A 106,117-nucleotide genomic window follows, 5' to 3' on the forward strand; every position below is an offset into this window, starting at 1 on the left:
CCGGCCTTTCGGCTTTCGCGTTTCCCTTTCCGGCGGTTCCGACTCTATCAGATCCTTTCGGGCCTGACTCCCAGTCAGCGGGAGGTGTCTTCGCGACTGTTGGGCCGTTCCGACGAGTGAGACTTTAGCGGAATCTCGGCTCCCGACCTAATCGGGGGCGTCCTTTCGAACGCCGATTCCTCATTTCGCAAATACGCATGAAAACGAGCCGAAGGCGAGTCCCGGAAGGGCGCACGACGTCGATCGCTTGAATGGTTCTTGCGGAATGGCTGCCCGGGGACCGACCATGTGGTCGACGCTCACGTCGGGCAACTCGGAGAACACTACGTAGCAGCTTCGGGGGTGTCAACTCCTGACGACGGGCCGCTGGAGGGCTACTCTGGCGGACGTGACTACACGTGCGTACGCCCAACTGTGGTGGGCCGCCTGACGGCGGCCGTACATACGCATGTACTCGACGGCCGCCGCTTCGGCGGCCGTTCTCGTTTCTCCCCCCTGGAGGACTCGGAGCCCGGTCGTCGGGCCGGCGGTCCTGACCAGGAGGCGCAGAGATGACGAGGATCTTCAGCGGGGTCAAGCCGACGGGACACCTGACCCTGGGCAACTATCTGGGAGCCATCCGGCAGTGGGCCGAGGTCGACCAGTACCGGGCGGAGTCCCTCTTCAGCATCGTCGACCTGCACGCGCTGACCGTGGAGCACGATCCCGGGCGGGTACGCAGGCTGAGTCGACAGGCGGCGACGCTGCTGCTCGCGTCGGGGATCGATCCCGAACGGGCCACCGTCTTCGTCCAGAGCCACGTGGACGAGCACGCCCGTCTCTCGTACCTATTGGAGTGCGTCGCGTCGGACGGCGAGATGCGGCGGATGATCCAGTACAAGGAGAAGTCGGTCCTTGAGCAGGCGCGGGGCGGGAGCGTGCGGCTGTCGCTGCTCACCTATCCGGTCCTGATGGCGGCGGACATCCTGGCGTACGGCGCCGACGAGGTGCCGGTCGGCGATGACCAGACCCAGCACGTGGAGCTGACGCGGGACCTGGCGGCGCGGTTCAACCAGCGCTACGGCCAGACGTTCGTGGTGCCGCGAGCCACCCCGCCGAAGGTCGCGGCGCGGGTCATGGATCTGCAGGACCCGACGTCGAAGATGGGCAAGTCCCACGACACGGGGGCCGGGATCGTCTATCTGCTCGACGAGCCGGACGTGGTGCGCAAGAAGGTCATGCGGGCCGTCACGGACAGCGGCAGCGAGGTCGCCTTCGACCGCGATTCCAAGCCGGGGGTCTCGAATCTGCTGGAGATCCTCGCGGCCTGCCGAGGTGGGAATCCGGAGGCTTTGAGCGGTGTGTACGAGTCGTACGGCGCACTGAAAAAGGACGCCGCCGAGGCCGTGGTGGAGCTGCTCAGGCCCGTACAGGAACGGCACAAGGAACTGGTGGCGGATCCCATGTACGTGGAGGAGGTGCTGCGACGGGGAGCTGAGCGGGCACGGGGCATGGCCAAGCCGACGGTGGACGGCGCCTATCGGGCGATCGGGCTGCTGCCGCCGGTGAGCGACGCGCGGTAGGCGTGGGTGCGGGGGCCGGTGGCGAGGTGGGGCGGCGCGTGGGTGCCGTGCCCTCGCCGCCTCGCCACCGGGGCCCCCGCGGCGAGCGGTGGCGGTGGCCTCAGCTGTTGTTGCCGGTGGCGAGTTCGCGGCTGCGGTCGCGGGCCGCTTCGAGGGCGGCGATGAGGGCCGCGCGTACGCCGTGGTTTTCGAGCTCGCGGATGGCGTTGATCGTCGTGCCCGCGGGGGAGGTGACGTTCTCGCGGAGTTTCACCGGGTGTTCGCCGCTGTCGCGGAGCATGACGGACGCGCCGACCGCCGCCTGGACGATCAGGTCGTGGGCCTTGTCGCGCGGGAGTCCGAGGAGGATGCCCGCGTCGGTCATGGCCTCGACGAGGAAGTAGAAGTACGCGGGGCCGGAGCCGGACAGGGCTGTGCAGGCGTCCTGCTGCGTCTCGGGGACGCGGAGGGTCTTGCCGACGGCTCCGAAGATGGCCTCCGCGTGGGCGAGTGCGGCGGCGGAGGCGTGGCTGCCGGCGGAGATGACGGACATGCCCTCGTCGACGAGCACCGGAGTGTTGGGCATGACGCGGACGACCGGGGTGGCCTCGGCGAGGCGCTCCTCGATGAAGGCGGTGGTGATACCGGCGGCGGCGCTGATGATCAGGCGGTCGGGGGTGACGTGCGGGGCGAGTTCGTCGAGCAGCTTGGCCATGTCCTGCGGCTTGCAGGCGAGGATCAGGGTGTCGGCCTGCTCGGCGGCGTCGGCGTTGCTGACGGGGGTGACGCCGTAGCGGGTGCGGAGCTCGTCGGCGCGTTCCTGACGGCGGGTGGTGACCAGGAGGTCGGCCGGTGCCCAGCCGCCGCGGATCATCCCGCTGAGCAGCGCCTCACCGATCTTTCCGGTGCCGAGGACTGCGACTTTCTGGCTCGTGCTGCTGCTCATGAACGGTGGCCTCCGGGGTTGCGTCGTCCGGGGACCATCCTCGCATCGGGGCGCCGGGAGCAGCGGTGGTGTCCGGTGGGCGGAACACCGGGGGTCAGGCGGTGCGGCGGCGCAGGGTGGCGGCGCCCAGGGTCAGGACGAGGAGTGCGCAGCCGGCGACGATGACGACGTCGCGTACGAAGTCGCCGGTGATGTCGGGGTGGTGGAGGACTTCGTTCATGCCGTCGACGGCGTACGACATGGGGAGGGCGTGGGAGATCCATTCGAGGACCGGCTGCATGGTGTCGCGTGGGGCGAACAGGCCGCAGAGGAGGAGCTGGGGGAAGATCACCGCCGGCATGAACTGGACGGCCTGGAATTCGGAGGCGGCGAAGGCCGAGACGAAGAGTCCCAGTGCGGTGCCGAGGAGGGCGTCGAGCAGGGCGATCAGGAGCAGCAGCCAGGCGGAGCCCGTGACGTCAAGGCCGAGGACCCACAGGGCGAGTCCGGTGGCGAGGGTCGACTGGACGACGGCCAGGGCGCCGAAGGCGAGGGCGTAGCCGGCGATGAGGTCGCCTTTGCCGAGGGGCATGGCGAGGAGGCGTTCGAGGGTGCCGGAGGTGCGTTCGCGGAGGGTGGCGATCGAGGTGACCAGGAACATCGTGATGAGGGGGAAGATCCCGAGGAGGGAGGCGCCGATGGAGTCGAAGGTCTGTGGGCTGCCGTCGAAGACGTAGCGCAGGAGGAGCAGCATCACGCAGGGGACCAGGATCATCAGCGCGATGGAGCGCGAGTCGTGGCGGAGCTGGCGCAGGACTCGGGCTGCGGAGGCGAGGGTGCGGTAGGTGCTCATCGGGGGCTCCTGGGCGGGGTGGGGCGGCCGGTGTCGGCGGCGTCGACCAGGTGGAGGAAGGCTGCTTCGACCGTGTCGGAGCGGGTGCGGTCGCGCAGGGCGTCGGGGGTGTCGTCGGCGAGGAGCTCGCCTTCGCGCATGAGGAGGAGGCGGTGGCAGCGTTCCGCCTCGTCCATGACGTGGGAGGAGACGAGGAGGGTGGCGTCGCGGTCGGCGGCGATGGTGTGGAAGAGGTTCCAGAGGTCGCGGCGGAGTACGGGGTCGAGGCCGACGGTCGGCTCGTCGAGCACGAGGAGTTCGGGGGTGCCGAGGAGGGCGACCGCGAGGGAGACGCGGCTGCGCTGGCCGCCGGAGAGGTTGCCGGCCAGGGAGTCGGCGTGTGAGGCGAGGGCGACGTCGTCGAGGACGCGGGTGACGTGGTCGCGGCGGCGGTCGGCGGCGGTGCCGTGGCCGGGGTCGAGGACGGCCGCGAAGTAGTCGAGGTTCTGGCGGACGGTGAGGTCGTCGTAGACGGAGGGGTGCTGGGTGACGTAGCCGACGCGGGAGCGGAGGGCGGGGGCGCCCGCGGGGTGGCCGAGGACGTTCAGGGTGCCGGTGACCTTGGCCTGGGTGCCGACGACGGCGCGCATGAGGGTGGACTTGCCGCAGCCGGAGGGGCCGAGGAGGCCGGTGATCCGGCCTCGCTGGACGGTGAAGTCGAGGGCGCGCAGGACGGTGCGCGGGCCTCGGACGACGGTCAGCTCCTGGGCCAGGACGGCGGGGCTCTCGGCGCTGTGGGCCGGGGTGCGGGGTCGGTTGTCCGGGTGGGTTCGGGGCTTCGTCGGGGGCGGCTGGTGCTTGGCCGCCGCCGGGTTTCTTTTATTCATCATGTGATGAATAGTGCTCCCGGTGGTCGGCTCCGTCAAGGCGCAGTGCGGCGTTCCAGGACGGGTCGGGGCACAGCGGCGTCGCGATGAAGTCGGCCGAGGCGTCGGCGAGCGGGCGAGCTCGGGGGTGGTGTCAGCGCTTGCGCTTCTTGCGGGAGGGGTTGCCCGTGCGGCGGGAGGTGCGCTTTTCGTACTGGGCGCGGGCCGCCTCGTACTCCTCGCGGTGGAGTTTCTCGCCGGGGGCCTCCGAGAGGGAGCGGAAGAAGTGGGCGAGGAGGGTGCCGACGAAGCCGATCGCCATCAGGCCGCGGGCGGAGGCCTGGGACGCCGGGTCGTGGCGGCGCGTGAACCCCTCCCAGGTGCGGCGGAAGGCGACGGCGCTGCAGATCGCGAACATCAGGACGACGAGGAGGTTCACGAACCGGCCGACCTCGGCGATGGTCAGGCCCTCGTAGGCGAAGCGCAGCACGAAGCAGCCGGCGACCGCCGCGGCCAGCGAGCCGACGGCGACGCCGGCCCGGCGGGCGCCGTAGCCGCCGTCGTGGGCGACCCAGGTCGTCCCGAAGAAGCGGATCGGCTCGGGCCGCGGGCCGGGTTCGGTGGGGCCGGCAGGGCGCGCCGGAGCGGTGGGGCCGTCTGTGCCGGTGGGGCCGTGGGGGCCGGGTTCGTCGCTCACCGTTTGATTATGGCGTGCGGTTTCGGGGCTCCCGCCGTCCCGGTGGCGGCGGCGTCCGCGGGCCCGGGGCACTCCGCGCGTACAGGCACGCCCTATTCGTCCCCCGCCTTGCCAGGCCGCACCGCGCGGCGGTTACTTTGGGCTGCGCAAGCGGCGTGGGTTCGCAGCGGGGAACACGGGGGAGGTCGGTGAGCATGTCGCTCCGTGGAGGAGACCCGGAGGAGATCGGCGGGTACCCGCTTGAGGCGCGCCTCGGTTCGGGCGGTATGGGCACGGTCTTCCTGGCGCGTACGGCTTCGGGGCGGCCCGTCGCGATCAAGCTGATCCATCAGCAGTTCGCGGGGGACGAGGAGTTCCGCATCCGCTTCCGGCAGGAGGTCGCGGCGGCCCGCCGGGTCAGCGGCGCCTTCACCGCGGCGGTGATCGACGCGGATCCCGAGGCCGAGCACCCGTGGATGGCCACCACCTTCATCGAGGGCCACACGCTCGCGCAGCACATCGCCAAGAAGGGCCCCATCGACGGCGTCGAGCTGCGCCGCCTCGCCATCGGGCTCACGGAGGCGCTGCGCGACATCCACCGTGCGGGCGTCGTGCACCGGGACCTCAAGCCGTCCAACGTGGTCCTCTCCCCCGAGGGCCCCCGCGTCATCGACTTCGGCATCTCGCGCGCGGCGGACCAGCAGACGCTGACGATGACGGGGCGGGTGATCGGCACGCCGCCGTTCATGTCGCCGGAGCAGTTGCAGACGCCGCGCGGGGTCGGGCCGCGTTCCGATGTCTTCTCGCTGGCCACCCTGCTGGTCTACGCGGCTACGGGGCAGGGGCCCTTCGACGCCGACAGCCCCTATATGACGGCCTACCAGGTGGTCCATGAGGCGCCGGCGCTCGGCGCGGTGCCGGACGCGCTGCGGCGGGTGGTCGAGCCGTGCCTGGCGAAGGACCCCGACGACCGGCCGTCGGCGGACGAACTCCTCGTACGGCTGCGGGACCTGCCGGCCGATCTGGGGCCCGCCACCGGTCCCGCGGACGGCCCGCGCAGCATGCGGGAGACGGATACGCAGCACCATCTGTCGACGGACGACGACACTCCGGCGTCGGTTGCCACTCCGGCGCCGGGTGCCGCGTCCCCGCCCCGTGCGGATGCCGGGGGCGCCGGTGGGGGGCGGATGCGGCGGCGTTGGCGGCCGGTACTCGCCGCGGTCGTGGCCGTGGCCGCGATCGGCGGGGGCGTCGCGGTGATGCGGGCGGGCGGCTCGGACGGTCCGGGCGGCGGCGCGGGCGGCAAGGGGAGCGACATCGCGGCGGCCGGGGCGCGGCTGCCGGGCGGGTTCGCGCCGTGGCGCAAGACCGTGCCGGGCGGCCGCGCGGACATTCCGGACGAGTTGCGCTGTGAGGCGCGCGGTGACGCGCTGTTCTGCGGGGGCGGTGGCGTCGTCGCGGCCCGGCTCAGGCTCTCCGACGGCTCCCGCGTCTGGACGGAGAAAAGCCCCGGCGTCCCGGTGCAGGGCATGCATCTGGTGGGCGTCACCGACGACACGGTGCTCGGCTACCGCTTCGCGGCCGAGGACGATGCGAGCAGTCCGCAGACCGAGGTGGTCGCCGTCGACGCGGACAAGGGCAGGGAGCTCTGGTCGGTGCCGTCCGGCGCCCAGTCGACGGCCGTGACGGGACGTACGCAGGACGCCGTGGTGATCAACTCGACCGTCGTCACGGTCGACGCGTCGAACACCCGCTTCGAGGCCCGGCGGGCGCACAGCGGGAAGGTCGCCTGGCAGGAACCATTCCCCTCGGGCACGCAGTGTGCCCCGGTTCCCGCGGGCACACGGCTGTACGCGATGTGCGCGCCGCGCGCGGAGGTGGCGGCCGGCGAGGTGCGCCACCCCGTCCTGCGCGTCGTCGACCTCGCGTCGGGAAGCCTCGGCAAGGCCGTCGCCGTCAAGGGCCCCGCCGTGCCGGTGGGCACCGCGGACGACAGCCTCGTCCTCCTCCACCCGCGGCAGGAGGGCCCCCGGATGCTGGGTTACGACGGGGTGTCCCGGGTGGACCGGCCCTCGCACCGGGTGACGTACTCCCGGTTCCCGAAGACGTACGACGGGACGCCCGGCATGGCGGACGGCACCGTCTTCATCAGCGGGCAGACCGGGCTCGTCACGGCGCTCGACCCGGCGACCGGCAGGAAGAAGTGGTCCCGGCAGACGAGCGTTGAGGGTGTGTCGGGGCCGGTGGCCGGGGACGGCGACGGGGCGCTGTACTTCAGCTCGGCCAGCGGCCGGGTCGCCGCGCTCTCGTCGCGCGGGGGCGAGCCGCTGTGGACGACGGACCCCAGGGCCGACGGTCTGGCGGGCGAGGTGAACGCCAGCCCGCGCGTGACCGTCACCGGGAGCGTGGTGGTCGTGGCGGCCGCGAAGAACACGGTGTTCGCCTTCGACGCGACGAAGCCGCCGAAGTCCGGCTGAACACTGACGTCCGGCCAGACTCCGGTGGCCGTAAGGCCTCGTACGAGACTCAGCAGCGCGGCGCCACGTACCCGTCGCTGCCCGTGCGGACGTACGTGTCCGAGACGTACCGGCCGCTGCCGATCCGGTCCCACAGGTTCGACGTGCCGGTCGGGCCCGTGACCGTCTCGCCGGGCTTCTGGCAGGCGATGGTGACGCGGGCGCCCGCGCGGAGCCGGCCGACCTTGCCGTACGAAGTGCCGGGGCCGGACCGGACGTTGACATCCGCGGCGATCGCGTAGGTCCTCGCGGCGGTGGCCTCGACGGCCACTTTCGGCTCGACGGCGGCCTCGGCCGGCTCGGCGGCCACTTCCGGCACCATCACGTTCTCGCTCACTGTGCTCTCCCCCCGTAAACGGCGGCGCGGGCCGCCCCTGGCGTGTTGTCCACACCAAGGACGCGCCCGCGCCCCAAAAGGTTTCCGGGATCCGGCCGTAAGGGTCGGCCGCCGGGAATCAGCCGAGCTTCGACACGTCCCGGACCGCGCCCTTGTCGGCGCTCGTCGCCATCGCCGCGTACGCGCGCAGGGCGGCGGACACCTTGCGCTCGCGGCTCTTGGGCGCGTACACGCCGCCGAGGGCCTCGCGGCGGGCGGCCAGCTCCTCGTCGGGGACGAGGAGTTCGATCGAGCGGCCGGGGATGTCGATGCGGATGCGGTCGCCGTCCTCGACGAGCGCGATCGTGCCGCCGGCCGCCGCCTCCGGCGACGCGTGGCCGATCGACAGACCCGACGTACCGCCGGAGAAGCGGCCGTCGGTGACCAGGGCGCAGACCTTGCCGAGGCCGCGGCCCTTCAGGAACGAGGTGGGGTAGAGCATCTCCTGCATGCCGGGGCCGCCCTTGGGGCCTTCGTAGCGGATGACGACCACGTCTCCCGGCCGCACGGCCTTGTTGAGGATCTTCTCGACGGCCTCTTCCTGCGAGTCGCAGACGACCGCGGGACCTTCGAAGGTCCAGATCGACTCGTCGACACCTGCGGTCTTCACGACGCAGCCGTCGACGGCGATGTTGCCCTTGAGGACGCCGAGGCCGCCGTCCTGCGAGTACGCGTGGGCGACGTCGCGGATACAGCCGCCCGCGGCGTCCGTGTCGAGGGTGTCCCACCGCTCGGACTGCGAGAACGCCTCGGCGGAGCGGCGGCAGCCGGGCGCCGCGTGCCACAGCTCGACGGCCTCGGCGGACGCGGACCCGGAGCGGATGTCCCAGGCGTCCAGCCACTCCTTGATGGAGGGCGAGTGGACGGTGTGGACGTCCTCGTTGAGGAGGCCGCCGCGGTACAGCTCGCCGAGGAGTGCGGGGATGCCGCCGGCGCGGTGCACGTCCTCCATGTAGTACGTCGTGCTGCCCGCGACGTTCGGGGCGACCTTGGCCAGGCACGGGACGCGGCGCGAGACGGCGTCGATGTCGGACAGGTCGTAGTCGGCGCCGGCCTCCTGGGCGGCGGCGAGCAGGTGCAGGATCGTGTTCGTCGAGCCGCCCATGGCGATGTCGAGGGCCATGGCGTTCTCGAAGGCGGCGTGCGTGGCGATGGAGCGCGGCAGGACGGAGGCGTCGTCGCCGTCGTAGTACCGCTTGGTGATGTCGACGACCGTCTGTCCGGCCCGCTCGTACAGCGCCTTGCGGGCGGTGTGCGTGGCGAGGACCGAGCCGTTGCCCGGCAGGGAGAGGCCGATGGCCTCGGTCAGGCAGTTCATCGAGTTGGCGGTGAACATGCCGGAACAGGAGCCGCAGGTCGGGCAGGCGTTCTCCTCGATGCGGAGGATGTCCTCGTCCGAGATGCTCTCGTCCACGGCGTCGCTGATCGCGTTGACCAGGTCGAGCTTGCGGACCGTGCCGTCGACGAGGGTGGCCTTGCCGGCCTCCATCGGGCCGCCGGAGACGAAGACCGTCGGGATGTTGAGGCGCAGGGCGGCCATCAGCATGCCGGGGGTGATCTTGTCGCAGTTGGAGATGCAGATCAGGGCGTCGGCGCAGTGGGCCTCCACCATGTACTCCACGGAGTCCGCGATCAGGTCGCGGGACGGCAGGGAGTACAGCATTCCGCCGTGGCCCATCGCGATGCCGTCGTCGACGGCGATGGTGTTGAATTCGCGGGGGATGCCGCCGGCCTCGCGGATCGCGTCGGAGACGATGCGGCCGACCGGCTGCAGGTGGGTGTGGCCGGGCACGAACTCCGTGAAGGAGTTGGCCACCGCGATGATCGGCTTCCGCCCGATGTCGGCCCCGGGTACACCGGAGGCGCGCATAAGGGCGCGGGCGCCCGCCATGTTGCGGCCGTGGGTGACTGTGCGGGACCTGAGCTCGGGCATGGTCGCTCGCTCCTTCAGGGAATGGCAGGGGTTCGTTCGGCGATGGTGATGTACGAGGGACAAGACTGCCTTCGAGCGTACGCCGCGGCTCCAGGATCCGGACAGAGTGTCCGGATGGCGGGACAGCCGTCTCACGCGCCTGTCAGATGCCCCTGCACCACCGGAGCCAGCCGCGCCACGAGCTGTTCGACGTCCGCCGAGGCCAGCGGCTCGACCTGGATCACGTACCGCAGCATGGCGACGCCCACCAGCTGCGCGGCGGCGAGCTCGGCCCGCAGCTCCGCGTCGGGCAGCTCCAGATGGCGTGCGATGCGCCCGAGGAGCTGGGTGGCGACGAGGCGGCGGAAGATCGAGGCGGCGGTTTCGTTGTTCACCGCGGAGCGCACGATGGCGAGCAGCGGGGCGCGCGTCGCGGGGTTCTCCCAGACGCCGAGGACGAAGCGGGTCAGGCGCTCGCCGACCTCTTCGAGCGGGCCGTCCTCGACTGCGGCGGGCGCTTCCAGCGCGGGCGCGAAGGCGACGGTGACGGCGGCCTCGAAGACCTGTTCCTTCGTGCCGAAGTAGTGGTGCACGAGCGCCGGGTCGACCCCGGCGGCCTTGGCGATGCCGCGCACGGACGCCTTCTCGTACCCGCGTGCGGAGAACTCCTCGCGGGCCGCCCGCAGGATCTGGTCGCGCGTCGCGGGGCCGGTCTCCGACTGCGTACGGGACGGGCGTCCCCGGCGGCGCGGGGCGGTCGCCTCCGACGGCGCGCCGGGGGTCATGAGCGGGGCACCTGCACCGCGGAGGCCAGGTGCAGCCGGGTGAAGGCGAGGGCCTCGGCGAGGTCCGCCTCGCGTTCGGCGCTGGACATCGCGCGCCGCGTATTGACCTCGATGACGACGTGCCCGTCGAAGCCACTGACCGCCAGGCGCTCCAGAAGCTCGGCGCAGGGCTGCGTGCCGCGGCCCGGGACGAGGTGCTCGTCCTTGGCCGAGCCCCTGCCGTCGGCGAGGTGGACGTGGCCGAGCCGGTCGCCCATGCGGTCGACCATCTCCATCGCGTCCGTGCGGGCGGTCGCGGTGTGCGAGAGGTCGACGGTGAAGTGGCGGTAGTCGTCCTTGGTGACGTCCCAGTCCGGGGCGTACGCGAGCATCTCGCGGTCGCGGTAGCGCCACGGATACATGTTCTCGACGGCGAACCGGACGTCCGTCTCGTCGGCCATCCGCCAGATTCCGTCGACGAAGTCGCGGGCGTACTGCCGCTGCCAGCGGAAGGGCGGGTGCACGACGACGGTCGAGGCGTCGAGCTTCTCGGCGGCGGCCTTCGCGCGCTGCAGCTTGACCCAGGGGTCCGTGGACCAGACGCGCTGCGTGATGAGGAGACAGGGCGCGTGGACGGCGAGGATCGGGATGCGGTGGTAGTCGCTCAGCCTGCGCAGCGCCTCTATGTCCTGGCTGACCGGGTCGGTCCAGACCATGACCTCGACGCCGTCGTAGCCCAGGCGCGCGGCGATCTCGAAGGCCGTCGCCGTCGACTCCGGATAGACCGAGGCCGTCGACAGGGCGACCTTCGCATCCGGGATGCGCACCACTGGTTCTGCCACGGGGAACAGCGTACGGGCCCCGTCCGGGCGCCGGGGAGGTGGCCTCGTACCGCCCTGGTCAGAGTGCATTCCGTCCGCTCACGGCCCGTGCGCTCACGAGGGCGGCAGGTGGTCGAGCCTGCGCAGGATCACACCCTCGCGCAGGGCCCACGGGCAGATCTCCAGCGCCTCGATCCCGAAGAGGTCCATCGCGCCCTCCGCGACGAGCGCCCCCGCGAGCAGCTGTCCGGCCCGCCCCTCGGAGACGCCGGGCAGTTCCGCGCGCTCGCGGGTGGTCATCGCGGCGAGCTGCGGCACCCACTCCTCCAGGGACTTCCGCTTCAGCTCGCGCTGTACGTGGAGTCCCTCCGCCGAGCGGGCGGCCCCCGTCAGCCGGGCGAGCTGCTTGAACGTCTTCGACGTCGCCACGATGTGGTCGGGGGTGCCGAAGCGGTTGAACTCCCCCACCGTGCGGGCTATCTGCGCGCGCACGTGCCGCCGCAGCGCCTTCACGTCGGAGGGGTCCGGCGGGTCCGTCGGCAGCCAGGCGGCCGTGAGGCGGCCGGCGCCGAGCGGCAGGCTCGTCGCGACGTCCGGCTCCTCGTCCATGCCGTACGCGATCTCCAGGGAGCCGCCGCCGATGTCGAGGACGAGCAGCTTGCCCGCGGACCAGCCGAACCAGCGGCGGGCGGCCAGGAAGGTCAGCCTGGCCTCCTCCTCGCCGGACAGGACCTGGAGGTCGACTCCGGTGTCGTCCTTGACCCGGGCGAGCACCGCGTCGGCATTGCTCGCCTCGCGCACCGCGGAGGTGGCGAACGGCAGCACTTCCTCGACGCCCTTGTCCTCCGCGGCCTCCATCGCCTCGCGGACGACGGCGACCAGACGGTCGATGCCGTCCGCCCCGATGGCCCCGGCGGGGTCGAGGAGTTGGGCGAGGCGCAGATCGGCCTTGTGCGAGTGTGCGGGCAGCGGGCACGCACCGGGGTGGGCGTCGACCACGAGCAGATGCACCGTGTTCGACCCCACGTCGAGGACACCGAGTCTCATATAAGGAACGCTACGCCGCGCGGGCCGATCGTCTGGCCTCGGGCGGCCCACCGCCCGCATACCCTGGAGACGTGCCAAAGACGAAAAAGACGAAGGCCGACAAATCGAAGTCGGCGAAGGCCGAGAAGGTGGGCAGGCCGGAGAAGAACGAGAAGGTGGGAAAGTCCGGGAAGCCGGCGAAGACCAGGCTGACCGGGAAGGCTGAGCCGGACGAGAAGGGTCTTGACTTCGCCCGTGCCTGGGTGGAGTTCCCTGATCCCGCGGACGACGAGCAGCTTTTCCGCTGTGACCTGACATGGCTGACCTCTCGCTGGAACTGCATCTTCGGCAGCGGCTGCCAGGGCATTCAGGCGGGCCGCGCCGACGACGGCTGCTGCACGCTGGGTGCCCACTTCTCGGACGACGACGACGAGAAGCGGGTCGCCGGGTACGTCGACCGGCTCACGCCCGACATCTGGCAGCACCACGACGTGGGCCGGGAGACCGGGTGGGTCTCCACGGACGAGGACGGCGACCGCCAGACCCGGCCGTACAACGGCTCGTGCATCTTCCAGAACCGCCCCGGCTTCGCGGGCGGCGCCGGCTGCTCGCTGCACATCCTGGCGCTGCGGGAGGGCCGCGAGCCGCTGGAGACGAAGCCGGACGTCTGCTGGCAGCTGCCGGTGCGCAGGACGTACGAGTGGATCGACCGGCCCGACGACACCCGCGTCCTTCAGGTGTCGATCGGTGAGTACGACCGGCGGGGCTGGGGCCCCGGCGGCCACGATCTGCACTGGTGGTGCACGTCGGCGACGTCGGCGCACGGCGCGGGCGACCCGGTGTACGTCTCCTACCGCCCGGAGCTGATCGAGCTGATGGGCAAGGACGGGTACGCCCGGCTCGTGGAGCTGTGCGAGGAGCGACTGGCCTCGCAACTGCCGCTGCTCGCACCGCATCCGGCGGACCCTGCCTCTCGCTAGGCGTCAGCTCGGGTTCGGTTCGCCGCTTCCGTCGCCGGGTGGCGGGGACGAGTCGCCGGGGCCGGGGTCGGACGGTGTGGGCGTCGGGTCCGTGGGGGTCGGTGTGGGGGCGGGGTCGGACGGGCCCGGGTGGGAGGGGCCCGGGTCCGAGGGGCCGGGGTAGGACGGTCCGGGGTCGGACGGGACGGGGTGCGTGGGGCGCGGGCCCGGGCGGGTCGGTGGACGTCCGTCCCCGTATCCGTCGATCGAGATGATGGCGCCCGAGGGCGCGACGGAGACCCGTGCGCTCCAAGGTCCCGACGGCTCGCGGGTGTGGTCGACGTACACCTGGATGGTGACCGACTCCCCCGGCGCGAGCGTCCCCGAGGAGCGGCTCAGATAGAGCCAGGAGGCGTTCTCGCCCGCCGACCAGTGGACCGGTGAACCGCCGGACGCCGTCAGCGTGATGAGGGTCGTGTCGCCGCTCGGCCTGGCCTCGACGGTGAGGCGGCCGGGGCCGGTCGACGAGCGGGAGCCGGATCCGCCGCCGATGACCTCTACGGAGACGTCGGACGAGCGGCTGTCCGCGGTGAAGCGGGGGTCGGGGCCGTTGCGCGCGTTGCCCGCGTTCTCGTAGTCGTCGCGTGCGTGGCCGGGGCCGCCGCCCTCGCTCGCGCTGATCGAACGGCCGTCGTGGCCCTCGCCGGTGAGCGGCGCTCCGCGGTAGGCGGCCCAGAGCGCGAGCACCGGGGCGGCCACCACGGTGGCGACGACGGTCGTCGTGACGGCACGCGCGCGGAGGCGGTCGCGGCGGGCGGCGTGGTCCTTGGGGTCCATCGGGAAACCGCGCCTGTCGTAGCGCGGACCGCCGCCACGCGCGCGTGGGACGTGCGCCATCGCCATGTGGAGGGCGGCTCGGGGCGCCTCGACGACGGGGAGCTCGGCCGGGCTGACGGCCGTGCCCGGCCAGGCGCTCGCCCCGGCGCGCTCGGCGGTGCGGCGGCAGCGCGGGCAGTCGTCGACGTGCCGGACGAGCTCGCGGCGCAGGGCGGTGCCGAGCAGCACCTGGTTGTCGCCGGTGAGGCGGGCCACGATGGGGCAGCTGCCGGTCTCCACGACGGCGAGGGCGGTGCGGGTGCGCTCCACCTCGCAGGCGGCGGAGGCGAGCAGGCCGCGGGTCCTGGTGAGGTCCATGCCGAGGACGGCGGCGACCTCGGCGGGGGCGAGCCGGTGGCGCACGGCCAGCTCCAGGGCCTCGCGCTGCTCGGGGGTGGTGCCGGCGGCCTCCGGCCAGGCCAGCTGGGCCAGCTCCCCGCGCCGCCGAGCGGTCTCCTGCGACGGCTCGGACTCCTGCGGTTGCGCCGGCGTCTTCGCCGACTGCGTCGGCTGCGTCGGCTTCTTCGGGGATTGCTCCGCGGTGTGTGCCGCGTGCCGTCCCTCGCGGCTGCGCTTGGCCTCGGCCAGTCGGCGCAGGCAGACCCAGCGCGCCAGGGCGTAGAGCCAGGCCCTGAGGTCGCTCTCCGCCTCGGGGCCGCGGGTGCCGCGGCGCTCGGCGTGGTGGAGCACGTCCCCCAGCGCCGCGGTCGCCGCGTCGTGGTCGCAGAGCACGGACAGGCAGTACGTGAACAGGCCGTCCAGACACGGTTCGTAGCGCGGGGACGGGGTGGCCCGGGGCGCCGGGCGCGGCACCACGCGCTTGCGCGCGTCACGGTGCGCCCGGTGCGCGCCGGTTGCGTTCGTGGGAGTTTCCGGCCTGCTGCTCATCACCCGTGCGAAGTTAGGCGGATGATGCAGGTCCCTTCTGCCCTCTCCGGCACATTTAACCCTTACGGGTGAACAGATCGCTCAAAAGGGGACAGGAAGCCCGGATTCCACAGCGGGGGCGGCGATGTCAGTGGGCTCGGCTACGGTTCCGACCATGGCTGCCCGTACGAAATCCACCAAGGACCGGCCGTCCTACCGCTGCACCGAGTGCGGCTGGCAGACGGCCAAGTGGCTCGGCCGCTGCCCGGAGTGCCAGGCCTGGGGGACGGTCGAGGAGTACGGCGCGCCCGCGGTCCGCACGACCGCCCCCGGCCGGGTCACCTCCTCCGCCGTCCCGATCGGCGAGGTCGACGGCCGCCAGGCCACCGCCCGCTCCACCGGCGTGCCCGAGCTGGACCGCGTGCTCGGCGGCGGCCTGGTCCCCGGCGCCGTCGTACTGCTCGCGGGCGAGCCGGGCGTCGGCAAGTCGACGCTGCTTCTGGACGTGTCGGCGAAGGCGGCCAGCGAGCAGCACCGCACGCTCTATGTGACCGGCGAGGAGTCCGCGAGCCAGGTCCGGCTGCGCGCCGACCGCATCGGCGCGATCGACGACCACCTGTATCTGGCGGCGGAGACCGATCTGTCCGCCGTCCTCGGGCACTTGGACGCGGTCAAGCCCTCGCTCCTGGTCCTGGACTCGGTGCAGACGGTCGCCTCGCCCGAGATCGACGGGGCACCCGGCGGCATGGCGCAGGTCCGCGAGGTCGCCGGCGCGCTGATCCGCGCCTCCAAGGAGCGCGGCATGTCCACGCTCCTGGTCGGCCACGTCACCAAGGACGGCGCGATCGCGGGCCCCCGCCTCCTGGAGCACCTCGTCGACGTGGTCCTGCAGTTCGAGGGCGACCGGCACGCGCGCCTGCGCCTCGTCCGAGGCGTCAAGAACCGGTACGGGACGACGGACGAGGTCGGCTGCTTCGAGCTGCACGACGAGGGCATCACCGGCCTCGCCGACCCCAGCGGCCTCTTCCTCACCCGCCGCGCCGAGCCCGTCCCCGGCACCTGCCTGACCGTCACCCTCGAAGGCCGCCGCCCCCTGGTCGCCGAGGTCCAGGCGCTCACGGTCGACTCGCAGATCCCCAGCCCCCGGCGCACCACCTCCGGCCTGGAGACGTCCCGGGTCTCGATGATGCTGGCCGTCCTGGAGCAGCGCGGCCGCATCACGGCCCTCGGCAAGCGGGACATCTACAGCGCGACGGTCGGCGGCGTGAAGCTCTCCGAACCCGCCGCGGACCTCGCCGTCGCCCTCGCCCTGGCCAGCGCGGCCAGCGACACCCCGCTGCCCAAGAACCTCGTGGCGATCGGCGAGGTCGGCCTGGCGGGCGAGGTCAGGCGGGTCACCGGCGTCCAGCGCAGACTGGCCGAGGCCCACCGCCTGGGCTTCACCCACGCCCTCGTGCCGTCCGACCCCGGCAGGGTCCCCGCCGGTATGAAGGTCATCGAAGTCGCCGACATGGGGGACGCCCTCCGTGTCCTTCCGAGATCCCGTCGCCGAGAGGCCCCACGGGAGGAGGAAGAGCGCCGGTAGACTTTGCCCTGGTCTCGCCCATCCGTACGAAGCAAGTGTCCGCTCCGTGCGGGGCAAGGCGTGCGCTCCGCACGGAGCAAGCTCGCGGCAGAGGCTTGGACAACCTGCGACCGAGGGAGTGCAGTGGCAGCCAACGACCGGGCAGCGAACCCCGGCAAGTCCGGCGGCAGCTCCGCTGCCGATGGGCTGATGCGCGCCTCCCTGAGCGCCGTCGCACCCGGCCAGGCGCTCCGCGACGGCCTGGAGCGCATCCTCCGGGGCAACACCGGCGGTCTGATCGTCCTCGGCTGGGACAAGACCGTTGAGTCGATGTGCACGGGCGGCTTCATCCTGGACGTCGAGTTCACCGCGACGCGGCTGCGCGAGCTGTGCAAGCTCGACGGCGGCATCGTCCTCGACAAGGACATCACCAAAATCCTGCGCGCGGGCGTGCAGCTGGTGCCGGACCCGACGATCCCCACGGAGGAGACGGGCACGCGGCACCGCACCGCGGACCGGGTGAGCAAGCAGGTCGGCTTCCCCGTCGTGTCGGTCTCCCAGTCGATGCGGCTGATCGCGCTCTACGTGGACGGGCAGCGCCGCGTCCTGGAGGACTCGGCGGCGATCCTCTCCCGCGCGAACCAGGCGCTCGCCACCCTTGAGCGGTACAAGCTCCGCCTCGACGAGGTCGCGGGCACGCTCTCCGCCCTGGAGATCGAGGACCTGGTGACGGTCCGGGACGTCACCGCCGTCGCCCAGCGCCTCGAAATGGTGCGCCGCATCGCCACGGAGATCGCCGAGTATGTGGTGGAGCTCGGCACGGACGGGCGTCTTCTCGCCCTCCAGCTGGACGAGTTGATCGCGGGCGTCGAGCCCGAGCGCGAGCTGGTCGTCAGGGACTATGTCCCGGAGCCCACCGCCAAGCGCTCCCGCACGGTGGACGAGGCCCTCGCGGAGCTGGACTCCCTCACGCACGCGGAGCTCCTCGAACTGCCCACCGTGGCCCGCGCCCTGGGCTACACCGGCTCCCCCGAGGCCCTGGACTCCGCGGTGTCCCCGCGCGGCTTCCGCCTCCTCGCCAAGGTCCCCCGGCTCCCCGGGGCGATCATCGACCGGCTCGTGGAGCACTTCGGCGGCCTGCAGAAGCTGCTCGCCGCGAGCGTGGACGACCTCCAGACGGTGGACGGCGTCGGCGAGGCGCGGGCGCGCAGCGTGCGCGAGGGGCTGTCGCGCCTGGCGGAGTCGTCGATCCTGGAGCGGTACGTCTAGAGCCCCCGAAGGGGGCTCCGACCGCGGGTCAGTCCTTCTCCAGGACGAACGAAGCGCGTGCCGTGCCCAGGCCCGGGGTCTTCGCCTCGACCAAGTACGTGCCCGGTTCCGCCGAGCCCGCCGAAGGGGTCGCGCAGCGCGGGGCGCTGGGCCGCCGGTCCCACTGGACCGTGTGCGTGATCCGCCCGTCCGCCGGCACGCGCAGCAGCAGGCTGCCGCTGCCGCCGGGGCAGTCCGCCGAGGACCAGAACTCGTCGTCGCCCTCGGCCTGAGTGATCGTCAGCACCGTTCCCCTGCCGCCCAGATCGACCTTGCAGGCCTTGCCGCCGCTGTTCTCGGCGATCAGCTCGAACTTCGGCTTCTCGTCGATCGCGTACGTGTTCTGGACGCTGCGGACCTTCAAGTTCACGGCGCCGCTGGCGCAGTTGGGCAGCCGCGTACCGGCCGGGAGGCGGTCGCCGGAGCCGCCGCCGCCCTTGGCGCCGTCGTCGGAACCGCCGCCACCGGAGTCCTCCGAGCCGCCGGAGCCGCCCGAACCACCCGAGCCGGAGCCGGAGCCCGACCCGCCGGAACCGCCGGAACCGCCGCCGGAACCGCCCGAGCCGGAGTCGGAGCCGTCGCCCGACTCGTCCCGCCCGCCCGGGTGTTCACTGATCGCGGGCCCGGACCCGGTGGGTCCCGGTGTGATGGACGTGGCGGGTCCGTTGCCGCCAGGCCCGTCGGCGTTGTTCTTGCCGCCGCCGCCACCTGAGGTGATGACCCATACGACAAGGAGCAGCAGAAGGCCGAGTACGGACAGCAGGACGGCCCTCCGACGCCAGTAGATGGTGGAGGGAAGCGGCCCGACCGGATTGCGCAGAGATCCCACGCCCAAACCTTACGAGAGATCCGGTGCTTCTCCCGCCCCACCCGCCGCCTTGGGCGACAAAGTTTCCGGATCATCATCCCGGGGCCGTCCCCGGACCCCCGACCATCGTCAGGGGTGTGACGAGACGATCGCCGGATGTGACGATTCGGCGACACTCGTACCGTCCGTAATCATGGACACCATGACGGACGATCTCTACCGCGACATCACCGACTTCGCCCACGACACGCCGTCGTGGTTCCAGCACCTCGCGGAGGTGTGGACGGAGCTCGGGCTGCTGCTCTTCGGAGTGCTCTTCATCGTCGCCTGGTGGCGGGCCAGGCGCGGTGACCCCCGCGCGCTCGCGGTGGCGGTGCTCGCTCCGCTCGCCACGGCGGTGGCGTACGTGTGCAGCGAGTTGCTCAAGTCCGGGATCGAGGAGGAGCGTCCCTGCCGGGCGGTGTCCGGGGCGCTGACCCCGCTCGTCGAGTGCCCACCGCACGGCGACTGGTCCTTCCCCAGCAACCACTCGGCGATCGCGGGCGCCGCCGCCATCGGTCTCGCGCTCGCCTGGCCGCGCATCGCCGCGCTGACCGTGCCGATGGCCGTGCTCATGGCGTTCTCGCGGGTGTTCGTGGGTGTGCACTATCCGCACGACGTGGCGGTGGGGCTCGTCTTCGGCGCGGTGATCGTCTTCGTCCTCGTCCGGCTCACCACGCGGCCGGTGGCGCGGGTCACGCTCGCGATGCGCGGGTCGTCCACGGGGATCGTGCAGTGGTTCGCGGGGCCGGGCCCCGCGCGCCCCGCCCACGCCCGCGCCGCCTCGGTCCCGGCCCCTGCCCCGGCCGGAGCCCCCGCCCCGGTTCCCGGCCAGAGGGCTTACGACCCGGCCGCGTACGACTCGACCGCGTACGACCCGGCCGCGTACGACTCGGCCGCGTACGACTCGCCGACCATGACGTTCCGGCGGGACGACATCCAGCCGCGCTGACGCTCAGTCCGCTTCCGGAACGAGCCCCGCTTCGTACGCGACGATCGCCGCCTGGACGCGGTTCTTGACCCCGAGCCGGTCGAGGACCGCGCTCACGTACGCCTTGACCGTGCCCTCGACGAGGTGCAGCCGGGCCGCGATCTCCGGGTTGGACAGGCCGGCGCCGACCAGGCCGAGCACCTCGCGCTCGCGCGGAGTGAGGGCCTCGGTCCGGGCACGGGCGGCGGCGCCGCGGCCCATGCGCCGGGCGCCGAAGCCGTCGATGACGTGCCGGGCGACCTTGGGCGAGAGGAAGGCGGCGCCGCCCGCCACCGCCCGTACGCCCGCGATGAGTTCGTGCGGGTCGCCGGACTTCAGCAGGAAGCCGGTGGCGCCGCCGCTCAGGGCGCGTGCGATGTACGCGTCCTCGGAGAACGTCGTCAGCATCGCGACCGCCGTGCCGGGCACCGTCCGGACGATCTCCTCCCCCGCGGCGAGTCCGTCCAGTCGGGGCATGCGGATGTCGAGCAGCGCCACGTCGGGGCGGTGGGCCTGCGCCAGAAACACGGCCTCGCGCCCGTCGCCGGCCTCCGCGACGACCTCGATGCCCCGACCCGCGGCGAGGATGGCGCCCACGCCCGCGCGGATCATGGCCTCGTCGTCGGCCAGCAGGACGCGGATGGTGGGGGCGGTGCCGCCCACCGCCGTCCCGGGCACCTCGTCCGTCGCCCGTCTCTCGTTCACAGGACCCGCTCCTTTGCTTCCTTCTCTTACTTCTCTTACTTCTCTTGCTGATCACCGACAGGGGCTTCCGCGTTGCGGTCCGCGTCGCTCGCCGTGGGGATGACGGCCTTGTCCACGAGTCGGCCGTTCTCGGCGAAGCAGAGCCTGAAGTGCGTCACGGCGGTGAAGAGTTCACCGCTCGCCCGGTAATACGCGCAGTCCGCCCCGGCGGGCGGTGGGGTGGGCGCGCGCTCCAGGGGCGGGTCGGCGACGGTCCGGTCCGGCAGGACGCGGTCGGCCTCGGCGCGGGTCTCACCGATGCGCAGGCGTGCGTAGTCGGCGGGGTCGAGGACGGAGTGCGTGCGCGAGTAGGCGTACCAGGCGAAGGTTCCGCCGATGAGCAGCACGCCCGTGGTGACGGCGATACCGAAGGCCAGGGCGGTGCGGTGCCGGGCGTCCGCGAAGCGGCCGCCCGGTGGGGGCGGCGGCGGTACGGGGGCGCTCCTCCCGGCCGGGAGGCGGGCGGTGACCCGGAAGCCGTGGCCGTGGGGCCCCGCGTCGAGCGTGCCGCCCAGGTCCGTGACGCGGGTACGCAGGGAACGCAGGCCGGAGCCGCCACCGGAAAGCTCGCCGGGGGCGCGTGAACTCCCCGTCCCCGGGCGCCCGTTGGTCACGGTGACCGTCGTCACGGTGGGCTTCCCTGCGGTGGCCTTTGTCGCGGTGGCCTTCCCCGCGGAAGTGTCGCGCGTCACCGCGACGGTGACGGGGGCGCCCGGCGCGTGCTTGGCGGCGTTGGTGAGCGCTTCCTGGACGACACGGTGGACGGTGCGGTCGACGACCGTGCTGTCGGTCGCGCTGTCCACCGTGCCGTCGACCGTACTGTCGGTCGCGCTGTTGGCCATGTCGTCGGTCGCGTCGTCGACCGTGCTGCCGGACGTGTCGCCGATCGCGCAGTCGACCGTGTCGTCGGTCGCGCTGCTGGCCGCGTCGTCGGTCGCGTCTTCGACCGTACTGTCGGACGTGTCGTCGACCGTGCTGCCGGTCGCGTCGTCAAGCGCGCTGCCGAGCGTGTCGTCGGCCGCGTCATCGATCGCGCTGCCGGTCTCGTCGTCGAGTGTGTCGTCGGCCGCGTCGTTGACCGCGCTGCCGGTCTCGTCGTCGAGTGTGTCGTCGGCCGCGTCGCCGACCGCGCTGCCAGCCGCGTCGTCGACCGTGCTGCCGAGCGTGTCGTCGGCCGCGTCGCCGACCGCGCTGCCAGCCGCGTCGTCGAGCGTGTCGTCGACCGCGCTGCCAGCCGCGTCGTCGGTCGCGCTGCCGGCCGTGCTGCCATCCGCGCAGTCAGCCATATCGTCGACCGCACTGCCGCCCGTTCCAACGGCCGCGCTGGCAGCCGTATCGACATCCGCCTCGTCCTGCCGACGCGGATCGCCCGGTGCCGCACCGTCACCGGCGCCCTCCCCGTCCAGGTACGTGACGTCCAGGCCCGACTCGGCGGCGCGTGCGACGAGGGCTGCGATGGTCTCGCCCGTCGGGGCCAGCGGTGCCTGTTCGTCGTCCTCGTCTCGGAGCAGGCCGATGATGGCGTGCAGTCGGTCCGTGGCCTGTGAGGCGGCCGCGCGGAGGTCTGCGGCGGCCGCGCGGTGCGGTTCGGGGAGGTCGGGGGCGACCTGGAGGGCGCCCGCCCGTACGGCGATCAGGCTCAGCTCGTGACCCAGGGAGTCGTGCATGTCCTGGGCGATGCGGGCCCGTTCACGCAGCCGGGCGCGGTCGGCGACGATGCGCTGCTCGCGTTCCAGCTGGTCGGCGCGGGCCCAGCCGGCGGCGGCCAGCTCGCGGCCCTGGCGCCAGTAGCGGCCCGCGAGCCAGGGGAAGACGGCGCCGAACAGCAGCGTCGCCATGAGCACGAGCCACTCCACGACCGGATCGACGTCGCGCGCGGCGATTTTCGCCGTGCCGACGACGGCGATCCCGGCGAAGGCGAGCAGGGCCGTGCTGGCGCGGTCCGCGCGGCGGCCGAGGAGCAGGGCGAGGACGGCGAGGGCCGGGCCGAAGGAGAGGGTGAAGAGGGACGGGGCGGTGGCCAGGCCGAGGACGGCGGAGAGGAGGAAGGCGAGGAGGGGGCGGGTCCGGGAGACGGCGACGGCACCGGCGAGGACGGCGAGGCCGATGAGCTGCGCCGCGGCGGATCGCGGTTCGTTGAGGCCCAGCCGGTCGACCGACACGACGGGGACGGCCAGCGCCACCCACAACAGCGCGCTCCGTGTACGTCTCTCCACTCCTCCGACGCTACTGTCCCCCCACGCCCCGGCACCCCTGCCGATCGTCAGGTGCACACGCCCCCGAGCAGGCGCGCCTCCCCACCGGGTCGGCGGGGGTGGGGCTCGCGGCTCCGGTCGGCGTTGTGCGTTCGGCGGTGACGGTGACGGTGACGGTGAGAGCGCGTGCCCCCCCCCCCGGCGGGGTGGGGGCGTCGGGCAGCAGGGCGTAGGAGCTCATCCGCCGTTCGGGGCCCGCCCGGGAAATCCGGCCCTGGAGCCCACCGGGCCCCCGGGCCCGGGATCTCCCCCGGAGCCCATCCGGGCCACCCCGTACCCCCCACCCCCGGGAAACCGTCGAGGCGAACCGCGCGGTTGGCCCGCGCTCCGGCGTGCCCGTGGCAGGATCGGGTGTGCCATGACTGCGCCCACGAAGCCCATGCCGAACAGTTCCGACAGCCCCCTCAGCGGGCACGCCCCCGCGGGCCTCGCCGAACCCGCGGGCCTCGCCGAGCCCGGGGGCCTCGCCGAACCCGCGGGTGAGGCCCTGCACAGCCCCGTCATCGCGTGGTTCGACACGCACGCCCGCGACCTGCCGTGGCGTCGTGCGGACGCCGGTCCGTGGGGCGTGATGGTCAGCGAGTTCATGCTCCAGCAGACGCCGGTCAGCCGCGTCCTGCCCGTGTACGAGCAGTGGCTTGCCCGCTGGCCCCGCCCCGCCGACCTCGCCAAGGAGCCGCCCGGTGAGGCCGTGCGCGCCTGGGGTCGGCTCGGCTATCCGCGCCGCGCCCTCCGGCTGCACGGCGCGGCCCTCGCCATAACGGAGCGGCACAACGGCGACGTACCCACGCAGCACGCGCAGCTGCTCGCGCTGCCCGGCATCGGGGAGTACACCGCGGCGGCCGTCGCCTCGTTCGCGTACGGGCAGCGGCACGCCGTGCTCGACACGAACGTGCGCCGTGTCTTCGCGCGGGCCGTGACCGGCGTGCAGTACCCGCCGAACGCGACGACCGCCGCCGAGCGCAAGCTCGCCCGCGCCCTGCTGCCCGAGGACGAGCGCACCGCGTCCCGCTGGGCGGCGGCCTCCATGGAGCTGGGCGCCCTGGTCTGCACGGCGAAGAACGAGAACTGCGGGGCGTGCCCGATCGCCGTGCAGTGCGCCTGGCGGCTGGCGGGGAAGCCCCCGCACGAAGGGCCCGCCCGCCGCGGTCAGACGTACGCGGGGACGGACCGGCAGGTGCGGGGCAAGCTGCTCGCCGTGCTCCGCGAGGCCGTGACGCCGGTGCCGCAGTCGGCCCTCGACCGGGTGTGGGACGAGCCCGTGCAGCGGGCCCGTGCGCTGGACGGGCTGGTCGCGGACGGCCTCGTCGAACCGCTCCCCGGCGGCCGGTACCGGCTTCCGCTGACCTGAGGGGCTGAGGCCTGAGGGGCTGAGGGGTTGAGAATCTGACGTCCTGACGACTCGATGGCGGAGAGCGCTCGGTCCCCTACGAAACGTAGGTATTTACCCCGGGCTTACGTCTGTTACACAACCGACGTACAGCCGTGCGCCCGCCGCTGGCTCCTCCGCACAACCTCGTGACAACGCCTCCGTAACTTCATACCCGTACCGCACAGCAGGGACGGCGGTCGGCAATGGGGATGGAACGGAGGCGGTTTGGTATGGCGCACGGCGAGGTGCTCGAGTTCGAAGAGTACGTCCGCACTCGGCAGGACGCCCTGCTGCGCAGTGCCCGGCGCCTGGTCCCGGACCCCGTGGACGCCCAGGACCTGCTGCAGACCGCGCTCGTACGGACGTACGGCCGCTGGGACGGCATAGCCGACAAGCGGCTCGCGGACGCCTATCTGCGCCGCGTCATGATCAATACGCGTACGGAGTGGTGGCGGGCCCGCAAACTGGAGGAAGTCCCCACCGAGCAGCTGCCCGACGCGAGCGTGGAAGACTCCACCGAGCAGCACGCGGACCGCGCGCTGCTGATGGACATCATGAAGGTGCTCGCACCCAAGCAGCGCAGCGTGGTCGTGCTGCGACACTGGGAGCAGATGTCCACAGAGGAGACGGCCGCCGCCCTCGGTATGTCGGCCGGAACGGTCAAGAGCACGCTGCACCGGGCGCTCGCCCGGCTCCGGCAGGAGCTGGAGAGCCGGGACCGCGAGGAGCTGGTCGCCAGCGCGCTCGAACGTGAGGAGCGGGAGAGTTGCGCGGCCTAGGCCTCCGGGTCACGAGAAGCGTGAAGGCGGTGAGCGCGGCGACGGCCGCGGTCGCCGCCGTCGGCCTTTTGCTCTCCGCCTGTTCGACGGGCGGCTCCGGCGCGCGCGACGAGGGCCCGGCCCGCAGCGAGCCCGTGGTGTCCACGGCACCGTCCCCTTCGGCCTCGGCGTCCGTGCCGACGAAGAAGATCGACGCGGTCCGGCTCGTCAAGGAGGACCCGAAGGTCAGCCCGGCGATCAAGCGGGACCTGAAGCCGTGCGTCGGGAAGGCCTACCCGGTCGACGTGTCGTACGGGAACCTGACCGGAGGGACCGCCTCCGACGTCGTCGTGAACGTGCTGACGTGCGGCGACGCGGTGGGCATCGGCAGTTACGTGTATCGCGCCGAGGGCGGCCGGTACGAGAATGTCTTCAAGGCCGAGGAGCCGGCCTCCGTCTACGCCGAGATCGACCGGGGCGACCTGGTCGTGACGAAGCAGCTGTACGAGTCGGGCGATTCGGTGGCCTACCCCTCCGGCGAGGAAGTGATCACGTACCGCTGGTCCGCGAACCGCTTCACGGAGTCGGGGCGCACCCGCAACGACTTCGGCAACGCGGTGGACGGGGAACCCACTCCGTCCACGGACTGACAGCGCACCGACACCCCGATACTCCGACACCCCGACACTCCGAAGCATCGACGCACCGACGCACCGACGCACCGACGCAGCGAAAAGGACTGAGAGCACCCGATGGCAGAGCAGACCCACGTCCTGTTCGTCGAGGACGACGACGTCATCCGCGAGGCCACCCAGCTCGCCCTGGAGCGCGACGGTTTCGCGGTCACCGCCATGCCGGACGGTCTCGCGGGCCTGGAGGCGTTCCGCGCCGACCAGCCGGACATCGCGCTGCTCGACGTGATGGTGCCGGGCCTGGACGGCGTCTCGCTGTGCCGCCGCATCCGTGACGAGTCGACGGTCCCGGTGATCATGCTGTCGGCGCGCGCCGACTCCATCGACGTGGTGCTCGGCCTGGAGGCGGGCGCCGACGACTACGTGACCAAGCCGTTCGACGGCGCCGTCCTGGTCGCCCGCATCCGCGCCGTCCTGCGCCGCTTCGGGCACGCGGGCGGGCACGGCTCGGCCTCGTCCGGCCAGGAGGAGAGCTCCGCGGCGGACGGCGGGGTGCTGAACTTCGGCGATCTGGAGATCGACACGGTCGGCATGGAGGTGCGCAGGGGCGGTGCGCCCGTGGCGCTGACGCCGACCGAGATGCGGCTGCTTCTGGAGTTCTCGTCCGCGCCCGGCACGGTCCTCTCCCGCGACAAGCTCCTGGAGCGGGTGTGGGACTACGGCTGGGGCGGCGACACCCGTGTCGTCGACGTCCACGTGCAGCGGCTGCGCACGAAGGTGGGACAGGACCGCATCGAGACGGTCCGCGGCTTCGGTTACAAGCTCAAGGCGTGAACACGATCAGCGGACACACGGCACGTTCGGTATTCACGGCACTCAGAGGACGACGTATATGAACGGGGGGCGCAGGGCCGTCGAGCGCGTGCGCGCGAGGCTCCGCTCCGGGGTGCACCTGCGCACCGGCGTGCGCTGGAAGATCGCCGCGGCGATCGCGCTGGTCGGCGCGCTGGTCGCGATCGCCCTGAGCCTGGTCGTGCACAACGCCGCGCGGGTCTCGATGCTCGACAACGCGCGCGACGTGCAGGACGAGCGCATCCAGTTCGCCCTGCGGCTCTACTCCTCCGCGTCCCAGCGGCAGACGCTGCAGTTCGGCACGAAGGTCGACGACCCGGAGCTGCCCGAGGAGCTGCGGCAGAAGGTCCTCAAGGGCCGCCGCGCCACCTTCGTCGAGGAGAAGACCGACGGCGTGCCCGACATCTGGGCCGCCGTGCCGCTCGCCGACGGGCACGTACTCTCGCTGCACTCCCGCTTCACCGACCGCAGCGCCACCGTCATGAAGGACCTCGACCAGGCCCTGGTCATCGGTTCCATCGCGGTCGTCTTCGGCGGCTGCGCGCTCGGCGTGCTGATCGGCGGACAGCTGTCGCGGCGGCTGCGCAAGGCGGCGACGGCGGCGAGCGAGGTCGCCCAGGGGCACTCGGACGTGAGTGTCCGCGAGGCGATCGGCGGTGTCGTGAAGGACGAGACCGACGACGTGGCGAGCGCCGTCGACGCCATGGCCGACGCGCTCAAGCAGCGCCTGGAGGCCGAGCGCCGGGTGACCGCCGACATCGCGCACGAGCTGCGTACGCCGGTGACCGGGCTGCTCACGGCCGCCGAGCTGCTGCCGCCCGGCCGGCCGAGCGAGCTGGTCAAGGACCGCGCGCAGGCGATGCGCACGCTCGTCGAGGACGTACTCGAAGTGGCGCGCCTGGACTCCGCCGCCGAACGGGCCGAGCTCCAGGACATCACCCTCGGCGAGTTCGTGGCCCGGCGCATGGCGATCCTGACCACGGACGTGACGGTGACGGTGGTGCACGAATCGGAGGTCACCACCGACCCGCGCCGCCTGGAGCGCATCCTCGGCAACCTCGTCGCCAACGCCACCAAGCACGGCAAGCCGCCCATCGAGGTCAGCGTCGAGGGCCGCGTGGTCCGGGTGCGCGACCACGGGCCCGGCTTCCCCGAGGCGCTCCTGGACGAGGGGCCGAGCCGCTTCCGCACGGGCAGCGCCGACCGGGCGGGCCACGGGCACGGTCTCGGCCTGACGATCGCGGCGGGCCAGGCGCGGGTGCTCGGCGCGCGGCTCACCTTCCGCAACGTACGCCCTGCGGGGGCGGCGCCCGAGGTGCCGGCCGAGGGCGCGGTCGCGGTGCTGTGGCTGCCGGAGCACGCGCCGACGAACACGGGGAGCTATCCGGTGCTCAAACTGCCGGACAACCTCTGAGATCACAGAGGCTGCCCGGCGCGGGATCCACCACCCACTACTCCGCGATCACAGTCGGCCTGTCCTCCGGTCCCGAACCCCGCAGCGGGATCTCCTTCACGAAGAACGACGCGAGCAGCGCCACGACGCTGATGGCCGCGCCCAGCAGGAACGCCGAGTGCGTGCCGGACGACACCGCGTGCTGGTAGGCGTCCTGGACGGCCTCCGGCAGCTTGGCGAGGCTCGCCGCGTCCAGCTGCGCCGAGGTCTCGGTGACCTTGCCGCCGAGGGCTCCGGCGCGGTCGTCCATGACGTCCTGGACGCGGTTGTTGAAGAGCGCGCCCATGATCGCGACACCGAAGGACGAGCCGAGCGTGCGGAAGAGCGTGGCGGAGGACGAGGCGACGCCCATGTCCTTCATCTCGACGCTGTTCTGCGCGACCAGCATGGTGACCTGCATCAGGAAGCCCATGCCCGCGCCGAGCACGGCCATGTAGAGGCCGGAGGTGAGGCGCGAGGTGCCGGTATCCATCTGTGCGAGCAGGAAGAAGCCGGCGACCATCAGGACGGTGCCGGCGATCGGGAAGACGCGGTACTTGCCGGTGGCGGTGGTGACCCGGCCCGCGACCATCGAGACGGCCATCATCGAGAGCAGCATCGGAAGGAGCAGCAGACCGGAGTTGGTCGCCGACGCGCCCTGCACCGACTGCTGGAAGAGCGGCAGGAACAGCATCGCGCCGAACATCACGAAGCCGGTGATGAAGCCGATGACGGCCATCAGCGAGAAGTTGCGGTTGGCGAAGATGTGCAGCGGCAGGATCGGTTCGGCGGCCTTCTTCTGTACGAAGAGGAAGCCGATCAGCGAGGCGACGCCGATGCCGATGAGCTCCATGATCACGGCCGAGTCCCAGGCGTACTCCGTACCGCCCCAGGTGGTGACGAGCACGAGCGCGCTGATGCCGACGGTGAGCAGGGCCGCGCCGAGGTAGTCGATGCGTCCTTCCGCCTTCTTCTTGGGCAGGTGCAGGACGCTGGTGACCATGGCGAGGGCGACGGCGCCGAGCGGCAGGTTGATGTAGAAGGCCCAGCGCCAGCCGAGGTGGTCGGTGATGGAGCCGCCGACCAGCGGGCCGCCGATCATCGCGACGGCCATGACGCCGGTCATCATGCCCATGTACTTGCCGCGGTCCCGCGGCGGCACGAGGTCACCGATGATCGCCATGACGCCGACCATCAGGCCGCCCGCGCCGAGCCCCTGGACGGCGCGGAAGCCGATGAGCTGGCCCATGTCCTGCGCCATCCCGCTCAGCACGGAGCCGGCGAGGAAGATGACTATGGCGGTGAGGAAGGAGCCCTTGCGCCCGTACATGTCGCCGAGCTTGCCCCAGATGGGGGTGGAGGCGGCGGTGGCCAGGGTGTAGGAGGTCACGACCCACGACAGGTGCTCCATGCCGCCGAGGTCACCGACGATCGTCGGCATCGCGGGGCCCACGATCATGTTGTCGAGCATCGCGAGCAGCATCGTGATCATCAGGGCGAAGAGCACGACGCGCACGCTGCGCGGCTGCGGTTCGGCCTTGTCCGCGCCGGTTCCGGCCTTGTCCGCTCCGGCTCCGGCCGTGCCGGTCCCGGCGGGTGGCGGGGCCGCCTGTTCCGTCTCCGGGCCGGCCGCCGGCCCGGTTTTCTCGATGGTCTTCTCCGCCATGTTCCCCACTCCCCGCACGGCCGGGTACTTACTTGTCGCCCGGCTAGTTGACTACACTGAGGGAAGGTAGACCCCCCACTAGCCGGGCGTCAAGTAAGTTATGTGGCATGAAGTCGAGGAGCACCCCGATGGGCACGGGCACAGGCACGGGCAAGCAGCAGCGCCGCGGGAACACCCGTCAGCGCATCCAGGACGTGGCCCTCGAACTCTTCGCCGAGCAGGGGTACGAGAAGACGTCACTCCGCGAGATCGCGGAGCGTCTTGAGGTCACGAAGGCGGCGCTGTACTACCACTTCAAGACCAAGGAAGACATCCTGACCAGCATCTTCGACGACCTCACGAGGCCCATCGACGAGCTGATCGCATGGGGTCACGAGCAGCCGCGGCCGGCCTCCCTGGAGACCAAGCAGACGACCCTGCGCCGCTACAGCGAGATCCTCGTCGACGCGGCGCCGCTCTTCCGCTTCATGCAGGAGAACCAGGCGACGATGCGCGACCTGAAGACGGGCGAGAGCTTCAAGGACCGCATGCTGGCGCTCTACGAGATCCTCAAGGACCCGAACGCGCCGATGGCCGACCAGGTGCGCTGCTTCAGCGCGCTGTTCACCATGCACGGCGGGATGTTCGTGCTCAAGGACGTCGAAGGCGACCCCGAGGAGAAGCGCAAGGCCATCCTGGAGGTCGCCATCGATCTGGTGACGCGGGCACACACGGGCGCGTAGTCACACCCAGCGGCTGGGGCTGGGGCTGGGGCTGGGGCTGGTCAGACCTTCACGCCCACCGAGCTGAGGAAGCGGACGGGGTCGACGGCCGAGCCGTAGTTCGGGGTCGTACGGATCTCGAAGTGCAGGTGCGGGCCGCTGGAGTTGCCGGTGTTGCCGGAGAGGGCGATGCGCTGGCCGGTGCCGACGTTCTGGCCCACCCGGACGTCTATCTGCGAGAGGTGCGCGTACTGGGAGTACGTGCCGTTGCTGTGCTTGATCACGACGGCGTTGCCGTACGCGGGGCCGTCACCGGCGCCGTTCGGGCCCGCCTTGACGACGGTGCCGCCGTGCACGGACTCGACCGCGGTGCCGACCGGCACGGCGAAGTCCTGGCCCGAGTGCTTGTGGGACCACATGCTGCCGCCGAGGCCGAAGCTGGCGGAGAGCGTGTAGTTGTTGACCGGGTCGACCCAGGCGGCGGCCTGCGCGGCCGCGGCCTTCTTCGCGTCGGCGGCCTTCTTCGCCCGCTCCTGCTGCGCCTTCTGGGCCTTCTCGGCGGCCTTGGCCTGAGCGGCGGCCTGCGCCTGGACGGAGTTCACGGCGACGCCGGGCAGCGCGCCACCGCTCTTGGCGTCCCCAGCGGCGACCGAGACCCCGGCCCCGAGGGCCGCCGAGGCTCCGAGGCCGACGGCGATGACGGCCGCACGCGTACGGAACATCGACGGGCCGGGACGGTGGGACTTGGTGCGCTTGAGCATGAGGATGTCCTCCGGAGTGTGACGGCGGTGCCGACTGAGCGGTGCCGACTGAGGGGGGCATGAGGAGACCCGGCCGGCGAGGAGCGGGTGAGTCACCCACGAATCGTGCTTCGCCGGGTCGGCCATCCCTTGGTAACCCCCACCCCGACCGGGGCACAAAGCGCCCATCTACTACGCAAAGCCGTAGCTGAGCGCCAGCATTTAGACCTCTTGACACCATCAAATCCGGACATTTACCCCGAGCGTGCGCGGTGGGATTTTCACTTTCAATACGGGTTTAAGCCGACGTCGGACGGGCAGACGCCGCTTACCCACCGCGCCCCCCGGCCCGTCGGCCCCCGACGCGGCGAAGGTCCCGGAGGTTGCGGGCCGAAGGTCCCGCCCCCGGATCGGGCCGCGCCCACTATTCCGCCTAGTACCGGCCGAAACGCCTGTGCGTCATGTCACCGGCCCGCCGGATCCACCCCGCCGCGAATGTGACCCCGGATACGCTCACGCCCATGGATCCCGCGGTCATAGGCACCCGCCTGGCATCGAGCGCCATCGCCCCGCTGATCAAGAAGCTCTTCGCGCGGGAAGGGCCGGGCGCGGGCCTGGTCGACAAGCCCGTACGCCTGTCCGCACTGGTGTCGTTCAAGGGTGAGAAGCGCACGCTGTCCCAGCAGGACCTGCGCAAGCTCGTACGGGAACTGACCGACCGGGCCGCCCGGGAAACCCATGAGCGACCGACCAGCGACATCGAGCTGGACGCCCTCACGGACGCGCTGGAACTGACCCTCTACGCGCTGCCGGAGCTGGACCTCGACGACGTCGGAGCGGTGCGCCTCGGCCACGAGAGGCTCGCCGCCGAGCTGTACGAGCGGGCGGGCGGCCGTCAGCTCGTGCGCTTCCTCAGCCAGGACACGGTCTCCCTGTACACCCGGCTCCTGGAGAGCGCCTGCCTGCACATCCTGCACTTCCTCACGCAGCGCTCCACCTTCGTCGCGCGCTCGCTGGTCGAGCAGAGCAGACAGCTCGACGAGCTGATCACCCGTACGGACATCGTCATCCGGCGCCTCGCCGACCGGTCCGCGGAGGACGCCGGATTCGAGCGGCGCTACGAGGACTACGTCGCGAAGAAGCACAGCCGCCTCACGATCAACGGAATCGGCCTCGACGAGTCCCGCGACTGGCCCCTGGACACGGCCTATCTGAGCCTGCGGGCGTCCCGGAACGCCGACCGCCGGCCCGGCGCCGACGGAACCTTCGCGGCGGAGACCCGCGACGGCATCCCCCTCTCCGCGCGCTGGACGCCGCCTCTCCCCCAATCGGTCGAAGGAGTGTTCGCCTCCGACAAGCGGGTCCTGCTGCGCGGCGCCGCCGGCTCCGGCAAGACCACGCTGGTGCAGTGGCTGGCGGTCACCACCGCCCGCCAGGACCGCCTCACGGGCGCCCTGGCCCACCTCATCGGCCGCGTGCCGTTCGTCCTGCCACTGCGCACGCTCACCCGTGGCGGCGCGTCCTTACCCGCTCCGGACGGCTTCCTGAGCGCTGCCGGGACCATGATCGCCTCCGCGCAGCCCGCCGGCTGGGCGGACCGCGTGCTGTCCGCGGGCCGGGCCCTCATGCTGATCGACGGCATCGACGAGGTCCCCGAGGAGGAACGCGAACGCACCCGGCGCTGGCTCCGCGACCTGCTCTGCGCCTACCCGGGCAACCTCTGGCTGGTCACCTCGCGCCCCTCGGCGGTACGCGAGGACTGGCTCGGCAACGACGACTTCACCGACCTCACGCTCTGCGAGATGACCCACGACAACATCCGGGTCTTCATCCGCCGCTGGCACGAGGCCGCCGGAGCGGACGCGGCGCTCGGTGACGCCCTCCTGGACGCCGTACGCACCAAGCAGGACCTCGGCAGGCTCGCCACCAACCCCCTGATGTGCGCCCTGATCTGCGCGCTCCACCGGGAGCGCCGCGGCTTCCTGCCGCGCGGCAGGAAGGCTCTGTACGACGCGGCGCTCTCGATGCTCCTGGAGCGCCGCGACCGAGAGCGCGACATGGCGGCCGTCCTGGACGAGGAGACCCAGATCGAGCTGCTGCAGCGGCTCGCCTACTGGCTCATCCGCAACGGCCGCTACGAGATGGACCGCGCGGACGCCGTGCACCAGCTGGAGCGGCTGCTGCCGTCCATGCCGCACGTCGTCGACGAGCTGGGCTCGGCCGAGGACGTGCTGCGCCACCTCCTCGTCCGGTCCGGCCTGCTGCGCGAACCCGGCGCCGGGGCCGTCGACTTCGTCCACCGCACCTTCCAGGACTACCTGGGGGCGCGGGCGGCGGTGGAGGAGCGCGACTTCGACCTGCTGCTCCGGCACGCGCACCTGGACCAGTGGGAGGACGTGGTCCGCATGGCCGTCGCGCACGCGCGGCCCGACGAGCGGGGGCGGCTGCTGCGGGGCCTGTTGAAGCGGGGCGACAAACAGCCGGAGCACCGGGTGCGGCTGCATCTGCTGGCGATGGCCTGCCTGGAGCACGCGGCGAAGCTCGATCCCGAGGTGCGGGGAAAGGTGGAGCGGCGGGCTGCAGAGCTGATCCCTCCACAGACCTACCCGGAGGCACGGAAGCTGGCCGAACTCGGCCCGATCGTCCTGGAATTGCTTCCCGGCCCCGAGGACGTGACGAGCCAGCAGGAAGCGGCCTGCGTCGTCAGCACGGCGGCTCTCGTCGGGGGCGACGCCGCGCTGCCGTATCTGGTGAAGTACCGCGACCACTCAAGCTTCAGTGTCCGCCACCAACTCGGCTCGCACTGGGACAGATTCGCCACGGAGACCTACGCGCGCGAGATCATCGCCCACCTGCGGAACAAGCCCGGCGCGACGGTCCTGGTCCGCTCGCAGGCCGAACTCACCGCGCTGAGCCGCATGGGCGGGCACCGGTCCGTCGACCTCGCGGGCGACTTCACAGCCGGCAAGGTGGCCGAGGCGCTGGACGGCGTGCAGGTGGAGCGGCTCCAGCTCTCCAACAACAGCGTGATCGACGACCTGGAGTTCGTCGGCCGGTTCCGGAATCTGAAACGTCTCGGCCTGCTGTCGTGCCCCGCCGTCTCCTCACTGGCGCCGGCGAGCGGTCTGCCCCTGAAGGAGCTGGTCCTCCTCAACGTTCCCCAGCTCGACCTGAGCCCGCTGCGGGAGTTCGACCGGCTCGAACTGCTCAGCGCACGGACGGACACCGAGTGGCCGGTCCTTGAGCTCATACCCGACACCGCACCGCTGAAGTGCGTGTTCCCGCCCGGAGGCACGGCGGACCTGTCGGCCCTCGGGAAGTTCGCCTCCCTCTATCAGCTCGGCCTGGAGCTGGACGTTCCGATCGCCGACGGGGACTGGCCGGTGCTGGCGGGCCTGAGCCGCCTGAAGCACTTCGGCCTGAACGCCGAAGAGCTGACGAACCTGGCGGCGAGCGGTGTCCAGCTGCGAGCGGCGCAGTACGTCACGGTGACGGCCCTCGGCGCCGAGTGCGATCTGCGGCGGGCTGTCGAGGCGTTCCCGTCGATGACCCACCTGAGCGTGTACGCGCCGGATGTGCTCGACCTGACTCCCTTGCGAGCCCACCCCCACCTGCGGCACGTCACCGTCATGAAGCCCACCCGATTCCCCGACCCCGCCCAACTCCCCGACTCCGTACAGCTGCTCGTCGACGGACGCCCGATCCCACGCCACTGACCCACTACGCTCACGCCCATGGATCCCGCGGTCATAGGCACCCGCCTGGCATCGAGTGCCGTAGCCCCCTTGATCAAGAAGCTCTTCGTGCGCGAGGGCCCGGGCGCGGGCCTGGTGGAGAAACCCGTACGCCTGTCTTCGCTGGTGTCGTTCAAGGGCGAGAAGCGCACGCTGGGCGAGCGGGACGTGCGGCGGCTCGCGGAGCGGCTCGTGGCGGCGTCCCTGGCCTCGCCGGGCGAGCGCCCCTTCCCGCAGGACGAGGCCGAAGCGGTCACCGACGCCCTGACCCGGACGCTCCTCTCCCTCGGCGAGCTCGACATGGACGACGTCCAGGCGGTCCGCCTCGGCCACGAGAAGCTGGCCCGCAAGCTGGTCCGCGCGGCACCGGCCCCCCGCCTCTCCGCGGACGCCTCCCTCTACCTCGGCTCGGTCACCGAGTGGGCGTGCCTGCACATCCTGCAGTTCTTCACGCAGCGCTCCACCTTCGTGGCGGCGACGCTGGTCGCGCAGAGCCGGGCGCAGGACGAACTGATCGCGAAGGTCGACGAGCTGATCTCCCGCAACCCGCTCGCCGGTGGTTCGGAGGACGTCGCCTTCGAGCGGCGCTATCTCGCGTACGTCGCGAAGAAGCACGGCAAGCTGACGATCTTCGGCATCGACCTGGCCGGCTCCCCGGGGAAGTGGCCCCTGGACGCGGCCTACATGTCGCTGGAGGCGGAGCCGCCCGGGCGCGTGGCGACGGCCCACTACCAGTCGGGAGCGGAGTACCACGCGGAAGAGGTCGAGATCGTCGAGCGCACGCCTCCGCTCCCCGCGGACCAGGCACTCGCCGCCCACGACCGGGTCCTCCTGCGGGGTGAGGCGGGCTCGGGCAAGACGACGCTGGTGCAGTGGCTGGCGGTGAGTGCGGCGCGCGCAGACGTGGCGTCCGCCTCGGACACCATGGCGTACCTGGACGACCGCGTCCCCTACGTCCTCCCCCTGCGCACCCTCACCCGCCACGGCGAGCGCCTGCCCGCGCCCGCGGACTTCCTCGCCGCGGTGGGCTGTCCGCTCGCGGGCACGCAGCCGAAGGGGTGGGAGGCGCGCGTCCTGACGGCGGGCCGCGCCCTGGTCCTGATCGACGGCATCGACGAGATCCCGGACGCCGAGCGCGACCGGACCCGGACCTGGCTGAGCGACCTCATCGACGCGTTCCCGGGCAACCGCTGGCTGGTGACGTCGCGCCCGTCGGCCGTACGAGAGGACTGGCTCACCGAGGAGGGCTTCACGGAGCTGACGCTCTCCGCGATGCGGAAGGCGGAGGTGGCGGCGTTCATCGAGCGGTGGCACGCGGCGGCGACCACGGGTGTGCCCGAGGAGGACGCCGCGCTCGCCGCGTACGAGAGCCAGCTCCTGGAGGCGGTGCGCACGAAGCCTGACCTGGGCCGTCTGGCCACCAACCCCCTCATGTGCGGTCTGATCTGCGCGCTGCACAGGGACCGGCGGGGCTTTCTGCCCCTGGGCCGCAAGGACCTCTACACGGCGGCGCTCTCCATGCTGCTGGTCCGCCGTGACCGCGAACGCCACATGGCGGTCCCGGAGCTTCGCGAGGAACCGCAGCTTCAGCTCCTGCAACGGCTCGCGTACTGGCTGATCCGCAACGGCCGTACGGTGATGGACCGTTCGCGCGCGGAGGCGATCATCGCGGACGCGCTGCCCGCCGTACCGGAACTGGCCCCGATCGGCGACGCCCACGCCGTCTACACCCACTTCCTGCACCGCAGCGGGCTGTTGCGCGAGCCCGGGCCCGGCACCGTCGACTTCGTCCACCGCACCTTCCAGGACTTCCTGGGGGCGCGGGCGGCGATCGACGAGGGCGACTTCGGCGTACTCGCTCAGCACGCCGCCGACGACCAGTGGGAGGACGTCATCCGCATGGCGGTGGCACAGGCTCGCCCGCGCGAACGGGCGGAGATCCTGGGCGACTTGCTCGCGTACGGGGACCACCACCCGGAGGAGGGGGCCCGCAAGCGTATCCACCTCCTCGCGGCTGCCTGCCTGGAGCACGCGGCGGAGCTGGCGCCGGCGGTGCGGGAGGAGGTGGAGCGGCGGACAGCGGCGCTGATCCCGCCGCGGGACGTGGCGGACGCGAAGGCGCTGGCGCAGGCGGGGGCGGTGGTGCTCGACCTGCTGCCGGGCCCGGACGGCCTGACCGACGACGAGGCCACGCACGTGACGATCACCGCGACGCGGGTCGACTCGGACGCGGCGATCCCCTTCCTCGCCCGGTTCGCCCGGCACCGGAGCCTTAGGGTCCGCAGCCAGCTCATGTGGGGATGGCACCGATACGACTGCCGGGCGTACGCGGAGCAGATCATCGCCCAACTCGACGACACTGAGATCCACTTCACCCTCCGCACCGACGACCAGGTCGCCGAGCTCGACCGGCTGGGCCTGCGCCCGCGGAAGCTGGACATCAGACCGGGCGTCGCCCCCGAGGTGGCCTCCCGTTTCATAGCGGCCTGCGAGCCCACCTTCCTGCTGCTCAACAGGTTCCCGCCGACCCTGCTGACGGCGGAGGCACTGAACGCCCTCGGCCACCTCGACGGACTCAGCGTCGTCGGCGCACTGGAACCATGGAGCCTGGCGCCGTTCCCCGCCGAGGCCCCCTTGAAGTTCCTCGGCCTCGTGGGCTCCCGGAACTCCCTGGCCGACCTGCGTCTCGCGACCCGGTGGCCGACGCTGGAGCGGGTGACCTTCGACGACGACGATGCGCTCTCCCCCACGGACTGGGAGGTGTTCGCCGCCCTGCCGGGCCCTCTTGCCCTGCACCTGCCGGCGAACGGCCTCACGCTCGCCCCGCCGGACCTGACCCTGCCCGCTCTGGTCGACCTGCAGCTACGCCCCGACCCGTCCTGGACAGCCGCCGCCGCACGTCTGGGTGCACTCGCGCCGGGGCTGAAGCGGCTGTTCCTGCAGAACCGTCCCGAGGGCAGCCCCGACCGGAACGTCCCCATCGACGTCTCAGCCCTGGCCCACCACCCGACTCTGACGGAGCTGACGGTCCCCGCGGTGGCGGTTGGCCTGGACAACCTCCCCGCCCACATCGACGTACACGTATACGGGCCGCTCACCGATTGAGCTGAAACCACACTCCCTTGCCCGCGCTCGCGGGCGTCACCCCGCACACGTCCGACAGCGCCGTCACGAGGAACAGCCCCCGCCCGCTCTCCTCCTCGGCGTCGGGCCTGCGGGGCGTGGGCAGTCGGTCGCCGTCGTCGTACACGGCGATGCGTACGTGGGTGGCGGCGACGGCCGCTCTCAGGTGGACGTCGCTTTTGGTGTGCTGGTGCACGTTGGTCACCAGCTCGGAGGTGCAGAGAGCGGCGGTGTCCCCGAGGTGGCCGATGCCGAGGGTTTGCAGGGTGCGTTGGACAAAGTCGCGGCAGATCTTGGCGGAGTGGGCGTTGCCGGGGGTGAAGAGGGTGTAGGTCTCGGGGGGTGACGGTGGTTCGGGCTGGCGCCCGTCCGACGTGAGGTCATGCGCGGGTACGCCCATGAGACGCCTCCATGGCGTTGGGATCGGATCGCTGCTTCGACTGATGGATGACCGGCCCCACGTGGCCCGACCGCAGTGGCCTACCGCCCCTCGCGAGCAATCCCCCGTCCGGCACGGGAGGTTGGATCGGGCGGTGCGCTTCTGTGGGCGGGCGGGTGTGGCGGGGGAAATGCGTCGACAGCGGCGCTTCCGACATGGTTGCGTGAGCACCGCTATACGTACGGTAGCGATGCAGGGCTTACTTGTTCAACCTAATCCCTACCTTTGGTGGACCCGCAGGCTCCCGCCCGGGCAAACTGGCCCCCACCTTCCAGAAGAGAGACAGCGTTGGCCCTGCGAACAGCTCCGACCGAGCGGCAGCTCCGACTCGGGTTCGAACTCAGAAGGTTGCGCGAGCACAGTGGTTACACAGTGCAGGCAGCCGGAGAACTGATCGAGATGGGGCGGGTGCATCTGACACACGCGGAGAACGGCCGTACCCCGATCTCCGCCGAGCGCATCCGCACTCTCTGCCGGGCCTACGGGGTTACTAGTTCACCTCATGTAGACGCCTTGGTAAGGCTCAGCGAATCGACCGGCAAGGGCTGGTGGACCAGGTACAAGTCCCAACTGCCCGCATCGGCGCTTGATCTGGCCGAGCTGGAATCCGAAGCGGTGCAGTTGCGCTCGTACGAATCGCTGTTCCTGCCGGGACTCTTCCAGGTCGAGGGATACACGCGCGCCATCTTCGAGGCGAGCGACACCGTAAGCTCGACGGCGGAGGTCGATAACGCCGTCCGCTTCCGCCTGGCACGCCAGCGTGCGCTTGTCGACGACCAGCCGCCCCACGTCCACGCCGTCATCCACGAAGCTGCCCTACACATGCGCTTCGGCGGCGCGCAGGTCATGCATCAGCAGCTGCTCAAGCTGGTGGAACTAGCCGAACTCCCCCACGTGACCATCCAGATCGTGCCCTTCACCGCCGTCGCAGTATCGGCGCTCACCACACCGTTCTGCCACATCGCCTCGCATGGCGGGGCGTTGGAGACTGTGCTGATGGAGCATCCCGCACAATCGATGTTCCTCCACGGCGAAGACACCGTTACCAAGTACCGCCGCCAGTTTGAACGGCTCAGCGCAGCAGCGCTTCCGGCCATCGACGCAACGGTGATCCCCGTCAAGCACGGGGCGCGCGACTCGCTGGGCCTCGTCCAACACATCCTGTACACCCTTCTGGGAGCACAAGCATGAGCACTCTCGACTGGCAGAAGTCCTCCTTCAGCGGCGACCAGGCGAACTGCGTCTACGTGGCCACCCATCCCACCGGCCAGATCCACCTCCAGGAGAGCGACGCCCCCGACACAACGCTCACCACTCACCCCGCAGCGTTCGCGGCACTCATACGAACCCTCACCACCCGCACAACTACTTCTTGAACCCTCCCGGGAGCCCGGGCATGAACGCACTCGACTGGCAGAAGTCCTCCTTCAGTGAGGGAGCCGGCGCCAACTGCGTCTACGTGGCCACCAGCCCCACCGGCCAGATCCACCTCCAAGAGAGCGACGCCCCGACCAACACGCTCACCACCCACCCCGCTGCGTTTGCCGCTCTCGTACACACGCTCACCGGGAAGGCGTGCCGGCCGAACTGACCCGACGGCAGACCTCACAGAGGGCCGCCGGTGTGGCTGCCCGCACCCATACCGACGCCACTTGCGCAATGACCTGTTGCACAAGTGGCGTGGAGCCACATCACCCCGGCACGGGGCAAGCCGGCCCTACCCCGGCCCAACCTAACTACCCCTCACCCACCCCCCGTTGACCTACCCTCAACCCATGGTCGACCCCGCAGCCCTAGGCGCACGCCTCGCCTCCAGCGCAGTCGCTCCCCTCGTGAAGAAGCTCTTCGTCAAGGACCAGCCGGGCGCGGCACTCGTCACCAGACCAATCCGGATATCCGGGCTCGTGTCGTTCGCGGGCGAGAAGCGGGACGTCACGCCGAAGGACGTCGAGAAGATCGCGGACGAGCTCGTCCGGAGGGCGCTGAAGGCCGCCGGGCCCGGCGAGCGGCCCGTGGACGCCGGTGAGGCCGTCGCCGTCAAGCACGCCCTCGCGTACTCCCTCGCCGCCCTCGGCACCCTCACCATCGAGGATTACGAGGCCGTCGCCCTCGGGCCGGAGGAGTTCGCGCGCGTGCTCCGCACGCGGTCGGCCGTGACCGTCACCACCTTCGCCCTCAGCCGCGACGCCGAACTCTTCTACGACCAGCTGCTCCACACCGCCTCCCTCCACATCCTGAACTTCTTCACGCAGCGCTCCACGTACATCGCCCGTCAGCAGACCTCGCAGAGTCAGCAGCTCGCGCGGCTCGTCGCGGCCGTCGACGTACTGCTGGAACGGCTGCCGTCGCAGTCCCGCGAGGACGCCGCCTTCGAGGAGCGCTACGCCTCGTACATCACCGCGCGGCACGGCACACTCACCATCTACGGCCTCGACGTCTACGCCGGGACCAGCGAGTGGCCCCTCGACACGGCGTATCTGAGCCTGGAGGCGACGCGGGAGTCCCCCGGGGAGGGGGCCGTCAAGGTCGCCGCCGAGCGGGTCCTCGCCAAAGAGGACCACGTGTTGCTGCGCGGCGTTGCCGGGTCCGGCAAGACCACCCTCGTGCAGTGGCTCGCCGTCACCGCGGCCGACCGGACGTACGAGCACGGGCTCACGCACCTCATCGGGCGGGTGCCGTTCGTGCTGCCGATGCGGCGGATCGTCCGTCCTGGGCGCGAACTCCCCGCGCCCCACGAGTTCTTGACCGCCGTCGGGTGTCTCGTCGCCGGGGAGCAGCCGCCGGGCTGGGTGGAGCGCGTCCTGGAAGGGCGGCGCGGCGTGCTGCTCGTCGACGGGATGGACGAGATCTCCGAGGACCGGCGCGCGTCCGCGAAGCGGTGGCTGCGTGAGCTCACCCGCTACTTCCCGGGCAATCTGTGCCTCGTCACGACCCGCCCCTCCGCCGTCCCCGACAAGTGGCTCGACCCCACCGGCTTCGCCGAGCTCACGCTGTCGCCGATGGCCCGTGACGACGTCGACACGTTCGTGCGGCGGTGGCACCGTGCGGCGGGTGCCGACGAGGCCGTGGGCGCCGCCCTCCTGCAGTCCGTGCGGGCCGCGTCCGAGCTGAACCGGCTCGCCACGAACCCACTGATGTGCGGCATGCTCTGCGCGCTCCACCGCGAGCGGCGCGGCTTCCTGCCGCAGGACCGGAAGTCCTTGTACGAGGCGGCGCTGACGATGCTGCTCGAACGCAGGGACGTCGAGCGGGACGTCACGGCCGTACGGCTTCCGTTCGCCATCCAGGTCCAGCTCCTCCAGAAGCTCGCCTGGTGGCTGATCCGCAACAGCCGCTCGGAGATGGACCGTTCGGACGCCGTGCACATCCTCGGGGAGGCCGCCCCCGCGATGAACCTCGACGGCGGCGGCGAGGACGTCTACCGCTGGCTGCTCCTGCGGTCGGGGCTGCTGCGGGAGCCGGCCGAGGGGCGCGTGCACTTCCTGCACCGCACCTTCCAGGACTACCTCGGCGCCCGGCTCGCCGTGCAGGAGCTGGACTTCGACCTGCTCGTGAACCACGCGGACCGGTCCGAGTGGGAGGACGTCATCCTGCTGGCCGTCGCGCACGCGCGGCCGAAGGAGGCGGAGCAGATGCTGCGGCGGCTCGCGGCGGCGGACGGCACAGGAGAAGGCACCGCAGGCGGTACGGCGCGCGGCAAGCTGCTCGCCGCCGCCGCGCTGCCGTACGCGGCCGAGGTGGCGCCGGCCGTGCGGCAGCTCGTCGAGGAGGGCATACGGTCGCTGATTCCGCCGCGGACGGAGCGCGAGGCCTACGCCCTGGCGGAGGTGGGCGGCGAGCTCGTGCTCCACCTGCTGCCCGGCCCCGAGGAGGCCGTCGGTGAGCTCGCGTACCTGATGCCCCTGGTGGCCGCCAAGGTCGGCAGCGCGTCGGCGCTGCACTACCTGACCCGCTTCCGCCGGCACACCGACCGCCGGGTCCAGCTGGTCCTGGCCGCGTCCTGGTCGGTCTTCGACCGTGAGCTCTACGTACGTGAGATCCTCATGCACCTGTTTCTGCGGCCCATGGTCCCCGTGCACGGCCCCGACGACCTCAGGGCCCTCCGCGCCATCGGCGGCTGGCCCGTCATCCAGGTCGTCGGCGCCTACCGCGTCGAGGACCTGACGGAACTCCTCGTGCCCGAGCAGCTCACTCAGCTCTTCCTCGACGCACCCCACCCCGTCGAGGGCCTCGCCTGGCTCTCGGCCTTCCCGCACCTCACCGACGTGACGCTGAACGTGGCGGTCAGCGCGAGCACGGCCCAGCAGGTTCCGCCGGGCGTACGCCTCAACACGCCTGATGCGCGGTCCACTTGACCTACCCTTGGGCGTACGGCAAGACCCGAGGCCATACGGCAAGACCCGACCCCAGGGACCCGATGCCATGGAGCCCGTAGTACGCACCCCCTCGGCCCTCGCCATGCCCCTCGTGCAACGGTTCTTCCGCGTCCCGGCCCGGCCGCCCACCACCCCCGACCTGATCGCCGCCCTCACCAACTGGCGAGGACCCGACGCCCTCGCCGACCCCGACGACGTGCACCGCACCGCCGCCGACTTCATCCAGCTCGCCGCGGAGACCCACTCCACGCCCACCGCCGAGCTGCCCGCCGTCGCCGACGTCCTGACCCGTACCCTGCTCGCCATCGGCGAACTCGACCTCACCGACGCCGACGCCGTGCGCCTGGGCCCGCAGGACTACGCCCGGCGGCTGCGCGGCGCCGTCCAGGGCGCCGACCGCGGCCTCACACCGGACGCCGCCTGGTTCCACGACGAACTGCTCGTCGCCGTCTGCCTGCACGTCCTGCACCACCTCGTGCGCCGCTCCCCGTACATCCAGCGGCACATGCCCGAGCGCGCCAGTCGCATCCGCCAGCTCGTCGACCTGAACGACGCGGAGGCGGCGGTCGCCCGCCGGCCGGAACCCTCCCGCGAGGACGCCGACTTCGAGGCCGCGTACGCCCAGGAGATCCTGCGCCTGCACGGCTGGCTGACCATCGTCGGCGTCGACTTCGCGCACGCGCCCGACCGCTGGCCCCTGGAGGACACCTATCTGAGCCTCCAGGCCGAGGAGAACAGCGGCGGCCCAGTGGCGGGAGCGGGCGGGCAGCAGCGCACCGTCCTGCTCGCCGACCGGGCCCTGGAGGGGCACGAGCGGGTGCTGCTGCGCGGTGTCGCGGGGTCCGGGAAGACGACCCTCGTGCAGTGGCTCGCCGTCGCCGCCGCCCGCGAGGGCGCCCGTGTGCCGTTCGTCCTTCCCGTACGCCGCTTCGCCCGCGAGGGCTTCCCCGCGCCGGACGACTTCCTGCGCGCCGTACGCCACCCGCTCGCCGGCCGGGCGCCCGAGGGCTGGGTCGTCCGCACCCTCCTCGCGGGCCGCGCCCTGCTCCTGGTCGACGGCATCGACGAAGCCCCGGAGGAGACCCGCGGCGCCCTGCGCGACCAGCTCCGCCGTCTCCTGCGCATCTTCTCCGGCACCGCCTGCCTGGTCACCTCGCGGCCCTCCGCCGTGGAGGACGGCTGGCTCGCCCAGGAACGCCTCGCCGAGGAAGGGTTCACCGAGCTGTCCCTTGCCCCGATGTCCCGCGACCAGGTCACCCGCTTCATCCGGGACTGGCACACCGCGGCGATGGGCGACGCGGGACAGGACACCGAATCCCTCAAGGAGTACGAGCAGCGCCTCCTGCACTCCGTACGGATCTACCGCGAGCTGCGCCAGCTCGCCACCAACCCCCTGATGTGCGGCCTGATATGCGCACTCAACCGGGACCGCTCGGGCTCCCTGCCCAAGGGCCGCAAGGAGCTCTACGACGCCGCCCTGGAGATGCTCCTGCAGCGCCGCGACCCCGAACGCGACGTGCTGTACGCCGACGACGTACGGCTCCAGCAGGGCGCCCGCGAACTGCTCCTGCGCAAACTCGCCCACGCCATGCTCGACGAGGGCCTCTCCGAGCTGCCGCGCCGCCGCGTCGTCGACGTCCTGAACCACGCGCTGCCCGCCATCCCCTCCGCCCGCGCCGCGGGCGACGGCGAGAAGATCTTCCGCCACCTGCTGCACCGCACCGGTCTGCTGCGCGAACAGGCGGGCGTCTCGGTCGACTTCATCCACCGCACCTTCCAGGACTACCTGGCGGCCAAGGAGATCGTGGCCCGCGGCGACCTCGACACCCTCGTCGAACACGCCCATCAGCCGGAGTGGGAGGAGGTCATCCGCATGTCCGCCGCCCACGCCCGCCCCGACGAATGCGCCCGCTTCCTGGAGCGCCTCCTTGCCGCCGCCCCCGGCCTGCGCAGGCCGCACGTCAACCACCGCCGCCTGATGGCCGCCGCCTGCCTCGAACACGTCAGCGAGCTGGACCCGGCCATCCAGGAGCTCGTCCACCGGCGCACGAAGAACCTCGTACGCCCCACCACCGAGCAGGGCGCCCGCAGCCTCGGTTGGGTCGGCCCGATCGTCCTGGAGCAGCTGCCCGACCCCGAGCAGGTCCCCGGCGACCAGCAGGCGCTGCTCCTCGCCATCACCGCGACCCGCGTCCAGGACGACGCGGCCATCGACTACCTCGCCCGCCTGCGCACCCGTTCGTCACTCGCCATCCGCACCGAGCTGGCCCGCCCCTGGCGGCACTTCGACACCGAGCGGTACGCGCACGAGATCATCGCGCACCTCTCCCCCGAGGGCCTGTACTTCCCCGTCTCCGACGCCGCCGAGCTCGCCGCCCTGCGCGGCCTCGGCGGGCGACCCCGCATCCAGGTGGCCGGCGTCATGCGCACCGAGGAACTCCTCGCCGGCCTGGTCCCCGACCGGCTCACCCACCTGTGGCTCAACGCGGAACTGCCCGACCCGGACATGTCGTGGCTGGCCCGCTTCCCCGCCCTGCGCGTCCTCCGCGTCAACCCGCGCCTGCCCCGCGTGCGGAACGTACCGGAGGGCGTGACGATCACGGCCTGAGGACACGCGATCCCGGCGTACGGAAAAGGGCTGCCCCGGAACCGTACGAAACGGTTCCGGGGCAGCCCCTGTGAGCGCGCCCTGCGAGGGCTACGCCTCCTTGCTCAGGTTCGGGCCCGCGCCGCCACCGGCGGCCGACTCGATCGGCGGCACGTCGGGCAGCGCCGCCTTCTCCTCGCCACGGAAGGTGAACGTGGCGGTGTCGCCCTCGCCCTCCGTGTCGACGACCACGATGTGGCCGGGACGGAGCTCACCGAAGAGGATCTTCTCGGAGAGCGTGTCCTCGACCTCGCGCTGGATCGTGCGCCGCAGCGGACGCGCGCCGAGCACCGGGTCGTAACCCTTCTTCGCGAGCAGCTCCTTCGCGGACTGGGAGAGCTCGATGCCCATGTCCCGGTCCTTGAGGCGCTCGTCCACCTTGGTGATCATCAGGTCGACGATCTGGAGGATGTCGTCCTGGCTGAGCTGCGGGAAGACGACGACGTCGTCCACGCGGTTCAGGAACTCCGGGCGGAAGTGCTGCTTCAGCTCGTCGCTGACCTTGTTCTTCATCCGCTCGTAGTTGGACTTCGTGTCGCCCTGGGCCGCGAAGCCGAGGTTGAAGCCCTTCGAGATGTCACGGGTGCCGAGGTTGGTCGTCATGATGATGACCGTGTTCTTGAAGTCGACGACCCGGCCCTGGGAGTCGGTCAGGCGACCGTCCTCCAGGATCTGCAGGAGCGAGTTGAAGATGTCCGGGTGGGCCTTCTCGACCTCGTCGAAAAGGACGACCGAGAACGGCTTGCGGCGGACCTTCTCCGTCAGCTGACCGCCCTCTTCGTAACCCACGTAACCGGGGGGAGAACCGAAGAGACGCGAGACCGTGTGCTTCTCGCTGAACTCCGACATGTCGAGGGAGATCAGCGCGTCCTCGTCACCGAAGAGGAATTCGGCGAGCGCCTTGGACAGCTCGGTCTTACCGACACCGGACGGGCCCGCGAAGATGAACGAGCCACCGGGACGCTTCGGGTCCTTCAGCCCCGCACGCGTACGCCGGATCGCCTTCGAGAGCGCCTTGACGGCGTCCTTCTGGCCGATGACGCGCTTGTGGAGCTCGTCCTCCATGCGCAGCAGGCGGGAGGACTCCTCCTCCGTGAGCTTGAAGACCGGAATGCCGGTCGCCGTGGCCAGGACCTCGGCGATCAGCTCGCCGTCGACCTCGGCGACGACGTCCATGTCGCCGGCCTTCCACTCCTTCTCGCGCTTGGCCTTCGCGGCGAGCAACTGCTTCTCCTTGTCGCGGAGAGAGGCCGCCTTCTCGAAGTCCTGGGAGTCGATCGCCGACTCCTTGTCGCGACGGACGCCCGCGATCTTCTCGTCGAACTCGCGGAGGTCCGGCGGCGCGGTCATCCGGCGGATGCGCATCCGGGAGCCGGCCTCGTCGATCAGGTCGATCGCCTTGTCGGGCAGGAAGCGGTCCGAGATGTACCGGTCGGCCAGGGTGGCGGCCTGCACCAGCGCCTCGTCGGTGATGGAGACGCGGTGGTGCGCCTCGTACCGGTCGCGGAGGCCCTTGAGGATCTCGATGGTGTGCGGCAGCGACGGCTCCGCGACCTGGATGGGCTGGAAGCGGCGCTCAAGCGCGGCGTCCTTCTCCAGGTGCTTGCGGTACTCGTCGAGCGTGGTCGCACCGATGGTCTGCAGCTCACCGCGGGCCAGCATCGGCTTGAGGATGCTCGCGGCGTCGATCGCGCCCTCGGCGGCACCCGCACCCACCAGGGTGTGGAGCTCGTCGATGAACAGGATGATGTCGCCGCGGGTGCGGATCTCCTTGAGGACCTTCTTCAGGCGCTCCTCGAAGTCACCGCGGTAGCGCGATCCTGCGACCAGGGCGCCGAGGTCCAGGGTGTAGAGGTGCTTGTCCTTGAGGGTCTCGGGCACCTCGCCCTTGACGATGGCCTGGGCGAGGCCCTCGACGACGGCGGTCTTGCCGACGCCGGGCTCACCGATCAGGACCGGGTTGTTCTTCGTACGGCGGGACAGCACCTGCATGACCCGCTCGATCTCCTTCTCGCGCCCGATGACCGGGTCGAGCTTGGACTCACGAGCGGCCTGGGTGAGGTTCCGGCCGAACTGGTCGAGCACCAGGGACGTGGAGGGCGTGCCCTCCGCAGGACCGCCGGCGGTGGCGGTCTCCTTGCCCTGGTAACCGGAGAGCAGCTGGATGACCTGCTGCCGCACCCGGTTGAGATCGGCGCCCAGCTTGACCAGGACCTGGGCGGCGACGCCCTCGCCCTCACGGATCAGGCCGAGCAGGATGTGCTCCGTGCCGATGTAGTTGTGGCCCAGCTGAAGGGCCTCGCGGAGCGAGAGCTCCAGGACCTTCTTGGCACGGGGGGTGAAGGGGATGTGCCCGGACGGAGCCTGCTGGCCCTGCCCGATGATCTCCTCCACCTGCTGGCGGACCGCCTCGAGCGAAATCCCGAGGCTCTCCAGGGCCTTAGCGGCGACACCCTCGCCCTCGTGGATCAAGCCCAGGAGGATGTGCTCGGTGCCGATGTAGTTGTGGTTGAGCATCCGGGCTTCTTCCTGAGCCAGGACGACAACCCGCCGCGCGCGGTCGGTGAACCTCTCGAACATCGTTAATCGCTCCTCAGAGCGGTCAGGCAGTAAAGGGGTCGGTCCCCTCCCTGTCCTTCCGCAGCTTAGTCCCGCAAGCGGGGACCGCTCATTCCAACTGCCGACACCCGGACCCCAACTCGGAGGATCTCCTGACCCCGAACGCCGACAACTGCCTCAACCCGATGGTGCGAGACGATGTTCCCGCAGGCCAGGCAGTTACCCCCACCATCACTACGCCGATGGCGAACGTGACATGCCCAGGACCGCGTGTCGCCCCCTCCCACTAGGGATGTCTTACCCGTAACGACTGACACTCCATGCGGCGTGCCCCGGTTCCCTCCGCTACGGGCGAACACTCTTGCACCGCCGAACACGCCCTCACGCCCCCCTGCCGCATACGCACCGCATCTACGCCACCACACTGCGTAACCCGGGCGCCCTTCCGGCTGTTGCCCGGACATGGACCCCACAGTTCCTCAGCCCCGAGCGCCTTTCGAGCAGAGCGGCCCGGTGCGGCAGTGGTACGAGAACGAGCTCGGCTGGGCGACCGCCCCCGGGCCCGGCCCGGTGCGGCTCCTGACCGGCCTGCGCTTCGACGTCCTGGAACTGCCGGCGGAGGCGGGCTTCGCGGCGCTGCGCCACCTCGGCCCCAAGGCCCCGGTGGCGCTGCACGGGGAAACGATGCGCCTCCTGGTGGGCGCGGGCAGCGCGGAGGAGCTGCCGGGGCTGCTCGACTGGCTGGAGTGGGGACACATCCCCCTCGGCCTCACCGCGGTCGGGGCGGGCGGGCTGATCGACGCGCCCACTCCCCCGGGGTGGTCCGGCTCACGGGGGGCCGCCGTCTGGCTGCGACCCCCGGAGCCCGGCTGTGAGGTGGAGCCGACGCTGCCTGCGCTGCCGTCCCTGCCCGGGGTGGGGGGAGGCGGGACTGCGCTCCACAGCGACCCCGCCGTGGGCTCCGGTCTCGTACGACTGGTGGACACGGCGGCGACACACTGCCACCGGGTCCGGCTGCGGCGTCGCAGCCGTCAGCCGTTGGCCTTCTCGTAGGCCTCACGAATGGACGCGGGAACGCGGCCGCGGTCATTGACCTCGAAACCGTTCTCCTTCGCCCAGGCGCGGATCGCGGCCGTGTCCTGGCCACCGCTCGCCGTGGCGGTGCGGGTCTTGCCGCGGCCGCTCGAACGGCCACCGGTGCGCCGACCTGCCTTGACGAAGTCCTCAAGGGCGCCACGGAGCTTGTCCGCGTTGGCCGTGGTGAGGTCGATCTCGTAGGACTTGCCGTCCAGCGCAAACGTCACGGTCTCGTCCGCCTCGCCACCGTCGAGGTCATCGACAAGAAGGACCTGAACCTTCTGTGCCACCGGATTTCCTTTCATCGATAACTGTGAGGCCGGACCGCGCGACGCACGCCGCCGATTCACCGGCCCCTGTTATATGCAGTACTGCAGTACGTCGGAAAGCAAACCGCTTTTGCCGGAAAAACACAAACCCCTGGGAGAGACAGGGGACCCCTAGAAGCCTGGAAACATGCGCGTTTCGGACATAGTCCACCAGGGCAGGGGGCGGACCGGAATACTGTCGAGTCGAGACGATCACCCGATCGCAGATGCTCACGGATGCGTGCGGATGCGTGCGGATGCTTGGCGATGCTTGGGGATGCTCACGCAAGCTCACAGATGCAGAAGCATCCGACTGTTGCCCAAGGTGTTCGGTTTCACTCGTTCGAGGCCAAGGAACTCCGCGACGCCCTCGTCATAGGAACGCAGGAGCTCGCTGTAGACATCTCCGTCGACCGGAGTCTCGCCGATCTCCACGAAGCCGTGCTTCGCGAAGAAGTCGACTTCGAAGGTGAGACAGAAAACCTTGCGGACGCCGAGCCAGCGGGCGGTCTGCAGCAACTTGCCCAACAGCTGATGTCCCACTCCGGCACCCTTGACCTCGGGGTTCACCGCGAGGGTGCGCACTTCCGCGAGGTCTTCCCACATCACGTGCAGAGCGCCGCAGCCGACCAACTCGGCGTTGTCGTCGCGTTCCGCCACCCAGAACTCCTGGATGTCCTCGTAAAGCGTCACCGTCGCTTTGTCCAGGAGGATGCGCTCGCGGACGTAGGAGTCGAGGAGGCGGCGCACGGCCGGCACATCGGAGGTTCGCGCCCTGCGGACGGAGACCGCTTTTGCGCTGAGTTCGCTGAGTTCGGGTCGATCGGTTCGTTCGGATCGATCGGTTCGTTCGGATCGATCGGATCGTTCGGGGACCTCTGCTGGCATGAGCGGACGCTATCGCTCTGCTTCGCGCTCGGCGCCGCCGGGGTTCGCGGGGTTCGCAGGGTTCCCGGGGTTCTCCGGGCCTTGGACGATACGCATCGCGTCGCTCAGCGCTTCCCGCTGTTCCTCCGACATCATGCCGAAGAAGGCGACCAGTGCGGCGGCCGGGTTGTCGCTCTGCGACCAGGCTTCGTTCATCAGTGCGGCTGCGTAGGCGGCGCGAGTGGAGACCGCCTCATATCGATAGGCGCGGCCTTCCGCTTCGCGGCGCACCCAGCCCTTCTGATGGAGATTGTCCAAAACGGTCATCACGGTGGTGTACGCGATGGACCGTTCCTGCTGAAGGTCTTCCAGGACTTCTCGAACGGTCACGGGGCGGTTCCACTTCCACACCCGCGTCATGACTGAGTCTTCGAGTTCTCCCAATGGACGAGGCACAGCAGAACAATAGTGGGAGACGTCACTATTGGCGTGATGCGTGAGGGACGTGGCGTACCACTAATTTCCGCAACAAAAAGGGCGTACGACTCGAATGGCGCGTCGAGTCGTACGCCGGGGTGCTGCCGGGGCCTGGGGCCGGGGCCGGGGGCGGGTGGCGTTGGCGTTGGCGTTGAACGGTGCTGTTCAGGCGCTGCCGGTGGCCTTCGGGGTCTGGCTGACGGCTTCGGCGCGGGAGATCGCGGCGTCCACGGCCGCGTCCTCCTTGGCCTTGTTGGCGCCGCCCTGGGTCTTCACGATCGTCACGATGAGCCCCGTGAAGAACACGGCCATCACTACGGGGGGCACGAGCGCGGAAACGTAGTCCATGCCTCCCAGAGTAGCTAGCCCGCGACGAGCTGATGCGGCGGGTCCGCGGGTGTCTTCGCCGGACTCTGCGCGGGAGCCTCGGGGCGGCGCTTCGGCGGGAAGACCTCGGCCGGGGTGGGCACCGGGCGGGGCGGCTCCGGGGAGGCGGGGCGTTCGGAGGGCGGCTGCGACCCGTTCAGGCCTCCGGGGAGGGCGTGGAGGCGGGCGCGGGAGGCGGAGGCGGGGGCGGGGATGGAAATGGGCGTGGGGGTGGGGATGGCTGGTGTGGGGACGGCGCGGCGTGCTAGGCGGGCGCGGACGGCTCGTTCCGCGAGGGCACGGCAGCGGTCGAGCAGGGCGGCCGCGGTGGGGTTGCCGCGCAGGGCGCGCAGGGCGGCGAGGTCGTCGGCGCCCGGCTGGTAGCCGGCGGCGAGGACGTCGTCGAGCAGGGCGAGGTAGCCGGAGGCGGTGCCGGGCAGGGCGGCCCGGTAGCGGGCGAGGTCGGCCACCAGGAAGGCGCGCAGCCTGGCGCCCTCGCGCATCGCTTCGTCGACCGCTTCGGCGAGCCGGAGACAGTCCTGGACGTCCTCGTCGCGGACGGGGTCGCGGTCGCGGACGGGGCTGGGGTGCAGGGCGAGCGCCAGGGCGCGACGGAGCACACGCAGCTCCTCCGCACCGAAGGCCATGCCGCCCCGGGATCCGTATGGCGTGGGCATGGACTGACGATACGCGCCAATCGGACAAAATCGGCTTAACGCCACTCGCTGGCGGGGGCGCCTCGGGTGGGGCCCTGCGCCTGCGGGTCGCTGTGGGCCGGGGCCTGCGCCTGCGGGTCGTCGTGGGCCGGGGCCTCCGCCTGCGCCTGCCGGTCGCTGGGGTCAGCGCCTGCGCCTGCCGGTCGCTGTGGGCGGGGGCCTGCGCCTGCCGGTCGCTGTGGGCCGGGCCTCCGCCTGCGCCTGCGGGTTCGTCATGGGCCGGGGTCTGCGCCTAGTGCTCGTCCGTGGGGCGGGGCCGCGGGGGTATGTGCGTACTCGCCATCCCTGCGCCACGCCTCAAGTCCAAAGACGCCACAGACTCCTCAGTGCTCCGTTCGCACATACCCCCACGTCCCCTCGCGAGCGCGTGCGCCTGCGGCCCGGCGGGGGCTTGCGGCGACCACCCGGGCGTGCGCCTGCGGCCCGGTGGGGGACTTGCCCCTAGCTCTGCGGGGCGCGGCGGAGCAGCCCTTGCACGCCCACCCCTATTCCCGCAGCCCGTTGCGGGCCACCCGACGACACCCGAGCCCACTGAACGTCATGGAGATCCGCTATCACCTGTCCCACTCCCTCTGAACGCCACAAGGCCCCCACCCGCCCATCCCAGTCCCACTAAACGTCCCAGGCGAACCCCCACCCGCCCCAGCCCCGCAGCACGTCACAGGGATAGCCCTCACCCGCCCCGCCCCAGCCCCGCAGCACGTCACAGGGATAGCCCTCACCCACCCCGCCCCAGCCCCGCAGCACGTCACAGAGGCACCTCACCCACCCCGCCCTTACTCCCGCAGCACGTCGCAGAGGCACCCCACCCACCCCGCCCCCACTCCCGCGGCCGTCGCAGGGGCGCCCCACCCGCCCGCCCCTACCCTCGCTGGACGTCGCGGGGCAAACGGGTGGGTGGGTGGGAAACATCCGCCGCGGAGCGGCGGGCTTGGGGGTTCGGGCCCGGCGGGGCGGGGCGGGGAGCGGTGGGGCCGGGGCAGGTATGAGAGCGGGACCCGCACCGGGGTCAGTCGGGGTGGCGGCGGGCCAAGGCGTAGGCGACCGCGCCTATGCCCAGCGCGGCGACGGCCACCACCGCGAGCCAGGGCAGCACCCCCGCCCCCGCCCCGGCCAGCCCCGGCGAAGGCGAAGGCTGGGCCGCCCGGGCCGTCGTCGCCGGGCCACCGGCCACCACCACCAGCGCCGCCGCAACCACCGCAGCCCTCAGTCGTCTCTTGCGCCTCATCCGCCCCAGTCCGCCCCACACCGCCCAAGTCCCCGTCCCAGCGCAGACTCTTGCAGAAGGGGGCCGGGTTGTGCACACGAAGCGTCGGCTATCGGTCAGGCGCGGGAGATGTTCCGCTCGTAGACGAGCCGGAGCCCGATCAGCGTCAGCCACGGTTCGTGCTCGTCGATGACGGAGGCCTCGCCGAGGACCATGGGGGCCAGGCCACCCGTGGCGATCACCGTGACGTCGTCGGGGTCGCCCCCCGCGCCCGCGAGCTCGCGTGCCATGCGGTTCACCACGCCGTCGACCTGGCCCGCGAAGCCGTACAGGATGCCCGCCTGCATGGCCTCCACGGTGTTCTTGCCGATGACGCTGCGCGGACGGGCGAGTTCGATCTTGCGGAGCTGTGCGCCGCGTACGCCGAGGGCCTCCACGGAGATCTCGATGCCGGGGGCGATGACGCCACCGGCGTACTCCCCGCGCGCGGAGACCGCGTCGAACGTCGTGGCCGTGCCGAAGTCGACGACGATGGCGGGGCCTCCGTAGAGCTCCACCGCAGCCACCGCGTTGATGATGCGGTCGGCGCCGACCTCCTTGGGGTTGTCCATGAGGATCGGGACGCCGGTCTTGATGCCTGGTTCGACGAGGACGGCGGGGACGTCTCCGTAGTAGCGGCGGGTGACCTCGCGCAGCTCGTGCAGGACCGAGGGGACGGTCGAGCAGATCGCGATGCCGTCGATGCCGTCGCCGAGGTCGTCGCCGAGCAGGGGGTGCATGCCCATCAGGCCGTGGAGCAGGACGGCCAGTTCGTCGGCGGTGCGCCGCGCGTCGGTGGAGATGCGCCAGTGCTCGACGATGTCCTCGCCGTCGAAGAGGCCGAGGACGGTGTGGGTGTTGCCCACGTCGATCGTGAGGAGCATCAGTCCCGCACCGCTTCCCGCAGGTCGAGGCCGATGTCGAGGATCGGCGAGGAGTGCGTGAGGGCGCCCACCGCGAGGTAGTCGACGCCCGTCTCGGCGTACGCCCGGGCGTTCTCCAGGGTGAGGCGGCCCGAGGATTCGAGGAAGGCGCGGCCGGCCACGATCGCGACGGCCTCCGCCGTCTCGCCCGGCGTGAAGTTGTCCAGGAGGATCAGGTCCGCGCCCGCGTCGACGACCTCGCGCAGCTGGTGGAGCGTGTCGACCTCGACCTCGATCGGCACGTCGGGGAACTGCGCGCGTACGGCCTCGAAGGCCTGTGCCACGCCGCCCGCCGCGACCACGTGGTTGTCCTTGACCAGGGCCGCGTCGGAGAGCGACATGCGGTGGTTGACGCCGCCGCCCATGCGTACCGCGTACTTCTCCAGGGCGCGGTAGCCGGGTGTCGTCTTGCGGGTGTCGCGGACCTTCGCCTTCGTGCCGTCGAGCGCGTCCGCCCACGCGCGCGTGGCGGTCGCGATGCCGGAGAGGCGGCACAGGATGTTCAGCGCGCTGCGCTCGGCGGTGAGGAGGTCGCGGGTGCGGGTGGTGATGCTCAGGAGGGTGTCGCCGGCCTCGACGCGGTCGCCGTCCTCGACGTGCCGCTCGACCTCGAACTCCTCTTCGCATACGACGGACATGACGGCCTCGGCGACGCGCAGGCCTGCCACGGTGCCCGCCTCGCGCGCGGCGAAGTCGGCGGTGGCGACGGCGTCCTCGGGGATGGTGGCGGCCGTGGTGACGTCCACGCCGCCGGCCAGGTCCTCCTCGATGGCCATGTGCGCGATGTCCTCGATCTGGAGGGGGTCGAGGCCCGCCTCGGCGAGGAGCCGTGCGAGAGCGGGGTCGAGGCCGCACTCCAGGGGGTCGAACGCGTCGTCCCCGCCGCAGCCGCAGGCGTCGCCGCAGCCGCCGGCGGCTGCGGGGGCGGCGAGGGGGAGGTCGTCGGGGGTGCTCACGGTCACTGCTCCTGGGGACTGGGACGGGTCGGAGGGAAGTCGGGAGTCTCTGTGGTGTGCGCCGCCAGGGTCCTGTCCGGATTCAGGCGTACGACGATGTGGCGGCGCCAGGCCGTGTCGTCGCGGTCGGCGTGGTCCTCGCGCCAGTGGCAGCCACGGGTCTCCTCGCGGCGCTGGGCGGCGGCCACCAGGACGCGGGCGACACACAGGAGGTTGGTGGTCTCCCAGGTGTCGACGCCGGGCTCGGCCGTCTTGCCGTGCTCGGCGAGCGCCCCCGCGGCCTCGGCGTGGATGCGGGCAAGGCGCGCCGCGGCCTCGGTGAGGGACGAGGCGGAGCGGAGGACTCCGGCGCCCTCGGTCATGACGCGCTGGATGGCGAAGCGGGCCTCGGCGGGCAGCAGCGGGTGCGTCGGCGTCTCGGGCGGGGTGACGGGGACGGGCACGCGCGCGTGGAGGGTGTTCTCCGCGTGGCGGGCCGTGATGTCGGCGGCGATGCGCTCGGCGTAGACCAGGCCTTCCAGGAGGGAGTTCGAGGCCAGGCGGTTGGCGCCGTGGACGCCGGTGCAGGCGACTTCCCCGCATGCGTACAGCCCCGGGACGGTGGTGCGGCCGTGCCGGTCGGTGCGGACGCCTCCGGAGGCGTAGTGCGCGGCGGGGGCGACCGGGATGGGCTCGGTGACCGGGTCGATGCCGTGGGCGCGGCAGGCGGCGAGGATCGTCGGGAAGCGGTTCTCCCACATGTCGGCGCCGAAGTGCCTGCCGTCCAGGTACATGTGCTGGGCGCCCTGCTCCTGCATGCGGCGCGTGATGCCCTTGGCGACGATGTCGCGGGGCGCGAGCTCGGCGAGCTCGTGCTGTCCGACCATGAAGCGCACGCCGTCGGCGTCCACGAGGTGCGCGCCCTCGCCCCGGACGGCTTCGGAGACCAGCGGCTGCTGGCCCTCCGCGTCCGCCCCGAGGAAGAGCACCGTGGGGTGGAACTGCACGAATTCGAGGTCGGAGACCTCGGCGCCCGCGCGCAGGGCGAGCGCGACGCCGTCGCCCGTGGAGACGGACGGGTTCGTGGTGGCCGAGAAGACCTGGCCCATGCCGCCGGTCGCGAGGACCACCGCGGGGGCGTGGACGGCTCCGACGCCGTCGTGCTGGCCCTCTCCCATGACGTGCAGGGAGACACCGGCGGTGCGGCCCTCGGCGTCCGTCAGGAGGTCGAGCACCAGCGCGTTCTCCACCGTCGGTATGCCGCGGGCGCGGACGGCCTCGACGAGGGCGCGGGAGATCTCCGCGCCGGTGGCGTCGCCGCCCGCGTGCGCGATGCGGCGGCGGTGGTGGCCGCCCTCGCGGGTCAGCTCGATGGTGCCTTCGGGGCCGGTGTCGAAGTGGGCGCCGGTGTCGATGAGGCGGCGCACGGCGTCGGGGCCCTCGGTGACGAGGATGCGGACGGCTTCCTCGTCGCACAGGCCTGCGCCGGCCACGAGCGTGTCGTCCAGGTGCTGTTCGGGGGTGTCGCCCTCGCCGAGCGCCGCGGCGACGCCGCCCTGGGCCCAGCGGGTGGAGCCGTCGTCCAGGCGGGCCTTGGTCACCACGACGGTCTTCAGTCCGGCGGCCGCGCAGCGCAGGGCGGCGGTCAGTCCGGCCACTCCGGAGCCGACGACCACGATGTCGGCGTCGAGGGACCAGCCGGGGGCGGGGGCATGCAGCCGTATTCCGGTGGCACTCATACGGCGGCTCCGAACGTCAGCGGGATGTTGTCGATCAGCCGCGTCGAGCCGACCTTGGCGGCGACGGCGAGGACGGCCTCGCCGGTGTGGCCGGGGCGGACCGGGGTGAAGTCGGCCGGGTCCACAAGCGCGACATAGTCCAGCTCCAGCGGGGGGTGGAGGCGCGCCGCCTCGTCGAGGACCAGCCGGGCCGCCGCGACGACGGCGGCGGGGCCGCCCCCGGGCGCGGAGGGGTCCGTGGACTCCGCCACGGCGTGGGCGTCGGCGGCGGCGCGGGACTCGCCCATGGCGTTCAGCGCGTCGGCGCGCGCGCGTGAGGCGGGTGCGCTGGCGGCCCGCGCGCGGAGGGCCTCCTGCGCGGCGTGCCGGTCGCGGCCCGCGAAGAGGGCCTGGGAGAGGGCGAGGGCGGTGCGCCGCTCGCCCGGGGCGAGGTAGCGGTTGCGGCTGGAGAGGGCCAGGCCGTCGTCCTCGCGGACGGTGGGGACGCCGATGATCTCCACGGGGAAGTTCAGGTCGCGCACCATGCGGCGGATCAGGGCGAGCTGCTGGGCGTCCTTCTGCCCGAACAGCGCCACGTCGGGCCCGGTGAGGTGCAGCAGCTTCGCGACGACGGTGAGCATGCCGTCGAAGTGGCCGGGGCGCGTGGCTCCTTCGAGGACGGTGCCCATGGGGCCCGCGCCGACGCGGACCTGCGGCTCGCCTCCTGGGTAGACCTCGTCCACGTCGGGGGCGAACACGGTGTCCGCGCCCGCCTGTGCGGCGATCTTGATGTCGGCGTCGAGGGTGCGGGGATAGCGGTCCAGGTCCTCGCCCGCTCCGAACTGCAGCGGGTTCACGAAGACCGTGACGACGACCTCGCCCTCGGGGCCCGCGACGCGGCGGGCGGCGCGGATCAGCGAGGCGTGCCCGTCGTGCAGGGCGCCCATGGTCATGACGACGGCGCGGCGGCCCGCACGCGTGCGGGCGCGCAAGGATTCCGCGGTGTGCAGGAGGGTGGGGTTCGCGCTGGTCGGGCCGGTCATCGGGTCCCCCCTTCGGGCGTGGTGCCGCCGTCCGCGCCGTTGGCGAGCACGCCGAGGAGGTCCTCGGCGAGCTCCGGCTTGAGCAGGCCGTGGGCGAGGGCGCGGTCGGCGGTGGCGCGGGCCATCGCGAGATAGCCGGCGACGGTCTGCGGGGCGTGCTTGCGGAGCTCGGCGACGTGGGCGGCGACGGTGCCCGCGTCGCCGCGCGCGACGGGGCCCGTGAGCGCCGCGTCGCCCGAACGCAGCGCGTTGTCCAGGGCGGCGCCGAGCAGCGGGCCGAGCATCCGGTCCGGCTGCTCGACGCCCGCGTCCCGCAGCAGGTCCATGGACTCGGCGACCAGCGTGACCAGGTGGTTCGCGCCCAGGGCGAGGGCCGCGTGGTACAGCGGGCGGTTCTCCTCGGCGATCCACTCGGGCTCGCCGCCCATCTCGATGACCAGGGCCTCGGCGGCGAGCCGCAGCTCCTCGGGGGCGGTCACGCCGAAGGAGCAGCCGGCCAGGCGCTGCACGTCGACGGGGGTGCCGGTGAACGTCATGGCGGGGTGCAGCGCCAGCGGCAGGGCGCCGGCGCGCAGGGCGGGCTCAAGGACCTTGGTGCCGTACCGCCCGGAGGTGTGCACGAGCAGCTGGCCGGGGCGCACGGCCCCGGTCTCCGCGAGGCCCTCGACGAGGCCGGGCAGGGCGTCGTCGGGGACGGTCAGGAGCACCAGGTCGGCCCGGTCCAGGACCTCGGCGGGCGGGACGAGGGGGACGTCGGGCAGCAGCGCGGCGGCCCGTCGCACCGACGAGTCGGAGACGCCGGACGCGGCCACCGGGCGGTGCCCGGCGAGCTGCAGCGACGCGGCGAGCGCGGGGCCGACACGGCCCGCTCCCACGACTCCCACGGTGAGCCTCGCGGGGCGGTCCCGCGGGTCTGGCTGATGCGATGCGTTCACGCGGCGGCGCCTTCCGTTCCAGTCCGCTCGGGGTACCGGACGATTTCTCGTCATGCTAACGCGATCGGTCGGCGCCGCGTCTTCCGCTGTCCACAGGCTGTGGTTATTCATATGACCGGTGGCGGCGGACGGGCCATGCTCGGAGAATGCCCTCCCACACCACAGCCGAAGAGCAGTCGGCCGGCGCAACCGAAGAGCAGCGCTCGGCCCGCCGTCGTGCCGCGTCTCTGGGCGCGACCCGCACCCTGCACCGTCCCGTCCTGCACATCCCGCTCACCGAGCGTCTTTCGGCCCTGGCGGCCGCGGCTCCCGAGGTGGTCCGCCCCGACGACCGCACCGACGTCTACGGCGACGGTGTCGTCGCCACCCTGGAGAGCGAGGTCGCGCGGCTGCTCGGCAAGGAGGACGCCGCGTTCTTCCCGACCGGGACCATGGCGCAGCAGGTCGCGCTGCGCTGCTGGGCAGGCCGTACGGGCAACGCGACGGTGGCGCTCCATCCGAAGGCGCACCCCGAGCTCCACGAAGGGGGCGCCTTCTCGGTGGTCAGCGGGCTGCGCACCGTACATCCGACGGGTGAGCCGCGGCTGCCGACCGCGGACGAGGTACGGGACTTCGAGGAGACTTTCGGGACGCTGATGCTCGAACTGCCGCTCCGGGACGCGGGTTTCGTCCTGCCCGAGTGGGAGGAGCTGGAGGAGGTCGTGGCGGCGGCGCGGGAGAGGGACGCCGTCGTGCACTTCGACGGCGCCCGCCTGTGGGAGTGCACGCCGCACTTCGGCCGAGGCCTCGCGGAGATCGCCGGGCTCGCCGACTCCGTGTACGTGTCGTTCTACAAGTCGCTCGAAGGGCTGAGCGGCGCGGCGCTGGCCGGCCCGCGCACGCTCGTCGAGGAGGCGAGGGTGTGGCGCCACCGCTACGGAGGTCAGCTCTTCCAGCAGTTCCCGACCGCCGTGTCGGCCCTCCTCGGCCTGCGGGACACGCTGCCCCGGCTGCCCGAGTACGTCGCCCACGCGCGCGTGGTCGCCGAGGCCCTGCGGGACGGCTTCACGGCCGCCGGGGTGCCCTGGTCGCGCGTGCACCCCGAGCGCCCGCACACCCATCAGTTCCAGGTGTGGCTGCCGTACGCCCCGGACGTACTGGACCGGGCCGCTCTCGGGCAGGCGGAGGAGACCGGCACGCTGCTCTTCGGGCGCTGGTTCCCCGACGGGCCGCCGGGCCTCTCGGTCACGGAGGTCACCGTGACCGAGGAGGGCCTGAAGTGGACGGCCGCCGACGTCAGTGAAGCGGTCGCGGAGTTCGTGCGACGGATCCCCCGCTGAGCCGGCCGCCGCGGGCGAGCCTGGCCAGGGCGGCACGGACCCTGCCGCGCGCGGGGCGTTCCGCCACGACGGCCCGGAACCTGCCGTAGTCGCGGACCTCACGGACGGCCTGCCAGTCGTGCGCGCCGGGCGCGGGCGGCGTCGGCCGGCCGTGCTGGGCGGCGCGGTAGGCGTCGAGGAGGTACTGCTGGGTGACGCTCATGACGGTTCACCTTTCTGGATGAATAGTACTTAACGGACAGCATGTGGTCGCGGGAATCCCGGGCGCGGGGTCGTCGGCGGGAAGAAGAGGGCCGGAGGCTTCAGCGGCTCCGGCGATGACTACAGCCTGCGCCCGCCGCCCCGCCCGCGTCGCGTCGATTGACGGCGCTCGTCAATCGACGGCCGGGCTGTCGGTGGCGAGGTGCACCATGGGGCCATGAGCGTGAGCATCGACATCAGCGGGCTGCCCCAGGAGCGGATCCACGTCGCGCCCTCGCCCCTGTCCGAGCTCGGCATGGCGCTGCACGCACTGTCCGAGCCGGGCCACCACCCGGGCCTCCAGGGCTGGGCGACGGCCGTCTCCACGCGCCTGGACCCGCGTCTCGCGGACCGCATGTGCGAGGCCGACTTCCTGTGGCGCACGACGTTCTCGGACGTCTTCCTGCCGTTCGCCGGCCTCCCCGGGCAGAGCGCGCTCCCGGGGGCCACGCTCGCCGAGGAGCTCGACCAGCTGGACAAGCTGACCGACGAACAGTTCGTGGACGCGGCTCTGGAGTTCACCTGCCAGTCGACGTACGCGGAGCCGGACCGCAAGCTCCTCTCCGATCCGGCGGTGCAGCGGCGCGCCCTCGACCTCGCCGCCGCCCGCGGCCCGCACCAAGTGCGCTTCACCAAGCGGCTGCTCGACGACCCGCCGGCCGTACGGGCGTGGTTCCGCACGCTCATGGAGGACTGCGACGAGGCCTTCTTCGCCGACACCTGGGCCCGGGTGTCCCACCAACTGGCCGCGGACGCCCGGCACAAGACCGAGCTGCTGCGCCGCAAGGGACTGGCGGAGGCTTTGCGGGCCATCTCCGGAGCGGTGTCCCTGGACGAGGAAGCGCAGCTCATCACCGTCGACAAGATCTCCGTGGGCCGCACCACCACCGGCTCGGGAGGCCTGGTGATCGTCCCGACCAGCCTCGGCTGGCCGCACCTGTGGGTGCTGCACCGCAAGGGCTGGCAGGTGTCGATCACGTACCCCATCAGCACCCCGGGCCTCACCCACCCGCCCACCGTGGAGCAGCTGACCCGCCGCATGTCCGCGCTCGCCCACCCGGTGCGGATGCGCCTGTGCCGCCACCTCGCGCGCGGGGCGTACACCACGAGCGAGCTGGCCGACTCGCACGGCATGACGCCACCGGAGATATCCCGGCACCTGAGCGTCCTGAAGAAGGCGGGCCTGATCACCACGCGCCGCCGCGGCCGCTATGTCCAGCACCAGCTGGACATCAGCGTCGTGTCCCGCCTGGGCAGCGACTTCATCGAGGGCGTGCTGCGCTAGGGCGTGTCTTTCGGATCAGCCCGGGCCCGCGACGCCGCCTCCCCCCGGGCTACGAGGCGCCCCCGGCCCGCACCAGCCCCGTCTCATACGCGAGGACCACCACCTGCACCCGGTCCCGCAGGCCCAGCTTCGTCAGGATGCGGCCGACGTGCGTCTTCACGGTCGCCTCCGAGAGGACGAGCCGCGCCGCGATCTCACCGTTCGACAGGCCCTGCGCGACCAGGATCATCACCTCGCGCTCCCGGTCCGTGAGCCGCTCCAGCTGCTTGAGCTGCGGCTGGCCGCCGGTGGTCGGCAGCATCGGCGCGAAGCGGTCGAGGAGCCGCCGCGTGGTGGACGGCGCGACGACGGCGTCGCCGCTGTGCACGGAGCGGATGGCGGCGAGCAGCTCCCCCGGAGGCACGTCCTTGAGCATGAAACCGGACGCGCCCGCCTTCAGCCCCGAGAAGGCGTATTCGTCGAGGTCGAAGGTGGTCAGGATCAGCACCTTCGGAGGGTTCGCCGCCTGGCAGACGCGGCGGGTCGTCTCCACACCGTCGAGCTTCGGCATGCGGACGTCCATCAGGACCACGTCGACCTTGGTGGCGCGCAGCACCTCCAGGGCCTCCACGCCGTCGCCCGCCTCCGCGACGACCTCCATGTCCGGCTGGGCGGCGAGCACCATCCGGAACCCGGTGCGCAGCAGCACCTGGTCGTCGACGAGCATCACGCGGATGGACATCAAGGGGGGTCCCTTCGGAAGGTTCTTCGGTAGGTCTCAGTGTGCGGGCTTGAGGGGCAGCAGCGCGCTGATCCGGAACCCGCCGCCGGGGCGCGGCCCCGCGTCCAGCGTGCCGCCGACCATGCCGACGCGCTCGCGCATGCCGATCAGCCCGTGTCCGCAGCCGTCGGCCCCGCCGTCCTCGTACAGCTCGTGGGGGGCGCCCTTGCCGTCGTCCTCGACGAGCAGCCCGAGGCCGTCGTCGAAGTAGACGAGCCGCACGCTCGCCCCGGCGTTCTCGCCGCCGTGCTTGCGGGTGTTGGTGAGCGCCTCCTGCACGATGCGGTACGCGGTGAGCTCCACGCCGCTGGGCAGCGGGCGCGGAGTGCCCTCGACCTTGTAGTCGACGGGCAGACCGGCCGTGCGTACCTGCTCGATGAGCTCGTCGAGCTGTTCGACGTCGGGCTGCGGGACGTACTCGCCGCTCTCCTCGGGCTCGCCGGTGCGCAGCACACCGAGCAGCCTGCGCATCTCGGCCAGCGCCTGCCTGCCGGTGCCCGAGATGGTCTCCAGGGCCTTCCTGGCCTGGTCGGGCGCGGCGTCCAGGACGTACGCGGCGCCGTCGGCCTGGACCACCATCACGGACACGTTGTGCGCGACGACGTCGTGCAGTTCGCGTGCGATGCGGGCCCGCTCGGCCGCCACCGCGACCTTCGACTGCGCCTCGCGCTCCCGCTCCAGACGGGCGGCGCGCTCCTCCAGCTGGGCGAGGTAGGCGCGGCGGGTGCGGATGGAGTCACCGAGGACCCAGGCGAGCGCGAAGGGCACGATCTGGAACATCGTGAAGAGGATGAGACTGAAGGTGCTGGTGTCCTCGGCGGGCCAGCGCATCATCGCGAGCGGAGCCGCGCACAAACCGCCGACCAGCGCGAACCGTGAGGCCCAGCGCTCCCCGTCGGCCGCGGCGGTGTAGACGATCACCAGCATCGCGAAGTTCGCGGGCATCAGCTCCACGTCGAAGACGAGCTGGAGAAAACCGAGGACCGCGGCGAGCACCAGCATCTTCTCGGTGGCCCGTCGACGCAGCAGGACCACCACGAAGAGACCGAGGGCGACGGGGATCGACGCCACTCCCGGGTCGCGGCCCTCCGCCTCCGGCATGGAGATCAGACTGATCCCGGACATCCCGAGCAGGACGAAGGCCCAGAAGCCGTCGACCCATGTCGGGTGTCTGCGGAGGAAGTCATAGAGGCGCTGCACGTAACCCAGCGTAGGCAGCCCGGCGGCGCCCCCGGGTCAACCGGAGGTCCGATCCGTACCGACTACATGTACTCCCCAAGGTGGAGGCCCCCTTAGCCTGCGGTCTGTGACGAACGACAACGGCGCGGCGCGCGCACCGGCACCGCGCGCCTGGCACGAGGCCATGGAGGCCGCCCTGTACGGCCCGGGCGGCTTCTACCGCCGCTCCGAAGGGCCCGCCGCGCACTTCCGCACCTCCGTGCACGCCTCGCCCCTCTACGCGGGCGCTGTGGCACGCCTGCTGACCCGCCTGGACGCCGAGCTCGGTCACCCGGACGAGGTGGCGTTCGTCGACATGGGCGCGGGCCACGGCGAACTGACCGCAGGCGTCCTGGCCGCGCTGCCCCCGGATGTGGCGGCACGCGTGCGCGCGTACGCGGTGGAGCTCGCGGAGCGCCCCGCGGACCTCGACGAGCGCGTCGAGTGGCGGACCGCGCCCCCGGCCGGCGTCACGGGCCTGCTCTTCGCCAATGAGTGGCTGGACAACGTTCCGCTGGACGTCGCCGAGGTCGCCGCCGACGGGACCCCGCGCCGCGTCCTCGTGAGCGACGACGGCACCGAGTCGCCGGGCGGTCCCGTCGAGGGCCCCGACGCCGACTGGCTGGCGCGCTGGTGGCCGCTGGACCCCGAGCCGGGCCTGCGCGCGGAGATCGGACGCCTGCGGGACGAGGCGTGGGCGGCGGCCGTGGCGACGCTGACGCGCGGTCTGGCGGTCGCCGTGGACTACGCCCACACCCGGGACGCCCGGCCGCCCTTCGGGACGCTGACGGGCTTCAGGGAGGGCCGTGAGACGGCTCCCGTGCCCGACGGCAGCTGCGACATCACCGCCCATGTGGCGCTCGACGCCTGCGCGTCGGCGGGAGCCACCCTGCTCACCCAGCGGGCGGCGCTCGGCGGGCTCGGGGTGAGCGGCGCCCGCCCGCCGCTCGCACTTGCCTCCGAGGACCCGGCGGCGTACGTACGCGCCCTCACGCGCGCGGGAGAGGCCGCCGAGCTCACCGCGCCCGGCGGCCTCGGCGACTTCGGCTGGCTGCTGCAGCCCGTCGGCGTCTGTCTGGACCCTCTGCTGGACGATCCGGACGCCCTACTTGTCGATGTCGCCCACCACGAAGAACAGTGATCCCAGGATCGCCACCATGTCCGCGACCAGCTGCCCCGGAAGCAGCTCGGTCAGCGCCTGGATGTTGTTGTACGACGCCGAACGCAGCTTCAGGCGGTACGGGGTCTTCTCACCCTTGCTGACGAGGTAGTAGCCGTTGATGCCGAGAGGGTTCTCGGTCCACGCGTACGTGTGGCCCTCGGGGGCCTTGAGGACCTTCGGAAGGCGCTGGTTGATCGGCCCCTGCGGCAGGTCGGCGAGCCGGTCCAGGCAGGCGTCCGCGAGGTCGAGGGCGTTGTGGGTCTGCTCCAGGAGGCACTCGAAGCGGGCCAGGCAGTCGCCCTCCTGTCGCGTGACGACCTTCAGGGTGTCCTGCAGCTCGGCGTACGCGAGGTACGGCTCGTCCCTGCGCAGGTCGAAGTCGACTCCGGAGGCGCGGGCGATCGGACCGCTCACTCCGTAGGCATGCACCGCCTCCGGAGAGAGGACGCCCACGCCGCGCGTACGGCCCCGGAAGATTTCGTTGCCGAGCACCAGATCGTCGTACACGCCCATCCGCGAACGCACCGAGGCGACCGCCGCACGCGCGCGCGTGGGCCAGCCCGCGGGCAGGTCCTCCTTGAGGCCGCCGACACGGTTGAACATGTAGTGCATGCGGCCGCCGGAGATCTCCTCCATCACGTTCTGGAGCTCCTCGCGCTCACGGAACGCGTAGAACACCGGCGTGATGCCGCCCAGTTCGAGGGGGTAGGACCCGAGGAACATCAGGTGGTTGAGGACGCGGTTCAGCTCGGCGAGCAGCGTGCGCATCCAGACGGCGCGCTCCGGGACCTCCATGCCGAGCATCCGCTCCACGCCCAGCACGACGCCCAGCTCGTTCGAGAACGCCGACAGCCAGTCGTGCCGGTTGGCCAGCATCACGATCTGCCGGTAGTCCCGCGCCTCGAAGAGCTTCTCCGCACCGCGGTGCATGTAGCCGATGACCGGCTCCGCGTGCTGGATGCGCTCGCCGTCCAGGACCAGGCGGAGGCGGAGCACCCCGTGCGTGGACGGGTGCTGGGGGCCGATGTTGAGCACCATGTCGGTGCTCTCCGCCGCGCCGCCGATGCCGAGCGTGGTCTCCGTGGTGGTCTCCGTCGTGGGACTCATGGCCACAGTCTCTCGCACCCGCCGCCGTCCGCGGCCGCCTGTTCCCGCCCCACGCCGCTGTCACCGGACGTACGTACGCTTGGGGCATGGAAACGGGGACGGCGGAGCCCGCAGGACCGGCGGGACAGGGGACGGAGCCGGTGTGGACCGGGCTGCCGCGCGGGCTGCTGAAGCTGCGGCGGCTCCTCCTGGTGGTCTGGCTGGTGCCGCTCGCGGCGGCCGTCGGCGTGCTGCTCGGCCTGTTCGCGGGCCCGGCCTGGGCCGCGTTCGCGCTGCTGCCGCTCGCCGTGGTGGCCTGGGGCTGGCCGCTGCTCGGCCGCAACTGGCGCTCGTGGCGGTACGCGGAGCGCGCCGACGACCTGCTCATCAGCCGGGGTGTGCTCTGGCGCGAGGAGACCGTCGTGCCGTACGGCAGGATGCAGCTCGTCGAGGTGACCTCGGGCCCCGTGGAGCGGCGCTTCGGGCTCGCGAGCGTCCAGCTGCACACCGCCGCGGCCGCCACCGACGCCCGCATCCCCGGCCTGCTCCCCGAGGAGGCCGAGCGGCTGCGGGACCGCCTCACCGAGCTCGGCGAGGCCCGATCGGCGGGACTGTGAGCGGGCCGCGGGAGGCGCCGGACGAAGCCGTGCCGCGCGAAGTTGCCGAGCGGCGGCTGCACCCCGTCACACCGCTGCGCCGCGCGTGGGCGCCCTTCGCGGTCCTCGTCGGCTGGGCGGTCCACGACCCGAACGGCACACAGCAGCGCCTCTCCGAGCTGACCGCCACCACCCTGCTCCTCGGCAGCGTCGCGGTGGTCGTGGGCGGCGCCCTCTACGGCTTCCTGAGCTGGTGGTTCACCCACTTCGCGGTCACCGACACCGAGTTGCGCATCCGCACCGGCCTGTTCTTCCGGCGCACCGCCCACATCCGCCTCGACCGGCTCCAGGCCGTCGACGTGACCCGGCCGCTGCTCGCCCGCGTCGCGGGAGTCGCCAAGCTCAAGCTGGACGTCGTCGGGGCGGAGAAGAAGGACGAGCTGGCCTATCTCGGCGAGCGGGACGCCACCGAGCTGCGGGCCGAACTCCTCGCGCGTGCCGCCGGTTTCGCCCCCGAGGAGGCCCGCGAGGTCGGCGAGGCGCCCGTGCGGGGCCTGCTGCACGTCCAGCCGCGCGTGCTCGCCCTCTCCCTGCTGCTGACCGGCGCCCCGTGGGCGCTGCTCCTCGCCGCGACCGTGGTGCCCGCCTTCCTCTGGTTCGCCACGCACAACGTCTGGACGGTCCTCGCGACCGCGCTCCCCATGCTGGGCGGCGCCTTCGCCGGCAGCGGCGGCCGCTTCATCAAGGAGTACGACTGGACGGTGGGCGAGTCCCCGGACGGCATCCGCATCGACCACGGACTGCTCGACAAGGCCCACGAGACCGTGCCGCCCGGCCGGGTGCAGACCGTCCACGTCGTGCAGCCGCTGCTGTGGCGGCGGATGGGCTGGGTGCGGGTCGAGCTGGACGTGGCGGGCTCGTCGAACAGCGTCCTGGTGCCGGTCGCGCCGCGGGAGCACGCCGAGGCGGTCATCGGGCGGGTCCTGCCGGGCGTGCGCGTGCCGGACGCGGCGGACCTCGTGCGGCCGCCCGCGCGCGCGGCGTGGTGCGTGCCGTTCTGGTGGAAGGGATACGGCCTGTCGGTCACCGACGACGTCTTCGCGGCCCGCCACGGACTGCTCAAGCGCCGCCTCTCGCTCGTGCCGCACGCCAAGGTGCAGAGCGTGCGGCTCTCCCAGGGGCCCTGGGAGCGCTACAAGGACGTGGCGGACGTACGGGTGGACACCGGCGCCAACAAGACGGTGACGGCCCGCCTGCGCCCCGCCACGGAGGCGTCGGCCCTCCTCAAGTCGCAGGCCGACCGCTCCCGGACGGGCCGCAGAGAGGCCGTCCCGGACCGCTGGATGGCATAAACCCGCAGGGGACCGGAGGAAGCGCTCCGGCAGGGGCGCGGGGAACTGCGCGACCAGCCACGCACAACCCGCAGCGGCGCATCCGACGCACGCCTGGCACGGGCGGGGATCGCCGGGCCCCCGGCCCGGCGTCCAGGACACCGCTCAACCACAGCGGAGCGTTACGCCCGCAGGGCCGTCCGCAGCTCCGCCACGTCGATCTGTTCCGTCTCGTCGTGGGCCGTCAGGTCGATGACCTGGCCGACGCCGTGCGCGGTGTCACCTTCGGGGGCGTCCTTGAACTCGCCCTCGGACTCCGCCTTGTGGACCGCGAGGGCCTCCTCGCCCACCACGTCGGCGAGGTCCTCGTTCTGCACGGACTCCAGCGCGGCCGGCGCCACGTTCTTCGTGCCGAAGAAGTCGAAACCGCCCTGGGGCACCGGGCGTCGGGCCTGCACGGGCGGCGCGACGGCGACCGCGCGCTCGTGCCCGGCATAACCATCGGCCGCCCCGGGCTTCCCCCGCGACTCGTCCTCCGCATCCGGAGCGGCCCCCGGCGTCGCTTCCGGTTCGGCCCGGGTCGCCGCGCGCGGGGCCATGCGGTCGAGCGCCGCGTTGGCCAGCTGGAACAGCGAGGGCGTGGGCGCCGCGCCCGGCCGGGCGGAGAGCTCGGCCGGCGCGGAGCTGTCCGTACGCGGGGCGGGTGTCTCCGTACGCGCGGTCGGCGTCTCCGTACGCGATGCCGGCACCGGTGCCCCAGCCCGTACCGCGGGCACGAGGTCCTCGGCGCTGGAGCCGGCGCCCGACGCAGGGCCGTTGTCCGAACCGGCTGCCGGCAGCGCGGGCGTCGAGGATTCCGGGGACGCCGGGGACGCCGGGGACGTCGCCTCTATGGCGAGCAGTCGCCTGCCCTCCAGGGCGCTGGCCCGCTCCGTCTCCGCGGTGGCGTACCGCCGCAGGAGCGCGGCGTGTTCGTTGCGCAGGGCGGCCAGCTCGGCGCGCTTGGCGCGCAGCTTCGTCTCCAGCTTGCCGCGCAGTTCGCGGGACTCCTCCAGGTCGGCCTCGGCCTCGGCTATCCGTTCCTCGTAACGCCACTCGTCGCTCGCGCGGGCCCGGCCGAGCTCGGCGACGCGCTTGCCGGCCGCCTGGTCCCAGCGGCGCATGACGACCGAGCCGACGACGGCGGCTGCAGCGGCTGCCGCGACGAGCCCGCGGAGCACGACCGGTTCCGCGAACATCCAGGCGCCGCCGGCGCAGAGAATCGATACGCCTGCGACCGTCGAGGGGGGAAGCAGCCTGTGCAGGGGTGGGGAATGGCGGTGACGTCCACGTGGCATGGCCAGAAACTTACCGCGCGTAGGCGAAGTATGGTGCCGCGCCCGGCAAAAAGCAGACATCACATTCATGACTCGGCCCCAACTCCCCGCCCGCCCCGCCCCTCTTCTTGATCAACTTCAGATCAGGTTCTTCGACTCCAGATACTCCTTGGCGACATCCGCTTCCTTCTGACGCTCCTCGTCGACCTTCCGGTTGAGTTCGATGAGGTCTTCCGTCGTGAGCGTCTTGGTCAGCTTCCCGAGCGCGGCGGCTATCTCCTTGTCGCCGGCCTCCTTGGCGTTCACCACGGGAAGGATGTTGTCCGCGTTCTGCAGCTTCTTGTCGTCTTCAAGGATGACGAGGTCGTAGTTCTTCAGCGTCGCGTCGGTCGTCGTGGTCAGCACCAACTGGTCCGTGCCGTTCTTCACTGCCTGCTTGGACTGTGTGGTGCCGACGCCCTTGGGATCGATTCCGGCGACGTCGATGCCGTACTTCTTCTTCAGCCCCGGCGCGCAGAACGGGCGGGACTCGCATTCGTCGCCCGCCGCGACCCTGACCTTCTCGCCCGACCTGCCGAGATCCGAGAGGGTCTTGAGCTTGTGCTTCTCCGCGTATTCCTTGGAGACCGCGAACGCGTTCTGGTCGACCGCCTCACCGGCCGGGAGCACCTTCAGACCTTGCGGCTCCGCGAGCTTCTCCAGAGCGCTCACCGTGGCGTCCAGATCACTGGAGGCGACGGGCTTCGCCTTCGGGCCGTTCTTCTCCAGGTTGAGGAATTCCGCGAGCGTCGCCGCGTATTCGGGCGCGATGTCGATCGTGCCCTTCTTCAGTTCGGGCTTGTAGATCTCGCGGTTCTGCACGGTCTTGACCTGCGTGTCATAACCGGCGTCCGCCAGCACGCCCGCATAGAGCTCGGCGAGCACCTTCTGCTCGGTGAACCGCGCGGCACCCACCACGAGCGAGCCCTTCTTGCCGTCGCCCGCCTTGTCCGCCCCCTTGCCGTCGTCCTCCAGGCTGTCCCCGCCGCACGCGGCGAGCCCCGCGGTCAGCGCCACGACGGCCGCGGCCGTCCCTGCCATCCGTCGCGCGCGACGCGTTGTGCTGTTCATCGGTGAACCACCATTTCGAAAGGAAGGAAGGTAAGGACGGAAGGCATCGGCGCGCGCTCCACCGCGGGCCCCGCCGCGCTACCGCCGCATCGGGTCGAAGAGGCGCCCGGCGACCACCAGGACCCCCTCCACGAGGAGCGCGAGCAGCGCCACGAGGAAGGCGCCCGCGACCACTTGCGGAGTGTTCTGCAGGTTGAACCCGGCCGTGATGATCCGGCCGAGGCCCCCCTCGCCCGCCATCGCGGCCAGCGTGGCCGTCGCGACGACCTGCACGCCGGCGGAGCGGATGCCGGTCATGACCATCGGATACGCGAGCGGCAGCTCGACCCGCGCGAACAGCTGACCACCACTCATGCCCATGCCCCGCGCGGCCTCCACCACGGACCGGTCCACCTCGCGCATCCCGAGATAGGCGTTGGTCAGCAGCGGCGGCACGGCGAACAGCACCAGCGCGATCAGCGTCGGCGCGTCGCCGTGCTCTCCGAGCGGGGTCAGCGTGAGCAGGATCAGCAGGGCGAGCGTGGGCACCGCGCGGCCCACGTTCGAGATGTTGACCGCGAGGGCGCCGCCCTTGCCGATGTGGCCCAGATACAGCGCGAGGGGCAGCGCGATGAGGCAGGCGACGGCGAGACAGACCCCGCTGAAGTACAGGTGCTCGGCGAGGCGATGCCACACGCCTTTCTCGCCCTGCCAGTTGGCGCCCGTGGTCAGCCAGTCGTACGCACCCGTGATCGCGTTCATACCGGCTCAGCCACCTTGGCCACGGCGGCCTTGCGGGCCGTCCTGCTCGTCCGTATTCGACGTCGACGGGGTCTCGTCCACGGGGTCAGCCACCGCTGGAGCCCGAGCAGCAGCAGGTCGGCGGTGACGGCGAGGAGGACGCAGAGCACCGATGCCGTGAGCACCTGGGCCTTGAAGGTCGTGTCGAGGCCGTCGAGGATGAGCGTGCCCAGGCCTCCGTAGTCCACGATGGCGCCGACGGTGGTCAGGGCGACCGTCGAGACCGTGGTGATGCGGACGCCGGCCAGCAGGGCGGGCAGCGCGAGCGGCAGCTCGACCTCCCACAGCAGCCTCAACGGGCCGTACCCCATGCCTTTCGCGGCGTCCCGCGCCTCGTCGGGCACGGCCTGGAGACCGGCCAGGATGTTCCGCACGAGGACCGTCAGCGAATACAGCACGAGGCCCGTGACGACCAGCGAGACGGAGAGCCCGAAGAAGGGCAGGAGCAGCGAGAACATCGCCAGCGAGGGGATCGAGTACAGCACGGTCGTCACGCCGAGGATCGGCCCCGAGAGGAACCGCCAGCGTCGCGCGAGGAGCGCGAGCGGCAGGGACACGGCGACGCCGATCGCCACGGCGGCGACGGTGATCCCCACGTGCTGAAGGGTCGCGTCGGTCAGCTCCTGGCTGCGGGTGCGGAGATACTCCCCGCAGATCCAGTCGTTCCTCACCAGACAGTTCTGCTCGGCCACGTGCCGCACCTCCCCCGAATCCCCGGACGTATGCCGCACACACGTCCCCCCGTGTCTGGCGACCCTAACGCGCGGCACCGACAATCGCAGAGACTCGTCGTACTGCCGCAACACGGCCGTCACGCACAGCCCGCCACCGCCGTCCACAATGGGGAACCATGATCCGGTTCGAGCACGTCACCAAGCGCTACGCGGACGGCACCACAGCCGTCGACGATCTGTCCTTCGAGGTCGCCGAGGGTGAACTGGTCACGCTCGTCGGCCCGTCGGGCTGCGGCAAGACGACGACGATGAAGATGGTGAACCGGCTCATCGAGCCGAGCGAGGGCCGGATATTCGTCGACGGCGACGACATATCCACCATCGACCCGGTCCAACTCCGGCGCCGCATCGGCTATGTGATCCAACAGGTGGGTCTCTTCCCGCACAAGACCGTGCTGGACAACACGGCGACGGTCCCGCACCTCCTCGGCGTCAAGCGCGGCAAGGCACGTGAGCGGGCCGCCGAACTCCTCGACCTGGTCGGCCTCGACCCCGCCGTCTTCGGCGACCGCTATCCCGAACAGCTCTCCGGCGGTCAGCGGCAACGCGTCGGCGTGGCCCGCGCCCTGGCGGCCGACCCGCCGGTGCTCCTGATGGACGAGCCGTTCGGCGCGGTCGACCCCGTGGTCCGCGAGCACCTGCAGAACGAGTTCCTCCGCCTCCAGCAGGCCGTGCGCAAGACCGTGCTCTTCGTCACGCACGACATCGAGGAGGCGGTCCGGCTCGGCGACCGCATCGCCGTCTACGGACAGGGCAGCATCGAGCAGTTCGACACCCCGTCGACGGTGCTCGGCGCCCCCGCGAACGACTACGTGGCGGACTTCGTCGGCGCGGACCGCGGCCTGAAGCGGCTCTCCGTGACACCGATCGAGGAGGGCGACCTGGAACAGCCCCCCGTGGTGCACCTCGACGACCCGCTGCCCAAGGAGCTCGACGCCCGCTGGGCCGTCGTCCTCGACGCCGAGAACAACCTGCACGGCTGGCTGTCGGCGGAGCACGCGCGCGTGGGGAGCGGCACGGTCCGCGAGCACGCCCGCCGCATGGAGGCGTGGCTCCCGGTCGGCGCGAGCCTGAAGCAGGCGTTCGCGACGATGCTGCAGCACGACGCGGGCTGGATCGCGGTCATCGACAAGGACAGCGAGGGACGCTTCCTGGGCGTGCTCACCCCGGCCCGGCTGCACGAGGCGCTGCGCCGCTCGACGGCGGCGGACGTGCGCGACATCGCGCGCGCGGAGGTCGAACTGGAGACGGTGGCGGCCATCGGCACGGTCTGATCCGCCCGCTGCCGATCCGGCCGTCAGCCGCCGCTCAGCCGCCCGCTCATCCACTGCAGCGTCGCGGGGATCTCCCTGCGCCACGTGTTGAAGTTGTGCCCACCGCTCTCCAGGGTGATCGACGAGACGCGCGTGGGCGCCTTCACCTTGTCGATGAACTTCAGGGTGTCGCGGTAGTTGTCCTCGCCCTTCTTGCTGCTGGTCACCAGGAGGGACGTCTTGGGCGCCGGCATGTGGTCGAGGTACCACATCAGGTCGGCGCGCCGCTCCAGCTCCTTGTCGCCGTGGAAGAGATCGCCGGTGGTGACGTCGATGGGCGCCTTGTAGTACGCGGACAGGCCCGCCCCCGCGCCGTACGCGTCGGGGTGGTGCACGGCGAGCTTCAGGGCGCAGTAGCCACCCGTGGAGTCACCGATGACGCCCCAGTTCTGCCCTTTGACGCCCACCCTGTAGTGGTCCGATATCGCCGCGGGCAGGTCCTTGGCGAAGAACGTCTCGGTCTGCGGCCCGCCGGGGACGTCCACGCACTCCGTGTCGCGCGGCGGCGCCACCGTCGGCCGCATCATGATCAGGATCATCGGCTGCATCTTGCCCTCGGAGGACAGCCTGTGGGCGGTCTGCGGGTAGTGGAGCCCTTTGATGAGCGCCTCGGCGGTGCCGGGGTAGCCGGTGAGCGCCACGGCCGCGGGGAACTTCCGGTCCTTGTACTGCGGCTGGAAGTACTCCGGCGGCAGGTAGACGTAGGCGGGGCTGGCTATCTTCGACTGCCGGCCGCTGACCTCGATCTTCTGGATCTGGCCGCCGGTCACGGTCCGGCTGCCGCCCGGCACGTTCACGGTCTGGGTGTCGACGACCTTGACGGGCCCTGCTCCTTTGGCCGGATCGTGGTCGACCACCAGGCCGGGCGCCGTCTCCTGGCCGAAGAGGTCGGCCCACGTGGCGTAGAAGCCGAAGGCCTGGTTGGCCGCGAGGCCCACCGACGCGAAGATCGCGACCTGGGTGGCGAGGAGCAGCCCGACGCGGCCGGTGATCGCCTTCCAGCTGCGGCGGGCGAGCCGCGGCCAGAGCCAGATCGTGCCGACGAAGAGCAGTACGGCCAGCAAGACCGCAAGGGCGAGTACCTTGTTGCTCGTGAGACCCATGAGGTGTTCTGCCTGCGCTTTCTACCTTTGCCGGGCACATGCCTCGGCTTGACCGGACCCGGGACCGGGCCTGCCGACGCGTGCCGGGGGCCTTGCCAGAGCTTTTCCAGCGGTTTCCGGTCGGGAATGAACCCGTCTACCCGAAGGACCGTCCTAGAGGGGGCAATGTTGCCGGATGCCTCTTTGGCACCGGGTTAAAGCTCTCTCGCAGAACTACGGGATGCGATGTCTGTCAGGATAGATGGGGAAATGTCGGGCGGGGTTCCGGGCAGTGAGGTGCGCCACCACGACAGCCGGCTCCGCCGGATACTGCGGGGGCCGCGCCCCGAGGCCGTGCCGGCCCTCGTGGCGAGAGCCTGCGCCCTCGTCGGCCTGCTCAACGTCGCGGCAGGTGTGTTCCCCCGCTTCCGGCACAGCCGCATGCACGCCATCGCCGAGGTGCTGCCCGGCGCTCTCGGCCCCTTCGCCGCCGCCCTCGCGCTGAGCTCCGGCATCCTGCTGCTGCTGCTCGCGCACGGCCTGCGGCGCCACAAGCGGCGGGCCTGGCGGGCCGCCGTGGTGCTGCTGCCCGCGGGTGCCGCGGCGCAGTTCGCGTACCGGCACTCGGTCGTCGGCGTCGTGATCTCGGTGGCCCTCCTGGCTCTCCTGCTGCGCCATCGGAGTGAGTTCACCGCCCTCCCCGACCCCCGCAGCCGCTGGCGGGCCCTGGCCAACTTCGTCCTCCTCGGTGCCGGATCGATTCTGCTGGGTCTGGTGATCGTCAGCGTGCACCCCGGGAAGGTCATCGGGGACCCGAGCATCACGGAGCGCCTGGAACACGTCCTCTACGGACTCTTCGGCTTCGAAGGACCCGTCGACTACTACGGACGCACGTCCTGGACGGTCGGTTTCTCCCTCGGCGCCCTCGGCATGCTGACCGCCCTCACCACCATCTACCTGGCCTTCCGCCCCGAGCACCCGGCCGCCAGGCTCACCGAGGACGACGAGACGAAGCTGCGCGCGCTGCTCGACAAGCACGGCGGCCGCGACTCCCTCGGCCACTTCGCGCTCCGCCGCGACAAGGCCGTCGTCTTCTCCCCCAGCGGCAAGGCCGCCGTCACCTACCGCGTCGTCTCCGGAGTGATGCTCGCCAGCGGCGACCCGATCGGCGACGTCGAGGCCTGGCCGGGCGCGATCGAGCGCTTCATGGACGAGGCGAAGGCCCACTCCTGGACGCCCGCCGTCATGGGCTGCTCCGAGACCGGCGGCGAGGTCTGGACCCGCGAGACCGGCCTCGACGCCCTCGAACTGGGTGACGAGGCGGTGGTGGACGTCGCGGATTTCTCCCTGTCCGGGCGTGCGATGCGCAACGTACGCCAGATGGTCAAGCGGATCGAGCGCAATGGCTACGAGACGCGCGTACGGCGCATCCGTGACCTGGGCGAACAGGAACTCACCAGGATCCAGCGCGCCGCCGACGACTGGCGCGGCACCGACACCGAGCGCGGCTTCTCCATGGCGCTCGGCCGCATCGGCGACCCGGACGACGGCGACTGCCTGATCGCCACCGCCCACAAGGCCGACGAGGAGCCGGGCCCCTACGGTGACCTGAAGGCTGTCCTCCACTTCGTCCCGTGGGGCAAGGACGGCGTCTCCCTGGACCTCATGCGCCGTGACCGCGCCGCCGACCCCGGCATGAACGAGCTGCTCATCGTCGCCGCCCTGCAGGCCGCCCCGAAGCTCGGCATCGCGCGCGTCTCCCTCAACTTCGCGATGTTCCGCGCGGCCCTCGCCCGCGGCGAGAAGATCGGCGCGGGCCCGGTCCTGCGCGCCTGGCGCGGCCTGCTGGTCTTCCTCTCCCGCTGGTTCCAGATCGAGTCCCTGTACAAGTTCAACGCGAAGTTCCGCCCCCGCTGGGAGCCCCGCTTCGTCGTCTACCGCTCCAGCAAGGACCTCCCCCGCATCGGCTTCGCCGCCATGCAGGCCGAGGGGTTCGTCACGCTCGCCCTCCCCCGCTTCCTGCGCAAGGGCACCCCGCAGCGCCGCCCCTGCCCGCACCAGAGCGCCGAACGCGAGATGCAGGCGGCGTAACACGTCACCGTCCGGGCCTAGGCTGGAGGTATGAGTACGTTGCGCGGGCGGGGATCGGTCCAGGGGCTGCCGGAGTGGGACCGCTGTGCGGTCATGGGCGTCGTGAACGTGACGCCGGACTCCTTCTCCGACGGCGGCCGCTGGTTCGACACGACGGCCGCCGTCAAGCACGGCATCGACCTGGTCGAGCAGGGCGCCGACCTCGTCGACGTCGGCGGCGAGTCCACCCGGCCCGGCGCCACCCGCGTCGACGAGGACGAGGAACTCAAGCGCGTCGTCCCCGTCGTGCGGGGCCTGACCGCCGAGGGCGTCACGGTCTCCGTGGACACCATGCGGGCCACCGTCGCCGAGCAGGCACTCGCCGCGGGCGCCGTCCTCGTCAACGACGTCAGCGGCGGCCTCGCCGACCCGCGCATGGTCCCCGCCGTCGCCGCCGCCGGAGCCCCCTTCGTCGTCATGCACTGGCGCGGCTTCCTCACCGACATCCACGCCAAGCCGGTCTACGAGGACGTGGTCTCCGAAGTCGTCGGCGAGCTCCACGCACGCGTGGCGGCAGCCATCGAGGGCGGCATCGCCCCCGAGCGCATCGTCGTCGACCCGGGCCTCGGCTTCTCCAAGGAGGCCGAACACGACCTGGCGCTCCTCGCCCGCCTGGACCGGCTGCGCGAGCTCGGCCACCCGATTTTGGTCGCCGCCTCCCGCAAACGTTTCCTCGGCCGTGTTCTCGCGGGCCCGGAGGGCGCCCCGCCGCCCGCCCGCGAGCGCGACGCCGCCACCGCCGCGGTCTCCGCCATCGCCGCCCACCAGGGCGCCTGGGCGGTCCGCGTGCACGAGGTGCGGGCGACGGCCGACGCGGTCCGTGTCGCCCGCGCCGTCACGGGCGCGGCGGGCGGCCACCGGTGACCCCGGCCGGCACCGACATCGAGCAGGTCGAGCGCGCCAACACCGCCTTCTACGAAGCGCTGGAACGCGGCGACTTCGACGAGCTGTCCGACCTCTGGCTGGACTCCGAGAGCACCACCGCGCACCCGGACGATGCCGACGGCGCCGACGGCCCGGAGGACGGAGAGGACGCGGCGGGCGACGCCGTCTCCTGCGTCCACCCCGGCTGGCCGGTCCTCACGGGCCGCGGCGAGGTCCTCAGGTCGTACGCCCTGATCATGGCGAACACGGAGTACATCCAGTTCTTCCTCACCGACCTGAAGGTCGGCGTGGCAGGCGACACCGCCCTGGTGACGTGCACCGAGAACATCCTCAGCGGCGGCCCGCCCCCCGAGGGCGGCGGCGAGCTCGGTCCGCTCGTCGGCCAGCTCGTGGTCGCCACGAATGTGTTCCGCCGCACACCCGACGGCTGGAAACTGTGGTCGCACCACGCGTCCCCGGTCCTGGCCGAAACCGACGACGAAGAGGACGACGAGACTCCGTCCTGAGTGGGTAGGCGCGGTTCGACAGGCGTACGACGCGGCGGCCGACGGGCCCCTCGGGCGAACACTGTCAGTGCTCGCAGGTAGATTCGAACGAGGCTGGTGTGCCGAACCGCACTCGGTGCAGGCCTGCCGATACCGACGATTGCAGGAGTGATTCGCGTGGATCGTGTCGCGCTGCGCGGCCTCAAGGCCCGCGGGCACCACGGTGTCTACCCGCGGGAGCGCGAAGAGGGCCAGACCTTCATCGTGGACCTGGTGCTCGGCCTGGACACGCGAGCGGCCGCGGCCGACGACGACCTGGCGAAGACCGTGCACTACGGCATCGTGGCCGAGGAGGTCGTGGCCGTCGTCGAGGGCGACCCCGTCGACCTCATCGAGACGCTCGCCGAGCGCATCGCCCAGGCGTGTCTGAAGCACGACGGAGTCCTGGAGGTCGAGGTGTGCGTGCACAAGCCCGACGCCCCGATCACCGTCCCGTTCGACGACGTGACCGTCACCATCACCCGGAGCCGAGTATGACTGCGCCCTTCAAAGCGGGTCAGAGCGACCCCACCGTCCAGCCGGTGCCCACCTCCGTGGTCGAACAGGTCGACGCGGCGGACAGCACCCTGTCCAATCCCAAGCGCGCCGTGATCTCCCTCGGCAGCAACCTCGGCAACCGCCTGGAGACGCTCCAGGGCGCCGTCGACGCCCTGGAGGACACCCCTGGCCTGCGGGTCAAGGCGGTCTCCCCGGTGTACGAGACCGAGCCCTGGGGCGTCGACCCGGGCAGCCAGCCCTCGTACTTCAACGCGGTCGTCGTGGTGAAGACCACCCTGCCGCCCGCCTCGCTCCTGGAGCGCGCGCAGGCCGTCGAGGAGGCCTTCCACCGCGTCCGCGACGAGCGCTGGGGCCCGCGCACGATCGACGTCGACATCGTGGCGTACGCCGACGTGGTCTCCGACGACCCGGCGCTCACGCTGCCCCACCCGCGCGCGCACGAGCGTGCCTTCGTCCTCGCCCCCTGGCACGACGTGGAGCCCGAGGCCCAGCTCACGGGCCGCGGCCCGGTGGCACACCTGCTGGCCGCGGTCACCCGCGACGGCGTCGCGCCCCGCGCCGACCTGGAACTCCGACTGCCCGAGTAGTCGTTAGAAGGCGGTCGAGGCAATCAAGCCGATGAAGGGTCATCCGTGAAGCAACTGCGCATCAGGACGCTGGCCGGCCTCTTTCTCGCGGCCGGAGTGCTGTCCTGGTCGGGCGCCCGCCTGTGGGACTCCGTCGGCACGCTGCCGCGCGTCCCGCTGGCCGCGCCCATCGTGCTCGCGGTCATCGCCGTCGTCCTGCTGTCGACGGCGCTCTCGCTGCGTTCACGCCTGCGTGCCCAGCGCGAGCGCCGTCCCGGCGCGAAGGGCGTGGATCCGATGATGGCCGCCCGCGCCGTGGTCTTCGGCCAGGCCAGCGCCCTGGTCGCGGCCCTCGTCGCCGGGATGTACGGCGGGACGGGCGTATTCCTGCTGGAGTACCTCGACATCCCGCCCCGCCGCGACCAGGCGATCTATGCCGGGCTCTCCGTCCTGATGGGCATCGCGGTGATAGCGGCCGCCTTCTTCATGGAGCGCGTCTGCAAGCTCCCCGATGACGACGACGAGAACGGGGAGGCGGCCCCGGCGGCGTAGGACGGCTGTTACAGCAGCGTGCCGCCCTCGACCTCCGTCTCCTCCAGGACGCGGCCCAGGCGTGCGAGGACGTCGGCGTCCAGCCGCACGTGCGCCGCCGCGAGGTTCTCCTCGATGTGCTTCGGCGTACGGCTGCCGGGAATCGGCACCACGTTCGGGTCCTGGTGCAGCAGCCAGGCCAGCGCCAGCTGCGCCGGGGTGATGCCGAGCTCCTCCGCGACGCCCCGCACGGGCGCGAAGCGGTCGTTGTTCGCCTTCAGGTTCGCCGCGTCGAAACGCGGTGCGTTCTGCCGGAAGTCGCCCTCCGCGACCCGGCCGACCGTGCCGGTCAGGAACCCGGCGCCCAGCGGCGACCACGGCACGAGCCCGACGCCCAGCTCACGCGCCGCCGCAAGCAGTTCGGGCTCGGCGGGCTTCCACATCGACCACTCGATCTGCACCGCCGCCACGGGGTGCACGGCGTGCGCCGCCCGCAGCTGGTCGGCCGTCACGTTCGAGAGCCCCAGGTGCCGCACGAGCCCCTCCCGGACCAGCTCGGCGACCGCCCCGACGGTGTCCTCCAGGGGCACCTGCGGGTCCGGGAAGTGCGGGTAATAGAGGTCGATGTAGTCCGTTTGCAGCCCCCGCAGGCTTGCCTCGGCATAGCCGCGTACGTGCTTGGGGTCGGCGTTGACCGCCAGCTCCCCGAAGGCGTATCCGATCGGGAAGGGGTGCGGCTCCACGCCCTCCGGCAGCCGGAAGCCGAACTTGGTGGCTATCGCGACCTGATCGCGGTGCCCTCTCAGGGCTCTGCCGATAAGCCGTTCGTTGTGCCCGTCGGCGCCGTACCCGTCGGAGGTGTCGATGATCGTGGCGCCCGCGTCGACCGCCGCGCGCAACGCCCGCTCGGCGCGCTCGTCATCGATCTCGCCGTACACCCCCGGGGAGAGCACCATCGCGCCATAGCCGAGGGCGGAGACCTCCAGACCACCGAGCTTGCGGAGGGGCAGGGACCGGTTGCTTGTCTCAGTCATGCCCCCAGTCTTTCGGCCGCTGCCCACGAGCGCCATCACTTTGATCCACAACACCCGCCCATGACGGGTGAGTTGAGAGGACCAGCCACATCCGGCCGGCTCAGCGAGCCATGATCAGGCTCATCGCCTCATTGCGCGTGGCCGGATCCCGCAACTGGCCGCGGACCGCGGAAGTGATCGTCTTCGCGCCCGGCTTGCGGACCCCGCGCATCGTCATGCACATGTGCTCGCACTCGACGACCACGATCACCCCGCGCGGCTCCAGTATCTGCATCAGGGAGTCCGCGATCTGCGTGGTCAGCCGCTCCTGGACCTGCGGTCGGCGCGCGTACACATCGACCAGGCGGGCCAGCTTCGACAGGCCGGTGATCTTGCCGTCGGTGGACGGGATGTACCCGACGTGCGCGACCCCGACGAACGGGACAAGATGATGTTCACAGGAACTCATGACCTCGATGTCCTTCACCAGGACCATCTCGTCGTGCCCCAGGTCGAACGTCGTCGTCAGGACGTCCTCGGGCTTCTGCCACAGCCCGGCGAATATTTCCCGGTAGGCCCGCGCCACACGGCCCGGGGTCTCTCGCAGGCCCTCGCGGTCGGGGTCCTCTCCCACGGCGATGAGGAGCTCACGCACGGCGTTCTCGGCCCGCTTCTCGTCGAACTCGCCGATCGAGCCCTCGCCGTCAAGCGTCACCGGGTCGGTCATGTTGTGCCTCGTTCCTGTGCGTCTCGCGCGGGCGTACGAAATCAGCCGCGCCCCCCAGGCTAGAACCAGGGGGGCGCGGCATCCATTCCGGGCCTGCTGAGGCGCGCGGGTCAGCTCTCGGGGCGGTCCTCCGGGGCCACCTCAAGGGACTTCTCCGTGCCGGAGGTCACCGTGGGGGTCGCACCGTTCGTCAGTGAGAGCTCCCGGGGGGAGAGCACCGGCGGGCGGGTCGAGGGCGTGCGCCGCGAGGAGCCGGTCCACGCCGGGCGGGCCGGGCGCTTCACGATGCCGGCGAAGATCTCGGCGATCTGCTCCTTGTTGAGCGTCTCCTTCTCAAGGAGCTGGAGGACCAGGTTGTCGAGGATGTCGCGGTTCTCGACCAGGATCTCCCAGGCCTCGTTGTGCGCGGTCTCGATGAGCTTCTTGACCTCTTCGTCGACCAGCGCGGCGACCTCTTCCGAGTAGTCCCGCTGGTGCGCCATCTCGCGCCCGAGGAACGGCTCGGTGTTGTCCCCGCCGAACTTGATCGCGCCGAGCCGCTCGGTCATGCCGTACTGCGTGACCATCGCGCGTGCGGTGGCCGTGGCCTTCTCGATGTCGTTCGCCGCGCCCGTCGTCGGGTCGTGGAAGACGAGCTCCTCGGCCGCGCGCCCGCCCAGCATGTACGCGAGCTGGTCGAGCATTTCGTTGCGCGTGGTGGAGTACTTGTCCTCTTCGGGCAGGACCATGGTGTAACCCAGGGCCCGGCCGCGGGACAGAATCGTGATCTTGTGGACCGGGTCCGAGTTCGGGGAAGCCGCCGCGACCAGGGCGTGTCCGCCCTCGTGGTACGCGGTGATCTTCTTCTCCTTGTCGGACATGATCCGGGTCCGCTTCTGCGGACCCGCCACGACACGGTCGATCGCCTCGTCCAGCGAGTGGTTGTCGATCAGCTTCTTGTCGCTGCGGGCGGTGAGCAGCGCGGCCTCGTTGAGGACGTTGCTCAGGTCGGCGCCGGTGAAGCCCGGCGTGCGGCGCGCGACCGCCGACAGGTCGACGTCCGGGGCGACCGGCTTGCCCTTCTGGTGAACCTTGAGGATCTCCAGACGGCCCTGCATGTCCGGGCGGTCGACGGCGATCTGCCGGTCGAAACGGCCGGGGCGCAGGAGCGCCGGGTCGAGGATGTCGGGCCGGTTCGTCGCGGCGATCAGGATGACGCCGCCCTTCACGTCGAAGCCGTCCATCTCGACGAGCAGCTGGTTCAGCGTCTGCTCGCGCTCGTCGTGGCCGCCGCCGAGACCGGCGCCGCGGTGACGACCCACCGCGTCGATCTCGTCGACGAAGACGATCGCCGGGGCGTTCGCCTTGGCCTGCTCGAAGAGGTCACGGACACGGGAGGCACCGACACCGACGAACATCTCGACGAAGTCGGAACCGGAGATCGAGTAGAACGGAACCCCGGCCTCACCGGCGACGGCGCGCGCGAGCAGCGTCTTGCCCGTACCGGGCGGGCCGTAGAGGAGCACGCCCTTGGGGATCTTGGCGCCGACGGCCTGGAACTTCGCCGGCTCCTGGAGGAACTCCTTGATCTCGTGGAGCTCCTCGACTGCCTCGTCGGACCCCGCCACGTCGGAGAAGGTCGTCTTCGGGGTGTCCTTGGTGATGAGCTTGGCCTTGGACTTCCCGAAGTTCATGACCCGGGAGCCGCCGCCCTGCATCTGGTTCATCAGGAACAGGAAGACGACGACGATGAGGACGAAGGGGAGCAGGGAGAGCAGGATGCCGACGAAGGGGTTCTGCTTCGACGGCGAGACGGTGTAACCGTCCGGGATGTCCTTCGTCTGGTACTTGGACTGCAGCGACTTGGCGATGTCGACGCCCTGGTCGCCGATGTAGCTCGCCTGGATCTTGCTGCTGTCCTTGACCTTCTGGCCGTCCTTGAGCTCGACCTTGATGATCTGCTCGTCACCGGTGGTGAGCTTGGCCGACTCGACCTTGTTGTCGTTGATCGCCTGGACGACCTGGCCGGTGTCCACCGTCTTGTAGCCACCGGACGAGCCGACGACCTGCATCAACACGACCACGGCAAGGACGGCCAGCACGATCCACATGACTGGCCCACGGAAGTATCGCTTCACGTCCATCCATACGGAGCGAAGACGCCCCGTCCCTCCTGCCATAGTGAGTTTGATAAAGACTGTTCTTCGGACGGTACCCCAGCATTGTGACCCGAAGCCGCCGGGGACGGCTGGCAATCCCGCCTTCGCATGCTTCAACGCCGGGAAACGGGTGAGGGTTCCCCGATGTCGTACGCAGGCCCGCGGAGTGCGCCCGCGGGACGTCAGCCGCCGTAGACGTGCGGGGCGAGCGTGCCGACGAACGGGAGGTTGCGGTACTTCTCCGCGAAGTCCAGGCCGTAGCCCACGACGAACTCGTTCGGGATGTCGAAGCCGATCCACTTCACGTCGATCGCGACCTTCGCGGCCTCCGGCTTGCGCAGCAGCGTGCACACCTCAAGGGAGGCGGGCTCGCGCGAGCCGAGGTTCGACAGGAGCCAGGACAGCGTCAGACCGGAGTCGATGATGTCCTCGACGATCAGGACGTGCTTGCCCTTGATGTCGGTGTCCAGGTCCTTGAGGATCCGCACGACGCCGGACGACTGGGTCCCCGCGCCGTACGACGACACGGCCATCCAGTCCATCGTGACGGGGGTGGACAGCGCGCGCGCCAGGTCCGCCATGACCATCACCGCGCCCTTGAGGACTCCGACGATCAGCAGGTCCTTGCCCGCGTACTCCGCGTCGATCTTCGCGGCCAGTTCGGCCAGCTTGGCGTCGATCTCTTCCTTGGTGATGAGCACCGACTTGAGGTCGGTGCCCATGTCTTTCGCGTCCACCCGCATCACTTTCGGTCGTCCCACCGGCCGACAGGGTCCCCAACGAACACGGGGCTCTCGTCAGCCTTGCCGGATCACCAGTCTGCCACCCTGGCGCTGAGCCACGACTTTGCCCGGGAGATTGATGACTCCCTGGCCCCGCCAGCCGGTGATCAGCCGGTCGACCTCTTCGATGTGCCGGGCGAACAGCGAACCGGCGGGCGCCCCCGCTTCGATGGCGGCCCGGCGCACGATGCGGCGGCGCACGGCGGGCGGCAGGGCGTAGAGCTTCGCGCACTCCAGGAGGCCGGCGGCGTCCCGGACGGTCGCCTCGGCCTGGGCGGCCCACGTGTCGAGCGCGTCGGCGTCGTCACGGGAGAGCTGGGCCGTCCGGGCGAGCGCCTCGACGACGCCCTTGCCGAGGGCCTTCTCCAGGGCGGGCAGGCCCTCGTGGCGCAGCCGGGAGCGGGTGTACGCCGGGTCGGCGTTGTGCGGGTCGTCCCAGACGGGCAGCGACTGCACCATGCAGGCCTTGCGGGCGGTCTGCCGGTCGATGTGCAGGAAGGGCCGGCGGTAACGGCCCGCGACCCCCGAGGTCGCGGCCATTCCGGACAGGGAGCGGATCCCGGAGCCGCGGGCGAGGCCGAGCAGCACGGTCTCCGCCTGGTCGTCGCGGGTGTGGCCGAGCAGGACGGCGGCTGCCGCGTGCCGCTCGGCGGCGGCGTCCAGGGCCGCGTACCGCGCGTCGCGGGCGGCGGCTTCCGGGCCGCCTTCGCGCCCGACGTCCACGGCGACGGACTCGACGGGGGTCAGGCCGAGGGCGGTGAGGCGCACGACGACCTCGGCGGCGCGCAGGTCGGAGCCGGGCTGCAGGCCGTGGTCGACGGTGACGCCGCCCGCGCGGATGCCGAGCTTGGGGGCTTCGAAGGCGAGCGCGGAGGCGAGCGCCATGGAGTCGGCGCCGCCGGAGCAGGCGACGAGCACGGTCGGTGGCGGGGCCTGCTCGTGCGGGGAGTGCGCGGGGTGTGGGGGGTCGGCTTCGGTGCTGCGCTGTACATCGGTCAGTACGTCGTGGAGTACGCGGCGGACCGCCAGGCGTATCGCTGCGACCGCAGGATGGGGACCCATGTCCGGTTCCCTTCGTGAAGTTCGGGGGGTGAGCTCGGACCAGTCACTCAGGACCCACCAGGGAGATCCGGTCCCACGCGGGGCCTTCTCTTCCTTGCGTTCGGTCACTCAGAGTGTGTCGATGGTGACAGAGCCGAGCCGTTACCCGAGCATTGCACGCCTACCCATCGCCCACGGTCCCTCGGACGGGTGATTGCGGGGGCGTTCTCCTGCCGGCGGCCGCAACCGGTTCCTCAGTCTCCCTTACGGTGCACCCTCGCGACCCAGTCCGCCGGTTTGGCGATCTCCGCCTTGGTGGGCAGCGTGTTCGGCGAGGTCCACACGCGGTTGAAGCCGTCCATGCCGACCTGCTCGACGACCGCGCGCACGAACCGCTCGCCGTCCCGGTACTGACGCAGCTTCGCGTCGAGGCCGAGGAGCTTGCGCAGGGCCTGGTCGAGGCGGCTCGCGCCGCGCGCCCGCCGCTGCTGGAACTTCTCGCGGATCTCGGCCACGGACGGCACCACGTCCGGGCCCACGCCGTCCATCACGAAGTCCGCGTGCCCCTCCAGGAGGGACATCACCGCCGTCAGGCGGGCGAGGATCTCGCGCTGGGCGGGGGTCTGCACCAGCTCGACGAGGGAGCGGCCCCCCTCGGCCTCTTCGCCCTCCGCGTCGGTGCGGCCGCCCGCGAGCGACTGGGCGGCCTCCCTGACGCGCTCCAGGACCGTCATCGGGTCGACCTCGGTCTCCCCGAGGAACGACTGGATCTCGCCTTCGAGGTGGTCGCGCAGCCAGGGCACGGCGGTGAACTGCGTGCGGTGCGTCTCCTCGTGCAGGCAGACCCAGAGGCGGAAGTCGTGCGGGTCCACGTCCAGCTCACGCTCGACATGCACGATGTTCGGCGCGACCAGGAGGAGGCGGCCGCCGCCGTTCGCCCCCGCGGGGAGGTCTCGGGTGGGTGGGGCGAAGGTCTCGTACTGGCCGAGGACGCGGGAGGCGAGGAAGGACAGGAGCATGCCCAGCTCCACGCCCGTCACCTTGCCGCCGACCGCGCCGAGCACGGCGCCGCCCGGGCTGCTGCCGCGCTTGTCCTGCATCTTGTCCAGGAGGGGCTTGAGGATCTCCCGGAAGCCCGCCACGTTGGCCCGGACCCAGCCCGCTCTGTCCACCACGAGGACCGGGGTGTCGTGGGTGTCCTCCGAGCCCATCCTCGTGAAGGAACGGACGTGCTCCTCCGAGGACTTGGCGTGCCGCCGGAGCTCGGCGACGACGGCTCGCGCCTCGTCCCGGCTCACTTCTGGGCCCGGCCTCACGAGGCGGGTCGCGGTCGCCACCGCGAGGTTCCAGTCGACCATCTCCGCACCACGGATGCTCGTCATGCGCTCAACGGTACGTGCTGGCTCCCTCTGGTGGAGGGGCTTGCACCCCCCGTCTTGCCCGGGGGCGGGCCCCTAGGGGGTGGAGGGGTGGGCGGTGGGGCGGGTTGTGCGGTTGTGTCCCGGGTGCGGGGCGGTCGTGGCTTGTCGCGCAGTTCCCCGCGCCACTGAGCTGTGCCTTGTCCCCTGCCGTCCGATGCGTCCCCTGCACCCGCCTGAGCGCGCCCACGCGGCGGAGCCGCACATGAACACAGCCCCGCGCCCCTGAGCTGTGCCTTGTCCCCCGCCGTCCGATGCGTCCCCTGCACCCGCCTGAGCGCGCCCACGCGGCGGAGCCGCACATGAACACAGCCCCGCGCCCCTGAGCCGCGCCTGCGGCCCGCCGCCCGTCACGCCCCCGTCGTGACGTCCGCGTCCTCAGCGGCAGCCGCAGTTCGCCACTGTGGAGGCCATGTGGTCCAGGGCCGATTGGGCTGCTTGGGGGTCCGTTGTGCCTGTGGTCATGAAGGCGAAGAGGAGGAGGCGGCCGTCGGCGTCGACGACTGTGCCCGCGAGGCTGTTCACGCCGGTCAGGGTGCCGGTTTTGGCGCGGACCAGGCCTGTGCCCGGGGAGTCCCTCGGGTAGCGGTCGACCAGCGTGCCGGTGAAGCCGGCCACCGGCAGGCCCGTCACCACGGAGCGCAGTTCGGGGCGGCCCGGGTCGGCGGCGTGGTCCAGGAGGGCCGCCAGGAGTTCGGCGGAGGCGCGGTCGGCGCGGTCCAGGCCGCTGCCGTCGGCGAATTCCGCCCCGGAGAGGGGGAGGTCCAGCTTCTGCAGGCGGGCCCGGACCGCCCTGCCCGCGCCGTCGAAGCTCGCCGGCTCCTTAGCCGCGACGGCCGTCTGGCGGGCCAGCGCCTCCGCGATGTCGTTGTCGCTGTGCGTCAGCATCCGTTCGACCAGCGAGGACAGCGGTGGTGACTCGACCTTCGCGAGGGACTCGGCGCGGTTCGAGGCCTTGGTGGGGGTGGGGGCGGCATCCGGGGCGGGCTCGGTCTTGATGCCCTCGTCCTTCAGGAAGCCCGCGAACTTCTTCGTGGCCTCGGCCGCCGGGTCCCCTGCGCGCGGGGCGGGCCCGCTGGAGGAGTCGTCCAGGCGGCCCTCGTCGGCCATCAGGGCGCTGACCGGCGTGATGTTCTCGTTGGGGCCGATGACGTGCTGCGGAGGGCCTGAGTACAGCGACGTGTCGTACGAGAGTTTGATCTTGTCGATGTCGCGGCTCTTGAGGGAGCGTGCCGTGTCCGCGGCGAGCCTGCGCAGGCTCGCCGCGGTGTCGGTGTAGCGGCCGTCCTTGCGGGCGGTGAGCGTGGGGTCGCCGCCGCCGACGAGGACCACGTCCGAGGAGTCGGGCTCCAGCACCGCTCTCGTGGCGATCCGGTGGTCCGGGCCCACCGCCGACAGCGCCGCCACCGCGGTCGCGATCTTGATCGTCGACGCGGGCGTCAGGCCGTCCCCGGCGTTCTTGCCGTACACCCGCTTGCCGGAGGCCGCGTCGAGGACGACGGCCGACCGCTTCGGGCCGAGCGCCGGGTCCTTCAGCAGCGGATCGAGGACCTCCGCGAGGGCGCGGTCCGTCGGCCTGGGGGCCGTGCCCGCGGGCGCGCCGAGGCCGGCGAGCACGGAGGGGGCGCTCGGCGCGGCTTCCGGTGCGCGTCCCGGCGCACCACCGGCGTGATCTGCGCCACCCCAGGCCTCCTGGGAAGCAGCCCGGTCCCGCTCCGCCGTACGCTGACCGGAGGAGTCCCAAGGGCCGGCCGCGGCCACCGCCCCGGCCGCGATGACCAGGCCGAAGGTGGCGGCACCAGCCGTGAGCTGCAAGGTCGTGAGCTTGCCGGAGAACCCGGCGAGCTTGTCGGCGGAAGGCTTGGACAGCTGTCTCAAAAGCTGTCGAGGCCGCTGCCAAGGCTTGAGCTCCGGCACGACGACCAGCCCCTTTCGCGATCACACATCTGCGTGAGGGACACTTAATCACCCGAAGTATGTGCTGATCATGGAGGAGCCACCCGTGGAGTTCGACGTCACCATCGAGATTCCGAAGGGTTCGCGGAACAAGTACGAGGTGGACCACGAGACCGGCCGGATCCGTCTGGACCGTCGCCTCTTCACGTCGACCAGCTACCCCGCGGACTACGGCTTCGTCGAGAACACCCTCGGCGAGGACGGTGACCCGCTGGACGCCCTGGTCATCCTGGACGAGCCGACCTTCCCCGGCTGCCTCATCAAGTGCCGCGCGATCGGCATGTTCCGGATGACCGACGAGGCGGGCGGCGACGACAAGCTGCTCTGCGTCCCGGCCTCGGACCCGCGCGTGGAGCACCTGCGGGACATCCACCACGTCTCCGAGTTCGACCGCCTGGAGATCCAGCACTTCTTCGAGGTCTACAAGGACCTGGAGCCCGGCAAGTCCGTCGAGGGTGCCGACTGGGTCGGCCGCACGGACGCTGAGGCCGAGATCGAGCGTTCCTACAAGCGCTTCAAGGACGAGGGCGGCCACTGAGCCAGTCGTTCCGGGCGGGCCGCGCGACCCCTGGTCACGCGGCCCGTTCGTGTATCTGTGCCCATACTGGCCATACGGAGGGTGCGTACGAGTCGTATGAGAAGTGAGGGCATCAGTGGCCGAGCAGGAGGCCGAGGGCCGGAAGCCTCAGTCGGACGAAGCCCGCAGCGCGTTCGCGCAGCCCAGCGGGGTGATGGCGCAACCACCGGCCCCTGAGGACGAGTCCCAGACGACATCCGAGTTCGCCATCCCCACGGGCCTCGCGACGCCGTCCTCGACGACTCAGGAGACGGACAAGTCGGCGTTCACCACGCCGCACACCTACAGCGCGCGGAACGCCCCACAGGCCTTCACGCCCGCGCAGGGCATACCCCTGGTGAAGCTCACCAAGGACGTGCCCTGGCAGGACCAGATGCGCACGATGCTGCGCATGCCGGTGACCGAGCGTCCCGCCACGGAGGCCGCGCAGAAGCAGGAGGACGAGGCCGGGCCCGCCGTGCCGCGCGTGCTCGACCTGACGCTCCGTATCGGCGAGCTGCTGCTGGCGGGCGGTGAGGGCGCCGAGGACGTGGAAGCGGCGATGTTCGCCGTCTGCCGCTCGTACGGCCTGGACCGCTGCGAGCCGAACGTGACGTTCACGCTCCTGTCGATCTCGCACCAGCCGTCGCTGGTGGACGACCCCGTCACGGCCTCCAGGACGGTGCGCCGCCGGGGCACGGACTACACGCGTCTGGCGGCGGTCTTCCACCTGGTGGACGACATCAGCGACCCCGAGATCGAGGTCTCCCTGGAGGAGGCCTACCGCCGTCTGGCGGGCATTCGGCGTAACCGTCACCCCTACCCCGGTTGGGCGCTCACGGCCGCCAGCGGCCTGCTCGCGGGCTCCGCGTCCGTGCTGGTCGGCGGTGGCGCGCTCGTCTTCCTGGTGGCCGCTGTCGGCGCGATGCTCGGCGACCGGCTCGCGTGGCTGTGCGCGGGGCGCGGGCTGCCGGAGTTCTACCAGTTCGTGGGCGCCGCGATGCCGCCCGCCGGGATGGGTGTGGCGCTCAGCTTCGTGCACACCGAGGCGTCGATGGCCTCGGCGGTGATCACGGGTGGGCTCTTCGCGCTGATCCCGGGGCGGGCCCTGGTGGCGGGCGTGCAGGACGGCCTGACCGGCTACTACATCACCGCTGCCGCACGCCTGCTGGAGGTCATGTACCTGATCGTGGGCATCGTCTGCGGCGTGCTGCTCGTGCTGTCGCTCGGCGTGATGCTCGACGCGACGAACCTGACTCCGGAGACGAAGTTCGGCGTGACGTCGTCGCGTCCTGTCATCCAGATCCTGGCGTCGATGGCGCTGAGTCTCGCCTTCGCGATCCTGCTCCAGCAGGAACGTAACACCGTGCTGATGGTGACCCTGAACGGCGGCGTCGCCTGGGTGATGTTCGGCGCTCTGGCACAGACCCCGCTGGAGCTCTCGCCCGTCGCGGCGACGGCCATCGCCGCCGGTCTGGTGGGCCTCTTCGGGCAGCTCTTCTCGCGCTACCGGTTCGCGTCGTCACTGCCTTACGTGACGGCTGCGATCGGCCCGCTGCTGCCCGGTAGCGCGACGTACTTCGGGCTGCTCGCCCTGGCGCAGAACGACCTCAACACGGGCATGAACTCGCTCACCAGGGCCGTCGCGACGGCGCTGGCCATCGCGATCGGCGTGAACCTGGGGAGCGAGGTCTCCCGGCTGATCCTGAAGGTCCCGGGGGCCGCGTCGGCGGCGAACCGCCGCGCGGCCAAGCGGACCAGGGGCTTCTAGGCGTACGTCTACGGAGAGGACGTCAGCGCTTCGCGTGGCGGCCGCGCTGGGACGGGGGCGTCGGGCCCTCGGCCGCCGCGGCCTTCTTGGACTTGCCGCGGGCCCGCAGGAACTCGATGGCGATCGGCACCACCGAGATGAGGACGATCAGGATGAGGATCGCCTCGATGTTCTTGTGCACGAACTCGATGTTGCCGAGCCAGGCGCCGAGCAGCGTGACGCCCGCGCCCCACAGGACACCGCCGATGATGTTGAACGTGATGAACGAGCGGTACCGCATGCCGGAGACGCCGGCGATGATCGGCGTGAACGTCCGCACGATCGGCACGAAGCGGGCCAGGACCAGGGACTTCGGGCCGTACTTCTCGAAGAAGTCGTGCGCCTTGACCACGTTCTCCTGCTTGAAGAGCTTGGAGTCCGGGCGGTTGAAGAGCGCGGGGCCGACCTTCTTGCCGAAGAGGTAGCCCGCCTGGTCGCCGAGGATCGCGGCGAGGCAGATCAGCAGGCAGGCCAGCCACAGCGGGGTGTCCAGCTTGTGCGTGGTGATCAGCAGGCCCGTGGTGAACAGCAGGGAGTCACCGGGCAGGAAGAAGCCGATCAGCAGGCCCGACTCGGCGAAGACGATCACCAGCAGGCCCCAGAGGCCGAACTGGTTGAGCAGGTAATCCGGATCCAACCAGCTTGGTCCGAGCGCAAGCGTCGTCACGGTTCCGGGCTCCTGAGGGTGAGGGGGCGGTGCGGCGGCGGGTGCAGCCGCCCAAAGTTATCAACGCCAGGCGCCCCGGCCGGGTTCCACTCCCCTTCTCGGCCCGCACTGTACGGAAACTGCAACCACTCCGCGCGCCCGTCACCCGCCGTCGCGTGCCGCGTTCGCCAGGATCGCGTCCCGCAGGTAGCCGGCGAGGCCGGGCCGGATCGCCTCGTAGAAGGCCGTGAACCGCTCGTCGGCGACGTACATCTCGCCGAGACAGGTGTGCATCTCGTGCGAGCACGTGTAGTGGTTCGCCGTGATGAAGCGGCGGTGCGCCTCCGCGGCGTCCATGGCCTCCCTGGAGTCCGCGGGGACGCCCCGGGCGAGCAGGTCGGCCACGCGCGCGTGGACCGCGTTGAGCTCGTCGTTGATCCGCTTCCAGTCGTCCTTCGTGTACGAGGCGGACCTGCGCTGCGACTCCCGGTAGGCCTCCGTGTCGCCCCAGCGCTGCTCGACCTCCTCCGCGTACTGCTCGGGGTCGTGGTCCCCGAAGGCCTCGAACTTCTCCTCGGGCGTGAGGTTGATGCCCATCTTCTTCGCCTCCATGGCGGTCTCGACGGCGGCGGCCATCTCCTGGAGCTTGTGGATCCGCGCCGTCAGCAGCTCGTGCTGACGGCGCAGGTGGACCCGCGGGTCCGCTTCCGGGTCGTCCAGGAGGGCCGCCACCTCGTCGAGGGGGAAGCCGAGCTCTCGGTAGAACAGGATCTGCTGCAGCCGGTCGAGGTCCGCGTCGCTGTAGCGCCGGTGTCCCGCGTGGCTGCGCCCGCCGGGCACGAGCAGGCCGATCTCGTCGTAGTGGTGCAGCGTGCGCACCGTCACTCCGGTGAAACCGGCGACCTGTCCCACGGAGTAAGCCATGGCCTCCGCCCTTCCTTTTTCGGTACGCGGACCAGCCTGCGTCCTCACGTCACGTGAGGTGCAAGCCGGCCGCCGCGCCCGGCCCCCGGGTCCGTCCGCTACTTACTGAGCGCCCCGAACCTCCGTACCGCCAACGGGAGGAACACCCCCACGAGCACCACCGGCCACAGCACCGCCAGGAGCCCCGCGTTCTCGGCCGCCCAAGAGGTGCCGGTCACCCCCGGATCGTTGCCGAAGAGGTCACGGACGGCGGTGGCCGTCGCCGACATCGGGTTCCACTCGACCGCGGCGCCCAGCCAGTCCGGCATGTTCTGCGGCACCGTGAAGGCGTTGGAGAGGAAGCCGACCGGCCAGACCAGGATCTGCACGGTCATCACCAGCTCGGGCCTGCCCGCCACCATCGCCAGGTGGATGCCGAGCCACAGCATCGCGAACCGCAGCAGCATCAGCAGCCCGACGGCCCCGAGCACCGCCCCGAACGACCCGTGCCAGCGCCAGCCGATCGCGAGCCCCACACCCATCATGACCAGCAGCGACACGAAGGACTGGAGCATGTCGGCGACGGACCGCCCCACCAGCACCGCGCCACTGGCCATCGGCATGGAGCGGAACCGGTCGATCACGCCCTTGTTGAGGTCCTGGGTGACCGCGACCATCGTCGCGTCCAGACCGAAGACCATCGTCAGCGCGAACATGCCGGGGACGAGGAACTCGGCGTACTCCCCCGTGATGCCCTTCCCACCGCCGATCAGATAGGTGAACATCAGCAGCATCATCACGGGGAAGACCAGGCCGACCAGGACCTGCACCGGCTGCCGCGCCCAGTGGGCGAGCTCGCGCCGCGTCATGGTCCAGGAGTCGGTCACGGCCCGGCTCAGCGACTTGCCCGGGCCCATCGGCGTACTCACGCTCATCGGCGTACTCACACCGCCTCCTTCGTGCGCTCGGTCAGGCTCAGGAAGACCTCGTCCAGGGTGGGCCTGCGCAGCGCCACGTCCTCCGCGTCGATGCCGGCGTCCAGCAGGGCCCGCACGACGCCCGTGAGGGCCTCCATGCGGTCCGTGACGGGCGCGGACGCCAGGCGGCGGTCCGCGTCCACCGTGGCGCCCGGCGGCAACAGGGCGGCCGTACGAGCCAGTTGGGCCGCGTCCCGCACCACCACGTCGATCCGGTCGCCGCCCAGCTCCGCCTTGAGGTCGTCCGCCGTGCCGTCCGCGATGACGCGGCCCTCGTCGACGACCGACATGCGGTCGGCCAGCTGGTCCGCCTCCTCCAGGTACTGCGTGGTGAGGAGCACGGTGGTGCCGCCGCCGACCAGCGAACGCACCGAGCTCCACACCTCGGCGCGGCCGCGCGGGTCCAGGCCCGTGGTGGGCTCGTCCAGGAAGAGCACCTCGGGGTCCGTGATGAGGGAGGCCGCGAGGTCCAGGCGGCGCCGCATGCCGCCGCTGTACTGCTTGACCGCCTTGCGGCCGGTGCCCCCGAGGCCGAACCGCTCCAGGAGCTCGTCGGCCCGCACGCGCGCGTGGCGGGCGCCCAGGTGGTGGAGCCGCCCGAACATGTCCAGGTTCTGCCGACCGCTCAGCTCCTCGTCCACGGCGGCGTGCTGGCCGAGCAGGCCGATGCGCCTGCGCACCTCGTCGGGCCTGCGCCGCACGTCGTGCCCTGCGACCTCCACGCGCCCCTCGTCGGCCCGCAGGAGGGTGGCGAGCATCCGCACCGCCGTGGTCTTGCCCGCGCCGTTCGGCCCCAGGACCCCGTGCACGGTGCCGCGCCGCACCCGCAGGTCGAGGCCGTTCAACGCCTTCTTCTGCCCGTACGCCTTGTGTGCGCCCTCAACGACGATCGCGTCCGTCATCCGGCTCCCCTCGACTCACTGATCATCTAGTCAAAGTTGACTAGGGAGGGAAGCTAGCCCGGCTCTCAGCATTCGTCAAACTTGATTAGCGGTCGCTCTCCGCGTGCCCGATCCCCGTCGCGTACGGATTCTCCTGGTCCTCGGCGAGCACCCCCACGAAGGGATCGCCCTCGCCCGAGAAGGTGTAGGCGCCCGCCTCGATGCGGGCGATCAGGCCCTTGGTCCACTCCGCGCCCGTGTCGGCCGAGTGCACCCAGTAGTTCATGATCTCGCCGATGTGGCCGAGCTGTTCGGGGCCGTCCTGCGGCGTGTAGTACTCCGTGACGGAGGCGCGCCACTCCTCGATGCGGCGCACCCGCTCCTTGAGCAGGGCCACGGCCTCCTCGCGCGGCAGGTCCACGATGAAACCGATCCCCGTCGTGAGGACGTCGGGCCGCTGGTCGTACCTGGTCAGGGATTCACGCAGCAGGGAGAAGTACTCCTCCGTGCCCTCGTCCGTGACCTCGTACTCGGTGCGCGGCGGGCCGCCGGCCGTGGAGGGCGCGACCTCGTGCGCGATCAGGAAGCCCTGTTTCGCCAGCTGCTTCAGGGCGTGGTAGATCGAGCCGGGTTTGGCGTTGGACCACTCGTGGGCGCCCCAGAACTCCAGGTCGTTGCGGACCTGATAGCCGTGGGCGCGGCCGTGCTGGCGCACGGCCCCCAGAACCAGCAGCCGGATCGCTGACATGTACCGCGCCCTTCCACTCAGCCCCCCGGTCATCAACTTTGACTAGGGTATCCCCGGTCCAGCGCCACCAGCTCGAAGGCCGTCTTTCCGTCGAGGGACTCGCGGACGATGTCGGCGTGGCCCGCGTGCCGGCCGATCTCCTCGACCAAATGCAGCATCAGCCAGCGCATCGACACCGCGCCGTCCGCCGGGAACCACGGCGCCTCGGGCAGCGGGAACGTGTCGTCGAGGCTCGGCACCGCGCGGATGAAGTCCTCGGTCTCGCGGGCGACCTCGTCCCAGAAGGCCAGCGTCCCGGCGAGCGTCTCGCCCTCCACGAGGCGGAAGCTGTCGCCCCAGGTCGCCTCCGTGCGCGCCCTCTCGTTGGGCTTCCGCTGGGCCATGCGCAGCCAGTTCAGCTCCGTCTCCGCGACGTGCTTCACGAGGCCGCCGAGCGTCAGTTCGCTGGCGCTCGGGCGGGCCTTCGCCTGCTCGTCGGTCAGCCCGAGCACCGAGCGGCGGATGCCGCCGCGCTGGGCCTCCACGAAGGCGATGAGGGCGCCGCGCTCGTCGCCCCTGGCTTCCGCGCTGACGTGAGTGACCATGGTGTCCGCCTCTTCTCCGGCCCGCTGCCGCGGGCTGTGTCCTGCCGGGCTGTTCCGCCGGGCTTTCCGACACCGCAGACGCTACGGAGCCTTGCGGTCAGGTTCTGTCCGCAAGGCTCCGTCGAAGAGGCAAAAGCCGCAGGGGCCGAGGAGAGGGCTCCGCTCAGAACGGGAAGCGCGACCTGCCGTGCTGCACCGAGATCCACTTCTGTGTGGTGAAGGCGTCGACCGTCGACTCGCCGTTCAGCCGTCCGACGCCGGAGTTCTTCTCGCCGCCGAAGGGCACGATCGGCTCGTCGTGCACCGTGCCGTCGTTCACGTGGATCATGCCGGTCCTGACGCGCTTGGCGACGCGCACGCCGCGCTCGACGTCAGCGGTGTGCACCGCGCCGCTCAGGCCGTACGGCGTGTCGTTGGCGATGCGGACGGCCTCGTCCTCGCCGTCGAAGGGCAGCAGCAGGGCGACCGGGCCGAAGATCTCCTGGTTCAGGACCGGCGACCCGTCCGGCAGGTCCGTGAGGACGGAGGGGGCGACGAGGTTGCCCTCCGTCCGCCCGTGCAGCAGGGCCTTCGCGCCGGCGGCGACGGCCTGGTCGACGACGGCCGTGACGGCGTCCGCCTGCGAGGAGTTGATGAGCGGGCCGATGTGGGTGCCCGGGTCGGCCGGGTCGCCGACCTTCAGGCCCGCGACCTTGGCGACGAACTTCTCGGTGAACTCGTCCGCCACGGAACGGTCGACGAGGATGCGGTTGGCGGCCATGCAGACCTGGCCCTGGTGCACGAAGCGGCTGAAGACCGCGGCGTCCACGGCGTAGTCGATGTCGGCGTCGTCGAGGACGATCAGCGCGCTGTTGCCGCCCAGCTCCAGGATCGAGCGCTTGAAGTGCGAGGCGCAGACCGTGGCGACGTGGCGGCCCACGCGGTCCGATCCGGTGAACGAGATGATGCTCGGCACGGGGTGCTCGATCAGGGCGTCGCCTATCTCGGCTATGTCCGTGATGACGACGTTGAGCAGGCCGGCCGGCAGTCCGGCGTCCTCGAACACCTTGGCCACGAGGGCGCCGCCGAGCACCGGCGCGTTCTGGTGCGGCTTGAGGACGACCGCGTTGCCCAGGGCGAGGGCCGGGGCGACGGACTTGATCGACAGCAGGAACGGGAAGTTGAAGGGGCTGATCACACCGACGACGCCCACCGGGACGCGGTAGAGGCGGTTCTCCTTGCCGTCGTCCGGCGAGGGCAGGACGCGGCCCTCGGCGCGCAGCGCGAGGTGGACCGACTCGCGCAGGAACTCCTTGGTGAGGTGGATCTCGAAGGCCGCCTTGAGCCGGGTGCCGCCCAGCTCGGCGATGATCGCCTCGGTGATCTCTTCCTCGCGGTCCTCGACGATCCGCAGGGCGCGCTCGAACACCGCGCGCCTGGCGTAGGGGTTGGTCTCGGCCCATTCCCGCTGGGCGCGCTCTGCGGCACGGTAGGCCTGGTCGATCTCGTCGGCCGTGGCGACCGTGATGGACGCCAGCTTCTCCCCGTCGTACGGATTGAAGTCGATGATGTCCCAGGAACCCGACCCGGCCTTCCACTCCCCGTCGATGTACTGATGAGCCAGGTCGGTGAAGAAGGACATGAGACGGACCCCTTGCCGCGGCAGCGGAGGCCGCAAACGGAAGCAGACACCTGATCTCACGTCATAGTACTTATGTTTCAGGTGAGTTGAAGCAGACCTCGGAGAAGATCCCGGCTGCCGACCGGATCCGGACTGTCCTTCTGCAGCTGGGCCACGACCCTTTCGTACTGGGCCACTTCCTCCGCCTTGTCGAGATAGAGCGCGCCGGTGAGCTGCTCCACGTACACGACGTCGGAGAGGTCGGACTCCGGGAAGCTCAGCATCGTGAAGGCGCCGCTCTCGCCCGCGTGCCCGCCGAAGCTGAACGGCATCACCTGGAGGGTGACGTTCGGCCGCTCGGAGATCTCGATGAGGTGCTGGATCTGACCCCTCATCACCTCCCGGTCGCCGTACGGGCGTCGGAGCGCTGCCTCGTCCAGTACGCAGTGGAAGCGGGGCGCGTGCTCGGAGGCGAGGAGCTTCTGGCGCTCCAGGCGCAGCGCGACGCGCCGCTCGATCTCGGCCTTGCTCGCGCCCTTCATGCCGCGCGCGACGACCGCGTGGGCGTACGCCTCGGTCTGCAACAGGCCGTTGACGAACTGGACTTCATAGACGCGGATGAGCGAGGCCGCGCCCTCCAGGCCGATGTATGTCTGGAACCAGCCGGGCAGGACGTCCGAGTAACTGTGCCACCAGCCAGTGAGGTTGGCCTCCTTGGCGAGCGAGAGGAGCGCGCCGCGCTCGGCCTCGTCGGTGACGCCGTAGAGCGTCAGAAGATCCTCGACATCCCTGGACTTGAAGCTCACCCGTCCCAACTCCATGCGGCTGATCTTCGATTCGGAGGCGCGGATCGAGTATCCGGCCGCTTCACGGGTGATGCCGCGGGATTCTCTGAGCCGCCTCAGCTGCGAGCCCAGCAGGATGCGCCGTACCACCGAGCCGCTCGACTCGCCTGCGGTCACTTCGCTCAATCCTCCCGATCGACTGGAAGCCAGCAGTCTGCCATTAAACGCTCCGGGCCGTACACGTCCGGTTACAGAAACGGAAAGGCTCCGAAAGGTCTCAGAAGAATCCGTGGGAAGAAATGGGCAAGAAGTGGCACGGGAACGACCAAGTCCGGCGCGTGCACGTGCATCTGCCCTTGCATCTGCTGTGCGCATTCGGAACCATGGTCCGCGCGCCACTGCTGTACCGACCGCGTACCACCGCACCATCGGCGACCAACCGCGCCACCGCTCCATCGCTACGTACCGCGAAACCGGGGAGTGCCTCGCATGGGGACGAATGGATCGACCATGCTCGAGCCGTTAAGGCAGGGGCTACCTCCGATCGACCCCTCCGCGGTCTCCGACGCGGCCTCCGTCGCCCTCCCCGCCCGCTACGAAGCGGTGAGCAGCGCCCGGCAGTTCACCCGGAAGACGCTCGGCCAGTGGGACCTCGACGAGAGGTTCGACGACATCGCGCTCGTGGTCTCCGAACTCGTCACCAACGCGCTGCGGCACGCGCTGCCCGCGGACACCCCGCGCGACCAACAGGAGCCGCCCGTGCGGCTGCACCTGATGCACTGGGCGACACGCCTCGTGTGCGCGGTGCGCGACCCCAGCGACGACAGCCCGGTCGCGCGCGACACCGCCGACGACGACTTCTCGGCGGAGTCGGGCCGGGGCCTGTTCCTCGTGGACTCGTTCAGCGACAGCTGGGGCTGGCACCCGCTCGCCGGCGCGCTGCGCGGCAAGGTGGTCTGGGCGCTGTTCCGCCTGGGTTGAAGGCCTGAGTCGGTGAGGGCCTGAGTTGAAGGCCCTGCTCGTGGGCCTGAGCTGAGGGGAGTGGGTCAGCCGCCTATCAGGTGGTCGAACTCCCCGTCCTTCATCCCCAGCAGCATCGCCTCTATCTCGGCGCGCGTGTAGACGAGCGCCGGGCCGTCCGGGAAGCGCGAGTTGCGTACGGCGACGTCGCCGTCCGGCAGCTTCGCGAACTCCACGCACGAGCCCTGCGAGTTGCTGTGCCTGCTCTTCTGCCAGACCACCCCGTGAAGCTCCGTGGCCGCCATGCCGTTAAACGCGTGGTGCACAGGTCGCTCCCCGGGTGGTGCGGTGCCGTGAGTGGCTCTAGATGCAGTGGTCAACTGTCCCGGATCATAGCTGTGTTCACATGCGGATGCATGGGCAGATGCACGTGCACGCGGGGTGTTCCCCTGATTACAGCCCTGTCGGCACCTCGTCGGGCTGTCGATACCTCGTCGGCCTGTCGGCCCCTCGCACAGGGAGAGACGCATCCCGGGCCTTTCCTGTTCCCCTGTTCCCTCGTTCACCTTTTCCCTCGGAAACGGGACCGGCCTCCCGCGGCACCCTGGGGTGGGCGCCGGCAGAAGGCCGGTGTGGGGGGAGGGGGAGGGAGCGAGGTCAGGTCAGCGAGGCGTCCCGTACGGCAGGAGCGCCATCTCGCGGGCGTTCTTGATCGCCGCGGCGATCTGCCGCTGCTGCTGGGCCGTCACGCGCGTCACCCGTCGGCTGCGGATCTTGCCCCGGTCCGAGAGGAACTTCCGGAGGAGATCCGTGTCCTTGTAGTCGACGTACGTGATCCCGGCCTGGTCCAGGGGGTTGGGCTTCGGCTTCTGCGGGCGCGGGGGCTTGCGCGGGGACAAGGGTCAGACCTCCAGGAGGGTGTCGAAGGCGGGGGGCAGGTGTTTCCAGGCGTCACGCCCAGCGGCGTACTCCTCGTCCGTCAGCAGGCAGGACTCCAGGACCTCTTCGAGCCCGTCGCGGTCCAGGCCCGGCGAGGTGAACACCAGGTGGTTGCAGCAGTCGCCGTGCTCCGGGTGCCAGTCGAGGGCGGCGGCCGCGCGGCGCACCGGCGGCACCATCTCCCACGCGGCGTCCGGCAGCGAGGCCAGCCACGGCCCGGCGCTCTCGACGCAGAGCGCGCCGCCCGCCGCGTCCCACCCGAGCAGCGTGTCCGGGTGGTCGGCCAGCCAGAAGCGGCCCCGGCTGCGGGCGGCCGCGCAAGTCAGGTCCTCCAGCGCGTTGTAGAGCCGCTCCGGGTGGAACGGCCGCTCCCGATGCCATACGAGGGTGGAGACCCCGCACGCGTCGGCCTCGGTCGGCAACAGCGCACAGGCCGGATGCTGCGCCGCGGCGGCCGCCTCGACGTCGAATCCGGCGAGCGCGGCACGGGCCAGGCCACCCTGCCCGATGAGCACCTGGCGGGCGGTCGGGTGGAGCTGGGCGAGCAGGGCGCGGTCCTCGTCGTCGGCCTCCGGGGAGTCGGCGACGGCGAGCACGGGCGCGTACTCCAGCTGGCGCGCCCAGGTGTCGGCGACGGTGCGCTGATCGGTGGGGGCGGCGGCGAGTCCGGCCTCCATGAGGTCGTCGCCGTTGCCGAGGCAGGGCAGGAGCAGGGCGGGGTCGACCGCCGTGACCACGCCGCTGAGCGCGAGGCCGTCGCCGCCGTGCGCGGCGACGACCTCGGCCATGGCCTTGGGCTCGACCGAGTCCCACAGCTCGACGACCGCGAGCCGGGTGAGCCCCGCGTCCGCGAGGCGGTCCAGCTCGGGCACGAGGTCCTCGCGGAGCGCACAGCACGCGCAGTCGTTGACCAGCGGGGCGTCACCGGTGGAGAGCACACCGGTGACGTCGCGGACCGTGCGGACGACGGTGCCCGTCACGGCGGTCGACAGGTCGTGGTGCAGGGCCACGCTGCCGGGGACGGTGGCGAGCAGATCGTCGACGGCCGCCTTGCGGGCGGCCGCGTGGATGCCGGCGACGATCACGACGTCCATACGGGGCGTTTCCCTGCGGGACGCCTCCCCCTCGGCCCGCGCGGGCCGGTCCGGGCCCGGCATCAGCGCTTGCCGAAGCGGCGCTCGAAGCGCTCGACGCGGCCGGCCGTGTCCATCACGCGGGCCGTGCCCGTGTAGAAGGGGTGGCTCGCGGACGAGACCTCGACATCGACGACCGGGTACGTACGGCCGTCCTCCCACTCGACCGTCTTCGCGCTGGTCGCGGTCGAACCGGCGAGGGTCGAACGGGTGAGGAAGGCGAAGCCGGCGGCCTTGTCGCGGAAGACGACGGGGCCGTAGGGCGGGTGGATGTCCTTGCGCATGGCGGTCAGCGCTCCTCTCGGAAGTCGACGTGGCGTCCTGCCATCGGGTCGTACTTGCGCAGCGTGAGGCGGTCGGGGTCGTTACGGCGGTTCTTGCGGGTCACGTAGGTGTAGCCGGTTCCCGCCGTGGAGCGGAGTTTGATGACGGGGCGGTGTTCGGTGCGGGCCATGTGGCTAGTATATGAAAATGACTCCCGTTTTCAACTGGAGTCCTCGTCCGTCCGCTCTCCATCCACCGAGAGGTGCGTCACCTTGTCCGCCCACTGCCAGCTGACCGGCGCGGAACCCCGCTTCGGCAACAACATCTCCCACTCCCACCGGCGGACCTCCCGCCGCTTCGACCCCAACGTCCAGCGCAAGCGGTACTGGCTGCCGAGCGAAGGGCGGTACGTGCGGCTGCGGCTCAGCACGAAGGGGATCAAGACCGTCGACAGCATCGGGATCGAGGCGGCCGTCGCCAGGATCCGTGCGCGCGGAGTGAGGATCTGATGGCCAAGAAGAGCAAGATCGCGAAGAACGAGCAGCGGCGCGTGATCGTCGCGCGGTACGCCGCGCGCCGGGCCGAGCTGAAGGAGATCATCCGCCGTCCCGGTACGGGTGCCGCCGAACGGCTGGCCGCACAACGGGAGTTGGCACGCCAGCCGCGCGACGCCAGCGCGACGCGGGTACGCAACCGGGACAGCGTCGACGGGCGCCCGCGTGGATACGTGGGGGCGTTCGGGCTGTCGCGGGTGAAGCTGCGCGAGCAGGCGCACGCCGGGTATCTCCCTGGCGTGCGCAAGTCTTCCTGGTAGACGCACTGGTAACTTGGCGCGCGATTTGACCGGACCGCTCTCCAGGGGGACTTCAAGTGCGCGCGTACGTCCATCGGGTCCATGCAGGTGCCGTCGTGGCCGGTCTGGCCGCCGCGCTCGTCCTGACGGGGTGCGGGAGTGACGGGGACGGGGACGGGGGCGGTGACGGGGGTAGCGGCAAGAAGGATCGCGGGGCGGCCGGTTCGAGCTCTTCCGGTTCGAGCTCTTCCGGCGGGTCCGATTCCGATGCCGATTCCGGTTCTGGTTCCGGTTCCGGTGGCTCGGAGGGGGCGGCCGGCAAGGGCGGCAGCCTGGAAGGTTCGTGGGTCACCACGGCCGACGGGTCGCCGCTCGCCCTCGCCATCACCGGGAAGACGGCGACGCTGCTCGGCGAGGACGTGCTGTGCAACGGCACCACGGGTGACCGGGCGGGCTCGCAGGTGATCAGCCTCAAGTGCCCGAAGGGGAACGCCGACCGTACGAAGGGACGTGTCGAGTCCGTGGACGGCAAGTCCATGAAGGTCGTCTGGGAAGGCGCCGGCCAGGACGAGTTCCTGAAGACGCGGGGCGGCAAGCTGCCGGATGGGCTGCCCACGGCCGGCGTACCCCAGCCCTGACGGGCGTGTCTCAACGGGCCGTGGGCCCCGGACCCTCCTCCGGGTCCCGCGGTCCGTCGGCGTCCGGCCGCTTCGTGGCGGAGCCGTCCACCAGCATCGGCGGTGGCGCCGTGTCCAGGGCGTCGGAGAACTCGTCCAGGGTCTCCAGGAGCAGACCCGCTCCCCTGCGGACCACCCGGTCGGGGACGCCCTCGCCGTCCCACTCCTCCAGAGCCGTACGGACCGCGTCCCACTTGGGTACGCGGCGTTCGCGCACCGCCTTCGCGCCCTGTTCCGTGGACTTGCGCAGCGCCTCGGCCAGGCGGGCCGCCGCGGGCACGGGGGTGTCGCCGCGTTCCGGCAGGTGCGCCTCCATCAGCATGGCCACGCGGCCCAGTTGGGCGAGTGTCTCCTCCGCGTCGGCGGCCGCGGCGCGGGACAGGCCGCGGTGGCGTACGGGCTCGTTCTTCGCCCGGTTCACCGCCTCCTGCCAGGCGATACGGGCGTCGCGGGCCGCGAGCAGGGACTCACGCACGTCGGGGCAGGCCTTGCCTGCCGGGTGGGCGTAGCGGTCGACGACCGCGGCGGCGTACCGGCCGTCCGCGATCAGCCAGTCGGCGAGGCGGGTGCGCAGGCGCGGGGTCTCCCAGGCGGGGTAGACCGCGTACGCGATCATCGCGAGGACGCCGCCGAGCAGCGTCAGGACCACGCGCTCAGGGACGGTCTGCGTCCACTGCTGGCCGCCCATGCCGAGCAGGAACACGACGTACGCGGCCACGCAGGCCTGCGCCGCCACCTGGCCTGTGCGCATCAGCAGGTACATCATCCCGGCGCAGAGCACCGCGAGCGCGGCGGACAGCCCCGTGCCGGGGTGGGCCAGCTGGACGAGGCCCGTGGCGAGGGCGACACCGACGAGGGTGCCGCCGAACCGGGCCACGGCCCGGGAGTACGTCTGGGAGAAGTCGGGGCGCATCACCATGACGGACGCCATGGGGGCCCAGTACCCGTGCCCGAGGGGCAGCCAGTGCCCGAGGAGATACCCCGCGGCAGCCACCGCCGTGACCCGGATCGCATGCCGCGTCACCGGCGAATCGTGCCTGAACTCGGCCCGGACGGCCCGGATGGCGGCGGGCACGAGGGCGAAGAGGCTGGGGCGGAGGAGGGGGGTGGGGTGAGTCGTGGGGGTGGGGTGAGTCGTGGGGGTCGGGGGCTCCTCGGGGGCGGGGGGCTCTGCGGGGGTGGCAGGTGGGTCGGGGGTTGGGGTGGGGGCTGGGGTGGGGGTCGGGGTGGGTGGGGGTTGTGTGTTGCCTGCTGTTTCCAGGACGTCTTTCAGCAGGGCGCGCAGGCGGGTCGCCGCCCGGTAGGCCGGGCCCGTGAGGATCGCGCCGGTGTCGGGGGTCTTGAGGGCGGCCAGGGCCGCCGGGGAGATCTGGACCGGGGCGCCGTGGCGGATCGCCCGGGCCGCCGCGTCCAGGACCGTGCCCGCCGCACCGAGGAGTTCGCGGACCCTGTCCCGCTCCTTGCCCTCCGGCGGTACGCCGACCGCCGGGTCCGCCAGGGAGGCCAGCACCGGACGGATGCGTTCGGCGACTCCTCGCGCGCCGTGCAGCTCCGCGGGGCGGGTGCGCGCCTGGCGCGGGGTGATCGTCGCCGCGTCGCGCGCCGCCATCAGGGGTTCCGGGTCGAACGCGGCCACCGGGTCGTGGCGGAGCCTGCGGGCGTAGTCCGCCTCGGCGGCCAGCGCGTCGGCCAGCGCGTCCCGGTGGGCGCCCCATCTGCGTACCGGAAAGAGGATCACCAGCGCCGCCTGCACACAGCCGCCGACGACCATCATCGCCGCGTGGCCCGCCGCCGCGGTGACCGAGGTGGGGATCGTGACCGTCACCAGCATGATCGCCACGTTGGACGACGCGATGATGCCGACCGTGGGGCCCGCCGCCCAGCTCAGCCCGGCCAGGAAGGTCCAGAGGCAGAGGAGCGCGAGGAAGAGGAGCAGGTGGGAGCCGGTGAGGTAACCGAGGAAGGTCGAGACGGCAAGGCTGGTCCCGGAGGCGAGGGCGAGCTCCGGGCGGGGGCGCCAGCTGCGCTGAAACGTGGCGATGGCCGCCTGGAACGCCCCGAACGCGGAGCTCGCGGCCACCGCCGGGCCGAACAGGGTGAGGCTGACGCCGATGATGATCGCCAGGCCGGCGGCGCCGCGCAGGGCGACCAGCGGCTCAAGGCGTTTGCGCTCGACGGTCAGCCCCGAGCGAGCTGTCTCTTTCAGCGCGCGGAGCCAGGTCACTCTGTGATGATACGGGGCATATGGGGCGAGGAGGGTGGGTGGGAGGGAGGGGGCGGGCCGGGGCCGGGGGTGTCGCGCTCAGGTCGGGTCCGGTGGTGTTCGGTGATGTGCTGGGCACGTGAGCGGGCCCGGGTCCCGCCGGTCCCGCCGGTCCCGCCGCGGTGCGGGGGTGTGGGTCGCGTCTACTTGCGTCTACTCGCGTCTACTCGCGACCGTTCACGGCAGCGCCGGGCCCTGGCCCCGGCCCCGGCCCCGGTGTGCGACGTGGGCGCGGTCCGCTGCCGCCGTTCCGTGGTTCCAGCCCTCGGCGTCCGTCACGCCCCGCACCCGCGTCGTGGTCGTCTCGGGGAACATCCGCTCGGTGTGGTCGGTGACGGCGACGTCGCGTGCGGCCAGTACGGGGAGCAGGGCGGCGGGGTCGGTCTCCGTGCCGGACCCCGAACCCGTGCCCGAAGCCGTGTCCCGGGCGGCCTCCCGTGCCGCTTCCGACACCGCGTGTTCACCCGCCGCGTCCAGGCGGCCGCCGATGCGGTGCGCGTACGCCATCAGGAAGGACTGCCGGAACGTCTTCGTACGCTTACGGCCCGCCGCCCGCTGGCCCGCCTCCGCCTTGGTCATCGCCGCGGTGCCCTGCACCAGCAAGGAGGTGTAGAGGAGCTCGACCGACTCCAGGTCGGGCTCGAAGCCGACCACGGTCGAGAAGCCGTACGCCTCGTTCCACACCGCACGGCAGTGGTTCGCGGCGGCGACGGCGTCGAGCAGGATCGCCTTCGCCGTCTCGTACGGGGCGTCGACGCCGACGCGGCACGCGGCAGGGACGTCCTTCGCGTGCGTACGGGCCGCGAGCAGCGCCTCGTCGAGCGAGTGCCGGGCCATCAGCTCCTGCGCCTTGGCGGTCAGCGCCTCGGCCTCCTCCGGGAAGCCGGTCGCCTCGGCCTTGGCGAGCAGGGCGCGGATACGGGTGAGCGTGCGGGGCTCGCCCTGCACCGGGCCGGGGACGGTGTCGCCGGGTGGGGGGCCTGCCGGTTCGAGCGAGGGGAGGCGGAGCAGGAGGCGGTAGAGCTGGAGGTGGGTGGTGGCGCGGGTGAAGCGGTCCTGGGCGGGCCGGCCCTCCGCGTCCGCCGCCGGCCCGAGGTCCGCCAGCTGGGCGGGCCAGCGGGGCGGGAGGTGGGCGTAGCGGCTGGTCTCGGAGCGGATCAGGGTGGCGGTCAGGCGTACGTGGGGGTCGTCCAGGTCGCGGCGGACGAGGCGCATGATGTCGGCGGGCTGCCAGCCTCGGTGCCAGGCGCGGTGCAGGTACTCCTCGCCGCGGCGGCTCAGGTCGGCGTCCGCGTCGGGGGTGGCCGCGAGGAGCGACGCACCGGTGTCCAGACCTTCGTCACCGTCGCCGTACAGCGCCGCCGCGAACGCCCTGTCGATCATCGAGTCCATGGGGGCAAGGGTATGGGGGCGGGGTCTGGCGGGGCGCCTTGGGCGGGGTCTGCGCCTGCGGGCCGTCATGGGGCGCGGCCTGCGCCTTTGCTTCGTCTGGGGGGCGGGGCTGCGGGGGTATGTGTGAGCTCGCCTGGGGTCTGCGCCTGCTGTTCGTCTGTGGGGCGGGGCCGCGGGGTCTGCGCCTCGGGCTCGGTTGTGGGGCGGGGCCTCGGGGGGTAGGTGCGAGCTCGCCCGGGGTCTGCGCCTAGTGCTCGTCTGTGGGGCGGGGCCGCGGGGGTATGTGCGTACTCGCTATCCCTGCGCCGCGGCACACGGACAAAGACGCCGATGTGTGCTCGGTGCTCCGTTCGCACA

At 71.5% G+C, this 106,117-nt stretch carries 96 protein-coding genes and 1 pseudogene; 38 read left to right on the forward strand and 59 right to left on the reverse strand.

What is annotated here, in order from left to right; all coding sequences use genetic code 11:
• Positions 1-551: 551 nt before the first annotated feature.
• Positions 552-1,562: a tryptophan--tRNA ligase gene (gene trpS, locus AB0H82_RS27105; protein WP_362997110.1), complete on the forward strand. Its 1,011-nt coding sequence runs from the start codon at positions 552-554 to the stop codon at positions 1,560-1,562.
• Positions 1,563-1,662: 100 nt separating this feature from the next.
• Here trpS and proC read toward each other — a convergent pair whose 3' ends face one another.
• The 4 genes from proC to AB0H82_RS27125 all read right to left on the reverse strand — a co-directional run bounded on the left by proC (position 1,663) and on the right by AB0H82_RS27125 (position 4,861).
• On the reverse strand, positions 1,663-2,487 hold the full coding sequence (proC, locus tag AB0H82_RS27110) for a pyrroline-5-carboxylate reductase (RefSeq protein WP_362997112.1): 825 nt from the start codon (positions 2,485-2,487) through the stop codon (positions 1,663-1,665).
• 94 nt (positions 2,488-2,581) lie between these two features.
• A complete protein-coding gene (locus AB0H82_RS27115) occupies positions 2,582-3,319 on the reverse strand; it encodes an ABC transporter permease (RefSeq protein ID WP_362997114.1) in 738 nt (245 codons plus the stop codon).
• Complete coding sequence (locus tag AB0H82_RS27120; protein ID WP_362997116.1) at positions 3,316-4,188, reverse strand: ABC transporter ATP-binding protein; 873 nt, start codon at positions 4,186-4,188, stop codon at positions 3,316-3,318. Before AB0H82_RS27120 ends, AB0H82_RS27115 begins: the two co-directional genes overlap by 4 nt.
• A 130-nt stretch (positions 4,189-4,318) precedes the next feature.
• Positions 4,319-4,861, reverse strand: coding sequence for an EamA/RhaT family transporter (locus AB0H82_RS27125; protein WP_362997118.1), 543 nt, complete (start codon positions 4,859-4,861; stop codon positions 4,319-4,321).
• Between the two features lie 194 nt (positions 4,862-5,055).
• On the opposite strand from AB0H82_RS27125, the gene AB0H82_RS27130 reads away from it, so the two are divergent.
• Positions 5,056-7,317, forward strand: coding sequence for a serine/threonine-protein kinase (locus AB0H82_RS27130; RefSeq protein ID WP_362997120.1), 2,262 nt, complete (start codon positions 5,056-5,058; stop codon positions 7,315-7,317).
• A 49-nt stretch (positions 7,318-7,366) separates the two neighbouring features.
• Here AB0H82_RS27130 and AB0H82_RS27135 read toward each other — a convergent pair whose 3' ends face one another.
• The 5 genes from AB0H82_RS27135 to AB0H82_RS27155 form a co-directional block, all read right to left on the reverse strand.
• Entirely contained in the window at positions 7,367-7,693 is a 327-nt protein-coding gene (locus tag AB0H82_RS27135) for an SH3 domain-containing protein (protein ID WP_362997122.1), read from the reverse strand.
• A gap of 118 nt (positions 7,694-7,811) precedes the next feature.
• Complete coding sequence (gene ilvD, locus AB0H82_RS27140) at positions 7,812-9,665, reverse strand: dihydroxy-acid dehydratase (RefSeq protein ID WP_362997124.1); 1,854 nt, start codon at positions 9,663-9,665, stop codon at positions 7,812-7,814.
• A gap of 131 nt (positions 9,666-9,796) precedes the next feature.
• Positions 9,797-10,429, reverse strand: a complete 633-nt coding sequence (locus AB0H82_RS27145) for a TetR family transcriptional regulator (RefSeq protein WP_362997126.1) — start codon at positions 10,427-10,429, stop codon at positions 9,797-9,799.
• Complete coding sequence (locus AB0H82_RS27150) at positions 10,426-11,250, reverse strand: sugar phosphate isomerase/epimerase (protein WP_362997128.1); 825 nt, start codon at positions 11,248-11,250, stop codon at positions 10,426-10,428. The genes AB0H82_RS27145 and AB0H82_RS27150 overlap by 4 nt, the downstream gene beginning before the upstream one ends.
• A 93-nt stretch (positions 11,251-11,343) precedes the next feature.
• Positions 11,344-12,276 (reverse strand): Ppx/GppA phosphatase family protein, encoded by a 933-nt coding sequence (locus AB0H82_RS27155; protein WP_362997130.1) that lies wholly within the window; start codon positions 12,274-12,276, stop codon positions 11,344-11,346.
• Between the two features lie 71 nt (positions 12,277-12,347).
• On the opposite strand from AB0H82_RS27155, the gene AB0H82_RS27160 reads away from it, so the two are divergent.
• Complete coding sequence (locus tag AB0H82_RS27160; protein ID WP_362997132.1) at positions 12,348-13,235, forward strand: hypothetical protein; 888 nt, start codon at positions 12,348-12,350, stop codon at positions 13,233-13,235.
• A gap of 3 nt (positions 13,236-13,238) precedes the next feature.
• Here the strand turns inward: AB0H82_RS27160 and AB0H82_RS27165 are convergent, their stop codons facing one another.
• Positions 13,239-14,978, reverse strand: coding sequence for a hypothetical protein (locus AB0H82_RS27165; protein WP_362997134.1), 1,740 nt, complete (start codon positions 14,976-14,978; stop codon positions 13,239-13,241).
• A 154-nt stretch (positions 14,979-15,132) separates the two neighbouring features.
• On the opposite strand from AB0H82_RS27165, the gene radA reads away from it, so the two are divergent.
• Together radA and disA are read left to right on the forward strand one after the other, a co-directional pair.
• Positions 15,133-16,542 (forward strand): DNA repair protein RadA, encoded by a 1,410-nt coding sequence (gene radA, locus AB0H82_RS27170; RefSeq protein ID WP_362997136.1) that lies wholly within the window; start codon positions 15,133-15,135, stop codon positions 16,540-16,542.
• A gap of 123 nt (positions 16,543-16,665) precedes the next feature.
• Positions 16,666-17,790 (forward strand): DNA integrity scanning diadenylate cyclase DisA, encoded by a 1,125-nt coding sequence (disA, locus tag AB0H82_RS27175; RefSeq protein WP_362997138.1) that lies wholly within the window; start codon positions 16,666-16,668, stop codon positions 17,788-17,790.
• A gap of 28 nt (positions 17,791-17,818) precedes the next feature.
• Here the strand turns inward: disA and AB0H82_RS27180 are convergent, their stop codons facing one another.
• Complete coding sequence (locus tag AB0H82_RS27180; RefSeq protein WP_362997140.1) at positions 17,819-18,658, reverse strand: hypothetical protein; 840 nt, start codon at positions 18,656-18,658, stop codon at positions 17,819-17,821.
• A 172-nt stretch (positions 18,659-18,830) separates the two neighbouring features.
• Here AB0H82_RS27180 and AB0H82_RS27185 point away from each other — a divergent pair.
• Positions 18,831-19,433 (forward strand): annotated as a pseudogene (locus AB0H82_RS27185) (phosphatase PAP2 family protein); the annotation flags it as partial.
• A gap of 198 nt (positions 19,434-19,631) precedes the next feature.
• On the opposite strand, the gene AB0H82_RS27190 reads toward AB0H82_RS27185, so the two are convergent.
• Together AB0H82_RS27190 and AB0H82_RS27195 are read right to left on the reverse strand one after the other, a co-directional pair.
• The gene (locus AB0H82_RS27190) at positions 19,632-20,309 is read right to left on the reverse strand and encodes a response regulator transcription factor (protein WP_362997292.1); all 678 of its coding nucleotides are present in this window, start codon (positions 20,307-20,309) and stop codon (positions 19,632-19,634) included.
• 77 nt (positions 20,310-20,386) lie between these two features.
• Positions 20,387-22,606, reverse strand: a complete 2,220-nt coding sequence (locus AB0H82_RS27195; protein WP_362997142.1) for a histidine kinase — start codon at positions 22,604-22,606, stop codon at positions 20,387-20,389.
• A 397-nt stretch (positions 22,607-23,003) separates the two neighbouring features.
• Between AB0H82_RS27195 and AB0H82_RS27200 the strand changes: the two genes are divergently transcribed.
• The 5 genes from AB0H82_RS27200 to cseC all read left to right on the forward strand — a co-directional run bounded on the left by AB0H82_RS27200 (position 23,004) and on the right by cseC (position 27,673).
• Complete coding sequence (locus tag AB0H82_RS27200; protein ID WP_362997144.1) at positions 23,004-23,996, forward strand: A/G-specific adenine glycosylase; 993 nt, start codon at positions 23,004-23,006, stop codon at positions 23,994-23,996.
• Between the two features lie 251 nt (positions 23,997-24,247).
• The gene (locus tag AB0H82_RS27205; protein ID WP_362997146.1) at positions 24,248-24,796 is read left to right on the forward strand and encodes a SigE family RNA polymerase sigma factor; all 549 of its coding nucleotides are present in this window, start codon (positions 24,248-24,250) and stop codon (positions 24,794-24,796) included.
• 29 nt (positions 24,797-24,825) lie between these two features.
• Positions 24,826-25,425 (forward strand): hypothetical protein, encoded by a 600-nt coding sequence (locus AB0H82_RS27210; RefSeq protein WP_362997148.1) that lies wholly within the window; start codon positions 24,826-24,828, stop codon positions 25,423-25,425.
• 102 nt (positions 25,426-25,527) lie between these two features.
• Positions 25,528-26,241, forward strand: coding sequence for a two-component system response regulator CseB (cseB, locus tag AB0H82_RS27215; RefSeq protein ID WP_362997150.1), 714 nt, complete (start codon positions 25,528-25,530; stop codon positions 26,239-26,241).
• Between the two features lie 58 nt (positions 26,242-26,299).
• Complete coding sequence (cseC, locus tag AB0H82_RS27220) at positions 26,300-27,673, forward strand: two-component system sensor histidine kinase CseC (RefSeq protein WP_362997152.1); 1,374 nt, start codon at positions 26,300-26,302, stop codon at positions 27,671-27,673.
• 37 nt (positions 27,674-27,710) lie between these two features.
• Here cseC and AB0H82_RS27225 read toward each other — a convergent pair whose 3' ends face one another.
• Positions 27,711-29,357, reverse strand: a complete 1,647-nt coding sequence (locus AB0H82_RS27225) for an MDR family MFS transporter (RefSeq protein WP_362997155.1) — start codon at positions 29,355-29,357, stop codon at positions 27,711-27,713.
• A 107-nt stretch (positions 29,358-29,464) separates the two neighbouring features.
• On the opposite strand from AB0H82_RS27225, the gene AB0H82_RS27230 reads away from it, so the two are divergent.
• Positions 29,465-30,079: a helix-turn-helix domain-containing protein gene (locus AB0H82_RS27230; protein ID WP_362997157.1), complete on the forward strand. Its 615-nt coding sequence runs from the start codon at positions 29,465-29,467 to the stop codon at positions 30,077-30,079.
• A gap of 41 nt (positions 30,080-30,120) precedes the next feature.
• Here the strand turns inward: AB0H82_RS27230 and AB0H82_RS27235 are convergent, their stop codons facing one another.
• The gene (locus AB0H82_RS27235) at positions 30,121-30,819 is read right to left on the reverse strand and encodes a M23 family metallopeptidase (protein WP_362997159.1); all 699 of its coding nucleotides are present in this window, start codon (positions 30,817-30,819) and stop codon (positions 30,121-30,123) included.
• A gap of 500 nt (positions 30,820-31,319) precedes the next feature.
• Between AB0H82_RS27235 and AB0H82_RS27240 the strand changes: the two genes are divergently transcribed.
• Together AB0H82_RS27240 and AB0H82_RS27245 are read left to right on the forward strand one after the other, a co-directional pair.
• Positions 31,320-34,514 (forward strand): NACHT domain-containing protein, encoded by a 3,195-nt coding sequence (locus AB0H82_RS27240; protein WP_362997162.1) that lies wholly within the window; start codon positions 31,320-31,322, stop codon positions 34,512-34,514.
• Between the two features lie 18 nt (positions 34,515-34,532).
• Entirely contained in the window at positions 34,533-37,637 is a 3,105-nt protein-coding gene (locus tag AB0H82_RS27245; protein WP_362997164.1) for an NACHT domain-containing protein, read from the forward strand.
• Here the strand turns inward: AB0H82_RS27245 and AB0H82_RS27250 are convergent.
• On the reverse strand, positions 37,627-38,055 hold the full coding sequence (locus tag AB0H82_RS27250; protein WP_362997166.1) for an ATP-binding protein: 429 nt from the start codon (positions 38,053-38,055) through the stop codon (positions 37,627-37,629). The genes AB0H82_RS27245 and AB0H82_RS27250 overlap by 11 nt on opposite strands.
• A gap of 267 nt (positions 38,056-38,322) precedes the next feature.
• On the opposite strand from AB0H82_RS27250, the gene AB0H82_RS27255 reads away from it, so the two are divergent.
• The 5 genes from AB0H82_RS27255 to AB0H82_RS27275 all read left to right on the forward strand — a co-directional run bounded on the left by AB0H82_RS27255 (position 38,323) and on the right by AB0H82_RS27275 (position 45,078).
• Entirely contained in the window at positions 38,323-39,285 is a 963-nt protein-coding gene (locus AB0H82_RS27255; protein ID WP_362997168.1) for a helix-turn-helix transcriptional regulator, read from the forward strand.
• On the forward strand, positions 39,282-39,470 hold the full coding sequence (locus AB0H82_RS27260; protein WP_362997171.1) for a DUF397 domain-containing protein: 189 nt from the start codon (positions 39,282-39,284) through the stop codon (positions 39,468-39,470). The genes AB0H82_RS27255 and AB0H82_RS27260 overlap by 4 nt, the downstream gene beginning before the upstream one ends.
• A gap of 20 nt (positions 39,471-39,490) precedes the next feature.
• Positions 39,491-39,685, forward strand: coding sequence for a DUF397 domain-containing protein (locus AB0H82_RS27265; protein WP_362997173.1), 195 nt, complete (start codon positions 39,491-39,493; stop codon positions 39,683-39,685).
• 184 nt (positions 39,686-39,869) lie between these two features.
• Complete coding sequence (locus tag AB0H82_RS27270; RefSeq protein ID WP_362997175.1) at positions 39,870-42,449, forward strand: NACHT domain-containing protein; 2,580 nt, start codon at positions 39,870-39,872, stop codon at positions 42,447-42,449.
• A 67-nt stretch (positions 42,450-42,516) separates the two neighbouring features.
• Positions 42,517-45,078 carry an NACHT domain-containing protein gene (locus tag AB0H82_RS27275; RefSeq protein WP_362997177.1) on the forward strand — a complete coding sequence of 854 codons (2,562 nt, stop codon included), beginning with the start codon at positions 42,517-42,519 and terminating at the stop codon, positions 45,076-45,078.
• Positions 45,079-45,168: 90 nt separating this feature from the next.
• Here AB0H82_RS27275 and AB0H82_RS27280 read toward each other — a convergent pair whose 3' ends face one another.
• Positions 45,169-47,697, reverse strand: coding sequence for an ATP-dependent Clp protease ATP-binding subunit (locus AB0H82_RS27280; RefSeq protein WP_362997179.1), 2,529 nt, complete (start codon positions 47,695-47,697; stop codon positions 45,169-45,171).
• A gap of 441 nt (positions 47,698-48,138) precedes the next feature.
• On the opposite strand from AB0H82_RS27280, the gene AB0H82_RS27285 reads away from it, so the two are divergent.
• Positions 48,139-48,729, forward strand: a complete 591-nt coding sequence (locus AB0H82_RS27285; protein ID WP_362997181.1) for an SCO3374 family protein — start codon at positions 48,139-48,141, stop codon at positions 48,727-48,729.
• Here the strand turns inward: AB0H82_RS27285 and AB0H82_RS27290 are convergent.
• From AB0H82_RS27290 to AB0H82_RS27340, 11 genes are all read right to left on the reverse strand, one after another.
• Positions 48,708-49,043, reverse strand: coding sequence for an Lsr2 family protein (locus AB0H82_RS27290; RefSeq protein WP_362997183.1), 336 nt, complete (start codon positions 49,041-49,043; stop codon positions 48,708-48,710). The two genes, AB0H82_RS27285 and AB0H82_RS27290, sit on opposite strands and share 22 nt — an antisense overlap.
• A 309-nt stretch (positions 49,044-49,352) precedes the next feature.
• On the reverse strand, positions 49,353-49,949 hold the full coding sequence (locus AB0H82_RS27295) for an amino-acid N-acetyltransferase (RefSeq protein ID WP_362997185.1): 597 nt from the start codon (positions 49,947-49,949) through the stop codon (positions 49,353-49,355).
• Positions 49,950-49,958: 9 nt separating this feature from the next.
• Positions 49,959-50,384 carry a BlaI/MecI/CopY family transcriptional regulator gene (locus tag AB0H82_RS27300; RefSeq protein ID WP_362997187.1) on the reverse strand — a complete coding sequence of 142 codons (426 nt, stop codon included), beginning with the start codon at positions 50,382-50,384 and terminating at the stop codon, positions 49,959-49,961.
• A gap of 186 nt (positions 50,385-50,570) precedes the next feature.
• Positions 50,571-50,753, reverse strand: coding sequence for a hypothetical protein (locus AB0H82_RS27305; protein WP_362997189.1), 183 nt, complete (start codon positions 50,751-50,753; stop codon positions 50,571-50,573).
• A gap of 14 nt (positions 50,754-50,767) precedes the next feature.
• Complete coding sequence (locus AB0H82_RS27310; RefSeq protein ID WP_362997191.1) at positions 50,768-51,448, reverse strand: hypothetical protein; 681 nt, start codon at positions 51,446-51,448, stop codon at positions 50,768-50,770.
• 1,048 nt (positions 51,449-52,496) lie between these two features.
• Positions 52,497-52,715, reverse strand: coding sequence for a hypothetical protein (locus tag AB0H82_RS27315; protein ID WP_362997193.1), 219 nt, complete (start codon positions 52,713-52,715; stop codon positions 52,497-52,499).
• Between the two features lie 95 nt (positions 52,716-52,810).
• Positions 52,811-53,617, reverse strand: a complete 807-nt coding sequence (locus AB0H82_RS27320) for a type III pantothenate kinase (RefSeq protein ID WP_362997195.1) — start codon at positions 53,615-53,617, stop codon at positions 52,811-52,813.
• On the reverse strand, positions 53,617-54,612 hold the full coding sequence (gene nadC, locus AB0H82_RS27325; protein WP_362997198.1) for a carboxylating nicotinate-nucleotide diphosphorylase: 996 nt from the start codon (positions 54,610-54,612) through the stop codon (positions 53,617-53,619). The genes AB0H82_RS27320 and nadC overlap by 1 nt, the downstream gene beginning before the upstream one ends.
• A 2-nt stretch (positions 54,613-54,614) precedes the next feature.
• Positions 54,615-56,330 (reverse strand): L-aspartate oxidase, encoded by a 1,716-nt coding sequence (locus AB0H82_RS27330; protein WP_362997200.1) that lies wholly within the window; start codon positions 56,328-56,330, stop codon positions 54,615-54,617.
• Entirely contained in the window at positions 56,327-57,352 is a 1,026-nt protein-coding gene (gene panC, locus AB0H82_RS27335) for a pantoate--beta-alanine ligase (protein WP_362997202.1), read from the reverse strand. Before panC ends, AB0H82_RS27330 begins: the two co-directional genes overlap by 4 nt.
• Entirely contained in the window at positions 57,349-58,287 is a 939-nt protein-coding gene (locus tag AB0H82_RS27340; protein ID WP_362997204.1) for a DUF2520 domain-containing protein, read from the reverse strand. The genes panC and AB0H82_RS27340 overlap by 4 nt, the downstream gene beginning before the upstream one ends.
• Before the next feature lie 146 nt (positions 58,288-58,433).
• On the opposite strand from AB0H82_RS27340, the gene AB0H82_RS27345 reads away from it, so the two are divergent.
• Complete coding sequence (locus tag AB0H82_RS27345) at positions 58,434-59,606, forward strand: beta-eliminating lyase-related protein (protein WP_362997206.1); 1,173 nt, start codon at positions 58,434-58,436, stop codon at positions 59,604-59,606.
• Here AB0H82_RS27345 and AB0H82_RS27350 read toward each other — a convergent pair.
• A complete protein-coding gene (locus tag AB0H82_RS27350) occupies positions 59,563-59,808 on the reverse strand; it encodes a hypothetical protein (RefSeq protein WP_362997208.1) in 246 nt (81 codons plus the stop codon). The genes AB0H82_RS27345 and AB0H82_RS27350 overlap by 44 nt on opposite strands.
• Before the next feature lie 216 nt (positions 59,809-60,024).
• Here AB0H82_RS27350 and AB0H82_RS27355 point away from each other — a divergent pair, with 216 nt between their 5' ends.
• Positions 60,025-61,131, forward strand: coding sequence for a DUF5937 family protein (locus AB0H82_RS27355; RefSeq protein ID WP_362997210.1), 1,107 nt, complete (start codon positions 60,025-60,027; stop codon positions 61,129-61,131).
• 49 nt (positions 61,132-61,180) lie between these two features.
• Here the strand turns inward: AB0H82_RS27355 and AB0H82_RS27360 are convergent, their stop codons facing one another.
• Entirely contained in the window at positions 61,181-61,852 is a 672-nt protein-coding gene (locus AB0H82_RS27360; protein WP_362997212.1) for a response regulator transcription factor, read from the reverse strand.
• Positions 61,853-61,888: 36 nt separating this feature from the next.
• Positions 61,889-63,091 carry a sensor histidine kinase gene (locus AB0H82_RS27365; protein WP_362997215.1) on the reverse strand — a complete coding sequence of 401 codons (1,203 nt, stop codon included), beginning with the start codon at positions 63,089-63,091 and terminating at the stop codon, positions 61,889-61,891.
• A gap of 163 nt (positions 63,092-63,254) precedes the next feature.
• On the opposite strand from AB0H82_RS27365, the gene AB0H82_RS27370 reads away from it, so the two are divergent.
• The gene (locus AB0H82_RS27370) at positions 63,255-64,250 is read left to right on the forward strand and encodes an SAM-dependent methyltransferase (protein ID WP_362997294.1); all 996 of its coding nucleotides are present in this window, start codon (positions 63,255-63,257) and stop codon (positions 64,248-64,250) included.
• Here AB0H82_RS27370 and AB0H82_RS27375 read toward each other — a convergent pair.
• Positions 64,215-65,378, reverse strand: a complete 1,164-nt coding sequence (locus tag AB0H82_RS27375; RefSeq protein WP_362997217.1) for an NADH-quinone oxidoreductase subunit D — start codon at positions 65,376-65,378, stop codon at positions 64,215-64,217. The genes AB0H82_RS27370 and AB0H82_RS27375 overlap by 36 nt on opposite strands.
• Positions 65,379-65,464: 86 nt before the next feature.
• Between AB0H82_RS27375 and AB0H82_RS27380 the strand changes: the two genes are divergently transcribed.
• Complete coding sequence (locus AB0H82_RS27380) at positions 65,465-65,974, forward strand: PH domain-containing protein (protein ID WP_362997219.1); 510 nt, start codon at positions 65,465-65,467, stop codon at positions 65,972-65,974.
• Positions 65,971-67,305 carry a PH domain-containing protein gene (locus AB0H82_RS27385; RefSeq protein ID WP_362997221.1) on the forward strand — a complete coding sequence of 445 codons (1,335 nt, stop codon included), beginning with the start codon at positions 65,971-65,973 and terminating at the stop codon, positions 67,303-67,305. The genes AB0H82_RS27380 and AB0H82_RS27385 overlap by 4 nt, the downstream gene beginning before the upstream one ends.
• Positions 67,306-67,466: 161 nt before the next feature.
• On the opposite strand, the gene AB0H82_RS27390 is transcribed toward AB0H82_RS27385, so the two are convergent.
• From AB0H82_RS27390 to AB0H82_RS27405, 4 genes are all read right to left on the reverse strand, one after another.
• A complete protein-coding gene (locus tag AB0H82_RS27390) occupies positions 67,467-68,621 on the reverse strand; it encodes a hypothetical protein (protein ID WP_362997223.1) in 1,155 nt (384 codons plus the stop codon).
• 117 nt (positions 68,622-68,738) lie between these two features.
• Positions 68,739-69,710, reverse strand: a complete 972-nt coding sequence (locus AB0H82_RS27395; protein WP_362997225.1) for an ABC transporter substrate-binding protein — start codon at positions 69,708-69,710, stop codon at positions 68,739-68,741.
• Between the two features lie 78 nt (positions 69,711-69,788).
• Positions 69,789-70,451: an ABC transporter permease gene (locus AB0H82_RS27400; RefSeq protein WP_362997227.1), complete on the reverse strand. Its 663-nt coding sequence runs from the start codon at positions 70,449-70,451 to the stop codon at positions 69,789-69,791.
• The gene (locus AB0H82_RS27405) at positions 70,448-71,182 is read right to left on the reverse strand and encodes an ABC transporter permease (protein ID WP_362997229.1); all 735 of its coding nucleotides are present in this window, start codon (positions 71,180-71,182) and stop codon (positions 70,448-70,450) included. The genes AB0H82_RS27400 and AB0H82_RS27405 overlap by 4 nt, the downstream gene beginning before the upstream one ends.
• 158 nt (positions 71,183-71,340) lie before the next feature.
• Here AB0H82_RS27405 and AB0H82_RS27410 point away from each other — a divergent pair, with 158 nt between their 5' ends.
• Complete coding sequence (locus AB0H82_RS27410; RefSeq protein WP_362997231.1) at positions 71,341-72,498, forward strand: betaine/proline/choline family ABC transporter ATP-binding protein; 1,158 nt, start codon at positions 71,341-71,343, stop codon at positions 72,496-72,498.
• Between the two features lie 23 nt (positions 72,499-72,521).
• On the opposite strand, the gene AB0H82_RS27415 is transcribed toward AB0H82_RS27410, so the two are convergent.
• Positions 72,522-73,640 carry an alpha/beta hydrolase-fold protein gene (locus AB0H82_RS27415; protein WP_362997233.1) on the reverse strand — a complete coding sequence of 373 codons (1,119 nt, stop codon included), beginning with the start codon at positions 73,638-73,640 and terminating at the stop codon, positions 72,522-72,524.
• A 249-nt stretch (positions 73,641-73,889) separates the two neighbouring features.
• Between AB0H82_RS27415 and AB0H82_RS27420 the strand changes: the two genes are divergently transcribed.
• The 6 genes from AB0H82_RS27420 (at position 73,890) to AB0H82_RS27445 (ending at position 78,795) form a co-directional block, all read left to right on the forward strand.
• Positions 73,890-75,710, forward strand: coding sequence for a phosphatidylglycerol lysyltransferase domain-containing protein (locus AB0H82_RS27420; protein ID WP_362997235.1), 1,821 nt, complete (start codon positions 73,890-73,892; stop codon positions 75,708-75,710).
• Between the two features lie 30 nt (positions 75,711-75,740).
• Positions 75,741-76,613: a dihydropteroate synthase gene (gene folP / locus AB0H82_RS27425; protein WP_362997237.1), complete on the forward strand. Its 873-nt coding sequence runs from the start codon at positions 75,741-75,743 to the stop codon at positions 76,611-76,613.
• Positions 76,610-77,140, forward strand: a complete 531-nt coding sequence (locus AB0H82_RS27430; protein WP_362997239.1) for a nuclear transport factor 2 family protein — start codon at positions 76,610-76,612, stop codon at positions 77,138-77,140. Before folP ends, AB0H82_RS27430 begins: the two co-directional genes overlap by 4 nt.
• A 156-nt stretch (positions 77,141-77,296) precedes the next feature.
• Complete coding sequence (folB, locus tag AB0H82_RS27435; protein WP_062771561.1) at positions 77,297-77,656, forward strand: dihydroneopterin aldolase; 360 nt, start codon at positions 77,297-77,299, stop codon at positions 77,654-77,656.
• Positions 77,653-78,264 (forward strand): 2-amino-4-hydroxy-6-hydroxymethyldihydropteridine diphosphokinase, encoded by a 612-nt coding sequence (gene folK / locus AB0H82_RS27440; protein WP_362997241.1) that lies wholly within the window; start codon positions 77,653-77,655, stop codon positions 78,262-78,264. Before folB ends, folK begins: the two co-directional genes overlap by 4 nt.
• Positions 78,265-78,309: 45 nt before the next feature.
• Positions 78,310-78,795 carry a DUF3180 domain-containing protein gene (locus AB0H82_RS27445; RefSeq protein WP_362997243.1) on the forward strand — a complete coding sequence of 162 codons (486 nt, stop codon included), beginning with the start codon at positions 78,310-78,312 and terminating at the stop codon, positions 78,793-78,795.
• A gap of 8 nt (positions 78,796-78,803) precedes the next feature.
• On the opposite strand, the gene AB0H82_RS27450 is transcribed toward AB0H82_RS27445, so the two are convergent.
• The 7 genes from AB0H82_RS27450 to dacB all read right to left on the reverse strand — a co-directional run bounded on the left by AB0H82_RS27450 (position 78,804) and on the right by dacB (position 87,762).
• Positions 78,804-79,808: an aldo/keto reductase gene (locus tag AB0H82_RS27450; protein ID WP_362997245.1), complete on the reverse strand. Its 1,005-nt coding sequence runs from the start codon at positions 79,806-79,808 to the stop codon at positions 78,804-78,806.
• A 100-nt stretch (positions 79,809-79,908) separates the two neighbouring features.
• Positions 79,909-80,514 (reverse strand): GTP cyclohydrolase I FolE, encoded by a 606-nt coding sequence (folE, locus tag AB0H82_RS27455; RefSeq protein WP_362997247.1) that lies wholly within the window; start codon positions 80,512-80,514, stop codon positions 79,909-79,911.
• A 110-nt stretch (positions 80,515-80,624) separates the two neighbouring features.
• Positions 80,625-82,637 (reverse strand): ATP-dependent zinc metalloprotease FtsH, encoded by a 2,013-nt coding sequence (gene ftsH, locus AB0H82_RS27460; protein ID WP_362997249.1) that lies wholly within the window; start codon positions 82,635-82,637, stop codon positions 80,625-80,627.
• 197 nt (positions 82,638-82,834) lie between these two features.
• Positions 82,835-83,395, reverse strand: a complete 561-nt coding sequence (gene hpt / locus AB0H82_RS27465) for a hypoxanthine phosphoribosyltransferase (RefSeq protein ID WP_030785774.1) — start codon at positions 83,393-83,395, stop codon at positions 82,835-82,837.
• Between the two features lie 54 nt (positions 83,396-83,449).
• A complete protein-coding gene (tilS, locus tag AB0H82_RS27470) occupies positions 83,450-84,496 on the reverse strand; it encodes a tRNA lysidine(34) synthetase TilS (protein WP_362997251.1) in 1,047 nt (348 codons plus the stop codon).
• A gap of 233 nt (positions 84,497-84,729) precedes the next feature.
• On the reverse strand, positions 84,730-85,857 hold the full coding sequence (locus tag AB0H82_RS27475; protein WP_362997253.1) for a zinc-dependent metalloprotease: 1,128 nt from the start codon (positions 85,855-85,857) through the stop codon (positions 84,730-84,732).
• Between the two features lie 414 nt (positions 85,858-86,271).
• Positions 86,272-87,762, reverse strand: coding sequence for a D-alanyl-D-alanine carboxypeptidase/D-alanyl-D-alanine-endopeptidase (gene dacB, locus AB0H82_RS27480; RefSeq protein ID WP_362997297.1), 1,491 nt, complete (start codon positions 87,760-87,762; stop codon positions 86,272-86,274).
• A gap of 133 nt (positions 87,763-87,895) precedes the next feature.
• Between dacB and AB0H82_RS27485 the strand changes: the two genes are divergently transcribed.
• Both AB0H82_RS27485 and AB0H82_RS27490 read left to right on the forward strand, forming a co-directional pair.
• A complete protein-coding gene (locus tag AB0H82_RS27485) occupies positions 87,896-88,387 on the forward strand; it encodes an inorganic diphosphatase (protein WP_055568469.1) in 492 nt (163 codons plus the stop codon).
• Positions 88,388-88,502: 115 nt separating this feature from the next.
• Positions 88,503-90,176, forward strand: a complete 1,674-nt coding sequence (locus tag AB0H82_RS27490; RefSeq protein ID WP_362997255.1) for a threonine/serine exporter family protein — start codon at positions 88,503-88,505, stop codon at positions 90,174-90,176.
• A 22-nt stretch (positions 90,177-90,198) separates the two neighbouring features.
• Here AB0H82_RS27490 and AB0H82_RS27495 read toward each other — a convergent pair whose 3' ends face one another.
• From AB0H82_RS27495 to AB0H82_RS27530, 8 genes are all read right to left on the reverse strand, one after another.
• Entirely contained in the window at positions 90,199-90,882 is a 684-nt protein-coding gene (locus AB0H82_RS27495; RefSeq protein ID WP_362997257.1) for a VTT domain-containing protein, read from the reverse strand.
• Positions 90,883-91,023: 141 nt separating this feature from the next.
• The gene (locus tag AB0H82_RS27500; protein WP_362997259.1) at positions 91,024-91,785 is read right to left on the reverse strand and encodes a MerR family transcriptional regulator; all 762 of its coding nucleotides are present in this window, start codon (positions 91,783-91,785) and stop codon (positions 91,024-91,026) included.
• Positions 91,786-91,883: 98 nt separating this feature from the next.
• Entirely contained in the window at positions 91,884-92,699 is an 816-nt protein-coding gene (locus AB0H82_RS27505) for an ABC transporter permease (protein WP_362997299.1), read from the reverse strand.
• Between the two features lie 8 nt (positions 92,700-92,707).
• Positions 92,708-93,643 carry an ATP-binding cassette domain-containing protein gene (locus tag AB0H82_RS27510; protein ID WP_362997261.1) on the reverse strand — a complete coding sequence of 312 codons (936 nt, stop codon included), beginning with the start codon at positions 93,641-93,643 and terminating at the stop codon, positions 92,708-92,710.
• Between the two features lie 85 nt (positions 93,644-93,728).
• Positions 93,729-94,370 (reverse strand): PadR family transcriptional regulator, encoded by a 642-nt coding sequence (locus AB0H82_RS27515; protein WP_362997263.1) that lies wholly within the window; start codon positions 94,368-94,370, stop codon positions 93,729-93,731.
• A gap of 32 nt (positions 94,371-94,402) precedes the next feature.
• The gene (locus tag AB0H82_RS27520; RefSeq protein WP_362997265.1) at positions 94,403-94,954 is read right to left on the reverse strand and encodes a DinB family protein; all 552 of its coding nucleotides are present in this window, start codon (positions 94,952-94,954) and stop codon (positions 94,403-94,405) included.
• A gap of 163 nt (positions 94,955-95,117) precedes the next feature.
• A complete protein-coding gene (locus AB0H82_RS27525; protein ID WP_362997267.1) occupies positions 95,118-96,575 on the reverse strand; it encodes an aldehyde dehydrogenase family protein in 1,458 nt (485 codons plus the stop codon).
• A 77-nt stretch (positions 96,576-96,652) separates the two neighbouring features.
• A complete protein-coding gene (locus AB0H82_RS27530; RefSeq protein WP_362997269.1) occupies positions 96,653-97,516 on the reverse strand; it encodes a helix-turn-helix transcriptional regulator in 864 nt (287 codons plus the stop codon).
• Between the two features lie 312 nt (positions 97,517-97,828).
• On the opposite strand from AB0H82_RS27530, the gene AB0H82_RS27535 reads away from it, so the two are divergent.
• Positions 97,829-98,320 carry an ATP-binding protein gene (locus tag AB0H82_RS27535; RefSeq protein ID WP_362997271.1) on the forward strand — a complete coding sequence of 164 codons (492 nt, stop codon included), beginning with the start codon at positions 97,829-97,831 and terminating at the stop codon, positions 98,318-98,320.
• Between the two features lie 65 nt (positions 98,321-98,385).
• Here AB0H82_RS27535 and AB0H82_RS27540 read toward each other — a convergent pair whose 3' ends face one another.
• From AB0H82_RS27540 to rpmG, 5 genes are all read right to left on the reverse strand, one after another.
• Positions 98,386-98,625 (reverse strand): DUF397 domain-containing protein, encoded by a 240-nt coding sequence (locus AB0H82_RS27540; protein WP_362997273.1) that lies wholly within the window; start codon positions 98,623-98,625, stop codon positions 98,386-98,388.
• 336 nt (positions 98,626-98,961) lie between these two features.
• On the reverse strand, positions 98,962-99,198 hold the full coding sequence (gene rpsR / locus AB0H82_RS27545; RefSeq protein ID WP_362997275.1) for a 30S ribosomal protein S18: 237 nt from the start codon (positions 99,196-99,198) through the stop codon (positions 98,962-98,964).
• Positions 99,199-99,201: 3 nt separating this feature from the next.
• Entirely contained in the window at positions 99,202-100,332 is a 1,131-nt protein-coding gene (locus AB0H82_RS27550; RefSeq protein WP_362997277.1) for a GTP-binding protein, read from the reverse strand.
• A 62-nt stretch (positions 100,333-100,394) separates the two neighbouring features.
• On the reverse strand, positions 100,395-100,655 hold the full coding sequence (locus AB0H82_RS27555) for a type B 50S ribosomal protein L31 (protein ID WP_362997279.1): 261 nt from the start codon (positions 100,653-100,655) through the stop codon (positions 100,395-100,397).
• Between the two features lie 5 nt (positions 100,656-100,660).
• A complete protein-coding gene (gene rpmG, locus AB0H82_RS27560) occupies positions 100,661-100,825 on the reverse strand; it encodes a 50S ribosomal protein L33 (RefSeq protein ID WP_362997281.1) in 165 nt (54 codons plus the stop codon).
• Positions 100,826-100,907: 82 nt separating this feature from the next.
• Between rpmG and rpmB the strand changes: the two genes are divergently transcribed.
• From rpmB to AB0H82_RS27575, 3 genes are all read left to right on the forward strand, one after another.
• Entirely contained in the window at positions 100,908-101,144 is a 237-nt protein-coding gene (gene rpmB / locus AB0H82_RS27565; RefSeq protein WP_055568530.1) for a 50S ribosomal protein L28, read from the forward strand.
• Positions 101,144-101,449, forward strand: a complete 306-nt coding sequence (gene rpsN, locus AB0H82_RS27570) for a 30S ribosomal protein S14 (protein WP_362997284.1) — start codon at positions 101,144-101,146, stop codon at positions 101,447-101,449. The genes rpmB and rpsN overlap by 1 nt, the downstream gene beginning before the upstream one ends.
• A gap of 95 nt (positions 101,450-101,544) precedes the next feature.
• Positions 101,545-102,066: a hypothetical protein gene (locus AB0H82_RS27575; protein WP_362997286.1), complete on the forward strand. Its 522-nt coding sequence runs from the start codon at positions 101,545-101,547 to the stop codon at positions 102,064-102,066.
• Positions 102,067-102,076: 10 nt separating this feature from the next.
• Here the strand turns inward: AB0H82_RS27575 and AB0H82_RS27580 are convergent, their stop codons facing one another.
• Both AB0H82_RS27580 and AB0H82_RS27585 read right to left on the reverse strand, forming a co-directional pair.
• Positions 102,077-104,329 carry an FUSC family protein gene (locus tag AB0H82_RS27580; protein WP_362997288.1) on the reverse strand — a complete coding sequence of 751 codons (2,253 nt, stop codon included), beginning with the start codon at positions 104,327-104,329 and terminating at the stop codon, positions 102,077-102,079.
• A 216-nt stretch (positions 104,330-104,545) separates the two neighbouring features.
• The gene (locus AB0H82_RS27585; RefSeq protein WP_362997290.1) at positions 104,546-105,760 is read right to left on the reverse strand and encodes a DUF2786 domain-containing protein; all 1,215 of its coding nucleotides are present in this window, start codon (positions 105,758-105,760) and stop codon (positions 104,546-104,548) included.
• Positions 105,761-106,117: the final 357 nt, after the last annotated feature.

Source organism: Streptomyces sp. NPDC050732 (assembly GCF_040654255.1).
In the GTDB taxonomy this organism is placed as follows: Bacteria; Actinomycetota; Actinomycetes; order Streptomycetales; family Streptomycetaceae; genus Streptomyces.

Excerpts from the sequence above, each read along its gene's own strand:
- AB0H82_RS27550 (WP_362997277.1), bottom strand. The coding sequence starts at position 100,332 with ATGGACGTCGTGATCGTCGCCGGCATCCACGCGGCCGCCCGCAAGGCG.
- AB0H82_RS27245 (WP_362997164.1), top strand. The coding sequence starts at position 34,533 with ATGGATCCCGCGGTCATAGGCACCCGCCTGGCATCGAGTGCCGTAGCC.
- AB0H82_RS27295 (WP_362997185.1), bottom strand. The coding sequence starts at position 49,949 with ATGCCAGCAGAGGTCCCCGAACGATCCGATCGATCCGAACGAACCGAT.
- AB0H82_RS27520 (WP_362997265.1), bottom strand. The coding sequence starts at position 94,954 with ATGGTCACTCACGTCAGCGCGGAAGCCAGGGGCGACGAGCGCGGCGCC.
- AB0H82_RS27420 (WP_362997235.1), top strand. The coding sequence starts at position 73,890 with ATGTCGGGCGGGGTTCCGGGCAGTGAGGTGCGCCACCACGACAGCCGG.
- AB0H82_RS27350 (WP_362997208.1), bottom strand. The coding sequence starts at position 59,808 with ATGAGCGTCACCCAGCAGTACCTCCTCGACGCCTACCGCGCCGCCCAG.
- AB0H82_RS27315 (WP_362997193.1), bottom strand. The coding sequence starts at position 52,715 with ATGAGGCGCAAGAGACGACTGAGGGCTGCGGTGGTTGCGGCGGCGCTG.
- panC (WP_362997202.1), bottom strand. The coding sequence starts at position 57,352 with ATGACCGGCCCGACCAGCGCGAACCCCACCCTCCTGCACACCGCGGAA.
- AB0H82_RS27475 (WP_362997253.1), bottom strand. The coding sequence starts at position 85,857 with ATGACGAGCATCCGTGGTGCGGAGATGGTCGACTGGAACCTCGCGGTG.
- AB0H82_RS27450 (WP_362997245.1), bottom strand. The coding sequence starts at position 79,808 with ATGACTGAGACAAGCAACCGGTCCCTGCCCCTCCGCAAGCTCGGTGGT.
- cseB (WP_362997150.1), top strand. The coding sequence starts at position 25,528 with ATGGCAGAGCAGACCCACGTCCTGTTCGTCGAGGACGACGACGTCATC.
- AB0H82_RS27330 (WP_362997200.1), bottom strand. The coding sequence starts at position 56,330 with ATGAGTGCCACCGGAATACGGCTGCATGCCCCCGCCCCCGGCTGGTCC.
- AB0H82_RS27500 (WP_362997259.1), bottom strand. The coding sequence starts at position 91,785 with ATGGCTTACTCCGTGGGACAGGTCGCCGGTTTCACCGGAGTGACGGTG.
- AB0H82_RS27585 (WP_362997290.1), bottom strand. The coding sequence starts at position 105,760 with ATGGACTCGATGATCGACAGGGCGTTCGCGGCGGCGCTGTACGGCGAC.
- AB0H82_RS27410 (WP_362997231.1), top strand. The coding sequence starts at position 71,341 with ATGATCCGGTTCGAGCACGTCACCAAGCGCTACGCGGACGGCACCACA.
- AB0H82_RS27345 (WP_362997206.1), top strand. The coding sequence starts at position 58,434 with ATGCCCTCCCACACCACAGCCGAAGAGCAGTCGGCCGGCGCAACCGAA.
- AB0H82_RS27535 (WP_362997271.1), top strand. The coding sequence starts at position 97,829 with ATGGGGACGAATGGATCGACCATGCTCGAGCCGTTAAGGCAGGGGCTA.
- AB0H82_RS27165 (WP_362997134.1), bottom strand. The coding sequence starts at position 14,978 with ATGAGCAGCAGGCCGGAAACTCCCACGAACGCAACCGGCGCGCACCGG.
- AB0H82_RS27395 (WP_362997225.1), bottom strand. The coding sequence starts at position 69,710 with ATGAACAGCACAACGCGTCGCGCGCGACGGATGGCAGGGACGGCCGCG.
- AB0H82_RS27415 (WP_362997233.1), bottom strand. The coding sequence starts at position 73,640 with ATGGGTCTCACGAGCAACAAGGTACTCGCCCTTGCGGTCTTGCTGGCC.
- AB0H82_RS27265 (WP_362997173.1), top strand. The coding sequence starts at position 39,491 with ATGAACGCACTCGACTGGCAGAAGTCCTCCTTCAGTGAGGGAGCCGGC.
- AB0H82_RS27260 (WP_362997171.1), top strand. The coding sequence starts at position 39,282 with ATGAGCACTCTCGACTGGCAGAAGTCCTCCTTCAGCGGCGACCAGGCG.
- AB0H82_RS27310 (WP_362997191.1), bottom strand. The coding sequence starts at position 51,448 with ATGCCCACGCCATACGGATCCCGGGGCGGCATGGCCTTCGGTGCGGAG.
- AB0H82_RS27200 (WP_362997144.1), top strand. The coding sequence starts at position 23,004 with ATGACTGCGCCCACGAAGCCCATGCCGAACAGTTCCGACAGCCCCCTC.
- folP (WP_362997237.1), top strand. The coding sequence starts at position 75,741 with ATGAGTACGTTGCGCGGGCGGGGATCGGTCCAGGGGCTGCCGGAGTGG.
- AB0H82_RS27280 (WP_362997179.1), bottom strand. The coding sequence starts at position 47,697 with ATGTTCGAGAGGTTCACCGACCGCGCGCGGCGGGTTGTCGTCCTGGCT.
- AB0H82_RS27400 (WP_362997227.1), bottom strand. The coding sequence starts at position 70,451 with ATGAACGCGATCACGGGTGCGTACGACTGGCTGACCACGGGCGCCAAC.
- trpS (WP_362997110.1), top strand. The coding sequence starts at position 552 with ATGACGAGGATCTTCAGCGGGGTCAAGCCGACGGGACACCTGACCCTG.
- ftsH (WP_362997249.1), bottom strand. The coding sequence starts at position 82,637 with ATGGACGTGAAGCGATACTTCCGTGGGCCAGTCATGTGGATCGTGCTG.
- AB0H82_RS27145 (WP_362997126.1), bottom strand. The coding sequence starts at position 10,429 with ATGACCCCCGGCGCGCCGTCGGAGGCGACCGCCCCGCGCCGCCGGGGA.
- AB0H82_RS27275 (WP_362997177.1), top strand. The coding sequence starts at position 42,517 with ATGGAGCCCGTAGTACGCACCCCCTCGGCCCTCGCCATGCCCCTCGTG.
- AB0H82_RS27360 (WP_362997212.1), bottom strand. The coding sequence starts at position 61,852 with ATGTCCATCCGCGTGATGCTCGTCGACGACCAGGTGCTGCTGCGCACC.
- AB0H82_RS27240 (WP_362997162.1), top strand. The coding sequence starts at position 31,320 with ATGGATCCCGCGGTCATAGGCACCCGCCTGGCATCGAGCGCCATCGCC.
- AB0H82_RS27285 (WP_362997181.1), top strand. The coding sequence starts at position 48,139 with ATGGACCCCACAGTTCCTCAGCCCCGAGCGCCTTTCGAGCAGAGCGGC.
- rpsN (WP_362997284.1), top strand. The coding sequence starts at position 101,144 with ATGGCCAAGAAGAGCAAGATCGCGAAGAACGAGCAGCGGCGCGTGATC.
- rpmG (WP_362997281.1), bottom strand. The coding sequence starts at position 100,825 with ATGGCCCGCACCGAACACCGCCCCGTCATCAAACTCCGCTCCACGGCG.
- hpt (WP_030785774.1), bottom strand. The coding sequence starts at position 83,395 with ATGCGGGTGGACGCGAAAGACATGGGCACCGACCTCAAGTCGGTGCTC.
- AB0H82_RS27355 (WP_362997210.1), top strand. The coding sequence starts at position 60,025 with ATGAGCGTGAGCATCGACATCAGCGGGCTGCCCCAGGAGCGGATCCAC.
- AB0H82_RS27130 (WP_362997120.1), top strand. The coding sequence starts at position 5,056 with ATGTCGCTCCGTGGAGGAGACCCGGAGGAGATCGGCGGGTACCCGCTT.
- folE (WP_362997247.1), bottom strand. The coding sequence starts at position 80,514 with ATGACCGACCCGGTGACGCTTGACGGCGAGGGCTCGATCGGCGAGTTC.
- AB0H82_RS27510 (WP_362997261.1), bottom strand. The coding sequence starts at position 93,643 with ATGACGGACGCGATCGTCGTTGAGGGCGCACACAAGGCGTACGGGCAG.
- proC (WP_362997112.1), bottom strand. The coding sequence starts at position 2,487 with ATGAGCAGCAGCACGAGCCAGAAAGTCGCAGTCCTCGGCACCGGAAAG.
- AB0H82_RS27230 (WP_362997157.1), top strand. The coding sequence starts at position 29,465 with ATGAAGTCGAGGAGCACCCCGATGGGCACGGGCACAGGCACGGGCAAG.
- AB0H82_RS27270 (WP_362997175.1), top strand. The coding sequence starts at position 39,870 with ATGGTCGACCCCGCAGCCCTAGGCGCACGCCTCGCCTCCAGCGCAGTC.
- AB0H82_RS27320 (WP_362997195.1), bottom strand. The coding sequence starts at position 53,617 with ATGCTCCTCACGATCGACGTGGGCAACACCCACACCGTCCTCGGCCTC.
- radA (WP_362997136.1), top strand. The coding sequence starts at position 15,133 with ATGGCTGCCCGTACGAAATCCACCAAGGACCGGCCGTCCTACCGCTGC.
- AB0H82_RS27225 (WP_362997155.1), bottom strand. The coding sequence starts at position 29,357 with ATGGCGGAGAAGACCATCGAGAAAACCGGGCCGGCGGCCGGCCCGGAG.
- AB0H82_RS27205 (WP_362997146.1), top strand. The coding sequence starts at position 24,248 with ATGGCGCACGGCGAGGTGCTCGAGTTCGAAGAGTACGTCCGCACTCGG.
- AB0H82_RS27390 (WP_362997223.1), bottom strand. The coding sequence starts at position 68,621 with ATGCCACGTGGACGTCACCGCCATTCCCCACCCCTGCACAGGCTGCTT.
- tilS (WP_362997251.1), bottom strand. The coding sequence starts at position 84,496 with ATGGGTCCCCATCCTGCGGTCGCAGCGATACGCCTGGCGGTCCGCCGC.
- ilvD (WP_362997124.1), bottom strand. The coding sequence starts at position 9,665 with ATGCCCGAGCTCAGGTCCCGCACAGTCACCCACGGCCGCAACATGGCG.
- cseC (WP_362997152.1), top strand. The coding sequence starts at position 26,300 with ATGAACGGGGGGCGCAGGGCCGTCGAGCGCGTGCGCGCGAGGCTCCGC.
- AB0H82_RS27515 (WP_362997263.1), bottom strand. The coding sequence starts at position 94,370 with ATGTCAGCGATCCGGCTGCTGGTTCTGGGGGCCGTGCGCCAGCACGGC.
- AB0H82_RS27250 (WP_362997166.1), bottom strand. The coding sequence starts at position 38,055 with ATGGGCGTACCCGCGCATGACCTCACGTCGGACGGGCGCCAGCCCGAA.
- AB0H82_RS27380 (WP_362997219.1), top strand. The coding sequence starts at position 65,465 with ATGGAAACGGGGACGGCGGAGCCCGCAGGACCGGCGGGACAGGGGACG.
- AB0H82_RS27120 (WP_362997116.1), bottom strand. The coding sequence starts at position 4,188 with ATGATGAATAAAAGAAACCCGGCGGCGGCCAAGCACCAGCCGCCCCCG.
- AB0H82_RS27115 (WP_362997114.1), bottom strand. The coding sequence starts at position 3,319 with ATGAGCACCTACCGCACCCTCGCCTCCGCAGCCCGAGTCCTGCGCCAG.
- AB0H82_RS27235 (WP_362997159.1), bottom strand. The coding sequence starts at position 30,819 with ATGCTCAAGCGCACCAAGTCCCACCGTCCCGGCCCGTCGATGTTCCGT.
- AB0H82_RS27375 (WP_362997217.1), bottom strand. The coding sequence starts at position 65,378 with ATGAGTCCCACGACGGAGACCACCACGGAGACCACGCTCGGCATCGGC.
- AB0H82_RS27525 (WP_362997267.1), bottom strand. The coding sequence starts at position 96,575 with ATGTCCTTCTTCACCGACCTGGCTCATCAGTACATCGACGGGGAGTGG.
- AB0H82_RS27555 (WP_362997279.1), bottom strand. The coding sequence starts at position 100,655 with ATGCGCAAGGACATCCACCCGCCCTACGGCCCCGTCGTCTTCCGCGAC.
- AB0H82_RS27370 (WP_362997294.1), top strand. The coding sequence starts at position 63,255 with ATGGAGGCCGCCCTGTACGGCCCGGGCGGCTTCTACCGCCGCTCCGAA.
- AB0H82_RS27305 (WP_362997189.1), bottom strand. The coding sequence starts at position 50,753 with ATGGACTACGTTTCCGCGCTCGTGCCCCCCGTAGTGATGGCCGTGTTC.
- folK (WP_362997241.1), top strand. The coding sequence starts at position 77,653 with ATGACTGCGCCCTTCAAAGCGGGTCAGAGCGACCCCACCGTCCAGCCG.
- AB0H82_RS27505 (WP_362997299.1), bottom strand. The coding sequence starts at position 92,699 with ATGAGCGTGAGTACGCCGATGGGCCCGGGCAAGTCGCTGAGCCGGGCC.
- AB0H82_RS27155 (WP_362997130.1), bottom strand. The coding sequence starts at position 12,276 with ATGAGACTCGGTGTCCTCGACGTGGGGTCGAACACGGTGCATCTGCTC.